The following is a 113830-nucleotide window of genomic DNA, read 5'->3' on the forward strand; positions in this document are numbered from 1 at the left end:
AGCAAGGGGCGGAACAGCCAGGCCCCGAACAGCATCAACACCACGATGAAATGCAGGAACCGGCACAGCACCAGCGCTTCACTCATGAATTACTGGCCAACCTTGAACTGATAGGCGCCTTCACTTTTGTGCGTATCGACCGACACCGCATGCCATTCAACCTTGTACTCGCCAGCGGCCAGCGGTGCTTCGGGGGTGACGATCAGGGTTTTCTTGTCGCCTTCGGTGGTCAACGGTTTGACCGCCACCGGCTTGCCGTCGTGGGTCACGGTGACTTTGGTGAAGCTGGCTTCGACGCCTTCGGAAAACACCAGACGCAGATCTGCCGGCGCGGCAACGGTGCTGTCGGCTGGCGGGGTCTGACTTTTCAGATGCGCGTGGGCGAACGCTTGGGAAGTGACGACCAGCGAAGCCAGCAGCGCGCCAGCGGTGAACAGTTTTTTCATCGACATGGAAAGATTCCTTTCAGTGAAATGGCGGGCTGAGTATAGAACGTGGATCACAGGGCTTTCAGGCGCATGTGAATGACCGGGAAGGGCCGGCCTTCGCCGTCGAGTGCCGAGCGGCCGATGTCCTCGAATCCGTAGTGCCGATAGAAGCCGTGGGCCTGCGGGTTCTGTTCGTTGACGTCGACCTTCAGCAACGGGCGGCGGACGTGGTCGAGCAAGCGTCGGCCGATGCCCTGGCCACGAAACGCCGGGTCGATGAACAGCATCTGCACGGTGTCGTCGTCGGTGGCGATGAAGCCTGCCGGGGAGTGATCGGGGTTCTCGAAAACCTGCACGTCCAGCGCGGGCAGGTAGGTGTCACGCACCAGCGGGAACAGCCGGTGGATGTCGTCTTCCGGGAGGAAATCGTGAGTCGCGCGGACCGAGCGCTCCCACAGTGCGGCGAGCTGCGGATCATCCGCAGCGATGCGCTTTCGAATGGTCATGGACAGGATCCTTCAGTGTCTGACGGGGAGAAGGAGGGCGATCCTAAACCAGAAAAAAGCCCAAGTGTGTGAAGAATCGTTCTCGGCTGTCGCCCCTTGCCCAGAGCGGATGCTAGTCTTCAACAACGTTGTCTTCAGGGAGCCCTCATGGGCAATCACAAGATCGAAATCCGCCGCACCAACGTCGACAAGATCCTGCTGGCGGCGGAAAAAGTCTTCGCCGAAAAAGGTTTCGGCGGCACCGCCATGGCGGACATCGCTGCTGAAGTGCAGCTGCCGCGCTCCAATCTGCATTATTACTTTTCGACCAAGAGCGAGCTGTACAGCGCGGTGCTGTTCGACCTGCTGGAAGTGTGGAAGCAGGACGCGCTGTGCTTCGAGATGTTCGACGATCCGCGCGTGGTGCTCAGCAGCTACATCCGCGCCAAGATGAACCACTCGCGCAGCCGGCCGTATGGCTCGAAAGTCTGGGCCAACGAAATCATCCATGGCGCGCCGACCCTTGGCGAGGCGCTGGATGTCAGCCTTTATGACTGGGCGAAGATGAAGGAGGCGAAGATCCGGCAGTGGGTGGAGGACAAGCGGATTCTGCCGGTGGAGCCGTCGAGTTTGTTGTACATGATCTGGGCGTCGACGCAGCACTATGCCGACTTCGATCATCAGGTGAATATTTTGAATGAGCACCAGCCGCTGTCGGACATGCAATTCGAGCGGGCGGTGCAGACGGTGACTAGCGTGATTTTGCGGGGGATCGGATTAGAACCTTGAGCCATGTGTTGTGACTGCCGACCCCTTCGCGGGCAAGCCCGCTCCCACAGGTTTTCGGGTTGTCCTCAAGTGTCATGTGCACCAGAGAACCCTGTGGGAGCGGGCTTGCCCGCGAAAGCGTCAGCTCAGACGTCGCATGCCTCAAGGTGAGACATGGTAGGGATTCCTCGGATCATGATTCCAGTCCAGAAACGGCTTGCCCGTTTCCATCGGCACCATCTCGATGCAATCCGCTACCGGACAAGTGATCTGGCACAGATTGCACCCCACACACTCATCATCGATCACTTCATATTGATGCGTGCCATCGGCCTGTTTCAGGCTGCTGATCGCCTGGTGTGAGGTGTCCTCGCAGGCAATGTGGCAACGCCCGCAACCAATACACGCCTCCTGGTCGATCTTCGCGATCACCTGATAGTTGATGTCCAGGTACTTCCAGTCCGTGGTGTTACCCACCGCGCGCCCGGAAAAATCGGCGATGCTGGCGTAACCCTGACTGTCCATCCACCGCGACAAGCCATCCTTCATCTCATCGACAATCCGGAAACCATGCAGCATCGCCGCCGTGCACACCTGCACCGCGCCGCTGCCCAAAGCGATGAACTCCGCTGCATCGCGCCAACTGCCAATTCCGCCGATTCCGCAGATCGGCAAGCCCTGGGTCTGCGGATCACGGGCGATTTCCGCGACCATGTTCAGCGCGATCGGCTTCACTGCCGAGCCGCAATAACCGCCGTGGGTGCTTTTGCTGCCGACGGTGGGCAGGGCGACCATGTGTTCGAGGTCGACGCTGGTGATCGAATTGATGGTGTTGATCAGCGACACCGCATCGGCGCCGCCCCGGTGCGCAGCGCGGGCGGCGACGCGGATGTCGGTGATGTTCGGCGTCAGTTTGACGATCACCGGCAGCGAGCAATAGGTCTTGCACCAGCGCGTCACCTGCTCGACGTACTCCGGCACCTGACCGACCGCCGCGCCCATGCCGCGTTCGGGCATGCCGTGGGGGCAGCCGAAATTCAGCTCGATGCCGTCAGCACCGGTGGCTTCCACCAGCGGCAGTATGTGTTTCCACGACTCTTCAACGCACGGCACCATCAGCGACACGATCAGCGCGCGGTCCGGCCAGTCCTTCTTCACCTGAGTGATTTCCCGCAGGTTGATTTCCAGCGATCGGTCGGTGATCAGTTCGATGTTGTTGATGCCCAGCACTTCGCGGTTGTTGCCGTAATGCGCCGAGTAGCGCGAGGACACGTTGACCGCCGCCGGGTCTTCACCCAGGGTTTTCCAGACCACGCCGCCCCAACCGGCCTCGAAGGCGCGCACCACGTTGTAGGCCTTGTCGGTCGGCGGCGCGGAGGCCAGCCAGAACGGATTGGGGGCTTTGATACCGGCGAAGACAATCGAGAGATCGGCCATTTACGCAGCCTCCACGTTGAGCATCAGTTGAGCATTGATCGCCTCGGCGGCGCGCTTGCCGTGTTGCACCGCTTGCACGGTCAGGTCCTGATCGAGGCTGGTGCAGTCACCGCCGGCATACACGCCGGGGATGCTGGTGCGCAGGTTTTCATCGACCTGGATGCGTGCGCCCTGACGCTTGAGTTCGCGGGCCAGCGGGTCGGCAAGGGCACTGCCGTCGAAGGCCTGGCCGATGGCTTTGAAGATCGCATCGGCGGCCAGTTCGAAAGTCTCGCCAGTGGCTTGCAGGCGACCGTCCACCAGATGCGTGCGGGCGAAGCGCATGCCGCGCACTTTGCCTTGAGCGTCGAGCAGCACTTCCTCCGGTTGCGCCCAGGTCAGCAGCCGCACCTGATTGGCTTTGGCGATGTCTTGTTCATGGCCGGTGGCGCCCATGTCCGCCGCGCCACGGCGATAGACCAGATTGACGTCGCGAGCACCGAGGCGGGCCATTTGCACGGCCATGTCGATGGCGGTGTTGCCGGCGCCAAGGACGATGCAATGTTCGGCCAGCGGCAGTTGCGACAGGTCATCGGCCTGGCGCAGTTCGCGGATGTAGTCGGTGGCGGCGAGCAGGCCGGGGGCGTCTTCGTGGGCCAGGCCGAGTTGTTTACTGGCGTTCAGACCGAGGCCGAGGAACACCGCGTCGAACTGTTGATGCAGTTCGCTGAGGGTCAGATTCTCACCGAGTTTCTGGCCGTGACGGATTTCGATGCCGCCGATTTGCAGGAGGAAATCCAGTTCCTTCTGCGCGTAGTCGTCGACCAGTTTGTACTTGGCGATCCCGTATTCGTTGAGCCCGCCAGCCTTCTCCCGTGCTTCGAAAATCACCACGTCGTGACCGTGCATGGCGCTGCGATGGGCACAGGACAAACCCGCCGGACCAGCCCCGACCACTGCGATGCGTTTGCCGGTAGCGGCGGCGCGCTGGAACGGGTGCTCGGTGAAATGCGCGTTGTCCACGGCGTAACGTTGCAGCAGGCCGATCAGCACCGGCGCGCATTCGTGGGCGTTGTTGCGCACGCAGGCTTGTTGGCAGAGGATTTCGGTCGGACAGACCCGCGCGCAACTGCCGCCGAGGATGTTCGCCGAAAGGATTTTCTGCGCCGCGCCGGGCACGTTGTCCTGATGGATATTGCGGATGAACGACGGAATGTCGATCTCGCTCGGGCACGCATTCACGCACGGCGCGTCGTAGCAATACAGGCAGCGCGAGGCTTCCAGATGCGCCTGACGGTCGTTGAGCGGCGGCGCCAGATCGGTGAAATGGCCGGCGAGGGCGGCCGCACTTTCGTGCGGGTGCGGGAGATGGTTCAGGGTCTCGATCACGGTTTTTTGCCTCACGGTTATTTGAGGTTTTCTGCCTCTGTCGGGCAGTGGTTTTTTGATCGTTCCCACGTCGAGGCGTCGAACCGTCCGCGTGGGAATGCCTCAAGGGACGCTCCGCGTCCAGTGACGCGGAGCGTCACGGGCTGCATTCCCACGCAGAGCGTGGGAACGATCAGTGTGAGAACGATCAGGGATCAGCGCTTGACGGCCACAGGCCTGTGCATCTCAGCCCGTTTGCTCAGCAAATCAAACACCGCCGGATACGCCGGCCGTTCGATATACCGGCCCGCCCCACGCTCGGCGCGCAGATCGCCATCGGCCCAGACCACTCGGCCCTGGCTGACGGTATGGCTCGGCACACCGGTCACGGTCTTGCCTTCGAAGATGTTGAAGTCCACCTGCTGATGGTGGGTCTTGGCGGAGATGGTGCGAGTGCCTTGCGGATCCCACAGCACCAGGTCGGCATCGGCGCCGACGCGGATCGCGCCTTTGCGCGGGTAGAGGTTGAAGATTTTTGCGGTGTTGGTAGAGGTGAGGGCGACGAAGTCCTGCATCGACAACCGCCCCGAGTTCACCCCTTCATCCCACAACACCGCCATGCGGTCTTCGATGCCGGCGGTGCCGTTGGGGATCTTGCTGAAGTCGTCGCGCCCGGCGGCTTTTTGCTCGGCGCAGAAGCAGCAATGGTCGGTGGCGGTGGTGTGCAGGTTGCCGCTTTGCAAACCATGCCACAGCGCGTCCTGATGCCCGCGCGGGCGGAACGGCGGGCTCATCACGTAACCCGCGGCGGTCTGCCAGTCCGGGTGCTGGTAGACGCTGTCGTCCAGCAGCAGATGCCCGGCCAGCACTTCGCCGTAGACCGGTTGACCTTTGCTGCGGGCATAGGTGATTTCGTCGAGGGCTTCCTTGGTCGAGACGTGCACCAGGTACAGCGGCGTGCCGATGGTTTCCGCTATACGGATCGCCCGGCTCGCGGCTTCACCTTCAACCTGCGACGGCCGCGACAGCGGGTGCGCTTCCGGCCCGGTGATGCCCTGGGCCATCAACTTGCGTTGCAGGTGATAGACCAGCTCGCCGTTTTCCGCGTGCACGGTCGGCACCGCGCCGAGTTCCAGGCAGCGCTCGAAGCTCGCCACCAGCGTGTCGTCGGCGGCCATGATCGCGTTCTTGTAGGCCATGAAATGTTTGAAGCTGTTGATCCCGTGATGGCTGACCAGTTCGGCCATTTCCTCGCGAACCTGCTCGCTCCACCAGGTGATCGCGACGTGGAAACCGTAGTCGGAAGCGGATTTTTCCGCCCAGCCACGCCACTGGTGAAACGCTTCAAGCAACGACTGCTGCGGATTGGGAATCACGAAATCGATGATCGAGGTGGTGCCGCCGGCCAGGCCTGCGGCGGTGCCGCTGTAGAAATCTTCGCTGGCCACGGTGCCCATGAACGGGAGTTGCATGTGGGTGTGCGGATCGATGCCGCCGGGCATCAGGTATTGGCCGCTGCCATCGAGCACTTCGGCGCCGGCGGGAACATCCAGGTTTTCACCAATGGCTTTGATCACGCCGTCAGCGCAATAGACATCGGCGCGGTAACTTTCATCATGGGTAACAACGGTGGCGCCACGGATCAACAGAGACATTCCGAGTTCCTCGCAGGCATGACCGACTTGTGCCGGTTCTAGTGTTTTATTGTTTGCAGCGCCAAATGCGTAATCTTGTCAGCGCTGTCAGGAATAGACGCTAGTCGCAGTTCTGCAATTGATCAAGATTATTTTTTATAAGCTTATTGCTTTTTTAAGTAACTGAAAAATAAAGATAAAAATACAAAATCACCAAAATGGTGAGGCGCTTCACCATTTTGACGCACTTGACAGGTTGGAAATATGAGCAAGATTTCCTATGTGAAATCAGCCGCTTGAAGTTGAGCGGAGAGTGATGCTTCCCGAAGAAAAAATAATGCAGTGCACCAGATTGAGTCCTGACAGTTCGGACAACTTGCCTGGCATTTAGCCTGAGTGTTCAGTCAAGTTTTCGCGGCCTCACCAGGTGAATAATTAAAACTGATAAACATCAGTAAGTTGCAGGAAATAAAAAGCACGGCCCTAGCGCCAAGCGGTTCACCCGGCACGTTTATTGATGCCGCCGCTGACACCATGGCCGGTGCATGAAAGTTGTCAGTTCCTCCGGCCATCGTCCGGCTCGCACCTGCGTGTGCAGCCGTCTGATGAGCAAAAAAATAATCAGAAGAACAGTGGAGCGGCCATGCAACAGAACAGATCGCAAGTGACCGAGCGCGACGGCTTGTTCGAACTCGAAGCCGGCAGCGACGTCCTCGACAGTCCCCGTTACAACCACGACATGGCACCGACCAAGGTGCGCGAACGAACCTGGAACAAATGGCACATCACCGCGCTGTGGGTCGGCATGTCGATCTGCGTGCCGACCTACACCCTCGGCGGCGTACTCACCGCGTATTTCGGCCTGAGCGTCGGCGAAGCCTTGCTGGCGATTCTGTTTGCCAACGTCATCGTCCTGATCCCTCTTACGCTCAACGCGTTTCCCGGCACCAAATACGGGATTCCGTTTCCGGTGCTGCTGCGCTCGTCGTTCGGGATTCTCGGCTCCAACGTGCCGTGTCTGATCCGCGCGCTGGTGGCGTGCGGCTGGTTCGGCATCCAGACCATGTTCGGCGGGCTGGCGATTCACCTGTTCCTCGGCTCGGTGTTCGAGGGCTGGAAATCCCTCGGCGGGACGGGGGAGGTGATCGGTTTCATGATCTTCTGGGCGCTCAACCTGTGGGTGGTGATCCGTGGTGCCGAGTCGATCAAATGGCTGGAGACCCTGTCGGCACCGCTGCTGGTGGCGGTCGGCATCGGGTTGCTGGTGTGGGCCATGCCGAATGTGTCGATGACTGAATTGCTGGCGATTCCGCCGAAACGTCCCGAAGGCGCGAGTGTGGTCAGTTACTTCGCCGCCGGGCTGACGGCGATGGTCGGTTTCTGGGCCACCCTGTCGCTGAACATTCCTGACTTCAGCCGATATGCCCGCAGCCAGAAGGATCAGATCCTCGGGCAGATTTTCGGCCTGCCGCTGACCATGTTCCTGTTCGCCGCACTGGGCGTGGTGATGACCGCGGCGTCAGTGAAACTTGTGGGGGTCAGCGTCTCCGATCCGGTGACTTTGATCGGCCACATCCAGAGCCCGGTGTGGGTCGCGGTAGCCATGGCACTGATCATCATCGCCACGCTGTCGACCAACACCGCCGCCAACATCGTCTCGCCAACCAACGACTTCCAGAACATCGCGCCGAAGGTGATCAACCGCACCAAAGCGGTGATCCTCACCGGGTTCGTCGGCCTGGTACTCATGGGCCACGAACTGCTGAAGAAACTCGGGCTGATCGTCTCCGATGTCAGCCTGGAAACCGTGTATTCGAACTGGCTGCTGGGCTATTCCAGCCTGCTCGGGCCGATCGCCGGGATCATGGTGGTGGACTATTTCCTGATCAAGAAACAGCAACTGGACCTGGCCGGCCTGTACCGCGACGACGTGTACCCGGCGTGGAACTGGGCCGGCTTCATCGCCTTCGGCGTGCCGGTGGTGCTGACCCTGCTGTCGCTGGGCAGCAGCGCATTCAGCTGGTTCTACAGCTACGGCTGGTTCACCGGCTCGGCGCTGGGCGGGTTGATCTATTACGGGTTGTGCGCGATGCGTGCGCAGCCTTCGGTAGTGAAATCACCGGTGTAGCAGATGATCGTTCCCACGCTCTGCGTGGGAATGCAGCCCGGGACGCTCCGCGTCCCCATAGCGGACGCAGAGCGTCCATGGATGAATTCCCACGCAGAGCGCGGGAACTAACTGCCTGAGGAGATCCCCATGAACGCAGCCGTAGACGTTCTGCAATCGACCCATCAGCACATCAACCGCGACCGCTTGTGGGCGTCGCTCATGGAGCTGGCCAAACTCGGCGCCACGGTCAAGGGCGGGGTCTGTCGCCTGGCCCTGACCGACCTTGATCGCCAGGCCCGCGACCTGTTCGTGCAGTGGTGCAAGGACGCCGGTTGCAGCGTCACGGTTGATGAAGTCGGCAACATCTTCGCCCGTCGCCCCGGCCGTAACCCGAACCTGCCGCCGGTGATGACCGGCAGCCACATCGACACCCAACCTACCGGCGGCAAGTTCGACGGCTGCTTCGGCGTGCTGGCGGGGGTCGAAGTGCTGCGCACCCTCAACGACTTGGGCGTGGAAACCGAGGCACCGCTGGAAGTGGTGGTCTGGACCAACGAAGAAGGCTCGCGCTTCGCCCCGTGCATGATGGGCTCCGGCGTGTTCGCGGAAAAATTCACCCTCGAAGAAACCCTGGCCAAGGTCGATGCCGAGGGCGTTACGGTCGGCGAGGCACTGAACGCCATCGGCTACGCCGGACCGCGCAAAGTCAGCGGGCACAAGGTCGGCGCCTATTTCGAAGCGCATATTGAACAAGGCCCGATCCTTGAGGACGAACAGAAAACCATCGGCGTGGTACTCGGCGCTCTGGGGCAGAAGTGGTTCGACCTGAAACTGCGCGGCGTCGAAGCCCACGCCGGCCCGACCCCGATGCACCTGCGCAAGGACGCGCTGGTCGGCGCCTCGGTGATCGTCGGTGCAGTCAATCGCGCAGCGCTCGGTCATCAACCCCACGCCTGCGGCACGGTCGGTTGCCTGCAAGCCTATCCCGGCTCGCGCAACGTCATCCCCGGCGAGGTGCGCATGACCCTCGACTTCCGGCACCTGGAACCGGCACGCCTCGACTCGATGATCGCCGAGGTCAGGCAAGTCATCGAAGCGACCTGCGAAGAACACGGCCTGACCTATGAACTGACCCCGACCGCCGACTTCCCGCCGCTGTATTTCGAAAAGGGCTGCGTCGAAGCGGTGCGTGGTGCGGCCAAAGGTCTGGGCCTGTCGCACATGGACATCGTCAGCGGCGCCGGCCACGACGCGATTTTCCTCGCCGAACTGGGTCCGGCCGGGATGATCTTCGTACCGTGCGAAGGCGGCATCAGCCACAACGAAATCGAAAACGCCGCCCCGGACGATCTGGCGGCCGGCTGTGCGGTGTTGTTGCGGGCGATGCTGGCGGCTTCGGCGGCGGTGGCCGGGGGACAACGCGCTGCCTGACGTTCATTAATCGTTCATGAAAATGTGCGACGTTGTCGCCCCTGAAATGGAAGTCAGGACGCGCAATGTCGCCCATCAAAGTCATCACCTCAGGCTCCGCGTATCTGGACATCGACGCCTACGCCTGCTGCATCGCCTACGCAGAACTGCTCAACCTGCAAGGCATTCCCACCCGTGCCGTCAGCAGCGCAAAACCCAATGCCAGCGTTTCGAAAACCGTGCTCGGCTGGGGTGCTGTTCTGGACGATTACCGCCCGACATCCAGCGACGAGTTTGTGCTGGTCGACGTCTCCGACTACCACCATTTTGACCCAATGGTCGCGCTTGATCGGGTGGTGGAAGTCATCGATCATCATCCAGGCTTCGAAGAATACTGGTCGCAGACGCTCGGATCTGCCGCTGATATCCGCTCGATCGGCGCGGCGGCGACTCAGGTTTTCCAGCGTTGGAAAGCCGCAGGATTGCTGTCGAGTATCAGCGAACAAAGCGCCGCGCTGCTGGCCACAGCGATTCTGGACAACACACTGAATTTCACCGGACAGATGACCACGACAGCGGACATCGACGCCTATGCTGAACTTGTACTCCACGCAAAACTTACGGAGGACTGGCCCAGTCACTATTTCCTCGAGTGTCAGGCCTCCATCGAATCAGACATATCTGCTGCATTGGCCGCCGATCTGAAACGCATGAAACCCGAGAGCCGGTTGCCCGAGGTTTTTGCGCAGATGACCGTGTGGGACGCCGAGGCCTTGATCGAGAAGTATCGCAGCGAGATTTGCCACTGGATGGGCGGGCAGGGCGATGACTGGTTGCTGAACGTCATCTGCATCAGCCAACGCAAAAGCTGTTTGCTGGCCGAACCCGTGGTCAGCCAGCAGAAGTTGAGTCGTTTGCTGCCGGTGGAATGGCAGGCTGGATTAGCGGTTCTAAAACCCTCTATCTTGCGCAAGGAGCTACTGAGTCTGGGGCTGAACGCAAACTCAGGCGGGTGAAATGATCATCCGGGATTGTCGGTTTTACTCGCCGCACTCTTACGCCGTTCAACGCCTTTCGGGTTGCCAACGTCCAGCAATCGTCTTTCCACCAGCACATTCTCGAGCGCCTGGCGTTCGGCCGGCGCCATCTCGTGCTCGCGCTTTTTCAGCTCCAGCAGGATGGGGCTGGACCAGGTGCGATAGGTCTGTTCGATGAGGCGGTTGGACGTCATCAGTCTCTCCTTGATCAAGAGCCCGGTGTAACTGGTAGGGGCTCAATCCGATGAGGTACTAACGTTAGTCGACAAAAGCGCAAGGCGCTAATGCCACCGGTGGGAGCTGACGAGGCGAATCGTCGCACCGCCGCTCCCACCGGTCACGCATCAATCGTCGACCTTCATCATCGCCTGCACACCCTCCCAGGCCTCGGCCCGCATCCGCTCGATATCCAGCCCCGGAATCACGCCGTTATCGACGACGATCCGCCCACCCACCAGGCTGTATTTCACGGCAATCGGCTCACCCGCGACGACCGGTGCGACGGCGCTGTCGTGGAAACCGTAGAAGCGTGGGTGGTCGAGGCTGTAGATCACCAGATCCGCTGCCTGGCCGATTTCCAGCGTACCGACCGCGCCAAGGCCGAGCACTTGCGCGCCGCCGGCTGTGCCCCAGTGAATGACGTCTTCGGCGGTGGTGGCCGAGGCGCCTTGTTCGGCGCGGTGGATCAGCCACGCGGTGTTGGCTTCGCCGACCATGCTTCCGGATTCGTTGGAGGCCACACCGTCGACGCCGAGGGAGATCGGCACGCCGGCCTCATACATTTGCGGGATCGGCGCGACACCGCTGCCCAGCCGGGCGTTGCTCACCGGGCAATGGGAGACGCCGGTGCCGGTCTGGGCGAGCATGCGGATTTCTCCCGGTTGCAGGTGCACGGCGTGGGCGAACCACACGTCGGGGCCGAGCCATTCGTGTTCGGCGACGAACTCCACCGGCAGGCAGTTGTACTTGTCGCGGCAGAAGTTCACGTAGTTCTCGGTTTCCGACAGGTGCGTGTGCAGGCGCAATCCCATGCCTCGGGCGGTGTGCGCCAGTTCGCGCAACAACGTTGGCGGCAGCGAGAAAGTCGGCGTGGTTGGCGCCACGACCACCCGGCGCAAGGCATCCGGGGTGTCCTGGTGGTAGCGCGATTTTAGCCGTTCGATATCGCCGACCATTTGTTCCAGGGATTCCGGTTGCAGCGCGGTTTTCGAGAAGCCCGGGTGTGCGCTGGCGGACTCCAGTGCACCGCCACGGCAGAGCACGAAGCGCAGGCCGAATTCCTCGGCGAGGTCGAACAGCAGGTCGCCGGTCTCGGTGCTGCCGTGGGCGTGGTAGAGGTAGTGGTGATCGGCGCAGGTGGTGACGCCGGACAGCAGCAGTTCGACCATCCCCAGCCGTGCGGCGATCCGCGCCAATTGCGGGGTGAAGCGGTTCAGGCGCGGATAGGGCACGCTCGCCAGCCAGCCTTGCAGGTCCTGATTCAAGCCTTCGGGCACGGCTTTGAGCAGGTTCTGGAACAGGTGATGGTGGGTGTTGATCCAGCCCGGGTAGACCACCGAATTACGCGCGTCGATCACTCGCTCACCGGGTTGCGGCTCAAGGTTGGCGGCCATTTCCGCGATCCGGCCGTTTACCACGCGTATGTCCACGGCGCCGGCCCGGGCACGGGGGCCGCGCAGGCCGGTCATCACCGCGACGGGGTGCTTGATCAGGATGTTTTGAAGTTGAGTCATGGGCAGCTCCAGTCAGAGGATGTGCGAGGCGGATTTGCCGGCTGTGGTTTCTGGCACGCTGACGCCGTTGAGCGCCGCGTTGAGCAGCACCGACACCAGGCAGGCGATGACCACGCTGCTGTGCAGGAACGGCTGTGACCACTCGGGCAGTTGTTTGAACAGGGTCGGGGCGAGCACCGGCACCAGGGCGGCGGCGATGGTGAAACCGACGATCAGCACGTTGTAGCGATTGCGCTCGTAGTCGACCTTGGCCAGGGTCTGGATGCCCGCCGCTGCAACCACGCCGAACATCGCGATGCCGGCACCGCCCAGCGCGGCGGTCGGCATCGAGGCGATGATCGCCCCGGCCTTCGGCACCAGCGCAATCGAGCACATCAGCAGACCGCTGATCGCCACCACCCAGCGGCTGCGCACGCCGGTCAGGATCACCAGCCCGACGTTTTCCATGAAGGCAATGAACGGGAACGCGGCGAACATCCCGGCGATGGTGCTGGCCAGGCCATTGGCGCGCAGGCCGTTGATCACCTGTTTGTCTTCCACTGGTTTGTCGACGATGTCGCCGATGGCCACGAACAGCCCCATGGATTCGACCATCTGCACGATCATCACCACCACCATGGTGGCGATGGGGATCAGGCTGAAGGTCGGCAAGCCGAAGTAGAACGGGTAGGGCACGGTCAGCCACGGCGCGTCCTCGACGCTGTGAAAGTTGCCCATGCCCAGGCCGTAAGCCAGACCAGCGCCCACGAGCATCCCCACCAGCACCGCCATGTTGCGCAGCAACGGGCTGCCATAACGGTTGACCAGCAGGATGGTCAGCAACACCACCACCGCCACGGCGAGAAACGCCGGCGCGCCGAAGTTGCTCGCGTTGCGCCCGCCGCCGACCCATTCATAGGCAATCGGGAACAGCTGCAGACCGATCACCGTGACGATGCAGCCAGTTACCACCGGCGGGAAAAACCGTCGCAAGCGGCCCACGAACGGCGCGATCAACATGGTGAAAATCCCCGCACCGATCACCGCCCCGCAGACCCCGGCGAACCCCACCTCCGGGTTGCTGCCGATGGCGATCACCGGCCCGACGCTGCTGAACGCCACGCCTTGCAGAATCGGCAGGCGCACGCCGAACTTCCAGAAACCGACGGTCTGCAACAGGGTGGCGATGCCGGAGCAGAACAGCGTGGTGCTGATCAGCACCACCGTGTCGGCGTGGGACATCTTCAGGGCACTGGCCACAATCAACGGCACGGCGATGGCGCCGATGTACGAGACGGCCATGTGCTGCAGGCCGAGGGTGAGCATCTGTCGCACCGGCAATACGCGGTCGACAGGGTGGACGGTGGAGGAGGAACTGGCTGACGACATGGGGAATCACCTCTAGCTGTTGTTATTCGGTACAGCGGGGTATTCGTCTGATGCTGTCTTCAAAACACCGCAATCCTTGTGGGAGCGGGCTTGCTCGCGAAAGCGGTGTGTCAGTCGACATCACTGTTCAATGACCCACCGCATTCGCGAGCAAGCCCGCTCCCACAGGTTTTGTGTTGTTCAAGAAATCCGGCATCGGTCATTCGTGCTGCGAAGCCGCCATCCACCGGCTCCGATGCCGGGTTTCAGCCGGCCAGGCAGGCGGCGAAGCCCTGGTTCAGCGCCGCCCGATCCAGGTCGCGGCCGATGAACACGATCTTGCTCGAGCGCGGCTCGCTGCCCCACGCGGTCGAGGCGCGGAACTCCACAAGGCTGTGCACGCCTTGCAGCACGTAGCGCTGGTCTTCATTGGCCACCGCCAGCACGCCTTTCATGCGGTACAGGTTGTCGGCCTGAGCACTGCGCAGTTCGCTGATCCAGCGGTGGAACGCCATCAGGTTGACGGCGCCGTCCACGGCGATGCCCACCGAAGACACGCTCGGGTCGTGCTCGTGGTCGGGCTCTTCAGCGTGATGGTCATGGTCGTGGTGATCGTGATTGTGCTGATCCGCGCCGATTTCCATCAGCTTCTGCGTGCATTCAAAGGCGCCGATGCCGAGGATTTTCGACAGGTCGATCTGCGCGTGGGTGGAGGTCACCAGATCCGCCGTGGCGTTCAAACCACGGATCTTGCCACGCAGGGTTTCCACCTCTTCAGCGCTGACCAGATCGACCTTGTTGATGACGATGCGGTCGGCGCAGACGATCTGATCCACCGCCTGATTGTCGACGCCGTCCAGTTGCAGGTCTTCCAGGTGCTGGGCGATGTGCTTGGCATCGACCATGGTCACGATGGCGTCGAGTTCGACCTCCTCGGCAATCGGGTCGTTGATGAAAAAGCTCTGGGCCACCGGGTACGGGTCGGCCAGGCCGCTGGTCTCGATCAGGATGTGGTCGAGCCGCACCGGACGCGCCACCAGTTCGCGGACGATCCGCACAAGATCCTCGCGGACTTCGGCGGTGCAGCAGACGCAGCCGTTGACCATTTCGTAGATTTCTTCGGTCTCGGAACTGAGCACCAGATCGCCGTCGATGCCGACCTCGCCGAACTCGTTTTCGATCACCGCGATCTTGCGGCCGTGGTTCTCCTTGAGGATGTAATTGAGCAGGGTGGTTTTGCCGGCACCGAGGAACCCGGTGAGGATGGTGACCGGAATTTTGGTGTTCGGGGTCGGGGCGTTGAAGGGGGTGTTCATTTGAGGCTCCTTGGTGATGGACTGACCGGTGCAGATGAAACTTTTTTGTGGGAGCGAGCTTGCTCGCGAAGGCGGTGTGTCAATTAGCGGTGATGGCGACTGATCCACCGCCATCGCGAGCAAGCTCGCTCCCACAGGGTTCTGTGTGTTCTCGCCATCGGCGGGCGACGCCGGCATCGAGGCCGAACAGGTCGAGGATGCGGCCGAGGCTGTGGTCGACCATTTGCGCCAGGCTGTCGGGCCGGGCGTAGAAGGCCGGGACCGGCGGGGCGATGATCCCGCCCATCTCGGTGACGGCGGTCATGTTGCGCAGGTGGGCGAGGGTCAGCGGGGTTTCGCGGGCCATCAGCACCAGGGTGCGGCGCTCCTTGAGGGTGACGTCGGCGGCGCGGCCGATCAGCCCCGAAGACGTGCCGGTGGCGATCTCCGCCAGGGTGCGCATCGAACACGGCGCGACCACCATGCCCAGGCAACGGAAGGAACCGCTGGCGATCCCGGCGGCCACGTCATCGGCGCGGTGGTAGTGGCTGGCGAGGGCGGTGACGTCGGCCAGTTTGTAGTCGGTTTCGTGGGCCATGGTCAGCAGCGCGGCGCGGCTGATGATCAGGTGGCTTTCGATGTTCAGCTCGGCCAGCAGCTCCAGCAGGCGCACGCCGTAGATAAACCCGGACGCGCCGCTGATGCCGACCACCATCCGCTGGCGGTTCACGATGGCAGACCTTCAAGCAGTTGCCGCGCGCGTTCGAGCACGTCCTGATCGAGCTGCGCCTTGATCCCGTCGAACCCCGAGCCACGCGTGGCATCCAGCCCCATCCGCGATGTGGTGCCATTGACCGAGGACGACGGGTCCAGCGGGCTCCCGGGCAAACCGTCGATGGTGAAAATGTCGAGGTGCGGCTGGAAATGCGTGGCCAGCGCCCACAGCACCTGGCTGTCGTCGGTGAGGTCGATATCGCTGTCAACCGCGATCACGGTTTTCAGGTACGGGTCCCAGCCGAGCAGGGCCAGCATGATCTGCCGGGCCTCGCCGTCACGGCTTTGATCCAGCGCCACGTAGCAATGAAAATGCGTGCCGGAGTTCGGGTAATGCACGGCGGTGACGGCGGGGAAGCGTGCCTTGAGCTTTTCGCTCATTTCCGCTTCGCGTGGCAGTCGCGCCAGGGTCAGGTGTTCGGCGTAGCGCCCGCCCATCACGTCCACCAGCCATGCGTCCTTGCGCCGTAACAGGGTGTCGACGCGCAGCACGTTGTTGGTCGAGCGATCCGAGGAATAGCCGCTGAATTCGCCGAACGGACCTTCTTCGGCATAGGCCGTCGGGTCTATCGCGCCTTCGAGTACAAACTCGGCGTAGGCCGGAACACCGATGCCGTAGCGCGGGGTCTTGACCAGCTCCAGCGGCGCACCGAACAGCCCGCCGGCCACCGCGCGTTCATCGCTGCCGTAGGGCAGGCGTGCAGCGGCGGCGAGCATGAACAGCGGATGCGCGCCGACCACCATGGCCACGCGCAATTCTTCGCCGCGTTCACGGGCGGTCTGCAACATCCGCCACAGGTGCCCGCGTGAATGCAGGCTGGTGGCCAACGCCTGACGGGCGTGGCGCATCGAGCGGTGGTAGCTCATGTTGGCGATGCCGGTCTGCGGGTCCTCGGCGATGATGATCGCGTTGGTGATGTAGGGGCCGCGATCACTGTCGAAATGCTTGAGCATCGGCAGTAGCGCCAGGTCGAGGGTTTCGCCTTCGAAGACTTCGTCGAGCACCGGGCCGGTTTCGACGTAGCACGGCGCGATTGGCTGGTTGGCGCGGGTCTGGAAGGTTTCGTGCAACTGCGCCGGCGTGACGCCGAACAGCCGGGCGATACGCCGGCGGGAGGCGAACAGATTGGTCGCCACCGGCACACCGAGGTTGCCGACGTTTTCGCAGATCAGCAGCGGATCGCGGCCTTGAGTTGCGAGGGCATCGACCAGGGCAGTGACGTCCTGATCGGCGGAAAGAGGGTGGGTGATGGTCAGCACATCGTCCGGGTACTGGCGGCGATAGGCGTCGATGAATACGTGAAAATCCTGAGAGTCGCCGAGCGTCGAACGGGTCATGGTTTCACCTCGTAAAAAGCAGGCACGCAGGGGTGAGGCTGGCGTTCGATCGACAAGCCGTTGGCCTGCCGGTCGAGCGAACGCCGGGTCATCTTCGCGCCTGTAAAGTCGCTGTGTGGCTGGGTTAAAACCGGATCAGAGATAGGTCGTGGTCAGACGAATGTCCGCCTCGGCCAGATCCTTGGGCGGCGGGGTCGGTTCAATTCCGCACAACCGGGCGATGTTGTTGCCCAGGTAATCCTCAAGGTGATCTTCGTCGATCCCCAGGCCCTGCGGCGCCGGCGAGCACAGCACTTCCAGCTCGCGCAGCCACATGCCCGGTTCGTTCGGCGGCGAGTCGGTGCCGAACACGATCTTGTTGCGCGGCAGCTCCTTGGCGAATTCGACGATCCGCGACTGGAAGCACCAGCCGGATTCGCAGTACACGTTCGGCGTGTCCATCGCCATCCAGAACGCCTCGAACGAGTAGTTGCCACCGGTCTGGATGCCGAAGTGACCGATGATGAAATTGACCATCGGGAACTCGCGGATGATCGGGTAGAACATCGTCGGAATGGTGTACGGGCCGTCACCGGTGTGGATCAGCACCACGATGTTGTACTTGGCGCAGACCTTCATCGCCGGACGCAGCCAGTCCAGCGCCCGGTCGGGGCGATAGCCGTGCATGTTGGCGTGCAGCTTGAGCATCTTGAAGCCGTATTCCTTGATGTGGAATTCCAGCTCTGCTGCACCGTTTTCCGGTCCCCAGCGCGGGTTGAAGTTGAAGTTGCCGATGAAGCGGTCCGGGTACTTCACGCACAGTTCGGCGACGTACGACATGTAGTCGCGCACGCCCTCGCGGCCACGACGGTTACCGTCGCGATAACCGGTGTTGCCCGGTGGCGGCTGGATGAAACCCATGTCGATCCGGCGCGGCTTGCCGTTGATCATGTACGGGCCGTCCATCAATTTGAGCATGCGCTCGCCGGTGAACGGTTCGCCGGTATGACGCCAGGCCTCGTCGACCAGGTTGGTGGGGTGCAGATGGGTGTCGATGATCATCGGTTCAGCTCCTGGCCAGTTGGGTGGTGACGGGGCGCTTGAGTTGCGCCTCTGCTTCGGAAACGGAACGCGGCGGCGGGGACGGCTCGAGGCCGATCATCCGTGCGGTGTTGTTGCCCAGGTAGTCTTCGAGGGTGTCCTCGTCGAGGTTCAGGCCCTGCGGCGGCTCGTGGCAGAGCACTTCGAGCAGGCGCAGCCACATGCCCGGTTCGTTCGGCGGGGTGTCGGTGCCGAACAGGATCTTGTGGGTCGGCAGGACCTTGGCGAACTCAACGATCCGCGATTGCAGGCACCAGCCGGATTCGCAGTAGACGTTGGGCAGCTCCATCGCCCACTGCATCGGTTCGAACACGTAGACGCCGCCGGTCTGCACGCCGAAGTGGGCCATGATGAAATCGACGTTGGGGAATTCCTTGATCATCGGCACCCATTCCGACGGGATGCTGTAAGGCCCGTCGCCGGTGTGCAGCTTGACCGGGATACCCAGCTCGGCGCATTTCTCGAAGGCCGGACGGACCCAGTCCAGCGCACGGTCGGGACGGTAGGCGTGCATGTTGGCCTGCATCTGCACCATCTTGAAACCGTGTTCCTTGACGTAGCGCTCGATCGCCTCGACGCCGTTTTCCACGCCGCAGCGCGGGTTGTAGACGAAGCAGCCGATGAAACGGTCCGGGTAGGTCTGGACCATTTTCAGGGTGTAGGCCATGTAGGCGTCGATGGATTCACGGCCCGACAGTTCACCGTCGGTCCAGGTGTAGATGGTGTTGCCCTGCGGCGGCTGGATGAAGGCTTTGTCGATGCGGCGAGGCTTGCCGTTGACCATGTACGGGCCATCCATCATCTCCAGCAGACGCTCGCCGGTGAACGGGTCACCGTCATGCCTCCAGGCGAGGTCCACGAGATCCGTGGGATAGCAGCTGATATCGATGATCATTGAAGTCGATCTCCTGATAGCGGGGAAGGGAGCCTTGCGGCTCACAGCATCCACGTCCCGGGCAATCGGCCGTTTCTATGCGCAGCACTCGCGCATTCCCTCGCCTGTTCGCATCCGGCCCGGGTGGGTGGTTGCTTGAGGCGAGTATTGGAAGGCGGGGGAGGGTTCGTACAATATTAATTGGGTGGGGTGGTGATACTTGTTCGATATGGGCTTGCCAGCGATGGCGTCAGTGAAGTGTTTGCATGGCCAACTGCTTGATCACTTCAACAACAGGTGCCACCCGCTCAGCCTGCCCATGCGGCCACACCGCATACAGGTTGTAATGCGCCGCAATCTGCGCCTCGTTCAACGCGACCAGCCGCCCGCTGCGCAACGCATCGGCGGCCAATAATCCACGCACCAGCCCCGCACCGACACCCGCTTCAGCCGCCGCAATCAAATTCGCCGCGTTATCAAAAACGACGCGAGCAGCAGGTTCCACCTCCGGCATCCCCGCCGCATCCAGCCATGGAATCCACGACCGTCGCGTATACCCCAACAGTGGCAGTTCAAGAATCTGCGCCGGGCTCAATGGCAGCTGCAAACCATCCCGCTCCAGCAGCGCAGGGGACGCCACCGCCAAAACCCGGTCCCCACAAATCTGGGTCATCTCGCAATCGTCCCAATCGCCATAGCCATAGCGCAACGACAAATCCACCCGTTCGAACGTGCTGCGATCACTGCGGGGCATCGACAGCAACGTCACTTCGTAATCCGGCAAGCCGTCGAGCAATTGCGGCAAGCGCGGATTGAGCCAGCTCTGCGCCAGTTCACTGTCCACATCCAGGGTCAGACGCTGAGCCACACTGCGGTTTTTCACCGAGGACAACGCCCGGTCAATCTGCGCCAGACCATCCGACAGCACGCTGGCAAACAGCTGCCCGGCATCGGTCAGGTTACTGCCACCGCCTTCGCGCACGAACAGCGGCTGGCCGATGAAGTCTTCCAGGGCGCGGATCTGCTGGCTGATCGCGCTGTGGGTCAGGTCGAGCTTGCGCGCGGCGCTGGAAAAACTGCCGCTGCGCGCCGCGTGGATAAACGCGCTCATGGACTGCACCGACGGGTATCGCTTGTACATGTTGTTAGTCCTGCTTACACCGGTTGGCAGAAATCGTCGCTGGCCGCGCGTTGCCGGGGGTTCCAATAATCGGTCACCAGGCCCGCACAAAGACGGGCCGCTCTTTTGGAGCCTGACAATGATTGCATTCACGGTTAACGGCGAACGACGCGAGCTGGATGAGGCGTCCCCCTCCATGCCCTTGTTATGGGTGTTGCGTGATCAGTTGAAACTCACCGGCACCAAGTTCGGTTGCGGCATGGGCCTGTGCGGTGCCTGCACCGTGCACCTGAACGGCGTCGCGGTGCGTTCCTGCCAGTTGCCGCTGGCCGCCGTCGCGGGCCACAGCATCACCACCATCGAGGGCCTGTCGCCCAGCGAAAACCATCCGCTGCAACTGGCCTGGGTCGCCGAAGATGTGCCGCAATGCGGCTACTGTCAATCCGGGCAGATCATGTCTGCTGCCGCGCTGCTCAACACCGGCGCACCGGTCAACGACGACTCGATCCGCAACGCCATGTCCGGGAATATCTGCCGCTGCGGCACTTACGGGCGCATCAACAAAGCGATCAAACGGGCGGCGAATGCGCCGAAGGAGGCGTGATGAGCCTCATCGACGGCACCCTTCATGAACCCTCGCGCCGGGTGTTTCTCAAACAGGCGGTGACGGTGGCGTCCGGTCTGGCGATTGCGCTGTACCTGCCGTCCGGTACGGCGGCGACTGAGCCGAAAACCTCGACCACTGAATTCGAACCCAACGCCTGGGTGCGCGTGCTGCCCGACGGCACGGTGAAACTGGTGGTGCACAAGCACGATTCCGGCACCGGCACCCAGACCGCGCTGGCCGCATGTGTGGCCGAGGAACTGGACGTGAACCCGATGACGGTACAGGTCATCACCCCGGAAGATCCGTTCTTCGAAACCTACATTCATCCGGTCTGGAAAGTCTTCTCTACCGGCGGCAGCACCAGTGTGTCGCTGGAATACGATCGCCTGCGCATGGCCGGCGCCACGGCTCGGGCGCTGCTCATCAATGCGGCAGCACAGCAGTGGAAAGTCAGCCCCGACAGCTGCTCCACCGAGGAAGGCCGGGTCGTGCATGCGTCGAGCAAACGCAGCCTCGGCTACGGCGAACTGGCCGGCGCGGCGGCGCATCTGCCAGCACCGACGAACGTCACGCTGAAGGATCCGGCGCAGTTCAAATACATCGGCAAGTTGCGCCACAAACGCGATGCGGCAGCCAAGGTTTGTGGGCGCTTCAAGTACAGCATTGACGTGCAGTTGCCGGGGATGCTGGTGGCGGTAATCCAGCGTGCGCCGGTGGTGGGCGCCAAGGTTGTCGCCGTGGATTCGGCGGCCGCGTTGCAGGTGCCGGGTGTGCGCAAGGTGATCGCGGTTCCGGGCCGCCCGGACGTGCTCGGCGGCAACCTCGAAGGCGTCGCGGTGCTGGCCGAAACGTTCTGGGCTGCGCAGCAGGGCCGCCAGTTGCTGGAGATCAAATGGAGCGACTCGCCGCTGGCCGGCTTCGACAGCGCCGATCTGGCCAGGGCGCAGATTGCAGCGATCAGCGACCCGGCAACGCAAACCGTCAAAGCCATGGCCCAGGGCGATGTCGCCGGGCAATGGCCGGGTGCGGCGAAGCTGCTCGAAGCCGATTACACGATGCCCTACAAGGTGCAAAACCCGCTGGAGCCGATCTGCATCACCGCGCAGGTCAAGGACAAGTCGATCACCTACTGGGGCGGTGTGCAGGTGCCGTCGTCGGCGCTGGAAGCGGCGCAGACCGTGTGCGGCATCGGCAAGGACAAGGTCACCATCCATGAGCTGGTGTCCGGTGGCAGCTTCGGTGCGCGGGAAGCCAAATACTGGCTGTTCGAGGTCGCGTATCTGGCGCAGAAAACCGGTGTGCCGGTGAAACTGCTCAACAGCCGCGAAGACGAAATGCACGCGCTGTTCAATCACCCGGCCACGCTGCATCGGGTGAAAGGCGCACTGGATGCCCAGGGCAAACTCACCGCGCTGCAACTGCATGCGGTGTCACCGGCCTCGCCGGAACAGTGGGAGCCGGGCTATTTCGAGCGCCCGGATCACATGGATTACAGCACCACCGAAGCGATCACCGCGTGGGACTTCGCCTACCGTCCGCCGCACCTGGAACTGAACTGGGTCAAACACGAAAGCAACGTGCCCAGCGGTTGGTATCGCTCGGTCAGTTTCATTCCCAACGTGTTTGCCGTGGAAAGCTTCATGGATGAACTGGCCCATGCGGCCGGTAAAGATCCGCTGGCATTCCGGCTGGCCAACATGCAGGAGCGGCCACGGCATGTCGCGGTGCTGAAACAGGCGGCGGAACGCGCCGGCTGGGGCCAGAAACTGCCGCCGGATACGGCGCTGGGGATCGCCACCAATCAGGGCTACACCAGTTTCATCGCCGTGGTGGCGCGGGTCGCGAGGGTGGACGGCAAGGCCCGGGTCGAGAAGCTGACCTGTGCAGTCGATTGCGGCCTGGCGGTATCGCCCGGCGGGGTCGAGGAGCAGATTTACGGCGGTTTGATGTGGGGCCTCGGTCACGCGCTATTCGATCGTCTCGACATCCAGCAGGGCAGGGTGGTGCAGAGCAATTTCCACGACTATCGCGTCACCCGCATGTCGGACATGCCTCCCGTGGACATTCTCGTGCTCGATGGCCAACCGGACAAGCCGGGTGGCGTCGGAGAGTTGGGCAGTCCATCGGTGGTTCCGGCGATTGCCAATGCGCTGTTCAGCCTCACCGGGGTGCGTCAGCGTTCCACGCCACTAAACCTGGGGTAAGTCGCCATGGACCTGCGTTTGCTGCGGTACTTCATGGCGCTGGCCGATGAGCTGCACTTCGGCCGCGCCGCCGAGCGGCTGCACATTTGCCAGCCGCCGCTGAGCCAGCAGATCCGTTTGCTGGAGGAAGAACTCGGCACGCCGCTGTTCGAGCGCAGCCATCACCGGGTCGAGCTGACAGCGGCGGGGCAGATGCTCAAGGAGCAGGCGCCGCTGGTGTTCGAGCAACTCGAACGGGCGCTGGACCTGACCCGCCAGACCGGGCGCGGGCAGCTCGGTGAGCTGGAAATCGGCATGATCAGTTCGGTGATGGTCGGCGTGCTGCCCAAGGCGCTGCACCTGTTTCGCGAACGCTATCCGCAGGTGACCTGGCGTCTGCATGAAATGACTCCGGCAGCGCAGGTCAAGGCGTTGAAGGAGAAACGCATCGACGCCTGCGTGTTCCGCGTCGGTTATGACGACCCGCAATTGCGCAATGAATTGCTGATCCATGAGCCGATCCATGTGGTGATGCCGCAGGATCACCCGTTGGCCCGGCGCGAGGTGCTGGCGCCGGCTGATCTGGCGCAGGAGCCGTTTGTGGCGCTGGAATTGAAACAGTCGCGGTTCGCCAATTTTCTCTATCAGTGCTGCATTCAGGCCGGGTTCACTCCGCAGATCCGCCAGCAGGTGATCGAGGTGCAGACCCTGCTCAGTCTGGTTCGTGCCGGGTTTGGCGTGGCGCTGTTACCCGCATCGATCGAGCAGTTGGCTCCCGCCGGACTGGTGTTCCGGCGCCTGACCCCGGCGTTGCCGCAAGTGCCGCTGTACGCGACTTATCGAGCGGACGATGCCTCGCCGGTGCTCAAGCTGTTTCTCGATACGCTGCGCGAGCTGGTCGATCACACATCGCGGTAATCAGGGGCAAAGTTGCCCGGCACGATCACAACGGCCTGCGGTCGTAAACTTCACATGCGCGAACTTGTGGAGAACCAATGAGCCGGGACGTCCTGACCACCGAAACCAATCGCCGTCAGTTGCAGCAGATCATCGCCGGGCTGTCCGACGGGGTGATTCTGCTGGAACTCGACCAGACGATTCTCTGGGCCAACGAGGCGGCGCTGGCGATGCATGGCGTCAGCCGGATCGGCGAGCTGGGCAACAATGCCGGGGAATACGTCGAGCGCTTCAACCTGCGCTATCGCAACAACCACACGCTGACACCGGAGCAATACCCGATCAGCCGCGTAGCCACCGGCGAAACCTTCAGCGACGTGTTGGTCGAAGTCACCCCGAACAGTGATGAGGAACGCACCTGGGTGCACAGCGTGCGCAGCATGGTGCTGACCGATCGCGACGGCGACATCGAGTCGCTGGTGCTGATCATGAGCGACGTCACCGACTGGGCCAATGCTGAACAGCGCTTCGAAAAAACCTTCAATGCCAACCCGGCGCCGGCGGTGATCTGCCGCCTCAGCGATCTGCGTTACATCAAGGTCAATCCGGGGTTTCTGGAGATGACTGGCTATACCCGCGATCAGGTGATCGGCGCGTCAACCTATGAGCTGGATATTCTCGAACAGGCCGAGCGCAAGGACCTGGCGATCCAGCGCCTGCGCGATGTCGCGACCATTCCGCAGATGCAGGCCGAATTGCGCTTGCCGGACGGCGGCAGCAAACAGGTGATCGTCGCGGGGCAGCCGCTGGTGCTCAATGACGAGGACTGCATGCTGTTTTCCTTTGTCGACATGGAGCCCCGGCATAAGGCCGAAGTTGCGCTGCGCCAAAGTGAGGAACGATTCGCCAAGGCCTTTCGCCTGACGCCGGTGCCGATCCTGATTTGCAGCGCCGACGAGCAGCGGCTGATCGACGTCAATCAGGCGTTTCTCGATACCCTGGCGTACGAGAGCGACGAGGTGCTCGGCAAGACCGTCGCGCAACTGGACTTCATCGATGAACCGGCGGAGCGCGCCCGGTTGCTCGCGGCGCTGGAGAAGACCGGCCGCGTTGATCGCGTCGATATGCGGATCCGCAGGAAAGACGCCGAGCTGCTGGAGTGCGCGGTGTCCGCTGATACCGTCAACATTCAGGACACGGTGTGCTACCTGCTGGTGCTGATGGACATCACCGAGCGCAAGCGCACCGAGCTTGAGCTGGTGGCGGCGATTGAAGAGGTGATGAAGGATGCTTCGTGGTTCAGCCGTACGCTGATCGAAAAACTGGCCAATGTGAAGAAGGTCAATTCGCCGCAACTGCCGAGTGTGTCGTTCACTGATCTTACGGCTCGCGAACGTGATGTGCTGGGGCTGATCTGTGAGGGGCTGGCGGACAAGGAGATTGCTGCGCGGTTGAAACTGGCGCCGAACACGGTGCGCAATCATGTGGCGACGGTGTATTCGAAGCTGGATGTGCACAGTCGCAGTGAGGCGATTGTCTGGGCTCGGGAGCGTGGGTTGTTTTCGGGGGGCGGTCGGGGGCAGCGGTAAGGTGCAAATGCACTAGTTCATGGGGTGCAAATTCGGGTGTTTGATCGGGCGGGGTGTTCTTAGTCTGGTGAGGTGCGATGCATTTTTTTGGTGATCGTGTCTTTTTGGAACCTGCTAATGGATCAGCCCTTTATGAATGTGTTGTTGGTTATTGAGTCTGGTTGTATGGAGCTGGCGCGATGATTTATCTGGCGCAGTTGCGGGCTCGGCTTGAGCGTAGTTTTTCGCCGTTGGCTTGTGAGTGTGTGGTGGATGGGGATCATTCGCTGACTGTGAAGCTTTATGAGCCGGTTTCGGGGCGGGTGGATCTGGTGATTAGTGGGTTGAGCCTTGGTGCCTTGCGTACTCCGGAAGCGGTGGATGCTTTGATTGGTGAGTTGCGGTATGAGCTTGAGAGTAATTCTTTGCGGTCGCCCAGTTGAACTTGGCGGCCTTTGGGCCGACCAGGTTCTTGTTCGGTTTGGGTTAATATCCGGTTTTTCGGGGGCAGCTGCTGGCGGTTTCGCCCTTACGGCGAGTCACCTTTTCCAAACGCCGAAAAGGTAACCGAAAAGGCTTTACCCTGACGTTCGGCACCTCGCTTTGGCTCGGTGTCCCTTCGCTCCGGGATTGATCCGGGGGGCATCGCCTACGGTTTGCTTCGCTGCACCTCCTCTCGATGTGTTTGGCTTCGCCAAACGGTCGCTGCGCTCCCACCCCCGGATCAATCCCTCCACTCAGCCTGCCGACGGGCCCTGCGATCAAAAGCGGTACTCGAGCTAACGCTCATCGTTTTGAGTGGTGAGGAGCGAGGGGCGTAAGGCCGATTTGTGTGCTCTTTGATCGTTCCCACGCTCCGCGTGGGAATGCAGCCCGGGACGCTCTGCGTCCCAATCTGACATTCACCTGTAGGTGATGGCTTGTCGGCGGTGGTGATGGATTAGTCGACTCATCCCGAAAATCGACAGCAAATCCTGCCAGTTCGAGCCATTTCACTGGCACTTGCAGTCCACTGGTCTATAAGGAATGAGTGGTTCGGTTTCCATAACCGGGCGTTGTCCTGCTCGGCGACGGGAGTTTTCTTCCATTCATCGCGGGTCATCCTATGAACAATCCTGGGAAACGCGTGTGTTTTTCGTTGTTGTCGGCTGTCGGTCTGGTGTTGCTCAGTGGCTGCGCCAGTCCTCCACCCCCTCCGCCGGCAGCACCGCCTCCGCCTCCTGAGCGGACTTGTCAGGTCATGGAAAATACCGAGGTCGCCGGTGATGCGTATGCCGACGGGCAAGTGACTCGACACATCACCAAGACCCGTTGCGTCACTCAATAAGCCGGGCGCCTGTGAAGGCGCGGGTCGAGTGGATTGTGCTGGTGGCCGATCTGGTCGGCACGGCGGTGTTTGCGGTTGAAGGCGCGATTGCGGCGATGCGCAGTCAGCTCGATCTGCTCGGGGTGATGGTGATTGCGTTCATCGTTGCGCTCGGTGGCGGGGTGACGCGTGATCTGTTGATCGGTGCGACGCCGCCCAAGGCTGTGGCTGACTGGCGCTATCCGGCGCTGGCGTTTGCCATGGGCGGGGTGGCGTTTGTTTTTCATGAACTGGTGCTGGGTTGGTCCGGTTCGACCCTGATTGTGCTGGATGCGGCGGGGTTGGCGTTGTTTGCCGTGGCCGGGGCGCAGAAGGCGTTGAATTTCGGGATCTCGCCGTTTGTGGCCATGCTGATGGGCACGATTACCGGGGTCGGCGGCGGGGTGCTGCGTGACATTGTGCTGGCGCGGGTGCCGGTGGTGTTGCAGGCGGATTTGTATGCCAGTTCGGCGTTTGTCGGCGCTGCGGTGTTGATCGTCGGGCGCAGGCTGGGCGTGCCGCCGGTGGCGGCTGCGTTGCTGGCGGGGGCGGCGTGTCTGTTGTTGCGGTTGTTGTCGGTGCATTTTGGCTGGCAGTTGCCGAAGGTTTTGGACGCATGAAAAAGGCAGCCCTTGGGCTGCCTTTTGTTTTGCGTCAGAAGCGGATCAGGACAGGAAACCGCCGTCCACGTTCAGCGAAACGCCAGTGGTGTAGCTCGAAGCGTCGCTTGCCAGGTACAGCACGGCGCCGGCCATTTCGCTCGGGTCGGCTACGCGTTTGAGCGGGATCTGGGTCAGGGCTTGCTTCAGGATCGCGTCGTTTTTCACCAGGGCCGAGGCGAACTTGGTGTCGGTCAGGCCTGGCAGCAGGGCGTTGCAGCGGATGCCGAATTGCGCGCATTCCTTGGCGAAGACTTTGGTCATGTTGATTACCGCGGCTTTGGTCACCGAGTAGATGCCCTGGAAGATCCCCGGCGAAATGCCGTTGATCGACGCCACGTTGATGATGCTGCCGCCGCCGTTTTCGCGCATCAGCTTGCCGGCTTCCACCGACATGAAGAAGTAGCCGCGGATGTTCACGTCGACGGTCTTCTGGAAGGCGCCGAGGTCGGTGTCCAGCACGTTGCAGAACTGCGGGTTGGTCGCGGCGTTGTTGACCAGGATGTCCAGGCGCCCGAACTGTTCCTTGATCCCGGCGAAGACTTGGCTGATCTGTTCCATTTCGCCTATGTGGCAGGCGACCGCTGTGGCCTTGCCGCCGGCGGCGGTGATGGCGTCGGCCACGTGCTGGCAGCCTTCGAGCTTGCGGCTCGAAACGATCACATGGGCGCCTTGCTGGGCCAGCAGTTTGGCGATGGCTTCACCGATGCCGCGGCTGGCGCCGGAGACGAAAGCGATCTTGCCGTCGAGGTCGAACAACTGAGTCTTGGACATGGGATTCCCTTGTAGTAAGCCTTGTTAAAACGCCGTCATCAGAGGCTGGATTTGGCAATGACCTGCAGGCTCATCTGCTCCAGCAGTTTGTTCATGTGAATGAACTGCGCGAAGCGTTTGTCCTGGGTCTGGCCATGGAAGAAGCGGTAGTAGATCTGCTGCACGATGCCGGCCAGGCGGAACAGGCCGTAGGTGTAGTAGAAGTCGAAATTGTCGATCTGGATGCCCGATCGCTCGGCGTAGTAGTCGACGAATTCGCGGCGGGTCAGCATGCCCGGGGCGTGGCTTGGCTGGCGGCGCATCAGTTGCACCGGTGCCGGGTCGTCGGCCTGGATCCAGTAGGCGAGGGTGTTGCCCAGGTCCATCAGCGGATCGCCGAGGGTGGTCAGTTCCCAGTCGAGCACGCCGATGATCTGCATCGGGTTGTTCGGGTCGAGGATGACGTTGTCGAAGCGGTAGTCGTTGTGGACGATGCTGGAGGTCGGGTGATCGGCCGGCATCTTGTCGTTGAGCCAGGCTTTGACCTGTTCCCAGTGCGGTGCGTCCGGGGTCAGGGCATTTTCGTAGCGCTCGCTCCAGCCTTTGATCTGGCGGGCGACGTAGCCTTCAGGCTTGCCCAGATCACCGAGGCCGCAGGCGTTGTAATCGACCCGGTGCAGTTCGACGAAACGATCGATGAAACTCTTGCACAGGGCTTCGGTCTTGGCCGAGTCGAGGCCCAGCTCCGGCGGCAGGTCCGAGCGCAGGATGATTCCCTTGACCCGTTCCATCACGTAGAACTCGGCGCCGATCACTGATTCGTCGGTGCAGTGCACGTAGGCTTTCGGGCAATACGGGAAGCCGTCGCGCAACTGGTTGAGGATGCGGAATTCGCGGCCCATGTCGTGGGCGGACTTGGCCCTGTGGCCGAACGGTGGACGGCGCAGGACAAATTCCTGGTCCGGGTATTCCAGCAGGTAGGTCAGGTTCGAAGCGCCGCCGGGAAACTGGCTGATCTGCGGCGTGCCGGTCAGGCCCGGAATGTGCGCCTTGAGGTATGGATCGATCAGGCTGGCATCGAGTTCTTCGCCAGAGCGGATACGGGTGGACTGGTCAGTAAGCGCCATGCTTATCCCTTCTGCTTATTTTGGAGGCCAGACATCATTGGCTAATCTAATGGCGCGCTCGGGTCGTCACAAGCGCGGTTCGGTCTTATAGGTTAGCGTGTTGGACGATAATCACCTTTGGGAATGTGCGCGGCGGGCCGCTGGCGACTAAGGTTTAGCGCGTATGCCTTGTTCACGAAGGAGCTTTGAAATGGGCTGCCCGCAAGTCTGTGCCAGCGCCACCCTGCAATGCAGTTTCGGCGCCGCGCCGGCGGTGCTCAACGTGCTGCCGGTCAACCGCACGCTGACCGGCGGGATGCCGGCGGCGAACATCATGGATCATATTCCGCTGGTCAACGTCACCACGTTCGGCATGTGCATGAGCATGGCCAACCCGATGGTCGCCGCTGCCACGGCTGCGGCGCTGGGCGTACTGACGCCGATGCCATGCATTCCGGCGACCGCCACGCCGTGGATCCCCGGCGGAGCGCCGACCCTGCTGCTGGGCGGGATGCCGGCGATCGATGCCAACAGCACGTTGATGTGCAACTGGGCGGGGGTGATCAAGATCGTGATGCCGGGGCAGATGCAGATGTTGATTCCCTGATTCTTGCATTGAGTGTGCTGGCCCCATCGCGGGCAAGCCCGCGAAGAGGCCAGTCAATACAACCTTAAAAATTTCAGGCCTGCTGGGGATCCGTCCATTTGCGAAACCACCAGCGCACCCGGGAAATCGGTTTGCCATCGGCATCCAGCGGCCGTCCGTCCTCGGCGAACCCCTGTTCGGGTTCCATCAACTGCCCATTCAGATAACGCGCATCCACCGCCGGTTTGCCGTTGGGATGAAAGCGCTGATAACGCCCCTCTCGCACGCCATCGCGATAGAACTCGGCCTCCGCCACTTGACCGTCGGGAAAGTAATTGAACGCCTCGCCATGCAACAGCCCGCGCCGGTAGGTGGCCTTGCGCTGCAACCAGCCCTCGGCTGCGTAGAAACTGGCGATGCCTTGCAGCTTGTCGCGCACAAACGGCATCTGCGCCGAGACCTTGCCGTTGGGGTGATAGAGGAGGGACGTGCCCTGCAATTCGCCCTGGCTGTAATTCAGGTCCGCCTGTTTGCGCCCGTCATCCTTGATGTTCAACGGGCCGTCGAGCTGACCGTCCTGCAAACGCCCCTTGAGCTGCTTGTCATCCTGCTGCAGATCCAGCGGTGTGATCGCCATGGCTTCTCCTTGTCAGTTGACCTGCACCAGACCGCCCTTGATGGTCAGCATGCCGCCGCCGTCCACGGTCTGTGAGGCCGCGCCCTTGTTGGTCAGGCTGATGCCGGCGTCGTTGGTCAGCGTGGTTCCGGCCTTGTTGTCCAGCGAAGTGCCGGCCTGATTGGTCATGGCGGTGCCGGCCTTCTGGGTGATCGAGGTGCTGGCGGACGTGGCCAGATCCGCGCCGCTCTTGATCGTGAAACTGCCGCCGCTTTGCAGGGTGAGGGTGCCGCTGACCTTGATCGTCAGGTTGCCGTCGACCGTCAGGCTGTAATCGCCGGTGACCTTGTCGGTGTAGTTGCCGCCGGTGCTGTGGTTCTGGTCGGCGCCGACCTTCACTGTGCGACTGTCCTTCACATCGAGGCTGTCGCTGCCGGTCTGGATCGTGACGCTGCGTTTGCCTTTCTCCAGCGTCACGGTTTCATCGCCGTCCTTGACCGTGCGGGTGCGAGCGTTCTGTACCGTGAGGGTTTCGTCGTGGCCGACGGTGGCGGTGGTGTCGTTGAGCACGTTGATCTTCAGATCTTTCTGCGCTTGCAGGAACACCTCTTCGGCATCCTTCTTGTCCTCGAAACGCAGCTCGTTGAAACCGCCGCCGCCCTTGGATGACTGGGTCTTGATCCCGGATTGGGTCTGGTTGGCGGGCAAGGCATAGGGCAGGGCGTTGTCGCCGTTGTAGACGCATCCGGTGACCAGCGGCCGGTCCGGATCGCCGTCAATAAAGGTCACAATGACCTCCTGACCGATACGCGGCACGAACTGCATGCCGAAACCCTTGCCGCTCCACGGCAGCACCACGCGGACCCAGCAGGAACTGGTTTCGTCATTCTTGCCGTCGCGATCCCACGGGAACTGCAACTTGATCCGGCCGTATTCGTCGGTCCAGATCTCTTCGCCGGACTTGCCAACGACGATGGCGGTTTGCGGATGCATGCGCGGTTTCGGCGTTAGGCGTTGCGGACGAAACGGCGTGGCCTTGGGGATCGCTTCGAAACGATTGCGATAGCTTTCGTGGCTGGCGTCGTGGGTCACCCGCGTGACGACCCAGTCGATGTTCAGGCTTGTGTCTTCGTGGCCGTTGAGGGTGAACCAGTGACCTGGAATCAGCCAGCGGCAGTCGCTTTCGCCAACGAAGCGTTTCTCTTCACTGCGCAAACCGTCGACGCGCTGCTTGGTCAGCGCGTCACCGCGAGCCTTGGCGTTGTAACCGCCGGGATGCTCATAGATCGAACGCGGCCCGGCCACGGCTTCGGCTTGGCCAAAGAGCGAAGTGGTCGGTGTGGTGAACTCGTAATCTGTTGCCTTGTATACCCCGGCCACGGCTTGCAGACACACCTGGCCTGAGCGGATGCCGTGCAGCTCGCGCTCACCCAACTGCTGGCCCAGATACTTGACCGTCGGCCCGTTGGGGATCTGTACGAAAGCGTCGTTGCTGTCGCCCAGCACGAGCGTGTGCTTGCCGTCCTCGTGGGTGAAGAACCAGAAGATGCCTTCTTCTTCCAGCAGCCGCGAGACGAAGGCGCAATCGGTTTCGCCGTACTGCACGCAGTATTCGCGTGGGGTGTAACTGCCGGTCAACGAGAGTTTGAAATCGGTGAAACCGTGAGCCTTGAAAATCGTGGTGACGATGTCCGAAGTCGCGAGGTTCTGGAACACCCGGTTATTGCTGGCCAGGGTCAGCCACCAGAGCCATGGCCTTAGAACCAGCTGATAGCGCTCGGCGCTGGCGTCAGCGGGGAGCTGGCGGATTTCGGCGACCAGTGCGTCGAAGGGACGGAGTTGGGCGTCGTTGTGCAGGGTAGTGGTGACGTGGCTGGCGATAGCGCTGGTCAGGGTGAGAGGCGTGCCGTCGTTGAGTCCGTTGAGGACCTGCGAACCCAGCACATTGAGCGCTTCGTCGCCGGACAATGACTCGGGATAAAGCGCTGACACCGCGGCAGCAGTGAGGGAGAGGGTAGCGTTGCTGTCGGTGGAACGGGGCATGGCGTAATCCTTTGAGGGGTGTCCCTTTTCCAGCATCCCGGAAGCTCATGGTGGCTACCATTCACTATCCTGATGTAGCCCGACACTGGTGCACATGTCGTTTTTTTTACCATCAAACAACGTGCCTACGTAGAGACCGAACCGACTCAGATGCGTTTTATCAATTTCGGGCCGATCTCCTTCTCCACCTCCCTCATCACGATTATCGGTTTGAGGTGTTTCCAGATCGACGCGGTACTGAGCCTTGATCCAGGGTTTATAGAAGCCGATCCAGGCATTGCAATATGCGCACGCTTTTTTCAGACCACCCAAAGCAACTTGTGTATGGGGATTGAATGAGCCGACGCCCAATTTTGATTCGGTCAATATGCGCAAAAGTTTCAACTCGGCATGAACTTCGCGGCTGTCATTGATAATGTTGATCTCATTTGCCCCGGCGTTGTAAGTGTGGAGCAGCAAAGACTTGGTTTTTGCCTGACGAGCCAGGTTGGTCATGGCACCGGCTTCGGTGAATTTACGCAAGCACCAAGCGATACGACTTTCCTGGGCCGTGGCCGTCAACGGCAACGTTGCACCGGTAATGAGTCGGTGTGCATCTGCCACTTCCGTGACTGTCAATGCAGGAAATTGAGCAGGCAATCCTGCATACCTGAATGACTGTTGTTCCGGCCCACTGTATTTAAGGGTGTACCCCTTGCCGAACTTTTTCTTCCGTTTACTGGTGGAGTAATCCGGCCCCAGAATTGCGTTGCAATAGCGCACGCACGACACGAGGGTAGCGTGATCGATGACGCCAAAGGCACTGAACAGGTTTGCAACCGCCACATGCTCGCCTTTGTTACAGGCGAAATACAAACTCTCGCCCATTCTCATGCACTGCACTTCCTCGACTTTCACACTGGAGTTGTTGTCCAGGTCGCCGTCCCAATTCAGTTGACGGGCAGCAGAGGCGATTACGGTTGAAATCGCCACCAGGTCTTTACTGTTATAGGCAGGAATTGGCATTTACGTCCTTGTGGCCCGAACTATTCCAGGCTGGCGTTGAGGGTGAAAATAACGGGGAAGTGATCACTGCGGATTGGATGTCCCAGACAATACGGGGCAATTTCCAGGATGTTGCCGAACGAGTCGCTGGTCTGGCGAAGGCTCGCATCGCACTCTGCCCGCCAATGCTGGGCAAACAAGACGTAGGCATAGTCGAGCAGCAACAGAACCGGCTGCAGCTCACAGACCTCGATACCTTGAGTAAACATATAGTCGGGCAGATAGGTTTTGGCCGTGAGTTGTGTGTCATGGCCGTAGCCTTGAAGGATGCCCAGCTCGTGAGTGGCTTTTGCGAGTGTTACGTTCTTTATGCTCAGGTGGGTGTAGCCCGGGCTGGTCGGCACCAGGCGATCCATGCCTTTGATTTGCGCGTACGTCTGCGTGGGTATCAGATTCAGGTCACCGCCAAAAAACAGCAGTTTCTTGATGCCAAGCAACTCGGCGTTTTCCTGGATGAAACCGATCGTGTCCACGATATTGCCCGGCGCCATGAACGAGGCATTGGCATGATAGAAAGCGAAACCAAAAGTTGATTTGATGTGCCGTATGATCAGCGGCGCGCGTTGTTCGGTGTGGGACAAAATATAGTTGTCGGTAACGTTCTCGAACTCGGCACTGACATCGTTCCGTATCAACACCATGGAGCCGAGGGTCGTATGTTTTTTCTTGCCGCCTTCCTGCGTCAATATTGCAATGGCGGTGTAACTGCCGGTCAGATCGGCAATCAGGCTTTCATTGATGTTTCCGGTTTTACCCGCTTCGAACAGCGCGATGATATGCGGCTTTTTCTGCGCGATATAAAAATCCAAAAACTTCTTTTTATCGGCATAGGCTTGCGAGTGGATACCCTTTTGATTATCGAAGTGTTGGGCGTTCCAGATCATGATCGAGTACATGCACGCCTCCCTGAGTTTTCGTTACATTCAGCGAACCTAGATGCAACGGCGCCACCGATACCAGGTCGCTCCATTGTCCAGCACAGTCGCCCTCACAGGCGTGCGCCCGGTCATCTGCTCCTGATAGCTCCAGTGCTTCCTGTTGAAGAAAGTGATCTTGACGCCGGACAGAAGCTGGTCCGCACCGGTCAGTATCGTGAGTAGTTTTTTGGCGCGATCCTTGACCCAGGCTTTACTGTAATTTTGATTCTGCTGGGCATTCATTTCATTGGTAAAAAGCACCATGGAGGCATATAGCTCGGCGGCTTTTACAAAGTGTTTCGAGAACTTTATTTCTCTCAAACGACTGAAGTCGTCTACGTTGGCATCCCCTGGATCATCACTGCGATGTTGGGGAAGCGGGCCTTCGAGAATATTCCACGCTGACCATGAAATGGCTTCAAAGAGGTCGGATTGTTCCTCACCGTCAAGTTCATCGGCGACAGCAAGAAGACCATTGGCAATTTGCCCAACCACCGCTTTCCATTGTGCATAGGTCTGGGTTTCCAACTGCGGGGAGGGCATCAAGGTGGTCTTGATTGCCTTTAGCTTTCTTTTGATCTCCGGGAAGCGCCCACCTCTGGCTCGCTGGCTGAAAAGATCTACGCACATGTCGAGCAGATCGTCATCGGCTATGACATACAGCCAGTTCCAGAAATCTCTCAAACTGTTGAAGGGTATCTGGTGATGCCAGGTCAACGGGAATGAACGCTGTGTTGTTTCCGGCACCAGATCAATCTTCCTTGAATATTGCACCGTCAGGTCGGAGTGAACCCATTCCCGGTGGCCGTTGCTCGGAAAGCGAGTTGTGATGATGGGTGAACAAGCCATGTCGTGTTTTCTCCCTTACCCGCGTAACCGCTGCGCTGCGCCTGGCGAGCACTGTTCTGAGCATCCCGCAAGAAGTCAGGACGGCGCTTTTCCACCGTCCTGTTTCTGTCACGTACGCTTACCCATCACTTCCCGGCATTTTTAGCCTCAGCCGCCTTGGCCTGCTGCCACATCGGAATCGCCTTGAACGCCGTCACCATGTCGTAATCCAGCGCCACCGGTTTCGCGCCTTGTGCGGTGTTCGGCCCCATCGGGGTCTTGCCGTCGCGGCTCTGGAACCAGCTCATCCAGAGTTTCGAGCCGGGTTCGGCCATGACCAATGCTGCGTCAGGATCGCTGCCCGAAAGCGGCGGATCGATGGTTTGCGGTGGGTAGCTGGAGGTGGGCAGCAAGAAAGCGGTCATCGGATACTGGGCGCTGCTGTGGCAGCCCAGGCATCCAGCGCTGGCCAGTCCGGCCGGGAAGTAGTGCGATCCAGTCCAGGCGGGAGTCACGACGGCGCCGTCATTCGGGCCTGACAATCGGCCGTCCCATCCCAGGGTGGAAACCGAATAGGCCGGCGACTTGGGATTGACCCAGTTTTCGCTGAGTTTCTGATTGACCGTGACGGGAGGCGTCAGCGCAGTGGGCGCGGTGTTGATGACGTCCGGGTTGCCGCCCCAGGTGGCGCCCAGCGGAATCATCTTGTCCCAGGCGTCTTTACCCGGTGCGTTCTTGTCATATACCAGGGTCGAAAACACCCACCCGGTTTGCGGGGACGCGACGCTGTCCTTGACGATGATGTCGAACTGCATCAGCGACACCTTGGTCATCGCCGGTTGAGTGGTGGTGCCCTTGAAGTCTTTGCCGACGCATTGTGTTTTATTCAGCGCGCTGCCATTGCTGGTGTTTACCGGTGCGTAGATTTCCCATTGGGCGGCGCCTTCCATGGGGGCCCAATCGCTGCCACAGGCACTGACCATCGCGAACTTGATGATGACGCTGCCTTCGGCAAACTGCGTGGTGCTCGTTTCCAGCACTGGATTCATCGCGCGTTCAGGGGTTTTGCCCCAGATATCGCCGAGGGTTTTCGCCGCGCGGGTGTCGTACAGCGTCAGCACATACGTGGTCACGGGCAGGGTCTGATCCGTCAGCGTGCCGGCGGGAAAACCTGACCCGACATACACGCCACGAATGGGCTCACGCTCTATGCCCAGCCAGATCGAGTCGAACCAGCCGCTGCCCTTGTAGTTCCAGTTGGCGTAGTCGTAGACGATCTTGCGCATGTCAGGCGAGACGTAGTCTTTGAGTGCCTGAACGTAGGCGCCGGCGTTGGCCTGGGTGATCTTGCCGTTGCCGGTGGTCTTGCTCCACGGGAATGAGGTGCCGGTCGGCAATTGGGTCGGATAATCATGGCTGAGCGTGAACAGCGGCCCCTTGTAATCCGGCGGCGGGGAAATGGCCGAAGTGAGAAAGGGGTCGATCTGCAAGTTTGCGTCATTGAGCTTTTCGACCGTGGAGGTCAGGAAGGACACCTTGCCCACCAGCTCGTCTTCCGAATGTCGAGTGTCCGCCTGGGCGGACAACGGTATTGCGATACAGGCGCCCAGCAGACTCATCGCGTATTTCAGGGTTTTTTTCATGACATTATCCTTGTCAGTTTTGGAAGAACGCCTTCCTTTCATCACGGTTTTCGTGCACTTGCTGCGCAAGCGGGGCGTTACTCCAACACCCACTCCGCCAATTTCCCTGTCACCTGCGTCATCAACACGTTCTCGACATCCCGCGCGCCTGCTGCGCTGCATTTGGCGAGCACGGCTTTGACGATTCCCGAATCAAACTCGAACTGCTTGCCCGTCGCAGCCTTGTAGCGACCGCGCAATTTTTCCAGCTTCGCCAACACGATCCCCTCCAGCGTCGCCTCATCCAGCGGCCGATACGCGACCACCGTCATGCGCGCCAGAAACGCCGGGCGGAAGGCTTGCAGCAGGACTTTGTGCAGCGCCTCATTGAACGCTTCCGAGCCGAGTTGTGCGGTCGGTGTATCGAGCAATAACTCGGCGCCGACATTGCTGGTGGCGAGCATCACGGTGTTCTTGAAGTCCACCACCAACCCCGTCCCGTCTTCCATCAAGCCCTTGTCGAACACGTTGTAAAACGCTTCCAGCACATCCGGATGCGCCTTCTCGATTTCATCCAGCAACACCACCGAATACGGTTTACGCCGCACGGCTTCGGTGAGCACGCCGCCACTGCCATAACCGACGTAACCCGGCGGTGCGCCCTTGAGCTGGCTGACGGTGTGGGCTTCCTGATACTCCGAGAGATTGATGCTGATCAGATTGCGTTCGCCGCCATACAGCGCGTCGGCCAACGCATACGCGGTTTCGGTTTTGCCCACGCCCGTGGGGCCGACCAGCAGGAACACGCCGACCGGTTTTTGCGGATCGGTGAGCCCGGCGCGATAGGCCTGCAAACGTTGCGCGATGGTGTTGAGCGCGGTGCTCTGGCCCATCACTCGCTGACCCATGCGTGTGCCGAGCGTGCGCACGGCGTGGGCTTCGTCGGCGAGCATTTTGCCGACGGGGATGCCGGTCCAGCCGGCGATCACGGCGGCGACGGTTTTGCCGTCGACCTGCTCGGGCACCAGCGGATCGTCCTGGCGGATCGCATCGAGCCCGGCTTCCAGACGCAGCAGTTCGGCGGCCAGATGATCGATGCGGCTGTCGATGGCTTCATCCGGTTTGTCGCTGTCGGCGCGTTCACTGAGGTCAAGTAATTCGCGGCGAGTGTCGAGCAGTTCGCGCACCGCCACGCGCTCTTCACTCCAGCGGGTTTCCAGTTCGCGGATGGCCTGGACGTTGGTCTTCGATTCGCTTTCCAGCAGGGTGATGCGCTCGCGGTGATCAAGCCCCGTGGCCTGTTCCCGGCGCAGGCGTTCGACTTCTTCTTTGAGGCTTTGCTGACGGTGGCGCAGGCTCTCCAGCGGCGGCGGTACATCATGCTGGCCGAGGGCGACCCGGGCGCAGGCGGTGTCGAGGACGCTGATGGCCTTGTCCGGCAACTGGCGGCCGGAAATGTAGCGATGCGAGAGCTTCACCGCTTCATGGATCGCGGCATCCAGCACCTGCACGCCGTGATGCTGTTCGAGTTTGGCGGCGACGCCCCGGAGCATTTCCACGGCGGTGATTTCGTCCGGCTCTTCCACCTGCACAAGTTGGAAGCGGCGGGCGAGGGCCGGGTCTTTCTCGAAATATTTCTTGTATTCCATCCAGGTCGTGGCGGCCAGCGTGCGCAGTTCACCTCGGGCCAGCGCGGGTTTGAGCAAGTTGGCCGCGTCGCTACCACCCTCGGCACCGCCAGCGCCGATCAAGGTGTGGGCCTCGTCGATGAACAGGATGATCGGCTTGTCGGCGTTGCGAACCGCGTCGATCACGCCTTTGAGTCGCTGTTCGAATTCACCTTTGACCCCGGCCCCGGCCTGCAGCAAACCAAGGTCGAGCACCCGCAAACTGACTTCCTGCAACGACGGCGGCACATCCCCCGCGGCGATGCGCAGCGCCAGGCCTTCGACCACGGCGGTTTTGCCTACGCCCGGCGCACCGACCAGAATCGGGTTGTTCTGCCGGCGTCTCAGAAGAATGTCGATGCACTGGCGAATTTCGCCATCGCGACCGACGATCGGGTCGATGCGCCCGGCGTGAGCATCGGCGGTCAGGTCCTGGGTGTATTGATCGAGCACCGAGTCTTGCCGTGGCGTTGGACTCCCCGAAGACACGGAACGCGGGCCGACATGCTCGCGGGAGTTTTCCGTCCACTCCAGCAGGTTTGCGCGCAAGGCTTCTTTCGGAATTCGCAGCAATGACGATGCACTGTTGAGCAGCAGGCTGCGGCGCTCGTCACGATCAATCAACGCCAATAAAAGCAGCCCGGAACGAATGCTGTCGATCCCCAGCACACTGGCCTGTACCACCGCGTCTTCAAGCAATCCCAGCGTGTGCGAAGACAGCGCCGGTGTGCGCGTACTGCCAGCCTTGAACAGGTCCAGCGCCTTGTTGATCTCCGCCGTCAGCGCATCACGCTCCAGCCCGAAGCGCGGCAGCAGAAAGGCAAAATCGCCGCCCTCGATATCCAGCAACTCCAGCAACAGATGCTCGATCTCGACAAAGTGATGCCCGCGCTGCAAGCACCGTTGCGCGGCACGTTCGAGGGCGCGGCGGTTGTCCGGGTTGAGGCGTCCGATCAGGCTGGCCAGTTCCATTTCAGGTGATCTCCAGCTGACGCAGGCGGGTTTCGATCCGTTGCACGGCCAGGCTGGTCTGCCGTTGCAGGCCGCCGTTCCAGCTCAACAGGGCCGGGGTTTGGCGGCCGAGTTGCAGTGGCCCGGCACCGCGCACCAGCAGCATCAGTTTCACGTCCAGATCCGGGCCGAAATACAGTGCAGCCAGGCTCGCCAGTGCCGGATGCGCTTCGCCGTCCGGCAGGAATCGCGCGGCCTGCGCTGAAGACAACGGCCCGAGCGTCAGGCGAATTCCGGCATGTTCATCCCAGACCCGAGTACCGGCGACTGCGCTGCGACCCAGTTGCAGATTGCGTCCGCCGGCTTTCATGACGCTGCGGCTGGCGCGTGGAATCTCACGCCACGCCCCTTCATAGGCGCTCAGTTCCACCGTCACGGAAAACTGCTCACGGACAATCGCCGCGAACCCCGCCAATGAGCGGCGGCCATCGGCGTACAACGCCGTGCAGGCCAGAACGGCGCAGTCGGGAATCGCCTGGCGTTCCTGCAGGGACTTGGGCAACAACCCGGTCAGCGCCCGCAGTTGCGCCTGCACCGGCGAGGCGCCGGGCGTAGTGAAACCGAGGGCGATCCGGTGTTTGCGCATCACCTTGTACAGCAGGCTCAACAGCCGATGCTGGAACAGGTCGAGGAACTCGGCGGGCGCATGATCCTTGGCCCGCGCCCGCTGCTGCAGCCATTCCTGATAGGCGTAAGGCAGCGGGCCGTCGGGGCCGCCGAGGCCGAACATCGGCGAGTTCAGGGTCAGCGGTTCGCCGGGGTTTTCCTCCAGGCTTTCGATCTGGCTGGCGGCGAACAATGGCGTCAGCGGCCCGCGCAATTTCAGCGCTTCGGCCTGCGGCGATGTACCCGAACCGAGGGCGTCGGCCTGCGGCTGTTCGCGCTCCAGCAACAGCAACGCCTGCAACCATTCGAACGCCTGCGGATCACGGCGCAGGCGCTGGCTCAGGGTCAGAGCGACAGGGGCATGCCGGCTTGGGGTTGCCATGCCTTGACCTCCTTGTCTGCCTGCATGAGCACCGTGCGCACAAAGCGATTGGCCGTGGCGTACACCGAAAAGAATTGCGCGAGTACCGCTGAAAACAACACCGCGCTGCTGCCGACGAAATGCTGTGGATCGAGCTGCAATTGCACTTCGAGCCCGTTGCGCCAGCCGCGCCAGGCGTCGGCGCCGACATGGCCGATCACCCGCTCGCAACCGAGGTTCAGCAGACCTTCAATCTGGCGCAGGGCGCTGGCCTCGTCGCGCAGGTTGTGCAGGGTCAGGATTTCCTTCAGCGCATCCAGTGCCTGTGGCCCTTCGACCAGCGACAGATGATTGAGGGTCAGTTGCGAGACCAGCCGCCAGCGCGAATCACCGTCCAGACGCGGCAGGCTTTGCGGGCTCGGCGGATTACGCAGGCGTGCCCACGCCACCGGCCCCGGCCGTTCGAAACCCAGCGGCGTACCGGCGGGCAGGCTCTGGGCCAGATGCCGATTGGTGCACAACAGTTCGGCGGTCAGGCTGTAATCGGGCAGGTCGGTCTGCGGTTCGAAACGGGTGTCGACGACACTGATCAGCAGATCGCTGCCGAGCCGGTTCGGCGTCTGCCCGTTGACCCGTCGCGCGTGCCAGTAACGTTGCCGGTCACCGCTGCTGTGCTGGCTGCCGAAATACGCCGGCAGCCGCTGCACACCGCTGGCGGAGCTGGCGCGCACGCTGCGGATGCTGTGGATTTCGACGCTGTTTTCCCGGTGGCTGTCGGCGACCAGTCGATACTCGCTGCGGGTGCCATCGGGCCGCAGCGGCTCCGAGGTGCGCGGGAACAGGTTGATCACCGGCGCACAGCCGAGGGCGATATCGCTGGCCTGCAAGTGCAATCGGCCGGCCGGAGCACGATCAAAAACGATGTACAGATACAGCGTCTGGCTGTCACTCGAAACACCGGACAGCGGCAGATCAAAGAAGTGGAATTTGTCCGGGAATGCGAAGTACTCGGCCAGCAGACGCATGCCCGGATGCACGCCATCTTCGTCCGGCAGCAGCACTTCGTCGTCGGCGAATCCGACGACCTTCGGCAGGCCTTTCACGCGGGCGGGAATGCTCCCCGGCGAGCCGGCCAACACCTGCACCGCGTGGGCGCCGAGCAGGTCATAGAGGCTGGCGTTGACCACCGGTGACGCGGCCAGGTGAATGCGCAGTTGTTCGATGCCAAGCTCTGACCACTGACTGTCGCCGAGGCAACGCAGACTCAGGCGCAACGCCGAGCGGGACTGCGCCACACCGGTCAGCGCCTGGGCTTCATCGCTACCCAGCAACAAGGCTTCGCTGATTTCTACCGGCCACAACCGCACGGCTGCACTGGTGCGAAAGTGAATGCTCTCGCCCTTGCTGGTGGTGACGAACAGCGGCGTGTCCCGGGGCAGGGGATAGCCGCCGTCGAGGTTGCCTTTGCTCGGGTCCGGTTCGAACTGGACGATCGCGCAGGACGGCAACGGGCGCATGGCCAGGGGATAAAGCTGTTCGAGCAATGCGTCGCTGAACTCGGCGTAGTCGTCATCCAGCCGTCGTTGCAGGCGTGCGGCGAGCAGGGCGAAACCTTCCAGCAAACGTTCGACGTGCGGGTCCGGGCATTCGCCGGGAGACAACTCCAGACGTCGCGCGACTTTCGGATAGCGCTCGGCAAACTGTCCGCCGGCATGTCGCAGCCAGGTCAGTTCGCGCTGGTAATAGTCGAGCAGTTGCGGGTCAATCGAGTCGCTCATGGCGCACCTCCAGCCCTTCGTTGCCGGGCTCGATGACAAACGCCACCGGCCAGTGCTGCGTGCCGCTGCGCAACTCGCCGAGCAGGCGAATGCTCAGGCGCTGCGGGTGCTCGGGCAGGGGATTGACCTGAACCTCGCCGAGCAGCAGGCGTGGTTCGAAATGGGTGATGGCTTCGCGAATGTCCCGCGCCAGCCGACGACGGTCATCGCTGCGCTGTTGTTGCAGGGCGCTCCAGTCCGCGATGCCGTAGTCGATGACACTGGGCGGGGAGGTCAGGGTGCGCGGGCCACGGCGGGTGTTGAACAGGCGCCCGAGCTCGGTGTGCACCGAGTCGAGCAGATCCTGCCGATCGAACTCCCGCGTCCCGTCGCCCTCGCTCGAGGCGAGGCGTTCGAACAGCGGTGGAAGTAAGCCGGTGCCTGCCATGGCCGCGCCGCCGGGTTAGCTGACGAGCTTGTTGGCGGCCATGTCCCAGGTCGAGGCAGCCGTGCCTTCCTTGGTGCCGTCGTCTTTCTGCGCGGTGAGTTCCCATTTGATCTTGGTGAAGTTCAGGGACAGGGTTTCCACCGGTTTGCCGCCGGTACCGCCACTGACGCTGACGTTGGAAATCACCACGTTGGTCAGGGTGTAAATGATGAACGGCAGCAGTTGCCCGCTGCCTTCGGCGGCGTTGCGGCCGATGGTGATCTTGGCTTCCGGGATCGGCTTGCCGGCACAGCAGTATTCGTTGAGCGACGGTGTGGAGGTGTCGACGAATTTGGTCAGGGTGAACTCGCCGACGTGGGGCTTGCCGGAGGTGCGCTCCGAGTTGCTGACGTCGTTGGTGACTTGCATCGCCACGTTGTGGCTGTAGGACATGACTTCGATCTTGTCCGCGTAACCCTCGAGCAGGCTGTCGCCTTTGATGTCGCCGCCGAGGTCGAGAATGATTGCATCCATCGCTTGAAACTCCTGAAAGGTGTCGTGCCAGGCAAACAGGGAAGCGCCCGCAGGAAATCCGGCGGGCGCAGGCAGGTCAGGCGGCTACCGGTGGCGGCAGCGTGGCGACCAGGCGGATCGACGCGGTCAGCTCTTCGAGCTGGAAGTGCGGCCGCAGGAACACCGTCGCGCGATAGGCACCGGGCTTGCCGGCGACTTCGGTGACGTCTACCCGCGCTTCACGCAACGGGTACTGCGCCTTGATTTCCTGCGGTGCGTTGTCGTTGATCAGCACGTAGTCGGCGATCCAGTTGTTGAGGTAGGTCTGCACGTTGTCGCGGGTCATGAAACTGCCGACCTTGTCGCGCATGATCACCTTCAGGTAATGGGCGAAACGCGAGGCTGCGAGCACGTACGGCAGCATCGCCGAGATCCGTGCGTTGGCGTTGGCCTCGTTGGTGTTGTAGACCTTGGATTTGTTGGTGGTCTGGCCGCCGAAGAACACCGCGACGTCGCTGTTCTTCTTGTGGCACAGGGCGATGAAACCGAGGTCGTTGAGCTCCTTCTCGCGGCGGTCGGTGATCGCCACTTCGGTCGGGCATTTCAGCGACAGATCACCGGAGCTGGTGCGGAAGGTGTGCGCCGGCAGGCCTTCCACCGCGCCGCCCCCTTCAGCGCCACGGATCGCCGCGCACCAGCCGTATTTGGCAAAGGCCTCGGTGATGCGTTGCGACAGCGCCCACGCGGCGTTGCCCCACAGGTATTTGCTGTGATCGGTGCCGTTGGTGTCTTCGACGTAGTTGATGCCTTCCACCGGCGACGTGTCCGGGCCGTAAGGCAGACGCAGCAGGAAGTGCGGCAGCACCAGGGAGACGTAACGCGAGTCTTCGCTTTCGCGGAACGAGCGCCACTTGATCAGCTCCTGGCTCTCGAACACTTTCGACAGATCACGCGGCACCGCCAGTTCGGTGAAGCTGTTCATGTCGAACAGGCGCGGGCTGGCGGCGGCAATGAACGGTGCGTGGGCAGCGGCGGCGACGTTCGACAGTTTCTCCAGCAGGCCGATGTCCTGCGGGTGGCGGCCGAAGGTGTAGTCACCCACCAGCAGGCTGAACGGATGGCCACCGAAGGTGCCGTATTCCTCTTCGTAGATCTTCTTGAACAGGGCGCTCTGGTCGAACTCGACGGCTTTTTCCAGATCGTTCTGCAGCTCTTTCTGCGTCACGTTGAGCAGGCGCAGTTTCAGCCGGGTGCTGGTTTCGGTGTTCTGCACCAGCATGTGCAGGCCACGCCAGGACGCTTCGAGTTTTTGCAGGTCCGGGTGGTGCAGCACTTCGTTGAGCTGGGCGCTGATCAGCTCGTCGATCTGGCTGATGCGGTCGTTGATCATCGCCACGGTGTCCTTGTCGATGGCCATGCCTTCGTCGAGCACCTGGGTGGCGAATTCCGCGAGCATGTCGCGGGCGTAATCCTGCTGACTGTCGTCATGGGCCATGCGACCCTCGGCGATGATTCGATCGAGCAGGGATAAAGTCTCGGCGGCAGCATTTTCGCTGGCTTGATTCTGGGCGGCGGCGGGCATGGCGAATTCTTCCTCGGTCAGGTGGACGATCAGGCTTGCGGTTCGGCCGGAGCTTCGGCATCAGCGGCCGGGACAGCGGTGTCCGGGCGGGCCGACTTGATCTCTTGCAAGCCTTCGGTGTTGGCGATGACGTCGCGCAGCAGCTTGTCCAGATCGTCATTGCCGTCGAGTTTGGTCAGCAGGTCGCGCAGGCGCTGTCGGGCTTCGAACAGGCGCCGCAGCGGCGTGACTTGCTCCACCACCTTGACCGGGTCGAAGTCGTCGATGTGCTTGAAGTTGAGTTCGATGTTGAGCTTGCTGTCGTCGCCGCTGAGGGTGTTGTTGACTTGCAGCGTGGCGCGGGGAGCGATGGAGGCGAGGACGTCGTTGAAGTTGTCACGGTCGATTTCGGTGAAACGGCGCTCGGTCAGTTTTGCCAAGGGTTCGAGCGGCTTGCCCGAGAGGTCGGCGAGGATGCCGACCACCAGCGGCAATTCCTTTTTCTCGATGGCGTTGCCGATTTCGACGTCATAGGTGATTTGCACTCGGGGCGGGCGAACCCGGTCGAGCTTGTGCTGGGTACTTTCTGCCATGTCGGCGGACTCCGATGCGATGAGCGGGCGCAATGCATCGGGGAGGCCCGTTCATCGCTTTCCCTTGCTGGACCACAGGTTAGAAAGGGTGGCAGATGACCTGTCGTTCCTTTGACAAACCTTCCTCATTCGGCTGTAGGAACCGAACTACCCAAGACGCTAGAACAGGTCTATAAAAATGCAAGCGAAAAACTTTTTTGGACTGACTGGCGAAAAGGAAAATTCATTTTGTCTGCACGACTTTTTCTAATGATCGGGTTTGCGCTGCTCGCCGGCTGTTCGTTTTTCGGGCCGAAAGTCGATCTCGACAGCCTGACCCTCGACGTCGCTCCCAAGGCCAATGACGACACCCCGATCGCCGTGGATTTCATCGCGGTCAACGATCCGGATCTGCTCAAGCAACTGTCGGGCATCAGTGCCCGTCAGTGGTTTGCCGAGCGCGAGCAGTATCAGCGCGACTATCGTCAGCTGATGAGCGTGTGGGGGCTGGAGCTGGTGCCGGGGCAATTCATCGACCGCCAGCCGTTCCCTTTGGGGGGCAAGCGGGCGGCTGGACTTTTGGTCTTCGCCAGCTATAACACTCCCGGAGCGCACCGCCTGCGGCTGGACGATCAGAGCGACGCATGGCTCAAGTTCGACAGTCGCGAGATGAGCCTGGTCAGCAAGGAAAACTGAAACACACCGTCCGCCGCCGGTTCGCGGTGCAGTCGAAGGGAGTCGTATGAGTCTGCTACCTGACGCGGTCTGCTGGCATGAAGGCATGCAATTGCTGCCACAGCATTTTCAGTTACAGGGCCTGCGGGCCGAGGCGCTCGGCGCGCATCTGGCTCAGGCGTGCAATCCGTGGTTTTTTGGCGTCAGCCACATGGAGTTCGACCCGTCGGCGATGAGCGCCGGGGTGGTGCGGGTGCTGTCGTTGCAAGGGACGATGCCGGACGGTCTGCCGGTCAATCTGCAAGTCGGTGTCGACCCGACGCTGGAGCTGGACGTCGCTGCCGCGATCGACGCCACGGACGATGCGACGGTGACGGTTTATCTGGCGATCAGTCCGCTGTGGCGCGCCGGTCAGTTGCTGCCGCTCAAGGGACGTCTGCAATCGGTGGTCGGCGAGGCGTTACCGGACCTCACCAGCGGCGAATTTCCTGAATCGATCACGGTGTGGCGTCCCAATCCACGCCTGTGCACGCAACTGAACAAAGCCGATTCAATCTGCCTGCCGCTGCTGAAAATCCGCAAGGAGGGCGGTGGTTTCCTGCCGTTGCCGTACACGCCGCCGACACCGGTCCTGCTGCCGGAATCCCCATTGGGTCGGCGAGTGGCCGGGCTCTGCGCACGGGCGCGGGAGAAGTGCCTGTTTCTCGGCGGGCGATTGCGTCAGGCGCAGCAGGCCGGCAATCAGGATGACGCGCTGGAAATCCGCCGGCAGATGACGGCGTTATGGGCGCGGCTGCCGGAAGTGGAAGGGGCGCTGATCAGCCGTGTTGCTCATCCGCAAAGCATTTATGTGCAACTGCTGGGACTCGCCGGTGCGTGGTCGGCGCTGGATCCGCTGGCGGGTGTGCCGGCTTTTGCGCCATTGGATTTCCTCGAATTGCAGCGCGGTTACGAACCGCTGCTCGACTGGCTGGAAAACACCCTGGAACTGATCCGCGCCGGTTACCGCAGCATCGCGTTCGAGCGCGGTGAGCAGAGTTTTTCCATTCAGTTGCCGGACGAGCAACCGAGCCAGCGTCTGGTCATCGGCCTGCGCATGCCCAACGGGGCCAGCGAGCAGGCGGCCGGCGAATGGCTGCGAGGGGCGATCATCGCCTCGGCGCCGCACATCGCGTTGCTCAGCCGCCAGCGCATGAGCGGTCTGACGCATCAGGCCATGAGCCGCAGCGAGCAGGTGGCTTATAGCGTCGGCGACGACACCCGGCTGTTCGTGGTGACCGCCGAAGGCAGCTGGTTCGACGCGCAACTGCCGCTGACGATCGCCGCGCCGGCCACCAAGTTGACCAGCAGTCCGTGGCAAGTGGTGTTGTTTGTCGCCCAGAACAGTGAACGTGCCTGATCACACAAGGAACGTCGTATGTCGCAAGGAAGTGCCGCAAGCCTCGGGTTGCAGGACGCTCCGCTGAGCAGTGCGTTCCGCCACACCTGGCAACAGTGGTCGCAGGACTGGAGCCAGTTGCCCAAGGACAGCGAGGACGAAGCGGCGCTGGTCGAAACCGTGGTCGAACTCTCGACCCAGGCTTCGCAACGGCTGTGGCGTACCGCGTTTGCCAAGGTGGGTGATTCGGCGACCGAACAGGTCAAGGCACTGGTGTACGCGTTTGTCGCGCTGGTCGATGAAACCCTGCTGTTCAGCCCGTGGCCGGGCCAGAGTGCCTGGCAGGAAAAGCCCCTGGAGTCGCGACTGTATTCCAGCCGTCAGGCCGGCGAGCAAGTGCCGGCGGCGATCCAGACCTTGCTCGATGAACAGCAACCCACCACCCGCGATCTGGCCAACGTGTATTTGCAGTGCCTGATCCTCGGGTTCCACGGACGCCTGCGCGGTGAGCAGGGTCAGGTGCAACGGGAAAAATGGCGGCGGGCGCTGTTCACGTTTGCCTGGCAGGACGAGGCCGATTACGCCGCTGTCAGTCAGCGACTGGTACAGCCTTCGCTGGCGACACCCTTGCAGTTGCCGGTGCGCACGGCGTTGCCCGACGGCTTTCGTCTGGCGCTGGGCATACTGGCGATGATTCTGTTGCTGACCGGGTTAGGGCAGTTTCTGTGGCGCGACATCCGTCAGGAACTGGAGCCGGTGTTGCAGGCGCCCGATACGCTGACGGCGCCGGAGCAAGACTCATGAGTACGCTGACGATCGTGGCCTGGGTGGTCGCCATCCTTCTGCTGCTGGTGATCATCGCGGTGGCGGTGTGGTGGCTGCGCACCCAGAGCGGCGCCGCGATTCGCAGTTTCTACGCCGCCGTGCGGCACATGGAACAGGAGCAGGGCGCCCACGACCGGTACCAGATGCCGTGGCTGCTGATGCTTGGCGATGAAACCCAGGGCGCGCAACTCGCCACTCAGTGGCGTTTGCAACCCACCGACAAACCGGCTTGGTTCGGTCGCTGGTGGTCGGATTCCGAAGGTGCGGTGCTGGTGGTGCCGCAGGCGCTGTTTCTGCCGGAAGACGGCATGCACCTGCAACGCGGCGGCTGGTGGCGCCTGCTCGGGCTGATCCTGCGCCTGCGCAGCAAGCGTCCGCTGGACGGGGTGATCTGGACAGTGCCGGTCAGTCGGTTGAGCAATCTGGAACAAGCCACGCAACTGGGGCTGGCGGCGCGTCGGCGTTTCATCGATCTGTTGCAGCGCTTTGGTCTGAGCCTGCCGGTGTATGTGGTCATCACCGGGCTGGAAGAACTGCCGGGGTTTCAGGAGCTGATCAGCGCCTTGCCGGACGAGGCTCGCGATCGCACCTTGGGCTGGTCGTCGCCCTACGCCCGCGATGCGGTGTGGCAGGGGCAATGGAGCGATCAGGCGCTGGATCGGCTGCACCGTGCGGTGGCGGAAGCAGTGATCGAAATCGGCACCTTGTCCGGGCATCTGAGTGCCGATCTGTACGCCTTGCCGGAACGTCTGGAAACCCTGCGCCGTGGTTTGCAGAACGTGCTGGAGCCGGTGTTTCAAGGCAACGCTCAGGGCGAAGCACCGTGTTTTCGTGGGGTTTACCTGACGGCCAATCAGCCGGCCGACGATGCGCTGGACGGTTTTTCTGCCGATGACAGCGGCCTGCAGCAAAGTGCGTTTGTGCGTCAGTTGTGGCGCCAGCGAATAGTCGGCGAACGCGGACTGGCCCAGGGCGTGCCGCGCCTGTTGCGCTTGCGCCAGCGCTGGCAGCGAGTGACCGCCGGGGTGGCGCTAGTGGTCGGGGTGGTGTGGGCGGTGGCGATGCTCTGGGTCTGGCACGCATCGGTCAAGGACGCCCATGAACTGGCGCGACTGCTGCAAGGCGCGCAGAAGAATTATGTGGCGGTCACCGACGACGAGCATCGGGTCGAGCCGACCCGGCGCAACGTGCAGAACTTCTGGCGGGTGCTGGAGAGGGCGCCGCACTGGCACTACGTTTCGCTGGCCTTTCCGACGTCGTGGTTTTCTTCGCTGGACGGGCGACTCGAACAGGAAGTGTTCAGGTCGACCCAGCGCCACATGCTGCAACCGCTGCACGATCTGCTGGTCGCGGAGCTGGCAAAAATCAAGGCGATTCGCGCCACCGACCGACGCACCAGCGTCGAAAGTGAAGACCCGGCGCAGTGGCAGAATTATCAGAAGGCCACGGATCTGGTCGAGCGGGCCTTGCGTCTGGAACAACAGAACCAGTTGTTCGCCCAGGTGCAGAACAATCAGCGGGTGCCGCTGGAAGACTTGGCGCAACTGAGCAACAGCGCGCTGTCGCTGAACCTCAACGCCGGCACCTTGCCCCACGCCGCCTACTACAACCGACTGCTCGCGGCCAATGATGGCGGCGACTTGCAGGCGCTGGATCTGAGTGTCGAACGGCCGCTGATCGTGAGTAATTTCACCGGGCTGATGGAGCGCTGGCTCGATCAGTATTTTCTGGCCGACAACTTCGTCAGCAAGGCCGGCTACCTCAAGTTGCATCTGGAACAGCTTGAAGCCGGGAGTGGCAACAGCCTCACCGAACTGGAAGACCTGCGCGCGCTGATCGATGACCTGCAAGCGGCGATCGCCCTGACCAACTCGACCTGGAGTCGCGGCAAGGGCCAGGAGTTGGTGCCGGGTTATCGCGAGTTTCTCGACAAGGTGCGCAAGAGTTCATTGCTCGGCCCGGCCGTCGAACAGCAGCTCGATGCACAGGCCGGCAAGTTGCAGCAGAGCTTCCGCGATCAATGGATCGCCCAGGTGGGTTCGCGAGGCAATCTGCTGGTGCAGCAGGGCAGCGGGCAACTGGCGTTGCAGGATCAGGTGGTCAAGCTCAACAACGCGGTGCAGGCGCTGTTCAAGCGCGACTTCGTTTCGATTGCCCTGCGCGCCAGTCAGGACAGCGTCAACCGGCAAGGCCAGACCGTCGATGGCGATGACCTCAACGAGTCGTTGAATTATTTCGCCAGCTACAAGAGCTACGTCGCCGAAGAGTTGCCGCGCATTCCGCCGGCCTACCGCGAAGCATTGCTGCAAGCGGCCGAAACCGCCGCCGCGCAAGCGATGTGGTTGAGTCTCAAGGATCACGATGACCAGACTCATCCCTATGCGGTGTTCAACGTGCAGGCGGTGCAGGCGATGAACCTGCAAAAGGCCTTTGTCGAGGTGCATCGCAGTGATCTGGCGGCACGTCTGCAAGGGGCGCTGAACCGCCGGGCGATGGCGCAGATCGTTGGCGGGCTGGATGAAATCACCGCGCAGCCGCTGTTCGGTGGCCGCACGGAAATCAGCCAGTGGGACGGCTCGAAAAACCTTGGCCTGCAACTCTATGGCGCCAGCGACGTGCAGGATCTGAAGCTGAGCCTCAAACAGCAATTCAACACCATGCTCGGCATCACCGAGCGTCGCGCCCCGGCGCTGGAGTGGCTGAAGACCCAGCAGGGCACCCTGTCGGCGCTGGATTACGAGCGCGTGACCCAGTTCAGCGCGCTCAACGACGAATTGCTCAAGTACAAGGATTCGAACCCGGCCAGTTCGCCGGCGCAGATCGAGCAACTGGTCAGCCGCGACTTCATTGAAATGGACACCGGTTCCTGCGTGCAGGTGTTGCAGACCGCCAATCTGACCGGCGGGCGCGGCACCCTGGCGATGCGGGCGGTGGAATTGCAACAGTCGGCCCTGCAACGCTGCCAGTTTCTGCAACAGCAACAGGCGGCTGCCGCGTGGAACGAGCTGGCCGGCTACTTCAATCAGTACCTGGCCGACCGCTTTCCGTTTGCCAACGGCGTGCAGGCCCAGGATGCCGACCCGGCGCGGGTCCAGCACTTTCTGGAAATCATCGACAAGCGCTTGCCCGTGGCCCAGGCCGGACTGGTCTTGAGCCAGACCCCGGAGCGGCTGGCGGCGGAAGATTTTCTCAACCGGGTGAAGCAGGCCAGCGTCTGGCTGACGCCGCTGTTCGTGCGCGACAAGAGCGGCATTCTGGGCGTTGAGCTGGACGTGCGCTGGCGCACCGATCGCGAAGAAGAGAAGGGCGCCGATCAAGTGATTGCCTGGGGCTTGCTGGCCGGCAATCAGCAGATCAGCTATCCCGCTGCCGATCAGCCGAACCTGCGCTGGATGCCCGGTCAGCCGATCCGCCTGACCTTGCGCTGGGCGCGCAACGGCAAGGAGCGTCCGGTCAACGACCCGCTGCAGCCGAACCTGGTGGTGCGCGATCTGGAGGCCGGTTGGGAGTATGGCGGGCCGTGGTCGCTGCTGCGCCTGATGCGCGCGCACTTCTCGGTGCAGCGCCAGCCGAGCATGGATTACACCGATTTCCCGCTGAGCCTGCGCCTGCCGGTTACCGCGCAGAACGACAGCGTCACCAGCGAATTCACCCGGATGTTCGTGCGCGTGTCGCTGATGAGCCAGGGCTCGAAACTGCCGTTGTCGATTCCGCCGTTGCCGACCCGCGCGCCGCGTTCACCGTTCCAGGTGACCGGCACCACCGCCGCCCTTGAATCGCAGAAGGAGGATTTGTGAGCCTGCCCTCGACCCCGTTGCCGGACCTGATCGATCAGTTGCTCGCGCCCATCAGCGACGATGCGCCCTGTGGTGCGGATCTGCGCTATGAGCGCGAGTACGACCAGTTGCGCGATCTGCGCCGCGAGGACGACGCGAGTTTGCCCACGGGTGTCTGGCAGTCGACCCTGAAACGCGCCAACTGGCCGGAAGTCGAGCGGCTGACCACCACGTTATTGCTCGAACGCAGCAAGGACCTGATGCTCAGTGCCTGGCTGGGCGAGGCCTGGCTGCATTTGCAGGCACTCGATGGACTGCCGGGCAGTCTGGCGCTGATTGCCGGTCTGTGTGAGCGCTATCCCGAACAGTTGCACCCGCAGGCCGACGACGGCGACCAGTCGTGGCGGGCGATTCCGCTGGAATGGCTGGTGCGTCGCTACAGCGAAGTGCTGCTGACCCGGGTGCCTTTGTTTGGCGCCAACAGCAGCGATTTTGAGAGTTATACCCTCGAAACATGGCGGCGGATTCAGGTGCAGCAGGTGCAGGCCAACGACTCCAAAGGCGCCAAGGCGTCGGCCGAAACGGCGCGCAGCGAGCACAAGAAACTCATCGAGCAGGTGCGTGCCACGCCCATGGCGTTCTGGCTGCGCCATCAAGGCAATCTGCTGCTGAGCTTGCAACACCTGCAGCGTCTCGATGCCTGGTGCGATGCGTATCTGGGGGATCAGGGGCCGGGGCTCGGGCCGTTGCAGGACACCCTTCAAGCGTTGTTGAACCTGATTCAGGAGTTCATCGCCATGCACCCACAACAACCACTGTCGGCACCGCCGCCTGCGCCGGTCGCGGTCTCACCGGTTGAAGCGTCTGTCACGGCCACGCCCGAAGCCGCGCCAGTGCTGCGCGAACCGGCCAGCCGCGAAGAGGCTTATCGGCAATTGCTGCTGATCGCCGAGTACCTGGCCCGCACCGAACCCCACAGTCCGGTGCCGTATCTGATCCGGCGCGGGGTGGAGTGGGGCAACAAACCATTGAGCGAGCTGCTTGGCGAGCTGATTTCGGCAGACGCCGAATCCCGGCGCCTGTGGACTTTGCTCGGCGTGCTTTAGTGCACGCGCTGATTGTTCAGTTTCGGCGGCAACTGCAACGGCGTCAGTACCGGTTGTCCGGAGAAGAACGCCACCAGATTTTTGCCCACCAGCTCCACGGTGCCTTGGGTGGCTTCCGGTGACAGACCGGCGACGTGCGGGGTGAGAAGCACATTGCTCAGGCCTTTCAGCGCATCGGGCACTTGCGGCTCGTGATCGAACACATCCAGCGCCGCCCCGGCGATTCGACGTTGCTCCAGTGCGCTGATCAGGTCGGCAGTGGCGATCACGCTGGCACGGGCAATGTTGACGATAAAACCGTTGGGCCCCAGGGCATCGAGCACCGGGCGGGTCACCAGATGCTGGCTGCCGATGCCGCCGGGCGTGGCGACCACCAAAAAGTCCGAGGCCCGGGCCAGTTCGGTCGGGGTCGAGCAGAACGCGTAAGGCACGTCACTGCGCACCTGACGGTTGTGGTAACTGATCTCCATGTCAAAGCCCAGGCCTGCGCGTTTGGCAATTGCCATCCCCACCGCACCCAGCCCGAGAATCCCCAGGCGCTTGCCGGCCAGCGACGGGCGCATGATTTTCGGCCACTCGCCCCGACGCACGGCGGCATCGCAGCGCGGAATGTCACGCACCAGCGCCAGCAGCATCGCCATGGCGTGGTCGGCCACCGATGAAGCGTTGACACCGGCGCCGTTGGTCACGGTCAGCCCCCGGTCGCTGGCGGCTTGCAGGTCTACCTGCTCGTAACCGGCGCCGATCACGCAGATGATTTTCAGCGCAGGCAAGGCAGCGATTTCTTCAGCGTATAAGCCCAGCGGGCCACGGGTCAGCACCGCGTCGATCCGTGCCCCGTGAGTGGCGATGGCTTGCGCCCGCTCGGCAGGGGTCGGCGCGAGAATCAGGTGAAAACCCTGACGTTCGAGGATCGGCAAATAGTCATTGATGGTTTCAACCAGTACCAGAACGGTGGCGGGCATTGCTCGGCTCCTGTGATCGTCGGTATTCGGGCGCAAAAGTCGGTTCAGAGTGCTGATTCCAGAGCGGTTTGGCAATGGCTGGCATGGCCCCGCATCAGGCAGTGTAGGAGCTGATGCGGGGAGCGCGCGGGTGCTTCGTCAGAAGGTGATGTCGGCGCTGGCGGTCACAGGATCAGGTCACGTACTGGGCGATGCCGTTGCCGAACGACCAGTTCTCTTTTTTCACTTCCACCAGATTGATGAACACGTCTTCCTGGCGCACGGCCAGTTGCTGGTTCAGGTTGCGCGCAATGGTCTGGAACAGCCGTTGTTTCATTTCCACGGTGCGGCCTTCGCTGATGGTCAGCTGGATGAACACGATGCCGTCGCTGCGCTGGATCCCCAGGTATTGCGGGTCATAAACGAAGTGCTGGTCGTCGTGCTCGGCCAGCACCTGAAAGTTGTCGTGTTCCGGCACGTTGATCTCGCTGCGCAGGGCGGCGTAGATCACTTCGCCAATGCGTTTGGCGAACGTCGGGTCCGGGTTTTTCTTGATGTCGACGCGGACGAGAGGCATGGGATGGCTCCACAGGCGAGGGGACTGGACGGGGATGTCAGTCAATTCGCCATTGGGTATAGCCGAAAAATGCCAGACGGTGAGGTTGTTTAAAAACGTTAGGAAATGGACGCACCGTCCTGCGGGATTTACGGATGTTGCCTACGAGTGCTGCCGGATTCATCCGCTATACGGCGGGGTGAGAAGCGCGGAATTATAGAAAGCAGGACGGGATGCGTTCTTCATGACGAAGCAGTAATCCGGACGGAAATTGCCATCAGCCAAGGAAGGCCAATGCTTCATAACGATCGTGAAAGCCTGGAACTCGACAGGTTGGAACATGAGTCACGAAAGCTCGTGGCTGAAAGACGAAAGCTGCTGGCAGAGGAAAAGAAGCTGAGGTGGGAGGCGAACCTGTATCCAGTCGCGGTATTTGGTGGGGTGTTGACCGCATTCACTGCAGTAGCAGGATTTTTTTCAAATTTTAAGTGTTCGCCTTTCAAAACAGTCAGGCCCATGAACCCCAAAGGAAGATCAACATGAGTACATATGACCGCAAGGCCAGAATGGAACGCTCAGAGCGAGAGCACGATGAGTGGGTCGAAAGAATGCGCATCAAACACAAAGGTGAAATGCTTCCGATGTTGGGGTTATTTGGCTTCGGCATCTTCTGCATGTCCCTTGGCTTCATATTGGCCCGATCGATCTGATCGGGTTTTCCCATGGCTCATTCGGCGCCGGTACATGCCATAAAACGACATATTGCGTATCTGACGCCGACAGTCTTTTTCCCAAAAGCGACAAGCCTCCGATCTGCTCCGCACAACCATTCCTCAGCTAAGTCTTTGCTTCTGCTCATTTATCGCGGAGAATCGCGCCCCTGTTTCGGCCGGAGCATGTCTGTCGGTTTTTTCCGACGCGTCCTGACCGAGTGGCAAGTGACCGGAATGCGGAGATCCGACCGGATGAATGATCAGGCCAATAGCGTCGAACAACGCTTTGAAGCGGCAGCACCAGCCGAACTGTCGAGCTGGAATCGCCATGACACTACCTGGATGTTGGGACTGTTTGGGACGGCCATCGGCGCCGGCACCCTGTTTTTGCCGATCAACGCAGGTCTGGGTGGCTTCTGGCCGCTGGTGATCCTCGCGCTGCTGGCCTTCCCGATGACGTTCTACGCACACCGCGGTCTGACCCGCTTCGTGCTCTCCGGTCGCGAAGGCGCCGACATCACCGACGTGGTGGAACAGCATTTCGGCATCAAGGCCGGCGCGCTGATCACCCTGCTGTACTTCTTCGCGATCTTCCCGATCCTGCTGATCTACAGCGTCGGCCTGACCAACACGGTCGCCAGTTTCCTCGAACACCAACTGCACATCACGCCGCCACCGCGTGCGCTGCTGTCGTTCGTGCTGATCCTCGGCCTGCTGGCCGTGGTGCGCTGCGGCGAGCAAGTGATCGTCAAGGCCATGAGCCTGATGGTGTATCCGTTCATCGTCGCGCTGCTGTTCCTGGCGGTGTACCTGGTTCCGCACTGGAACGGCGGCATCCTGACCACCGCTTCGCAAGTGCCGGCACCGTCGGCGCTGCTGCACACGCTGTGGCTGGCGATTCCGGTGATGGTGTTCTCGTTCAACCACTCGCCGATCATCTCGGCGTTTGCGGTGGATCAGAAGCGTCGTTACGGCGTCCACGCCGACGAGCGTAGCTCGCAGATCCTGTCCCGCGCCCACCTGCTGATGGTGGTAATGGTGCTGTTCTTCGTGTTCAGCTGCGTATTGACCCTGTCGCCAGAGCAACTGGCGGAAGCCAAGGCGCAGAACCTGTCGATCCTGTCGTACCTGGCCAACCACTTCAGCAACCCGACCATCGCGTTCGCTGCGCCGCTGATTGCGTTCGTGGCCATCTCCAAGTCGTTCCTCGGTCACTACATCGGTGCCAGCGAAGGCCTGAAAGGCTTGATCGTCAAGAGCGGCAAGCGTCCAGGCGCCAAGGCCCTGGACCGCATCGTGGCGGCGTTCATGCTGGTGGTGTGCTGGATCGTGGCGACCCTGAACCCGAGCATCCTCGGCATGATCGAAACCATCGGTGGCCCGGTCATCGCGGCGATCCTGTTCCTGATGCCGATGTACGCGATCCGTAAAGTGCCGGCGATGGCCCGTTATCGTGGGCAGATGTCGAACGTGTTTGTCACCGCGGTGGGTCTGGTGGCGATTTCGGCGTTGATCTACTCGCTGACTGCTTGAGGCTCAACACAAGATCCCGTTTGATCTTGTGAAAAAGAAAGGCCGATCTGCCTCGCAGGTTGGCCTTTTTTGTGCCTGCACAGCATTGATTGATCGTTCCCACGTCGAACCGTCCGCGTGGGAATGTAGCCCAGGACGCTCTGCGTCCTGAATCGTGACGCAGAGCGTCACAAGAGGCATTCCCACGCAGAGCGTGGGAACGATCAGCGCCAGCCGTTCAGCAGGCATAAAAAAACGCCGCTCATCTCGCGATGGGCGGCGTTTTTCATTGCGTTGCAGCGTTAGGCTTGAACGACAGGGATCTTGGCGTTCGCAGCAGCTTCACGGAACTCGGCAATCTGGTCGAAGGACAGGTAGCGGTAAACGTCGGCCGCCATGCTGTCGATCTTGCCAGCGTATTCCATGTACTCCTCGACGGTCGGCAGGCGACCCAGGATCGAAGCAACGGACGCCAGCTCAGCCGAGGCCAGGTAGACGTTCGCGCCGTCGCCCAGACGGTTCGGGAAGTTACGGGTCGAAGTCGACACCACGGTGCTGTTCGGCTCAACGCGTGCCTGGTTACCCATGCACAGCGAGCAGCCTGGCATTTCCATGCGGGCGCCGGCCTTGCCGTAGATGCCGTAGTAGCCTTCTTCGGTCAGTTGGTGAGCGTCCATCTTGGTCGGCGGCGACAGCCACAGACGGGTTGGCAGCTGACCCTTGACCTGATCCAGCAGTTTACCGGCAGCGCGGAAGTGACCGATGTTGGTCATGCACGAACCGATGAACACTTCGTCGATCTTCTCGCCAGCAACGCTGGACAGCAGACGGGCGTCGTCCGGATCGTTCGGCGCGCAAAGTACAGGCTCGCTGATGTCGGCCAGATCGATTTCGATGACTTCGGCGTATTCGGCGTCGGCATCGGCTTCCATCAGTTGCGGGTTGGCGATCCAGGCTTCCATCGCTTGAGCACGACGTTCCAGGGTACGCGCGTCGCCGTAGCCTTCGCCGATCATCCAGCGCAGCAGGGTGACGTTGGACTGCAGGTACTCGGTGATCGACTCTTTCGACAGCTTGATGGTGCAACCGGCAGCCGAACGTTCGGCCGAGGCGTCGGACAGTTCGAAAGCCTGTTCCAGGGTCAGACCTTCCAGGCCTTCGATTTCCAGGATGCGGCCGGAGAAGGCGTTTTTCTTGCCTTTCTTCTCGACGGTCAGCAGACCGTTCTGGATGGCGAAGTAAGGAATGGCATGAACCAGGTCACGCAGGGTGATGCCAGGTTTCATTTTGCCTTTGAAGCGCACCAGGATCGATTCCGGCATGTCCAGCGGCATGACGCCGGTGGCAGCGGCGAACGCGACCAGACCGGAACCGGCCGGGAACGAGATGCCCATCGGGAAACGGGTGTGCGAGTCACCACCGGTACCGACGGTGTCCGGCAGCAGCATGCGGTTCAGCCACGAGTGGATGATGCCGTCGCCCGGACGCAGGGAAACACCGCCGCGGGTCATGATGAAGTCAGGCAGGGTGTGGTGGGTGGTCACGTCGATCGGCTTCGGATAAGCCGCGGTGTGGCAGAAGGACTGCATCACCAGATCAGCGGAGAAGCCCAGGCACGCCAGGTCTTTCAGTTCGTCACGGGTCATCGGACCGGTGGTGTCCTGAGAACCTACGGTGGTCATCTTCGGTTCGCAGTAGGTGCCAGGACGAACGCCTTTGCCTTCTGCCAGACCGCAAGCCTTGCCGACCATTTTCTGCGCCAGGGTGAAGCCCTTGGTGCTTTCAGCCGGTGCTTCAGGCTTCTTGAACAGGTCGAACGCTGGCAGACCCAGTTCGGCGCGAGCCTTCTCGGTCAGGCCACGGCCGATGATCAGCGGGATACGGCCGCCGGCGCGGACTTCGTCCAGCAGGACCGGGGTCTTCATTTCGAAGGTGGTGATGACTTCGTCGGTACCGTGCTTGCAGACTTTGCCTGCGTGCGGGTACAGGTCGATCACGTCGCCCATGTTCATGTTCGATACGTCGAACTCGATTGGCAGTGCGCCGGCATCTTCCATGGTGTTGTAGAAGATCGGAGCGATTTTGCTGCCGAAGCAGAAACCGCCGGCGCGCTTGTTCGGCACGTAAGGGATGTCGTCGCCGAAGAACCACAGCACCGAGTTGGTCGCCGATTTACGCGAGGAACCGGTACCGACCACGTCACCGACGTAGGCGATAGGGAAGCCCTGGCCGCGCATTTCTTCGATCTGTTTCATCGGGCCGGTCTTGCCTTGCTCGTCCGGAACGATGCCGTCACGGGCCATTTTCAGCATGGCCAGAGCGTGCAGCGGGATGTCAGGACGCGACCAGGCGTCTGGAGCAGGGGACAGGTCGTCGGTGTTGGTTTCGCCGGTCACCTTGAAGACGCGCAGGCTGATCTTGTCGGCCAGCACAGGGCGCTTTTTGAACCACTCGCCGTCAGCCCAGGATTGCAGCACGGCCTTGGCGTGAACGTTGCCATTCTTGGCTTTTTCAGCCACGTCGTGGAAGGCATCGAACATCAGCAGGGTGTGCTTGAGTTCTTCGGCAGCCACTGGCGCCAGCTCGGCGTCGTCCAGCAGTTCAACCAGGGTCACGATGTTGTAGCCGCCCTGCATGGTGCCGAGCAGTTCTACAGCGCGTTTCTTGTCCAGCAGAGGGGAGGAGACTTCGCCCTTGGCCAGTGCGGAGAGGAAACCGGCCTTGACGTAGGCGGCTTCGTCCACTCCTGGTGGTACGCGATTGGTGATCAGGTCAACGAGGAAAGCTTCTTCGCCAGCCGGAGGATTCTTCAGCAGCTCGACCAGGCCTGCAGTTTGTTCGGCGTTAAGCGGCTGGGGAACGATACCCAGGGCTGCACGCTCTTCGATATGTTTGCGGTAGGCTTCAAGCACAGTTATTACCCTCATCAGTGGTCCCAAATGGGTGTCCGGGACGCTCATCCCGAAATTGCCGTACTCATGCTCCTCACGACGTTGTGGGTCGTTCGGCCAGAATTACCGGCAATTCCTTACAGAAGCTGCTTTCAAAGTTTTACGCCTGCAGAACGGGGAGCTGATGAGGGTTGGCGTTTGGCTTTTCCCCGCTGGAAAAACCTTACGCCAACACCGCTCTGAAGGAACGACTGTGCTCGTGACGCTTTGAAAACAGCTTCTAACGGACATTGGCGCCTAAAAAGGCTGGCTGATTCTACGGCAAAAAAAATTTAAAGGTAAGTCGCGCTCTATTGGACTTTGGTTGCGTTGTGCGCGGCTGGGGCAAACCTTGATCCAGCGCTTGTCCCTGACGTTTGAGGGGTGATGAATGCCGGACAAAGGGCTAACATGCCGACCTGTTCCGCGTTTCAAGTGTTTTGCCCATTCTATGCCCAATCAGACCATCAAGACCCCCTGCGTCGGCCTCTGCTCCACCGTTTACGGTGATCTGGTGTGCCGTGGCTGCAAGCGTTTCCACCACGAAGTGATCCACTGGAACGGTTACAACGAGGAAGAAAAGCGCGCGGTCTGGCTGCGTCTTGAGCAATTGCTGTCACAAGTGATGGCCAGCAAGGTCGAGGTCTTCGATCCGGCGCGTCTGCGCCTGCAACTGGAACAGCGCAAGATCCGCTTCGTGCCGCATCAGTCGCAATATTGCTGGGCCTATCAGCTGATTGCCCGGGGCGCGCGGGTGATCATTAATCTGGAAGCCTACGGGATGGTGCTGTTGCCGGAGTTTCGCGACTGGAACCTGCCGGAACTGCGCGATGCCATTGATCGGGAATTTTTCCTGCTGTCGGAAGCGCACTATCAACGCTACATTGCGCCTGGTTTCCTCAAGGATGCCCTCGGCGACTGAAGGTCAAAAGCTTCGCGAGCAAGCCCGCTCCCACATCAGGCTGGTGTCGTTCACAAAGCCATGTGGGAGCGGGCTTGCTCGCGAAGGGGACATGACAAACGCCGCAACACTTAATGTTTCACCGCCAACTCCACCAGATGGTCTTCAACCTCCTGCGGTTTGAGCACCAGCACATCACTTTCCAGTTGATCCAGCACCTGTTCGGCCGTATTGCCGATCAACGCACCGGATACCCCGCTGCGCGCCACGGTGCCAATCACCGTCACCGCCGCCTGCAGCTTGTGCGCCATGAACGGAATCAGCACATCCGCCGGGCCTTCCTCGACATGCAGATGCTCGTCGTCGATATCGAATTCAGCCTGAAACGCCCGGCATTGTTCGCGATAGCGCGCCTCGATGGTTTCCTTGAGCTGGAACGTCGGGTCCGCCGCCGACAACATCGGCGACGGATGAGCGGTAATCACGTGCAGATGCCCCTTGGCCAGGCTGGCGATGTCGAAGCCATGGTCGATGATGGTGGTATGCAGGTGACGGTGCTCGCCATCGGCATTGCCCACGTCGACCGCCGCCAGAATCACCTTGTCCTTCCATGAGCCGGCGGTTTTCACCAGCAGCACCGGGGTAGGGCAGTGGCGCAGCAGTTTCCAGTCCGCCGGGGTCAGCAGGGCCTTTTTCAGCGAGCTGTCGGGGAAGTGCTGCTTGATCACCAGTCCGCAGCCCTCGGCCTGCTGCACGTCGATGATGGTTTCGTGCAGGCTCTCGTTCCACGCCTGCTCGGTGGTGACGCTGTAGCCGTCCGCCAGCAGCGCGGCCTTGAGCACGCTGAGCATGCCGGCGTGATCGTGCTTCTTGTCGCAGACCAGCAGGTGCAGATGGGCCTGGGTCACCCCGGCGATCAGCTTGGCGCGCTTGAGCGCCAGGCTTTCCGCGTGTTCGGGTTCGATGACCACCAGAATGCTGCGAATGGCTTGCATGAGTGAGTCTCCAGCAATGAAAAGGCACGGCGTTGCACAACTATAGTTGCTGCGCATCCGTCTGCGACTTGATGCATATCAACGCGGGCGGCTGGTGGTCTGCGGGCAGGCCGGTATAATCGGCGCCCTTCGCTCGAACACCTTTTGACCGTGAGCCCCATGATCCTTCCCGAAATCCACGAATTCCTTGGTTGCCGCACGCCTGACGCCTGGGTTGAAGCCGCGCTGGCCGATCAGGAAACCCTGCTGATCGACCACAAGAACTGCGAGTTCAAGGCCGCCAGCACCGCGTTGAGCCTGATCGCCAAGTACCATTCCCACGTCGATCTGATCAACATGATGTCGCGTCTGGCCCGGGAAGAACTGGTGCACCACGAACAGGTGATGCGCATCATGAAGCGACGCAAGATCGAACTGCGCCAGCTGCACGCCGGGCGTTACGCTTCCAGCCTGCGCAAAGTGGTGCGCAGCCACGAACCGGTAAAACTGGTCGACACCCTGGTGGTCGGCGCCTTCATCGAAGCGCGCAGTTGCGAGCGGTTCGAAGCGCTGGTGCCGCATCTGGACGAAGAACTCGGCAAGTTCTACTTCGGCCTGCTGAAAAGCGAGGCCCGGCATTTCCAGGGTTACCTGAAACTGGCCTACCAGTACGGCGACGCCAAGGACATCGCGCAGGTGATCGAGAGAGTCCGCGCCGCCGAGCAGGACCTGATCGAATCGCCGGACGAAGAATTCCGTTTCCACAGCGGCGTACCCGTCGCGGCATGAATTGTTAAAAACTCTTAAGAGTATGAAACTTCAACGAAAACCGGCCCCGGAGGCCGGTTTTTGCTGCCTGCGATAAACGTCTCGCCATTGAATGCCCGCATAATGTCGCCCACTTCACAAAGCGGTTGGCGGCGGTTGTTATGGATAACCTGGGTTTTGGCAGAGTCCTGCTGGTGGAAGACGATGAGCGGCTGGCCGCGCTGATCGCGCACTTTCTCGAACAACACGGCTACGAGGTGCGCACGGTGCATCGCGGCGATCTGGCCGTGGCCGCGTTTCTCGAATTCAAGCCCAAGGTGGTGGTGCTCGACCTGATGCTGCCGGGGCAGAGCGGCCTGCACGTGTGCCGGGAAATCCGCAGCGTGTCGGACACGCCGATTGTCATCCTGACGGCCAAGGAAGACGACCTCGACCATATTCTGGGCCTGGAGTCCGGGGCCGACGACTACGTGATCAAACCGATCAAGCCGCCCGTCCTGCTCGCGCGCCTGCGTGCCCTGCAGCGCCGGCAAGTCCCGGAAAGCGGCGTAGTGAGTTCGCTGGAGTTCGGCAACCTGATCATTGATCGCAGTTGCCGCGAAGTGCGTCTGGCGGGCGAGCTGATCGAGCTGACCACCATGGAATTCGAGCTGCTGTGGCTGCTGGCCAGCGCTGCCGGCAAGATCCTGTCGCGCGATGACATCCTCAACCGCATGCGCGGCATTGCCTTCGATGGCCTCAATCGCAGCGTCGACGTGTACATCAGCAAGTTGCGCAACAAACTCAAGGACAACCCTCGCGAACCGGTGTGCATCAAGACCGTGTGGGGCAAGGGTTACCTGTTCAATCCGTTCGCGTGGGAGTTGTAGATGCTGCGGTTATTTCTCGGGCTGTTTCTGGTGATGACGGTCGGGCTGGTGGCGGCGCTGCAAACCGTTGAACACACCTTCAACGCGTTGCTCGACAACCAGATGCAGGCCTACAACCGTGAGGCGGTACGCGGACAGGCGTGGTCGCTGATCGAACACATGCGCGACCAGCAGGGCTCAGCGCGCGAGGCGCAACTGGAGGCGTTACGGCCGCACTACGGGCTGACGCTGAGCCTGGTCGAGGCTGACCAACTGAACCTCAACGATCAGGAGAAAGCCGAACTGGCCCAGGATCTGCTGGTGATCCGCGATGACTACACCCAGTTCATCAGCAACATCGACGGTGGTTCGCAGTTGCTCAGCATCAAGCTGCCTCCCGAGCCGAGCCTGATGCCGTTCTACATTGCCGGGGCCTACCTGATGCTGGCCGTGCTGCTCGGCATCGTCCTGTACTTCTGGGTTCGCCCGCACTGGCGCGATCTGGAAAAGCTGCGCCTGGCCGCCGAGCGCTTCGGCGACAACGATCTTTCGGTGCGGATCCAGCTGTCCAAACGCTCGAACATCCGCGACCTGGCCGGCCACTTCAACCTGATGGCGGCGCGCATCGAAGGCCTGATCGCCAATCAGCGCGAACTGACCAACGCGGTCTCCCACGAACTGCGCACGCCGATTGCCCGGTTGTCGTTCGAGCTCGATCAGCTCAAGCAGCAACCGGACGCCAGCCAGAACCGCGAACTGATCGCCGACATGTACGCCGACCTCGGCGAGCTGGAAGAAATGGTCTCCGAACTGCTGACCTACGCCAGCCTTGAACGCGGTGCGACGGTGATCACCCGCGAAAATATTCAGGCCGCCAACTGGCTCGACAGCGTGGTCGGCAGCGTGGCGCTGGAAGCCGAGGCCGCCGGGGTGCAGCTGTTGATCGTTGATTGCCGGGTCGATGAAGTGCGGATCGAACCGCGCTTCATGGCGCGGGCGGTGATCAATCTGCTGCGCAATGCCATTCGTTATGCCGAGCAGCGGGTCGAGGTGTCGCTGGTGCGTATCGGCGATCAATACGAAGTGCAGGTCAACGACGACGGGCCGGGCGTGCCGCTGGCCGGTCGAGAGAAGATTTTCGAACCGTTCTCTCGTCTGGACGCCAGCCGTGATCGCCGCACCGGTGGCTTCGGTCTGGGACTGGCGCTGGTGCGGCGGGTGTCGCAATCCCATGGCGGGCAGGTCGAGGTCGGTGACTCTCCATGGGGCGGGGCGTCGTTTCGCATGACCTGGGCGCATCTGGATTGATGACTGTCGCTCCCCCGAAGGGGGGCAGTCGATTAACTGAGGACGTAATCCACCGGTTTCAGCGCCGGCGGCAACGGCTCGGTCCCCAGCTCCGAGAGAATATCCCGCTCGATACCCCGCACCAGCGCATCGGTCGGCAAATCGTTTTCATCCCGGCCGAACGGGTCTTCCAGCTCATCGGCAATCGCATCCAGGCCGAAGAAGGTGTAGCTGACAATCGCCGTGAACAGCGGCGTCAGCCAGCCCAGCGGTTCGGCCATGGCGAACGGCAGCAAGATGCAGAACAGGTAAATCGTGCGGTGCAGCAGCAAGGTGTAGGGGAAGGGCAGCGGCGTGTTCTTGATCCGCTCGCACACTGCTTGTGCCTGGGTCAGGCTGGTCAGGTGATTGGCCAGCAGCATGTAGCGCCATTCGCTGAGATCGCCTGATTCGTGCAGATCGGAGCATTGCTGACCGACGGTTTGCAGGATGCGCCCGCTGTAGTCCGGCACCTGCGCATCGTGCTGCGGGGTGATCCATTCGGCGCTGGCGGCGGCTTCGTCTTCCCGGCGCAACCGCGCATTCAGCGCGTGGGCGAAACCCGCGAGGTTGAGCAGCAACAGACGGCGCTGCGCCGATTCGCGGATCACATGGGTCTCGCGAATCACCGAGCGCACATGCACGATCACTTCGCCCCAGGCCTTGCGCGCTTCGTACCAGCGGTCGTAGCAGGCGTTGTTGCGAAAATTCATAAAGATCGACAGCGACAGGCCGAGCAGGGTGAATGGCGTGGCGTTGACCTTGGTGAAGTTGCTCGGGTGAAGCATTTCCACCAGCACGATGGCCGACGCCAGCAGCGTCACCATCAGGGCGCGCAGGGCGATGCGCTTGGCAATCGAGCCCTTGAGGGTGAAGAGAATGGCGAATTGATTGACCTTGGGTCGGATGATCATGCGGCTCTCTGCCTTGAAAACGTGGCGGATCAGCCGCCGGTCATGTTCATGAAACGCACCACTTGCACGTCGTCGTTCACTTCAAAGTTGTGCCGGTAAGGCTTGAGTTTCATCGCTTCGATGATGGCTTTCTCCAGCCGTTCCGGTTGGCCCGGATGAGCGCGCAGCACTGCCTTCAAGTCCACCGAATGCTCGTTCCCCAGACACAGTAGCAAACGCCCCTCGACGGTCAGCCGCACCCGGTTGCAGGTGCCGCAGAAGTTGTGGCTGTGGGGCGAGATGAACCCCAGCCGAATGTGCGGCGCTTCGGCTAGCCGCCAGTAGCGCGACGGGCCTTGGGTCGACTCGGCAGAATCGATCAGGGTGTAGCGCTCGGCGATCTTTTCGCGCACCTGGGTACTGGAAAAGAACGACTCGGCGCGGCTGTGTTCGCTGATGATGCCCAGCGGCATTTCCTCGATGAAGGAAATGTCCAGATCGCGCTCGATGGCGAACTGCACCAGATCGTTGATCTCGTGATCGTTGCGGCCCTGCATCACCACGCAGTTGAGTTTAGTGCGGGTAAATCCGGCGGCGCGTGCGGCGTCGATGCCGTCGATCACCTGGGTCAGGTCACCGGTGCGGGTCATCTGCTTGAAGCGCGCGGCATCGAGGCTGTCGAGGCTGACGTTGAGGCGTTTGACCCCGGCGTCGAACAGCGGGCTGGCGAGTTTGCCGAGTTGCGAACCGTTGGTGGTCAGGCACAGTTCGCGCAGGCCGGGCAGGGCGGCGATCTGCTTGCACAAGCCGACGACGCCGGGGCGAATCAACGGCTCGCCGCCGGTCAGGCGGATTTTGCGGGTGCCCAGCGCGACGAAGCTCTGCGCCAGTTGATAGATCTCCTCCAGCGTCAGTACCCGTTGGCGCGGCAGGAACTGCATGTCTTCGGCCATGCAATACACGCAGCGAAAGTCGCAGCGGTCGGTGACCGACATGCGCAGGTAGTCGACGCGGCGGTTGTAACCATCGATCAAGACGCGCTCTGACATGACAGCCTCGCTTGGGTGAAATCCGCTATTGAAGGGATTGGGTTGGCGCAGATTATGAGCAACTTGAGACAGCGTCCAATCACTCTTAATGACCGGCCGATTGATGCTGTCGATGATGAAGTAATTATTCCGGATTTATCGCTTCTTGGTTTTGCAAGTGCCCGTATTTAAAGGGTTTAAAGCCGTGATAGATGCTTTCGATAACACAGTCATTAATAGCGATTAGACAAGTTTTTGCAGCGGTTCCTATCCTTGGCCCCGTCAAACGAAACGACCGCTTTTTTAACTTGAAAGTCAGTCGTCGCTGTTTAAACCCGATCAGGTTTTTGCCTGTGTGCATCGTCATGGAGAAGTCCCATGTCACAAGTCGACCGTTACAAACCCTACAAGGGCGCCGCTGCGGGTTGGGGCGCTGTCATCAGCCTCACCAAGAACTGGCTGGGCAGTGAAAACGCCCTGAAAAACATCCGCGCCATGCTCAAGACCAACCAGAACGGCGGCTTCGACTGCCCCGGTTGCGCCTGGGGTGAAGCGCCCGGCGCGAGCATGCTGAAGTTCTGCGAGAACGGCGCCAAAGCGGTGAACTGGGAAGCCACCGGCCGCCTGGTCGATCCGGCGTTCTTCAACAAGTACACAGTCTCGACCCTGGCCGAGCAAAGCGATTACTGGCTCGAATATCAGGGCCGGATCACCCATCCGATGCGCTACGACGCGCGGGTCGACCGCTATGTCGAAACCACCTGGGATGACGCCTTCGCGCTGATCGCCAAACACCTCAAAGGTCTGAAATCGCCCCACGAGGCCGAGTTCTACACCTCGGGTCGCGCCAGCAACGAGGCGGCGTTTCTCTATCAATTGTTCGTCCGCGCCTACGGCACCAACAACTTCCCGGACTGCTCGAACATGTGCCACGAAGCCAGTGCGGTGAGCATGGGCGAGAGCCTGGGCGTCGGCAAAGGCACGGTGGTCTATGAAGACCTGCACCACGCCGACGCGATTTTCGTGATTGGCCAGAACCCCGGCACCAACCACCCGCGCATGCTCGAACCGCTGCGTGAAGCGGTGAAGCGCGGCGCTCAAGTGGTGTGCATCAACCCGCTCAAGGAGCGTGGGCTGGAGCGTTTCCAGAACCCGCAAAACCCGATCGAGATGCTCAGCAACGGCTGGGAAGCGACCAACACCGCGTACTTCCGCCCAGCCTTGGGCGGCGACATGGCGATGATCCGCGGCATGGCCAAATTCCTCCTGGAGTGGGAGCGTGAAGCCCAGGCCACCGGCGGCGAACCGGTGTTCGATCACGCGTTCATTGCCGAGCACACGTCGGGTCTCGACAGCTATCTGGCTGAAGTCGATGCCACGAGCTGGGAGCACATCGTCGAGCAGTCCGGCGTGCCGCTGCATGACATCGAACTGGCCGCGCGCATGTATGCCCGCGCCAAGAGCGTGATCATGTGCTGGGCCATGGGCCTGACCCAACACGTGCACTCGGTGCCGACCCTGCAGGAAGTCATCAACCTGCAACTGCTGCGCGGCAACGTCGGCCGTCCGGGCGCCGGGCTGTCGCCGGTGCGCGGCCACAGTAACGTGCAGGGCGACCGCACCATGGGCATCAACGAACTGGCCCCGACCGAGCTGATGGACGCCCTGGAAAAGCGCTTCAACTTCAAGGTGCCGCGCATGCACGGCCACAACACGGTGATGGCGATTGGCGCCATGGAACGTGGCGAAGCCAAGGTGTTTATCGGTCTGGGCGGCAACTTCGCCCAGGCCACGCCGGACACTCCGCGCACCCACGCCGCGATGCGCAAACTCGACCTGAGCGTGCACATTTCCACCAAGCTCAACCGCAGCCATCTGGTGACCGGACGTGACGCGTTGATCCTGCCGTGCCTCGGCCGTACCGACATCGACGTCCAGGCCGAAGGCCCGCAAGGCGTGACCGTGGAGGACACCTTCAGCATGGTGCACTTGTCGTTCGGCCAACTGAAACCGAAGTCGGCCCATCTGAAATCCGAGCCGGCGATCATTGCCGGGATCGCCGCCGCGACCTTGGGCAAACACCCGATCGACTGGGAATGGGCGGTGGGCGACTACGGGCGTATCCGCAACCTGATCGCCGACGTGATTCCGGGCTTCGAGAATTTCAACGAGAAGCTGCTGATCCCAGGTGGTTTCCACCTCGGCAACAATGCCTCGGACCGGGTCTGGAAAACCGAATCCGGCAAGGCCCAGTTCACCCCGTGCGTGCTGCCGGAGCATCTGGTCAGCGAAGGCGTGCGCAACCTGCCGGTCAAACCGCATCTGATCCTGCAAACCATGCGTTCCCACGATCAGTACAACACCACGCTGTACGGCCTCGACGACCGTTATCGCGGTGTATATGGGATGCGCGACGTGGTGTTTGCCAACGAGCAGGACATCCGCCGACTGGGTTTCGAACCGGGGCAGAAGGTTGATCTGGTGGCGCTGTGGGGCGACGAGCGCGAGCGTCGGGTCAGCGGTTTTACTCTGATCGCCTACGACATTCCGGCCGGGCAAGCCGCTGCGTACTACCCGGAAACCAATCCGCTGGTGCCGCTGGAAAGCTACGGTGACCGCACCTATACGCCGACCTCGAAATTCGTGGCGATCCGCCTCGAAGCCGCCGAGGCGAGCAACCTGATTCCGTCGTCGGTGGCGTAACCGACTCACGCGATCCAACCCTTTTGCATTTTGACTGGCTGCAGGCGTTCGCGCCTGGCGGTGGCCCGGCCGTGTGCTGCCGCTTTTCAGCCTTGATGAGGACATCATCATGTTCAACCTGGAGGCACTGGACCTGGCGCGAATTCAATTCGCGTTCACGGTTTCGTTCCACATCATTTTCCCGGCGATCACCATTGGTCTCGCGAGTTTCCTGGCGGTGCTCGAAGGCCTGTGGCTGAAAACCCGTAACGACACTTACCGCGATCTCTACCATTTCTGGTCGAAGATATTCGCCGTCAACTTCGGCATGGGCGTGGTGTCGGGGCTGGTCATGGCGTATCAGTTCGGCACCAACTGGAGCGGGTTTTCCGACTTCGCCGGCAGCGTCACCGGGCCGTTGCTGACCTATGAAGTGCTGACGGCGTTCTTCCTCGAAGCCGGTTTCCTTGGCGTCATGCTGTTCGGCTGGAACCGCGTGGGCCGTGGCTTGCACTTCTTCGCCACGGTGATGGTTGCCATCGGTACGCTGATCTCGACCTTCTGGATTCTTGCCTCCAATAGCTGGATGCAGACCCCGCAAGGCTTCGAAATCGTCGACGGCCGAGTGATGCCGCTGGACTGGCTGGCCATCGTGTTCAACCCGTCGTTTCCGTTCCGTCTGGCGCACATGGCGATTGCCGCATTCGTTGCCACGGCGTTCTTCGTTGGCGCTTCGGCGGCCTGGCATTTGCTGCGCGGCAATGACAGCAAACCGGTGCGCAAGATGTTTTCCATGGCGCTGTGGATGGCGCTGATCGTCGCGCCGATTCAAGCGGTGGTCGGTGACGCCCATGGCTTGAACACCCTGGAACACCAACCGGCGAAAATCGCCGCCATCGAGGGCCACTGGGAAAACGCCGACAACGGGCCGACCCCGCTGGTGCTGTTCGGCATTCCGGACATGCAGGCGGAGAAGACCAAATACGCGATCGAGATTCCGTACCTCGGCAGCCTGATCCTCACCCACAGCCTCGACAAGCAGATCCCGGCGCTCAAGAGCTTCCCGAAAGAAGACCGGCCGAACTCGACCGTGATTTTCTGGAGCTTCCGCGTCATGGCCGGGCTGGGCATGTTGATGATCCTCGTCGGCGTGCTGGGTCTGGCGTTGCGGCGCAACGGCAAGGTCTACCGTCATCGCGGCTTCCAGCGTTTGGTGCTGCTGATGGGGCCGAGCGGTCTGATCGCGCTGCTGGCGGGTTGGATCACCACTGAAGTCGGGCGCCAGCCGTGGGTGGTGTACGGCCTGATGCGCACTCATGACGCGGCGTCCCATCACTCGGTGGCGCAGATGAGCACCTCGCTGGCGCTGTTCGTCGTCATCTACTGCTCGGTGTTCACCGTGGGCATCGGCTACATGATGAAACTGGTGAGCAAGGGCCCGCAGCCGCACCACGAACATCCGCCCGAAGGCACTCAGGTGCAGACCCCGCGCCGGCCACTTTCGGCGGTTACCGACAACCTCGAATCCGCGACCCGGATCCACTGAAAAAGGAGCGTTGAGTCATGGGTATTCAAGGTATCGATCTCTCGTTGATCTGGGGCGTGATCATTGCCTTCGGGGTAATGATGTACGTGATCATGGACGGCTTCGATCTGGGCCTCGGGATCCTGTTCCCGATGATCAGCGACGAGCAGGAGCGCGACGTGATGATGAACACCGTCGCACCGGTGTGGGACGGCAATGAAACCTGGCTGGTGCTCGGCGGTGCGGCGTTGTATGGCGCGTTTCCGCTGGCGTACGGGGTGATTCTGGAGGCGCTGTATCTGCCGCTGATCTTCATGCTCGCGGGGTTGATTTTCCGTGGTGTGGCGTTCGAGTTTCGCTTCAAGGCGCCGGCTGAAAAACGTCATCTGTGGGACTGGGCATTCATCGGCGGTTCGCTGCTGGCGACGTTCTCCCAGGGCGTGGTGATCGGCGCGTATGTGGCGGGGATTCCGGTGGTGGATCGGCAGTTCGCCGGTGGCGGTCTCGACTGGCTGGCGCCGTTCCCGCTGGTCTGCGGTGTCGGTCTGGTGATTGCCTACGCATTGCTCGGCAGCACCTGGTTGCTGGTCAAGACCGAAGGCATGCTGGAGTCGCGGATGCGTCACTACAGCCGTCCGCTGGCGTGGCTGTTGCTGGCGATGGTGGTGGTGATCGGCGCGTGGACGCTGCAACTGCACCCGGAACTGGCCGGCCGCTGGTTCAACCATGCGCACCTGACCGTGTTCGCCGGGCTGGTGGTATTGGCGGTGCTGTCGCTGTTCGGTCTGTTGCGCTCGCTGCGTCAGCGCCACACCCACTGGCCGTTCGTGTTCACCCTGATGCTGATGTTCCTCGGTTACATCGGGCTGGCGCTGAGCATCTGGCCGAACATCATCCCGCCGTCTGTCAGCCTGTGGGCGGCGGCATCACCGGCCACCAGCCAGCTGTTCGCCCTGATCGGCGCGCTGTTCATCCTGCCGGTGATCCTGATGTACACCTTCTGGAGCTACTACGTGTTCCGCGGCAAAGTGAGGATTGGCGATGGCTACCATTGATTCGCGTGAGGTGAAATCCAGCCCCTGGTACAAACGTCTGGGCTGGCTGCTGCTGATCTGGTTTGGCAGCGTGGTCTCGCTGGCGGTGGTGGCGAGTCTGCTGAAACTGGCGATGTATGCGGCGGGGATGAGAACCCACTGAGCATAAAAAAACCGGAGCCTGGCTCCGGTTTTTTTATTGCCTGCGGTTTACTTCCTCCCCTCAGGGGAGGAACTGCCCTGAGGTTTATTCCCCGCCAAACATCGCCGTCCAGTAAATCCCGGCGCTGCTCTTCGGATCGACTGCGTACGCAGCGCCGAGCTCGCGGTACTGCGGGTTCATCAGATTGGCGCAATGGCCGGGGCTGGCGAGCCAGCCGGCGACGACTTTCTGCACCGTGTCCTGCCCGGCGGCGATGTTCTCGCCGACCTGCTGGCCGCTGTAACCGGCCAGTTCGGCGCGGTCGCCGGGGGTACGGCCGTCGCGGTCCTTGTGGTCGAAATAATTGTTGTTGGCCATCTCGCGGCTGTGTTCCTGGGCGACGCCGCCGAGCACCGCGTTCCACGCCAGCGGCGTGGTCGCTGCGAAGGCCTGACCGCCGCACTGGCGCGGTTGGGCGCGGGCGGCGTTGAGTTGTTCGAGGAGTTTCTGGCCTTCAGCCTGACCGTCGCCGAGGCGGGCGGACAGCAGTGGTCGGGCCAGGGTGATGCGCCAGTCACGGTCGGCGCGGCTGACGCCGATATCGACGAACTGCGGATCCAGTACCACCTGACAGAAACTTTCCTGAATCGCCTTCATCGCCGACGCCGCATCCCGTGGCCCGTTCAGGGTAATCGCCTGCACATTGACCATCGGGTAGCGGGCGCTGGACATCGCCTGCTGCAAATCCACCACACCGCTGGCCGGCAGAATCAGGCGCGGATCGGCCGACAGCGGCGGCAATTCGCTGGACGCCTGGCTGCCACAACGCTGCGGCTGGCTGCGGTAGCTGTTGATCGATTCGATCAATTGCGACTCGTCGGTGGCCATGGCCGAAGTGGCCAGCGCCAGGCCCACGGACAACGCGGCGAGTCGCAGAACGGATGGCATGAAGCGCATGGAAATCTCCCTTGGGCTGAGTGCGCACATCATGCGCGAAAGGGCCCCGGTTCGTGCAATGTCTTTTTCTTCATGGCGCTGATTTTTCTGCGGAACGATGCCATGAAAATTGCCGTCTACACTTCGCGAAGAGCCCGGGATCCGGGCGTCTCAGCCATATAACACTTCGCCCGCATCGGGCCCTGCCGGAAGGATGATCATGCGATTGAACGGGTTGCTTTGCTGTCTTGCGTTGACCCTGCTGAGCGGCGCGGCACTGGCCACCGATCAGGCTCCGATCAAGGAAAAGGCCGAAGCGAAAGCCGAGGTTCTGGAAGAGAAGGCTGCCGACAAACCCGACGCGCCCCCGGCACCCAAATCCGAAGCCATCACGCCGACCGAAGCACAGGCGGTCGACCCCGCCGGCGCTGCACCGCTGGACGATCCGATCACCTGTCTGGCACGCAGTATCTATTGGGAAGCCAAAGGCAAGGACAACGCCGACATGGAAGGCGTGGCGAGCGTGGTGATGAATCGCCTCGGGCATGACGGCTTTCCAGGTACGGTGTGCGAGGTGGTCAAACAGGGCTCGGAAACCAAGAGCTGCCAGTTTTCCTGGTGGTGCGACGGGCGCCCGGATCAGGTCAAGGAAGATGCCGAATACGCGCTGGCCAAGGAAATCGCCGGCAAGGCGCTGAACCGACAGCTCACCGATCGCACCCACGGCGCGCTGTATTTCCACGACCGCAATGTTCATCCGAGCTGGGCGAAGGAATACACCAAGACCGCCGAGACCAAGAAATTCCTGTTCTATAAACCCACTGGCGGGGATGCGCGTTAGGCGCAGACTTCCCGCACGCAATTGCGCAGCCAGCGATGCGCCGGATCGGCGTCCATGCGCGGGTGCCAAAGCATCGACACGCTGATGTCCGGCATCCGGAATGGCAGGGCGAAGCTGTGCAGACCCGTGCGCAGTTTGCTGGTGTGACGTTCCGGGACGGTGGCGATCAGGTCTGATTCACGGACCAGCGTCAGCGCTGCCGAAAATCCACCGAACGAAGTGACGATGTCCCGCGTCAGGCCGAAGGCGAGCAATGCCTCGTCCACCGGGCCGCTGCTGCGTCCGCGCCGTGACACCAGAATGTGCTGGCCTGCGGCGAAGCGTTTTGCGCTGACCTTGCCGCTGCTCAACGGATGTCCCTCACGCACCACGCCAATCCACTGATCGCGGAACAGGATGCGGCTGTGCAGCGTCGGGTCGGTGCTGTCGTCGACCACGCCGGTTTCCAGATCCACCCGGCCTACGCGCAATAGCGTGCTGTCTTTGTCAGCCTTTTGCACAAAGCGCAGGCGCACGCCGGGCGCCTCTTCGGCGATGCGGGCGAGCAGGGCGGCGGCGAAGGTTTCGACAAAACCGTCGGTGTTGCGCAGTGTGAAGGTGCGCCGCAACTGGCCGGGATCGAGCACTTCTGCCGGGCGCAAAACCGCTTCGGCTTCCTGCACCAGATAACTGACCCGGTCGCGCAACTCCAGCGCACGCGGGGTCGGCACCAGTCCTCGGCCGGCGCGCACCAGCAGCGGATCGCCGGTGGTTTCCCGCAGCCGGGCCAGCGCGCGGCTCATGGCTGACGGGCTCAGACGCAGGCGCTCGGCGGCGCGGGCGACGCTGCCTTCGCTCAGCAGCACGTCGAGGGTGATCAACAGGTTCAGATCCGGTGCATTCATGACATGGCGTTCCATGCAGGTATCAAGTGCAAAGCATGCGTCTTGCGCCTCGTATTGTCGAGGCTCAGGCTATGTCCCATGACTTCCGCCCTGTGAGCCTCCCATGCACCGAGAACCCCTGAGCCCTTCAGCCCGCTGGGCGCTGACCAGTCTGGCGCTGTCGATGCTGATGCCGTCGCTCGACACCAGCATCGCCAACGCCGGATTGCCCACGCTGGCGGCGGCGTTCGATGCGACGTTTCAACAGGTGCAATGGATCGTGCTGGCCTATCTGCTGGCGGTCACCACGTTGATTGTCAGCGTCGGGCGATTGGGTGACGGCTTCGGTCGGCGGCGCTTGCTGTTGATCGGCATCGGCATTTTTACCGCCGCTTCGCTGGCCTGCGCACTGGCGCCGAGCCTCGCCTGGCTGATCGGTGCGCGGGCGGTGCAGGGCCTGGGCGCGGCGATCATGTTCGCGCTGACGGTGGCATTGGTGGCCGATGCGGTGCCCAAATCCCGGGCCGGCAGTGCGATGGGGTTGCTGGCCACGATGTCGGCGACCGGCACCACCCTCGGGCCGTCGCTCGGCGGGCTGTTGATGGCGCATGTCGGCTGGCAGTCGATCTTTGTAATCAACGTGCCGTTGGGCTTGCTCAATGCGTGGTTGGTGTATCGCTATTTGCCGAAGGATCGGATCGTGCGCTCAGGTGTTGCATTTGATTATCCCGGCACCGCCGTGTTGATGCTGACGCTGGCGGCCTATGCGCTGGCGATGACAATCGAAGGACTTACCCCGACGTTGCTGTTGCTCAGTCTGTTGGGCGTGGGGTTGTTCATCCTGGTCGAGAAACGGAGCAAGGCGCCGCTGATTCACCTCTCATTGTTCACCGACACGCGAATCAGCAGCAGTCTGGCGCTGACCTTGCTGGTGACGACGGTGATGATGACCACGCTGGTGGTCGGGCCGTTTTACCTGAGCCGAGGTTTGGGGCTCACCAGCACTCAGGTCGGCCTGGTGTTGTCGATCGGGCCGTTGCTGGCGGCGTTCAGCGGCGTACCGGCCGGGCGGCTGGTGGATCGTTTCGGCGCGCGGCGGATGGTGCCGGGGGCGTTGCTCGGCCTGGCCTGCGGATGTGGTCTGTTGGCGCTGTTTCCGGTGAGTTTCGGAGTGCTTGCATACGTGCTGCCGATCACGGTGGTGGCCTTGAGTTATGCGCTGTTCCAGGCCGCCAACAACACCGGGTTGATGTCCGGCGTTGCTCAGGATCAGCGCGGCGTGGTCTCGGCCATGCTCGGGCTGTCGCGCAATCTGGGGTTGATCACCGGGGCGGCGGCGATGGGCGCGGTGTTTGCACTGGCCACGGACGATCCGACTCAGGCGCCGGCCGCGGTTATCGCAGGCGGCTTGCACATGACCTTCGGTGTGGCCACGGCGTTGATGTTCGCGGCGTTTGCGCTCGGTGCCTTCACGCACCTGCGTCTCGCGTCTCCCGTGCCGGAAAGAACAGTTCAAAGCAGGTGATGTCGTCGGCGCTACTGACGCTGTAGCGACCCTGATGCAACTGCATGATGGTCGCGACAATCGACAGGCCCAGTCCGTTGGATTGGGCCGAGCGCTCGCGGGACGGATCGACGCGGTAGAAACGCTCGAACAGTCGCGACAGATGTTCCGCCGGAATCGTCGCGCCCTGATTGCGTACCCGCAGGTAGCTGCCGTCCGCTTCGGCGATGGCTTCGACCTGCAACGTTGAATCCGCCGCGCCGTACTTGATCGCGTTGGCGCACAGATTGGCCAGCGCCCGACGCAGCAGCATCGGCTCGGCCCAGATCACGCCGCTGCCACTGGCCTCGATGGTGACACCGACGTCCGCCGCCAATCCCTCGAAGTAGTCAGCAATGCGCTGCATTTCATCGCCGGCGTCCAGCTCCTGCCGCTGGCTCAGTGCACTGGCCGGGTCGGTGCGGGCCAGAAACAGCATGTTGTCGAGCATCCGCGCCAGCCGTTCGAGTTCTTCGACGTTGGAGGCGAGCAACTGTTGATAGGCGTCGACGCTGCGATTCTGTTGCAACGCGACCTGGGTTTCCCCGAGCAGGTTGTTGATCGGCGTGCGCAGTTCGTGGGCCATGTCGGTAGAGACCTGGCTCAGTTGCGCAACCCCTCGGTCGAGCCGGTCAAGCATCGCATTGAAGGCTTCGATCATCGGCTGCAATTCACGAGGTGTGCCTTGGCGGTCGAGGCGTTCGCCGAGGTTGGCGATGCCGATGCCGTGGGCATGCCGGGCAATCTGCCGCAACGGCAGCAGGCCGCGATACACCAGCAGGCAGCCGACCAGCGCCAGCACAATCGCTGCCAGTGACGCGAGGCCGTACACGCTGAGCCGGTAATTGGCGAGCATCGCCGTGCGCTCGCTCATCACCTTGGCGATGAGCACCTGCAGATTGCCCTGGTCGCCGGAGTCGATACTGGCCGCCACCGCCGAGAACGGCACGCCGTTGAGGCTTGGCAGATGCTGCACGTCGTTGAGGGCCATGACATGGTCGACCGGCACGGCGGGCACGCTCGGCAGTGCCAGATCGCTGGGATTGACCACGAACAAGGGCGGTTGCCCCGGCGCGCCGATGGTCAACAGCGCTTCGCGGTTGCCCAGCATGTTCTGGAACAGCGCCGGTTTGGTCTTGATCAACTCCAGCGTGTTGCTGTCGTTGAGGATGGTGCGCAATTGATCGATACGGCTGACCAACTGGATGTCGTCGCGGCGGGTCAGTTGCTCTTCCAGCTGGTTGTAAAGCGCCGCGCCGAGGCCTGCCAGCGCCGCGAAGGCGAGCACGGCGAAGACCAGCGCCAGACGCAAGGTCAGGGAATAAGTGCCGGCGATTTTCATGGCTGAGTATCGAAGCGGTAGCCGATGCCGCGCACGCTGTGGATCAGCTTGAGTGGGAACGGGTCGTCGATCTTCGCCCGCAGGCGGCGCACGGCGACATCGACCACATTGGTGTCGCTGTCGAAATTCATGTCCCACACCCGCGAGGCGATCAGCGAGCGCGACAGCACTTGCCCGGTGTGGGTGGCGAACAGTTGCAGCAGGGCGAACTCCTTGTTGGTCAGGGTGATCCGGTTGCCGGCGCGGGTGACCCGACGCTTGAGCACGTCGATCTGCAGATCGGCCACCTGCAATTGCTCCTCTTCATGGATCGGCCCGCGCCGGGTCAGGGTGCGCAGGCGCGCCACCAGTTCGGCAAAGGAAAACGGCTTGATCAGGTAATCGTCGGCGCCCAGTTCCAGACCCTTGACCCGGTCGGCGATGTCGTCGCGGGCGGTGAGAAACAGCACCGGCGTGTCGGTTTCCTTGCGCAGCCGGCGCAGCACTTCCCAGCCATCCATTTTCGGCATCATCACGTCCAGCACGATCACGTCGAAGTCGAACTCCAGCGCCAGGTGCAGGCCGTCGGCGCCGTCCCGGGCCAGGCTCACGCTGTAGCCCAGTTCCTGCAAGCCGTTGAGCAGGTAATTGCCTGCCTTGGGTTCGTCTTCGACAACAAGGATATTCATGGGCACTGTGCCTCAATTGTCATTGATGCAGCCGCTGCCTTGCACTTGATAGTCCAGCACATGTTCACGGCCCTGGTGGTCGAGGTAGTTGAGCTGCGCGGGGATCACGCCGCAAGCCTGGGAAATATCGGTGCTGGAGAGGACTTTGTCGACATCCAGGTGCACGTAGAAGCCGTTGGTGTCGTGAATGACCGTGCGCTCAGGCATTTCAGCGGCGAACACGGAACCGGTGGCGAGGAGGGCGGTGAAGGCGAGGATCAGGGTTTTCATGATGGGTCACTCGAGTCGTTGAAGTTGATCGGCGTTCTGGCCGGGACAACTTCAAGCTACCGGGCGATCCGCTCGGCAAACCGACAACTCGATGACAAATCTGTAATAAACCGAACCTGTGGGAGCCAGCGCACTCCCACAGAGTATTCAGCTGGCGTGGGTGCTGAGAATGCTCGCGATCTGTTGTGGCTGGCAGTTGAGGTACGGCGAGGATTTCAGCCACTGCTGATCCGGGTACCAGGAGAACATGAATTGGCCATTCTTCAGGCTGTCGATCACCCGTTTGGCAACTTGCGGTCGCACGGCCGGGCAACCCTGGCTGCGGCCCAGACGGCCGGTGCGTTTGCTCCAGAACGGGTTCACGTAGTCGGCGGCGTGGATCACGATGGCGCGGTCACGGGCCATGTCGTTGACGCCCGGTTCCAGACCGTCCATGCGCAGCGAGTAACCGTGGGTGCCCTGGTAACTTTCCTGAGTCCGGAACAGGCCGAGGCTGGATTGAAAACTGCCTTCACGGTTGGAGAACCGGGTGGCGAAGTTTTCCCCGGAGTTCGAACCGTGGGCGACCAGATCGCGCAGCACCAGTTTTTTCCGGGTCAGGTCGAAGATCCACAACCGGCGCTCGGTGGACGGCTGCGAATAGTCGATGATCGCCAGGTGACGGGACTGCTTCGCGCCGTTGTTGATCGCACATTGCATGGCGTTCAAGGCACCTTTCAGCGCCTGGGGATTGAGTTCCGGAGCGGCGTGCGCGAGGCTGGTGTACAGAACCGGCGAAGAGGTGCCGGCGGCAAAGGCTGGACTGGTCAGCACGCCAATGGCGGTGGCAGTCAGCAGAAGTCGGCGCAAAAACGTCAACATTTAACGTGAGTCTCCACTTGCTACTTGTTTGGCACTTAGGCTCCTGACGTCCAGTCGTCCCCGGCAGACCCGCGAATCGGGCCTGACTGTTCACCGCACCTGAGGTAAGGTTGACCGTCAATCAGGACGGCCATGGATTGGAGTAAAGCAGTTGTTCAAAAAGTACGCATGCTACTTGAGCATTTGTTTGCTCGCTGCGCCGTTTGTCGCTTGCGCCGAAGAGCCGTTGCCGGGACTCCCGACGCTGCCGCCCGTGCCGACGGAAATGCCCATCGAGCCGCAGAGCCCGCTGCAGGCTGCGCTGATCAGCCTGCCTCAGGCGTGCCCGACGATCGGCACCAGCCTCAGCGGCCCGGCGCTGGATCAGTTGCGCGCCTTCTACCAGCAGCAGGACTGGCTGCCGGTGTGGGCGGATGGCGGGCAATTGCCGGCCTTGCATGCGCAATTGCAGCTGTTGGCCGACGATGGCCTGAACCCGAAACGCTACCCGGTGGCGCTCACCGCGCCGCAGGACGGCGAACTGTGCGCCGACATCGAGATCAGCCGTTACTACCTGCAAGCCCTGCAGGATCTGCATTACGGCCGCCTGCTGCAATCGCACTTCGAACCGCTGTGGCATTCCGACGAAACGCCACGCGACCGTCAGGCCGAATTACTCGCCATCGCCGTACCGGGCGTGCGCAACGTTCCGGCCGCCTTCGATCTGGCCCGCCCGCAGCTGGCGCAGTACCAGAATCTGCGTCATCTCTACGCAGCTCAACGCCTGAAAGCCTTGCCGCAGTGGACATCGGTGGGCAACGGCCCGTTGCTGCGTCCGGACATGGAAGACAAACGCGTGCCGGAACTGGCCCGACGGCTGTACAGCGAAGGCTACCTGAGCAGTGTGGTCGGCACGCCGGACAACGCTTATCACGGCGTATTGGTGGAGGCGGTGAAGAGCTTTCAGGCCAACCATTCGTTACAGGCCGACGGAGTGGTCGGTCCGGGAACGATTGCCGAACTCAACATCAGTCCGCTGACCCGTCGCGAACAGTTGCGGGTCAACCTTGAACGTTTCCGCTGGATGGCTCAGGACATGGAGCCGGACGGTCTGCTGGTCAACGTCGCCGCTGCCGAACTGACGCTTTATCAGGGTGGCTTGCCGGTGTGGCAGACCCGCACCCAGGTCGGGCGCGCCGAGCGCCAGACCCCGCTGCTCAAATCCCGGGTCACGCGCCTGACCCTGAACCCGACCTGGACCGTGCCGCCGACCATCTGGAAGGAAGACAAACTGCCGGAGATCCGCAAGGACCAGACCTTCCTCAGCCGTCAGAACCTGCAAGTGCTCGACGCCAACGGCCAGCCGCTGGCCGCCGCCGACATCGACTGGGACAACCCCGGCAACATCCTTCTGCGTCAGGACGCCGGGCCGCGCAACCCGCTGGGGCAAATGGTCATTCGGTTCCCCAACCCGTTCTCGGTGTACCTGCACGACACGCCGAGCAAGGCGCTGTTCGACAAGGGGCCACGGGCTTTCAGCTCCGGCTGCGTGCGGGTCGAGCATCCGATGAAGCTGCGCGACTTCCTGCTCAGCCCGGCGGAGAAGGCGCGCACCGACACCTTGCTCGCCACCGGCACGACTCACGAGTTCCGGTTGAGCAATCCGGTGCCGATCCTCATGACTTACTGGACGGCACAGGTCGATGGCCAGGGTCGTGTGCTTTACGCGCCGGACATCTACAGCCGAGACAGCGCGTTGCTGGCGGGGCTGGACCGGGCGCATTGATTTTTGCGGTTTGACTCGCCTGGCGGCAGGTCATTTTTTGAGGAAGGACAGGATGTTTGTCTGTGTCCCTTTCGAAGCGGCGCCGCTCAGGATTTCGCTCATGGAAAACAACTTGCTGGGATTGTAGGTGCCGCCGTTGTAGAGCATGACACCGTTCACCGTTGCCTCGAAAAACGCCCTCCGGAGTTTCAGATGGCAAATACTGTTCTTGAGGTCAGTCAGGACGGCATCGGCACTGGCATTGACCAGATCGGACATGTTTCGGACGTCGAACAGCAGGATCTGCATGACCTTGCTCCCCATCAGTTTTTTTCTAGCCGTCAATTGATTCTCAATGCTGCGCCCGCCAAATCCCTTGTCTGTCCAGAAGGTATCGGACATATAGATTTTGAAGTTGTTGACTCGCGGCGTTTTCAGTTCGATGGCGTAAAAAACGCTGTTCAACATGACGAAATAGTCCGGGTAGGAGACTCTTCCCGCCTGGCAGTAACCTTCTGCCATCGGATTTTCTTCGCGACCGATGACCAATTCGCCACCGGAAGTTTGTCTGACAGTGAACGCCCCATCTCCGGTGACACCTGGCTCAGGAACAGTGCAGGTGCTTTCCGATCCCGGGTTGTAAGCGCCGAAATTTTTGTCCCGTCGCAGGAAGGTGTAGCCGACCCCCTGCAACACCTCATAGAGCACCGCTTGGGATTCGCTCTCTTTGATCACCGCCCGATGATGTAGATATAGCTCGTCGTCCCGCTGTTTGTATTCGGTCACTTCCATGGCCATCGAGGATGAGGCTGCTGCCGCCATCATCGGATCTGAGGATGAAGCGAACCCGAACGAAGGGCTTGATGATGGGGACGGGGTGGAAAATGGCGCGCCGATGAATGGCGCAGGTGTTGAAGAAAACGGATTCCCGCCGAGCGAAATTGAAGGTGGAAACGATGTGCCCGGCATATTCAACGGCACGGTGTTATGAGCGCTGTTGATGCGCACACAGGGCATGCTGCTGAGTGTGGAGGGCGGCATCATGTGGTGCTCGGATCGGATTATTCTCCGATTGCACTGGCTGCAAACCGCAAGACCCCATTCTGACTCGATGATCTTTTCATCACTGGCGCACCAGTGCATGCCTTCACATTGATAGAAATGTGTCATTCCCTGACCCTGCTGTTGTCACGCATGGAAGAAACCACGGCAGCACCCGTGGGATCTCAATCGAGCCTAGCAGAAGTTGGCGGGTGCGCACTGGCGGCGGAGGGTGAGCTTCAACGATTGGTGCGCTTCCAGAAGGACCGCGCCAGCCACGCATCCACGCTCAACTTGCCTGCCCCGGCAAACACCAGCGGCACCAGCGCAGCCAGATAAATCGCCGGCAGCTTGAAGTTGCCGAACCCTTTGTTGGTGATCGCGTAGCCCTGGGCCAGTTCACTCAGCGATGACCAGTCTGCCGGCCAGTGCACGGCAGCGGTGGCGACGACGGTCACGACGATCAGCGAAATCGCCGAAATCCGCGTACCGAATCCGACCAGGATTGCCAGTGCGCAGATCAGCTCGGCCCACATCGACAGCTCCCAGTTCAGCGTGGCGGGCAAGTGGTCGAAGGGAAACGGAAACCGCTCCTGAATGTCTTCGAACCAGTTCTGGCCGTTGAATTTCTCCAGCCCGGATTCGAAAAATTCCCAGGCGATGAACAGGCGAAGGGTCAGCGGCGCGAGCCACTGGCCGGCGCGGTCGAGGTTCACATGCAGGCCTTTGACGGCCGACGAGAGAGCTGTGGTCATGGGAAGGCTCCATTCAATCAAGGGAAAACGGGGCACTGACGTGCCCCGTAAAAAGGGTTATTCGCCGGCGCCGCACTTGCCTTCGCCGCATTTGCCTTCCGAGGTTTTTTCCGCCGAGTCGGCCTTGGCCTGGGTCTGGCTGTAGCCGTGATCCAGTTGCTTGACGCTGAACGCTTCCGAGGCCGAAGCTGCGTTGGACAGGGCCAGGCCACCGGCAAGCAGCAGGCCGAGAGTCAGGGAGGTTTTCGAGAGCTTGGTCATGGTGAATCTCCGATGCGATGTTTGAGTTCAAAGGCTTGATCGGGGCTGCCGATCGACAGGTTCATTTGAACGCCGGGCTGTATCGCTGATGTGTCGCGAAGGGCCGGATTTGTGCGCGGGATGTGTCGGGTAGCGGGCCGTACACACTGCGATACACAGACCCGGTGTGATTCGATTGCCGGGCGCAGCGTCTAGCCACGGTGTCCCCGCAATCCCATGGGGCGAGACTTCGGAACCCGGCATGCAAGCGCTGTTGAACGAGATCCTTGACGCTGTCCGGCCCCTGATCGGGCAGGGCAAGGTGGCTGACTACATTCCCGCCCTCGGCACCGTGCCGGCCAATCAACTGGGCATCGCCGTGTATGGCAACGACGGCGAGATGTATTGCGCCGGTGACGCCGAGACGCTGTTCTCGGTGCAGAGTATTTCCAAGGTGTTCAGCCTGGTGCAGGCCATCGAACATTCCGGCGAGGCGATCTGGGAGCGCCTGGGCCACGAGCCGTCCGGCCAGCCTTTCAACTCGCTGGTGCAGTTGGAATTCGAGCGTGGCCGCCCGCGCAATCCGTTCATCAATGCCGGGGCGCTGGTGATCTGCGACATCAACCAGTCGCGCTTTGCGGCACCGGCATTGTCGATGCGCGATTTCGTGCGACGGTTGTCGGGCAACCCGCAGGTGATGGTCGACGGCAAGGTCGCCGATTCCGAATACCAGCATCGCGCGCGCAACGCGGCGATGGCGTACCTGATGCAATCCTTCGGCAACTTCCACAACGACGTTGAGGCGGTGCTGCGCAGCTACTTCAGCCACTGCGCGTTGCGCATGAACTGCATCGACCTGGCCCGGGCCTTCTGTTTCCTGGCCAACGACGGTTTCTGCAAGCACAGCGGCGAGCAGATACTTACTCGCCGCCAGACCCAGCAAGTCAACTCGATCATGGCCACCAGTGGTCTCTACGACGAGGCCGGCAACTTTGCCTACCGCGTCGGCCTGCCCGGCAAGAGCGGCGTCGGTGGCGGTATCGTTGCGGTGGTGCCGGGGCAGTTCACTGTGTGCGTGTGGTCGCCGGAACTGAACACGGCGGGCAATTCGCTGGCAGGGATGGCGGCGCTGGAAATGCTCAGTTCGCGGATTGGCTGGTCGGTATTCTGAGGCCGTGTTGCTTTGAGGGAGGCCAACCTATACATTTTCCGGCCGCCCTCAATATGGTGAATCCGCTCCATGTCTCTCGCGCTCGAACGTCTCGTCGCTGGCACGCCTATCCCTTTCGCCGGTAACCGCGTCACCGTGGTCAGCCCCGAACTGGCCGAGCGTTTCCGACCCGGCGACCACCTGCTGGTGGAGCAGGTGAGCGGCGAGCTGTTGCTGATTCCGGTGGTGGATCAGCAGGCCGCATCGGTGGCGATCGAGCGTGCAGCGGCGGCGTTTACTGCGTTGTCCGCTGTGCCGGATGAGGCCATCAGCCGCTTCTTTGATCTGTTCGCGCAACGTCTGGAAAACCCGGACGCCTGGGCGCTGATCGAAACCGCCAACCTCGCCGACATCGAACGAGCCAAGGCTCGCGGTCGTTCCACTACCCGTTTGCTCGCCGACGAGCGCATGCGCCGCGACATGATCGCCGGCCTGCGCGCCTGGCGTGATGCGCCGGCCACCCGTGGCAAAGTGATCAGCAGCGTCGAGCATGACGGCTGGAAGGTCGAGCAGGTGGTGTCGCCGCTGGGCATCGTCGCATTCGTGTTCGAAGGCCGGCCAAACGTCTTCGCCGACGCCGCCGGTGTATTGCGCACCGGCAACACCGCCGTGCTGCGCATTGGCAGCGATGCGCTGGGCACCGCGCAAGCCATTGTCACTCACGCCTTGAACCCGGCGCTGGCCGATGCCGGTCTGCCGGCGGGTGCGGTGTCGCTGGTGGAGAGCGTCAACCACGCCGCCGGTTGGGCGATGTTCGCCGACCGGCGTCTGTCGCTGGCGGTGGCCCGTGGTTCGGGCCGTGCGGTCAGCCAGTTGGGCAGCATCGCCCAACAGGCCGGCACCGCCGTCAGCCTGCACGGCACCGGCGGCGCGTGGCTGATTGCTGATCGCGATGCCGACGCCAAGCGCTTTGCCGCTGTGGTGCGCAACTCGCTGGACCGCAAGGTTTGCAACACGCTGAACGTCTGCCTGATCCAGCGCGACCGCGCCGCCGAACTGGTGCCGCTGTTCCTCGACGCCTTGCAGCAAGCCGGTACCGCGCGCGGTCAGGGCTGCAAACTGCACATCGTCGAAGGCAGCGAAAGCTACCTGCCGAGCGACTGGCAGAACGCGACGGTCGAGGTCTATCGGGCCGAGGGTTACCAGACCGAAGCCCTGGCCGAACCCTTGCCGGAAGCGCAATTGGGCCGCGAGTGGGAATGGGAAGAAACCCCGGAAGCCAGCCTGATGATCGTCGACGATCTGGATCAGGCCATCGCGCTGTTCAATCGCTACAGCCCGCAGTTCACCGTGTCGTTGATCAGCGAAGATGCGGCGGTTCAGGAGCGTTTCTACAGCGCGGTCAACGCGCCGTTCGTGGGTAACGGCATCACCCGTTGGGTCGATGGCCAGTACGCGCTGAACAAGCCGGAACTGGGCCTTTCGAACTGGGAAAGTGGCCGGTTGTTTGCCCGCAGTGCGATTCTTTCCGGCGACGGTGTGTTCACCGTACGCAGCCGCATGACGCAAATCGATCTGAGCGTAAAACGCTGAACAGAACAACGCCGCGCCCGTCGCAATGACGGGCGCGGCGTTGTGTTTTCAAGCAGCATCGACTGCCTGACCGTACACCGCGCACGTCGACGGTTGCTCGGCCAGCGAGACGAAGGTACGGCGGTCGGCACTCAGCGCGTCGATCGAGCCGGTCTCGATGTCGTACACCCAGCCATGCAGATTCAGCAGGCCTTTCTCCTGGGCCAGGCGCACGCTCGGGTGAGTCTGGATGTTCGCCAGTTGCGCGATCACGTTTTCCCGCACCATCGAACTCAGCTTCGCTGCGTCATTGGCGTGCGGCCGCGATTCGTTGACCACTTTCGCCGACTCGGCGTGTTGCAGCCAGCCGCTGACGGCGGGCAGGTGATCCATGCATTTGCACTGGGCGATGGCGGTCATCGCGCCGCAATCGGAGTGGCCGCAGATCACGATGTCGGTCACGCCGAGCACGGCTACCGCGTATTCCACCGTCGCTGAAACCCCGCCCGGATGCGGGCTGTAGGACGGCACGATATTGCCGGCGTTGCGGATCACGAACAGCTCGCCGGGTTCTTGCTGGGTCAGCAGTTCCGGGACGACGCGGCTGTCGGAGCAGGTGATGAACAAGGTGCCCGGGGTTTGGGTAGTCGCCAGGTGTTTGAACAGTTCGGTGCGTTGTGGAAACGCCTCGTTCTGGAACTTCAGGAAGCCTTCGATCAGGTTTCTCATGGTGTGTCCTCTCAGTTCGAACAGCCGGAGCCGAATTCGCTGTATTGAAGAATGTGTTTTGCGCCGTGGCTGTCGAGGTAAGTCATCTCGACCGGCACTACGCCGCAGACGTCGGCAACCGGGGTGATGCTCACGACTTCAGCGATATCCAGAGACATGCCGTAGCGATAGGCGACGGCCTCTTCATCAGCCTGGGCCTGGGCGGCAAGGCCGGCGAGCAGGGCCAGGGTCAACAGAATTTTTTGCATGGGGCAGCCTCCAGACAGATGTGGTGACGACTTGGCAATTCAGGTTTTGGAGGGGCCCGTACGCGGGGTGCGGGCCCGGGATGGATCAGAACGGACGCAGCGGGAGGAACTTGCCGTCGAGGGTGACCACGGCGCGGGAACCGCCTTCAGGGTCTTCGACTTTCTTGATGTCGAGTTTGAAGTTGATCGCGCTGATGATGCCGTCGCCGAACTGCTCGTGAACCAGTGCTTTCAGCGTGGTGCCGTAGATCTGGACCATCTCGTGGAAGCGATAGATGGTCGGGTCGGTCGGCACACCGTCGAGGCTGCCGCGCAGCGGGATGATCTGCAGGGCGGCGACGTCTTCGGCGCTCAGCTCAAGCTTGTCGCCGACCACTTCGGCAGCGGCTTTCGGCAGTGGATGCTGGCCGAGGAGGGCGGCGGTGACGTAAGCCAGGCTCAGGCCGGTGCCGTCGGCCAGATCCTGCCACGACAGGTTTTTCTGTGCCTTGGCATCCAGGGCGCGGGTGGTCAGAGCGATGCGGCTGTCGTTGTAGGCTTGGGATTGCATGGTGCTTCTCCTTTCGGGGTTGGCTTGCTGTGTGGGATTCATCTTCTGCCGATTGATCCATAGCGTCCAAGACCGATATACAATGCAAAGCATAAGCACTGCCTATAGATGGAGCGTCCCATGCTGCTGCGACATTTGCGATACCTGTTGGCCGTGGCCGATCACGGCGGCTTCACCCGGGCGGCCGAGGCGCTGCACGTTTCGCAGCCGACCCTGTCGCAACAGATCCGCCAACTGGAGGAAAGCCTCGGGGTGGATCTGTTCGACCGCACCTCGCGCTCGGTGAAACCGACTGACGCCGGGGAGGCCTATATCGAATGCGCGCGACGGGTGCTGGTGGAGCTGGAGGCGGGCAAGCGCGCGTTGCATGACGTGAAAGATCTGTCCCGAGGCTCACTGCGGCTGGCCATGACGCCGACGTTCATGGCGTACCTGGTGGGGCCGTTGGTGCGCGACTACGTGGCGCGGTATCCGGGGATTCACCTGGAGATTTTCGAGCTGTCGATGGACGACATCGAGGCCGGGCTGGCGGATGACTCGCTGGATATTGCGATTGCCTTCACGCCGGTGCGCAATCCGGACATTGAGTGCATTCCGGCGTTTGTCGAGACGTTGGGGGTGATGGTCGGGCGTGAGCATCCGTTGTATGACAGCGCTTCGGTGCTGACGCCGGATGACATTGCGCAACTGGATTTCGCCTTGCTGGCGCCGGACTTTTTCACTCGCCTGTCGATCGACGAATACTTCCGCCAGCACGGCATCACGCCCAAGGTGCAGATCGAGGTGAACTCGGTGAGTACGTTGCTGGAAGTAATCCGGCATGCGCCGATTGCGACCATGTTGCCGGAGGCGATTGCGACCGAGGATCGCGCGTTGCGCCGGTTGCGTGTCGAGAGCGAGGCGCCGCAGCGGGGAGCGGCGTTGTTGCGGCGCCAGAATAACTATCACAGTGCGGCATCGGTGGCGTTCATGGAGATGGTGCTGGAAACCCGTTCATGAGCATTGTTTGCAAGCAATAAAAAGGGCCTGCTCCTTATCGGAAGCAGGCCCTTTTGTTTATTGAAGTCAGAACTCAGTAGAACCGATCAATCACCCGAACTTCGTTCTTGTTCTGCATCGAGTCCCACGCCTGTTTCAGCGTTTGCAGAACATTACCGATGAAGTCCTTGTCGGCCGCGGCTTTCTTGCCGACATAGCCGTGGCCGCGGCGGTACATCTTCAGGCGGGCCAGCAGGTTCTGGTTGTTCCGGTCGAACTCTTCTTCACCAGCATGGGGCGACAGGCAGTCGATATGGACCTGACCCGACTTGCTGATCCACAGAATATGGCTGTCGTGGCTGTCTTTTTGCGCAGCGAACATACGAGCCAGTTCTTCGATAGTAGGTTGATTGTTCAGATTCATGATATTGCCCCTTGACCAGTCTGGTGATCTTTCAAAGTTGATTCGCTAATACAGGTAGCCCATCGGTTAGTTGATCCCTGGCACCGAAACCAGGACGTCAGCGGTCGCCCGTATGAAGTACGGGGTCATGCGTCTGTTGCATGTAGTCGTGTTGAATAACTGCTACGCAATAGCGTCACAACGAGGAGAAGCAGCGAAAACCGGAAGGCTCCTTGACGACGTTTTCAGGGTCGACCACAAGCGTCTTGAGAATTTTCGCCAGCGCTTCTCGTCCTTGTACTGGACGTTCAGGCCAGGTCAGCTTCTTCAATCTGCCTTGTGGGCAGCGTGTATCCGGAAAAAACAGCTCGGCGGTCAGACGAGCTTGCTCAAGCGTGTTGCCAGTGCTCCCGATCGGGGAGACGTCTGCATCATGCAAAAGCAAAACGACGCCGTCAACGGTTTTGTAGTGATTATTTTTGGTCACTACATATTGTCGGACAAAGTCATTCTGGAATGAAAAAAGCGGCGTTCAGGCAGCGGGAGAAAGGCTGCGCAGGCAGTAAAACGTGCAGGGATAGCCGTCCACTGTTTTGGTCTGGCGGGTAAAGTCGCCGCCGCTCAGCTCGGGGGTGAGCCGGGCCCAGAACCGCTGTGCAGGCAGGTTGGCGTCGACATGGAAAATCTGCCATCGACCGGGCAAATGGCTCAAGAGGGCAGAGGCGACAAACTGCGCGACGCCTTGGCCACGCCAGCGTCGGCTGACGAAGAAGTAGCCGATGTTGTAGTCGGCGCCTTCGATGAGGAGGTGGTCATCCACGGTCACGAATCCCGCCAGTTCGCCGTCGACGTGAATCAGGAATGGTCGCGTCGCCGGCTGGCGCCAGTAACCGTCTTTCAACTGGATCGGGAAGAACCCATGCCCGCCGAGCTTCAGCGGGAGCCACTCGCTGAAGTCATAGGTGTAGAACTGCATCAGGTTTTCGAGGGTGTCCAGTTCGTCGCGCCGGGCGACGCGCAGTTCGATGACAGACATGCCGCTGACTCCTGACCATCACTGCAGAAACAGTAGCGTGCGGCGGGCTATTTGGCTGCCGGTTTCGCCGAGCGTTTGCTGGTTCCGGTGGTTTTACGCCGGGTGGTCTTGCGTTTGTTCTTCCACGGCGCAGCGGCCTTGCCGGCGGGCGGCGGGCCGCTGATGGTCAGGCTCAGCCCGGCGCAGCGGGTCACTTGCTTGCTCATCCACGCGGCCTGTTTGGTGACGAACTCTTCAAGACTCATCTCGCCGCTTTGCACCATGTCCAGCGCCTGCTCCCAGATCGCTGTGGTGCCGGGGTCGGCAATTGCGCGCGGCACGGCGTCGATCAGGCTGAACGCGGCAGGTGTGGCGGACAGCGCCTTGCCGTTCTTCACCAGATAACCACGATCCAGCAACCCTTGAATGATCGAGGCGCGGGTGGCTTCGGTGCCGATGCCGGTGGTGTCCTTGAGTTTCTGCTTGAGCAGCGGATCTTCCACCAGTTTGGCGACGTTCTTCATCGCCTTGATCAGGTCGCCTTCGGTGTAGGGCTTGGGCGGCTGCGTCCACAGGTCCTTGAGTTTCACGTCTGCGATTGCGCACTCGGCGCCTTGGGTGAACGTCGGCAAGGTTTGCGGGGCCGGCGCTTCACGACCCTTGGCCGGTGCCAGCGCTTCGGGCAACGCGCGTTTCCAGCCCGGTTCGATGATCTGCTTGCCAACCGCGCGCAAGGCTTCCCCGGCGCAATCGAAATCGGCCTGGGTGCGGTCGTATTCGTGATTGGGCAGGAACTGCGCCAGATACCGCGCGCGAATCAGCGTGTAGACCGCGCGGTGCTTGCCGGTCAGGCGTTCGAGATTTTTCGCGGCAGCGGTCGGGATGATGCCGTGGTGAGCGCTGACCTTGGCGTCGTTCCAGGCGCGGGAGCGGCGTTGCGGCTCCAGATGCTCGCGTAGCGCTTCGAGGCTAGGGTCGGCCTGACGCAACGCCGCGAGAATCCCCGGCGCCTCGCTGTGCTGGCTCAGGGGCAGGTAGCCGCAATCGCTGCGCGGGTAGGTGATGACTTTGTAGGTTTCGTACAGGGCCTGGGCGATGTCGAGGGTTTCCTGGGCGCCGAGGCCGAGCTTCTTCGAGCAGACTTCCTGCAAGGTGCCCAGATCGAAGGGCAGGGGTGCCACTTCGCGCATGCGCTCGGTGCGCAGTTTGACCACTCGGGCGCTGGCAGCGCTGCTGATTGCAGCGGCCGCTTGCTGAGCGAGGGCCTGATTGAGGCAGCGATCCTGATCATCACAAGCATCGCCCGGTGCACGCCATTGCGCGGTGAACGCTGTGCCGTTGTGCAGCAGTTGCACATCGATGGCCCAGTACGCCACCGGCACGAAATCGGCGATGCTGCGGTCGCGATCCACCACCAGCCGCAACGTCGGCGTCTGCACGCGGCCCACCGGCAGCACGCCTTGATAGCCGGATTGCCGGCCAAGCAGGGTGAACAGTCGACTCATGTTCATCCCGATCAGCCAATCCGCCCGCGAGCGCCCCAGTGCCGAGTGATACAGGCTGAAGGTTTCGGCGCCCGGCTTGAGCGCCGCCAACGCCTTGCGAATCGAGGCTTCGTCCAGCGCCGACAGCCACAAGCGGCGGATCGGCCCGCGATAGCGGCAATGCTCCACCAGCTCCCGGGCGATCATCTCGCCCTCGCGGTCGGCGTCGGTGGCGATGATCAGTTCGCTGGCCTCGCCGAGCAGGCGCTTGACCGCTTTGTACTGGCTGGCAGTACGCGGCTTGACGGTCATTTTCCATTTGTCCGGGATGATCGGCAGGTCCGCCAGCACCCAGCGCTTGTATTTGGCGTCGTAGGCGTCCGGCGGGGCGGTTTCCAGCAGGTGGCCGATGCACCAAGTCACCGTGACGTCCGTTCCCAGCCAGCAGCCGTCGCCCCGACGCTTTGCGCCGAGTACGGCCGCAATATCCTTGGCCTGGGAGGGTTTTTCACAGAGGTACAGCCGCATAACCACCGTCGTCGATCATTGCCCGAAGAGGCGCACAGGATGGCCTGAGTCGGGCGATCGGGCAACTTTTATCTGTATGGATATACAGATAAAAGGATTGCCGGTCATGACAGCCCGCGTCGGGGCAATCCGGGACGCTATCGAGAAATTGATTAGCGCCCCCGTTGGCGGCTGTGGCAGGTTCAATCTGCCTAACAGGGCGAGTGACAGGACGATCTCGCCAGAAGATCGCCGTTTTTCTGTCTGACACTGACTCTTCAGAAACAAGGACGTACACCATGTCTCAACCTTCCTCCCAGGCCAGCAGCGCCTTTACCGCCGTCGACACCTTCAGCCACCTGTATGACCGTGGCACCGGGACCGTCAACGGCAAACCGTCGTTCACCGCCGACCAGGCCGCCGACGAAATCCTGCGCAAGGGCATGTCGTGGCAGGACAAGAATGCCGACGGCAAAATTGATCTGACCTACACGTTCCTGACCGACAAACCGTCGAACTACAACCCGAAACTCGGCAACTTCAGCGAGTTCAGCGCCCAGCAGAAAGCACAGGCCGTGCTGGCGATGCAATCGTGGTCGGACGTGGCCAATGTCACCTTCACCGAAGGCAAGGGTGGCGACGGTCACATGACCTTCGGCAACTACGACGTCAGCACCGGCGGCGCAGCGTTCGCCTACCTGCCACAGGGCAGCAGCTACGACGGCCAATCGTGGTACCTGATCAACGATCAATACCAGGTCAACAAGACTCCGGACACCAACAACTACGGGCGTCAGACCCTGACCCACGAAATCGGCCACACCCTTGGCCTGTCGCACCCGGGCGCCTACAACGCCGGCAACGGCAACCCGACCTACGGTGACGCCAAATACGCCGAAGACACCCGTGGCTACAGCCTGATGAGCTACTGGAGCGAGGCCAACACCGACCAGAACTTCAGCAAGGACGGCAGCGGTGCCTACGCCTCGGCACCGTTGATGGACGACATCGTCGCCGTGCAGAAACTCTACGGCGCCAACTTCGAAACCCGTGCCGACAACACCGTGTACGGCTTCAACTCCAACGCCGATCGCGACTTCTACAGCGCCACCTCGAACTCCTCCAAAGTGGTGTTCTCGGTATGGGACGGCGGCGGCAACGACACGCTGGATTTCTCAGGCTTCAGCCAGAACCAGAAGATCAACCTCAACGAAGGCTCGTTCTCCGATGTTGGCGGTCTGGTGGGCAACGTGTCCATCGCCCACGGCGTGACCGTGGAAAACGCCATTGGCGGTTCGGCCAATGACCTGCTGATCGGCAACGCAGCGGCCAACGACCTGATTGGTGGCGCGGGTAACGACATCATTTACGGCGGTGGCGGCGGTGATTCGCTGTGGGGCGGTGAAGGCGCGGACACCTTCGTGTTCGGCGCGGCCAGCGACTCGACCATGACCGCGCCGGACTGGATCATGGATTTCACCAGCGGCCTGGACAAGATCGACCTGTCGGGCATCGCCGGCTTCGCCACCGGCGCGGCCACGCTGAATTTCGTCAGCGGTTTCACCGGGCGCGCGGGCGATGCGATCCTCACTTACTTCGAACAGACCAACCAGACCAGCCTGATGATTGACCTTACAGGCCAGGGTTCGGTGGACTTCGCCGTGGGTGTGGTAGGGCAGGCCGTGGCGACCGATATCGTCGCCTGATCTGAAAACGGAAAATCTGAAACGAAAAAACCGCAGTCCTTCGCAGGCTGCGGTTTTTTTGTTTTCGGACATCGCTCTACGACAGTGAAATCCGTTACTGCTCGGTCTCGAGGATCGACGTGGCGTGGGCATTACGTACTCTGGCAAACCACCAGAGAGCCGCCACGCCCAGCAGCGTCGCCAGCACGGCCAGAATCAGAATCACACGTTGCGTCCCCAATGGCGCGGCGAGCAGTGCGACCAGCAGACCGGCCAGCGGTTGCGACAAGTTGTTGAGCAGGGTGATCACGCCCACGGTCTTGCCGAAGTCCTGAGGGGGAATGACTCGCTGGCGAATGCTGCGCATGTAAACGTTGAACATCTTGTCGAAGCCGACGATCAGCAGGAAACCCAGCACATAACCCGCCAGGTTCGGGCTCAGGGCGCTGATGAAGGCGCCGGCGGCGAGCATCGAATAGGCAACGCCACCCAGTACGCGCAAGGGCAATACCACCCGGGCGAGGAAAAACAGAATCACGATGGTGGTCACCGCGCCAGCCGCTTGCAGCACGGCGTAGTCGTCCTTGCCGGCGCTGTATTGACCGAGCACCATGGCCGCCGAAGTGGCCAGGGTGACCCCGACAATCAGGTTGACCCCGACTGCCAGGGTGATGATCTTTTTCAGCTCCGCCAGTTCGCGGATATGCCTGAAAGCGATGCGCAGAGGCTGCAGCCAGATGTCCTGATGCTGCTCGAACACCTCCAGGGTGATACGGCTGAAACGTTGCCACACCAGCATGCTGAGGTCGGCCAGCAGGAACAGTCCGGCCACCCACAGCACCACCCAGTGCCAGGCCGAAACCTCCAGCAGCAATGCCGCCACCAAGGGCCCCAGAACCAGTCCGGTCTGGTCGGCTATCTGCGAGTAGGAAAGGGTTTTGGTGTAGCTGTAGTGTTGGAAGATATGCGGCATCAGCACTTCGCGGGCCATGATGCCCTGAGTCGTCAGCACGCCGCACAGCGCTGACAGCACCACCAGCCATGCGATACCGCCGAAGACGGCATAAAGCCCTACTGCCAGCACGCAGAGCAGCGCCCGGTAGACCTGACTGATGTGCAGGATTCTGATGGGCGAGAACTTGTCGCACAGGGCCCCGCACAGCGGAAACGCGAGAAAGCGCGGCAGCGACTCGACGAAGAATGCGAGCCCCGCCCAGGACGCGCTGTTGGTGGTCTGGAATACCACCAACGGCACGATGAACAACAGGATCTGATCCGCCAGCCGCGACAGGAACAGCGAGATGAAAAAAGCCAGGTAATCCTTACGCATGATGACACTCCTGTGGGTGGGCGGCCTGGCGGGGCTGCCGCAACATCAGTAAGCCGAGCCCGAGCTGTCGTTGAGGTTATGTCGCTCGTCGCCACGCAGGGGCGGGTTGAACACGCTGACCAGAATCAGATCCTGTTCCTTGCCCCCGCGTAGATAATGGCGATCGTGCTGGTCGAGCACATACACATCGCCAGGCCGAATCGGGTAGATATTTCCCTGCATATCTTCGACTTCGCCTTCCCCGGCAATGCAATAACACGCCTCCAGATGATTGCGATAGTGCAACAGCGATTCGGTGCCGGCGCGGACCACGGTGTGACACAGGGTAAAACCCATGGCATCGCGTTCGGTGAGCAGGCGATGGCTGGTGCCGGCGCCCCATTCGACGAAGTACGGGGTTTTTTCTACTTCGGATTTGTTGCGAATGAACATGTGAGCCTCTCTGAGAAAGTCGATAGTGAAAAACGGTCAGGCCGGTTCGGCGCCGGCATTGGTGGCGCGCAGGAGGGCCTCGCCCCAAGCCAGCATTGCGTCGCTCCAGACCAGATCGCGGTGCGCGGCGATGGCCTGGACATCTCGCCAGTGACGCTGGAGCGGGTTGCCGGCCACCAGCGACGAGGCGCCGAGCCGTTCCACCAGACGCCGTACCGCTTGCACGCATTGCTGTGCCAGATAGGCCCGGTCGCGCTTGAGCTGTAACACCTGCCCGGCGTCCAGTGGGCGATCCTGAATACCTGCTTCATGCAGTCGGGAAACCAGCGATTCATACAACAGCCCGGCGCTGTACAACTGCGCCGCCGAGTGAGCTGTCTGCTCGGCGGTCCGTGGATCGCTCGCCAGGGCCGATCCGGCGAGCGCCGCCACATACGCGGCATGGGCACCTTCGGCGCAACCCAGCAGCGGGCCAATGATCGAGGTCGTGAGGTAGGGCACCAACGGCGCATGGTCGATGTAGTCGGTGGCGGACGAAGGCGGATGCCGGGCAAACACCTCGTGCAGGGCGAACACCCGTTCGTGGGGCACCAGTAACTGGTGGGTCAGTACATCGTGGGAACCGGTCGCCGCCATGCCACAGCTGTCCCAACTGTCGAGCCGCTGAACTTCATTCGCAGCAACCAGCAGCAGGAAGCGCGGGGCCTGTTCGGCCTCCGGGTGATTCGGGCAGGGGGCATTGAGCATCATCCAGGTGGCGTCTTCGATACCCGAGCTGAAGCGCCATCGCCCGTTGACCCGAATACCGCCGGCCTCCCACGATAACCGGCTGTCGGCGCTGGCGGATGCCGAGGCGAACAATTGCCGGGGGCCCTCGGCGTACAACTGATCCTGACAGGTCGGTGGCAGGCGCCGGGCAATGCAGGCGTGGCCGCCCACCAGCGCCAGCATCCAGCCCGTGGAGGCACAGGCTCTGGCGGCGATGCGCGCGCTTTCCACAAGCGTTGGCCAGTGCCCACTGCGGGTGACCGGTGCACGTGGCGAGAGCAGGTCCAGCCAGTCGCCGGCGAACAGTTCGCTGAAGGTGCTGCTGCTCAAACGGCGGTTTTTTTCCGCCGCCGCTGCGCGTTCGCGCCAGGCCGGAAGGTGCTCCACGGCCCGTTGGCACAGGGTAGGTGATGCGGCGTGGTAGAACGCTTGTCCGGTGCAATCAATCATCGCCTGACTCCGCGGCAGCGTCGTGGGGCGCTGACAGGTTGCCAAGGCGCGCCCCTTCAAAACAGAACGCTGCGGGTTGTATCACCGGGCCCAGCAGACCAAGGAAGCGTTCTATTTGTTCCTGATCGTCCGAGGCGACGAATTCGCAGAAATTGCTGCTGCTCCACAGCAAGTGGACGTGCTTGAAACGGCCCGAGAGGGCACTGACCAGTTCCTCCAGGGTGACCTGACCGTTCTGCATCTGCTCGAGCATTTGCTGGCGTTTCCAGCGGATCTCTTCCTCGCTGAAGTAGCGGGTCTTGAACACCTCGTCCTTAATCTGCTCGCGCCGCAGGTATTCCTGCGGGTCGGGGTGGTTGAGCTTCTCCAGGAAAAACACCAGACCCCCAGGCTTGAGAAACTGCTTGATATGGGCGATTTGCCGCTCGCGATCGCGGGTATAGAACTGGAACGCGGCCATTTCATAAATGAAATCGAATCCCTGGGCGAAGCGTTCGTATTCGGGGCTTTGCAGCAGGGCCGGGCTGACTTTGAAGACCGATTGCGGATAGAACAGCGACAGTGCAGGGTCTGCATGCCGATCGAACGAAATCCGGTTGGCCTGGTTGGGCGAAGAGGTGAAGCTGCGGATCAGGCCCTGCGAGTGGCCGGCCAGCGCACGGCCATTGCTGCCATCGAAAGCGTCCACCTCGAACAGGCTGAAGGTCTGGTCGGCGCTTCGGGTGTTGGAGCGGGCCAGGTGGGTCAGGGCCACGCCGATCCTCGACAGTTCTTCGAGGATGTACGGCACGCTGGCCAGAAAGTGCGAGAACAAAGGACCCGCACCTTTGATCAGACGATCGTGGTAGTCGAGGATCTGTGGGTCTTTGATCTCCGACGTCAAGTGGCTGTGCAGAGACTGCAAGGGCACCTGACTGGCGCCCGTGGCCAGACTGTGGAAGTGCCCGGCCAGTTTCAGCATGGCGCTTTGTTGCAGGTTCCGGTCCAGACTGATGTCATCCAGTGGCGGCTGCGGACAAGTGTTCATGGGGTAGCTCCTGCTGTCAGATCAGTCCTTTGGCGGTGAACTTGCCCGAGTCGGTTTTCGGCAAGGCTTCGAGAAATACGCACTGGGTCGGCACCATGTGCCAGTCCAGGCGGGTCTTGCAGTAATCGAGCAGGGCCTGTTCGCTGGTCTCGCGATGGTCGATGTCAAGTACGATGCAGGCCTTGGGTACGTGCCCGGCGGATTCGTCGGCGACCGGTACCACCAGCACTTCGGCGACGGCCGGATGCGAGGCCAGGCACTGCTCGATTTCCCGCGGGTTGACGTTCCAGATGTTGCGCGCGAACACGTCATCCTTGCGCGCCACGTAGTAGAGGTAACCGTCCGCGTCTCGTTTGAACAGATCGCCGGTGCGGTACAACCGCGAATGGCCGAACACATCGTGGACGAAGGCCTTTGCATTGGCCTCGGGCATGTTCCAGTACTCAAGCATCAGGTAGTCACTGGTCACCAACAGTTCGCCGACCTGCCCAGGTTCGTCGATGGCCCTACCCTGTTCGTCGACCAGATACAGGCTGACGCCGGGCAGGGGTTTGCCCACCGACGTCGGGCGGCGGTCGATCTCTTCAGGGGGAAGGTAACTGACGCGCTTGCACTCGGTGAGCCCGTAGTTGGAAAAGATTTGGACTTGCGGCAGTGCCTGGCGGATCCGCTGGATATGCCGGGTGTGCAGGGCCTGACCGCTGCTGGAGATATAGCGCAGCCTCGGAACCCTTGTCTGCCACTGCGAGCCGGTATTGGCCAGCAGGAAAAACACCGGGGGAAACACGTGCATGGCGGTGACGGATTCGCGCTCGACTACCCTGAGGACATCTTCGGCGCTGCTGGCGGGACGACTTTCGATGACGCTGGTGGCGCCGGCGAACAGCGGCATCATCACGTTGTAGACGCCGTAGTCGGAGGCTAGCGTCGAGTAGCTGAGGATGCGGTCGTCGGGGGTGTTCTGCAGGTAAGTGGTCACCCGGCGGGAGGCCGCCAGCATGATCCGGTGATTGACCAGCACGCCTTTGGGATTGAAGGTCGAACCCGAGGTATAGAAGATCGAGGTGGGACGTTCCGGATGCGCCTCCAGTGGGGCGGTGACCGAGGTATTTTGTGCTTGGTGCGCGGTAAGGGCATCGGCCAGCGGGATGATCTTTGGTGTAGCGTCGGGGGCGGGAACGGTCAGCAGGACCAGGTCCAGTCCGGCGGACTCGATCAGTCCGGGCAGGTCGTCGGTGCAATCGGTGATCAGCACCCGGGCGCCCGAATGCTTGAGCTGATGAATCAGCTTTGCGCGACTCAACGTGTGATGGGTGGCGGCAGTGATCGCCCCGGCTTGAAGCACCCCGAGGTAGACGGCGATCAGATCGACGGAGATGGCCGAATACAGTCCAACGCGTTCGCCCGGGGCGACTCCCAGGTTCGGTAGCAGAGTGGCGATGGCGTCCGCTCGTTGCTGCAGTTGCTGATAAGAGGTCGCGGCGCCATCCAGAACAATGGCCGGTTTGGTCGGGTATTGGCGGGCGTTATCGGCGATGACCTGATGAAAAAGTTGCATGGCTCAATATCCTTTCAAGCACAACTTCGGGGAGTTAATGGCGTTTTCTTGCGCACACCGAAACATAGGTGCCTTGCCAGGTGTAAGGGTCGATCGGCAAGTTTTCAGAGTTGCTCAATGGCCAACTCTGTTTATCGAAAAACTTATTGAAGGCGTAAATATCAAAATCACCCAGCCAGGCATCAAAGAAACCTTCGCTGTCTTGAATGGATAATCCGGCTTCCTTGTCCCAGATGAAAGGCTCACCGCTTGCCTGGAAGTAACGAGTCAGGTCGGATAACAGATCGAGAAATATATAACCGCCTGGTTTTACAGCGCTGATGATCTTGGGCATCACGATGCGAAGTTCTTCCTGATTGAAGAAGTGCAACACCTCGGAACAGACGAGTACATCGTAAGTTGCAGGGGCGGGGTCATAGTCGAGGATGTCCGCCTGCTGAAAGTCGAGCTCGCGTAACCACGGATTGTGCCTGCGACTCTGAATCGTGCTGTCGACCATGTCGACACCGCTGAGGCTGTAGCCCTTGCGGGCAAGGGCCGTGAGGTTGCGACCGTCGCCGCAACCCAATTCCAGTGCGCAGCCCGGGCCGTCGGGTAGACTGGCCAGAAATTGTTTGAACTCATCGCGCAACTCACCGAACAGGGTGCCGTTGTCGCAAGCACTGTATTCCCTGTCATACCATTCTTTCAGGACGGAACTGTTCACTACTTTCATAGTTATTCTCTGGCATCGATAGATGTGCCACGCAGGAAAACGCGCTGGGTAAAAGCGTGCGATCAATTGATCAGGCTGGGGGCGGGAAATATGAAGTATTTATGAAGGAGGGAGAATGTAACTGGCGGAAGCAAGGCATGCTGAAACTCCATTTCATTATTTTTTTGAGAGCGTCCATGGTTATCGGAAATTGCAAGTTGCTCGATAACGGAGGGGATATTTCCATCGCGTGGCTGGCGCTGTCAAGGCGAACTACGGCAGGGTGTGAGTTATTTTTGTCACAAGTTGGTGACCATCAAAGTTACAGTCTCCACAGATCACGATTTTATTTGCTCGGCAAAAACCGTTCGGCTGCGAACCCGGCGTGATCCGGCCGCATGGGTTATACCTGAAACGCTCTCTTCGCCGCAGTCAGGAGAAACCGATGAAAACTTCCGGTCCCAGTCCCGTCATCACCATCGCCGAGCAGCCAGGCTGCCTGCTTGTGAAATTCCACGGCATACAAGTCGCCGCCTCGGCCCGAGCACTGGTGCTGCTCGAAGCCAATTACCCGCCGGTCTACTACATCCCGCGCGAGGACATCGACGAGAAGTACTTCGCCCGCACCGACCACACCACCTACTGCCCGTACAAGGGAGACGCCAACTATTTCAGTCTGCAAGTCCCAGGGCATGAAGGGGCGAACGCGGTGTGGACGTACGAACATCCGAAGATTTCGGTCAGCCAGATCAAGGACTACGTGGCGTTCTATCCCGATCAGGTGAAATTTGAATTGCTGGAGGCGGAGGTCTGAAATTCCGCAGGGTGGCGAGGGCATTGCGCCCTCGCCACACGTCTATCAATCAGTTCTTGTCCAGATCGATATTCTTTGTCTCACGCAGACAGATCATCCCCACCACCAGGCTCACCCCGGTAATCAGCACCGGGTACCACAGCCCGTAGAAAATATCCCCGGTGTACACCACCAGCGCAAACGACACGGTTGGCAGGAAACCGCCGAACCAGCCGTTGCCAATGTGATACGGCAGGGACATCGAGGTGTAGCGGATGCGGGTCGGGAACAGTTCGACCATCAGCGCCGCGAGCGGGCCGTAGCACATGGCGGAGATGATGATCAGGCCGACGATCAGGGCAACGATCATCGGTTTGTTGATCTGCTGCAGGTCAGCCTGTTGCGGGTAGCCGGCGAGGGTGATGGCGCCGCGCAGTGCCGCCTCGTCGAAACCGTCGAGCTTCACATCGCCGACGCTCACCTGCACCGCGCTGCCCGCCGGAGCGGCGACGCTGGAGTAGGGCAGGCCCTGCTTGACCAGGAAGGTCTTGACCTTGTCGCACGGGCTGTCGAATTTGGCCTTGCCCACCGGATCGAACTGGAAGGTGCAGGTCGCCGGGTCTGCCACCACGGTGATCGGTGCCTGCTGGCTGGCGTGGTCGATGGCCGGGTTGGCGTAGTGGGCCAGGGATTTGAAGATCGGAAAGTACAGCGCCGTGGCAAGCAGCAGGCCGAGCATCAGCACCGGTTTGCGTCCGACTTTGTCCGACAGCCAGCCGAAAATGATGAAGAACGGCGCGCCGATCACCACGCTGATGATCAGCAGACTGTTGGCCACCGCCGGGTCCATTTTCAGGAACTGGGTGAGGAAGAACAGCACGTAGAACTGCGCGGCATAGAAGGTCACCGCTTGCCCTGCGTTGATGCTGAACAGCGCGATCAGCACGACCTTGAGGTTTTCCCATTTACCGAAGGATTCGCGGATCGGCGCCTTGCTGGTCTTGCCTTCCTCTTTCATTTTCAGATAGGCCGGCGACTCGTGCAGGCTCAGGCGAATCCAGGTGGAAATGCCCAGCAGCACGATCGACAGCAGGAACGGAATACGCCAGCCCCAGACTTCGAACTGATCGCCAGTGAAGTAGCGGCAGCCGAGCACCACCAGCAGCGACAGCAGCAGACCGAGGGTCGCGGTGGATTGAATCCAGCTGGTGTGGAAACCGCGCTTGCCGATCGGCGCGTGTTCCGCCACGTAAGTCGCAGCGCCGCCGTATTCGCCGCCGAGGGCCAGGCCCTGCAGCATGCGCAGTATCACCAGAATGATCGGCGCGGCGATGCCGATGCTGGCGTAAGTCGGCAGCAGGCCCACGGCGAATGTCGCCACACCCATCAGGATGATGGTCGCGAGGAAGGTGTATTTGCGCCCGATCATGTCCCCCAACCGACCGAACACCAGCGCCCCGAACGGCCGCACGATGAAGCCTGCGGCGAACGCCATCAGCGCGAAGATGAACGCCGTGGTGTCGTTGACCCCGGCGAAGAACTGCTTGCTGATGACCGCCGCCAGGGCGCCGTAGAGAAAGAAGTCATACCACTCGAACACCGTCCCCAGAGACGAGGCGAAGATGACCTTTCGGGTATCGGGGCTGGCGTCCGTGCTGCGCACGGCGTCCAGAGGCTGAACGTGTTCTGACATATCGGTATCCCTCACAGTGATTGTTTTTGTTGTTTCCACTGTCGGCGCCGGCCTTCTGGGCGTGCGCCGCTGTTCCTTTGGTCAAGAGAGTGCGGTCAGTGCTTTTTCTTCGGCGGGAAAACTCCGGGCGGTTGGGTTGAGAATCAGCTGTGCCGCTTTTTCAGCAATCATCAGCGTAGGCGAACAAGTGTTACCCGAGGTAATGCGCGGCATGATCGACGCATCGGCAATCCGCAGCCCCGGCACGCCGTGCACTCGCAATTGCGCATCGACCACCGCGTCCGCGTCGTTACCCATGCGACAGGTACCGACCGGGTGGAAAATCGTCGTGCCGATCTTCGCCGCCGCTTCGTGCAGTTGCTCTTCGGTCTGCAGGCTGGCGCCGGGCAGGTATTCCACCGGATTGAAGGCTTGCAGGGCCGGGGCGCTGACGATACGCCGGGTCAGGCGAATCGCATCGGCGGCCACGCGCAGGTCTTCGGGATGGCTGAGGTAATTGGGTTGAATCAGCGGGGCTTCTTGCGGATCGGCTGAGCGGATCTCGACCCGGCCCCGGCTCTGCGGCCGTAAATCACACACCGACGCGGTGAACGCGGGGAAGCTGTGCAGCGGTTCACCAAAGCGCTCCAGCGACAGCGGCTGCACGTGATATTCGAGGTTGGCCGAAGTCTGTTCCGGCCCGGAGCGGGCAAATGCGCCCAACTGACTCGGCGCCATCGACAACGGCCCGCTGCGGTCATACAGATAACGCAGGCCCATGCCCATCTTGCCCCACACGCTGCCGGCGATCTGGTTGAGGGTGCGGGCGTTTTCCAGTTTGTAGATCAACCGCAGCTGCAGGTGATCCTGCAGGTTGCCGCCGACGCCCGGCAGTTCATGCACCACGCCGATACCGAGCTTTTCCAGCAGCGGACGCGGGCCGATTCCGGAGCGTTGCAGAATGCTCGGCGAGCCCACAGAACCTGCGCACAACACGATCTCCTTGCGCGCCTTGAAGCTTTTCACCTGACCCTGCCAACGGGCGCTGACCTTCGAGGCGCGACCGTCCTCGAACAACACGCGATCAACCTCGACGTCGGTCAACACAGTGAGATTAGCGCGATCGCGAATCGGCTTCAGAAACGCCTTCGCCGCATTCCAGCGCACCCCGGCCTTCTGATTCACCTGAAAATAGCCGCAACCTTCGTTGTCGCCCTGGTTGAAGTCATCGATGCTGGCGATGCCGCTCTGTTCGGCAGCGCTGCGGAACGCATCGAGAATCGGCCACGACAGGCGCTGGCGTTCGACCCGCCACTCACCCTTGTCGCCATGAAAGTCCGCCGCGCCGGCAAAGTGGTTTTCGCTCTGCTTGAACAGCGGCAGCACGTCATTCCAGGCCCAGCCCGGATTGCCCTCGGCAGCCCAGCCGTCATAGTCGTTGGCCTGGCCGCGCATGTAGATCATGCCGTTGATCGACGAACAGCCGCCCAGCACCTTGCCGCGCGGATAACTCAGCGCGCGGCCATTGAGGCCCGGTTGCTTTTCAGTCTTGAAGCACCAGTCGGTGCGCGGGTTGCCGATGCAGAACAGGTAACCCACGGGGATGTGAATCCACGGATAGTTGTCGCGCCCGCCGGCTTCCAGCAACAGCACGCGCTGCTGCGGATCCGCCGACAGCCGGTTGGCCAGCAAACACCCGGCCGGCCCGGCGCCGACCACGATGTAATCGAATTCATCGAGGGAAGTCTGCATTCCCTGACCTCGCTTATTGTTTTTGTTGTCAGTCATCCTAGTTGTTAGCTTTCGTCAAAAGAATGTTAGTTTTTGCGCAGCCGCTGTGCGTTTTCAAACAGCGCTCCCTGACGATAGCCGACAAGGACAAGCCATGTTCGACTGGAACGACCTGCGGTTCTTTCTTGAGTTACAGCGCAGTGGCCGACTGCTCACCGCCGCCCGCCGCTTGAACACCACGCACGCCACCGTCGCCCGGCATATCGAGGCCATCGAAAAAAGCCTCGGCACCGCGCTGTTCGTGCAGCACGCCCAAGGCTACGAGATGACCCCGGCGGGGGAGGCGCTGCTCAAACATGCCGAAGCAATGGAAAACGTCGCGCTGTTGGCTCAGGAAGAAATCACCCAATCCACGGCACCGCTGGGCAAGATCCGCGTTGGTGTCACCGAAGGCCTGGGCATCATGTTTCTCGCCAGTCGCATGATCGGGTTGTTCGAGCGCTATCCGGGGCTGGAAGTGGAACTGGTGGCTGTGCCGCGTTTCGTCAGCATTCTCAACCGTGAGGCGGAAATCAGCATTCACCTGGAACGGCCGGCGGCGGACATGCTGGTCACCCGCAAACTCACCGATTACCGGCTCGCGCTCTATGCCAGCCGCGCCTACCTCGACAATGCGCCGCCGCTGCGCAGTCGCGAAGATCTCGGGCGGCACGCGTGGATCGGTTATGTCGATGATCTGCTGTTCAGTCAGGAGCTGATGTTTCTCAACAGCTTCTGCCGCAATCCGCGTGTTGTGTTTCACAGCACCAGCGTGATTGCCCAGCAGCAGGCGGCGCGCTCGGGGCTTGGGATTGCGGTGTTGCCTTGCTACATGGCCGCGTCGGATCCGGATCTGGTGGCGCTGCTTCCGGATGAGAGCATCGAGCGCAGTTACTGGATCAGTACGCGGCGGGAGTTGCACAAGTCGGTGCGGTTGCGGGTGGTTTGGGATTACGTCGTGGGTTTGTGTGAAGGCGAGCGCGAGTTGTTGATGGGGCAGTAACGGACGGCTGTTTCATGCAACTAAAACGCCCGGCAAAAGGTCATTCGATTTGCGGAGGTTGAGTCATCTCGCAGAACCTCGACAATGAAGACGTTACCCGTGGCCACTCACCTCGATCGCCGCAATAACCTGTCCCTCGACAGCCTGAATTTCTTCCTCGCCGACGTGCGTGACGGGCTCGGTCCCTATTTGGCGATTTACCTGTTGGCGGTTCACCACTGGGAGCCGGCGAGCATTGGTCTGGTCATGACCATTGCCGGGATCGCTGCGCTCATCACGCAGACCCCGGCAGGCGCGCTGGTCGACAGCACACGCTTCAAACGGGCGCTGATAGCGATTGCTGCGCTGGTGGTCACCGGAAGCTGTCTGCTGCTGCCGTTCGTGACGTCGTTCAGCCTGGTGGCGGTGACGCAAGCCATCAGTGCCGTCGCCGCTTCGATCTTCGCGCCAGCCATTTGCGCGATCACCCTTGGCATTACCGGGCCTCGCGCGTTTACGCGAAGAACCGGGCGCAACGAAACCTTCAACCACGCCGGCAACGCTTGCGCCGCGTTGTTGGCTGGTTTGTCCGCGTACCTGTTCGGCCCGGTCGCGGTGTTTTATCTGATGGCAGTCATGGCGCTGGCCAGTGTGATTGCCGTCTCGTTCGTATCGGCCGACGCGATTGACCACGATCTCGCCCGAGGCCTGGAGCCCAGCGAAACGGGGCAGGGCAAGCAGCCTTCGGGCTTTTCCGTGTTGCTCACCAACCGCCCGCTGCTGATGTTCGCGATTTGCTGCGCGCTGTTTCATCTGGCAAACGCGGCAATGTTGCCGCTGGTGAGCCAGAAACTGGCGCAGGCCAATCTGCAGATGGCCACGCCGCTCACCTCCGCCTGCATCGTCGCGGCGCAACTGGTGATGGTGCCGGTCGCGCTGCTGGTGGGGGCGAAGGCCGATCTGTGGGGACGCAAGCCGTTGCTGCTGGCGGGGTTTCTGATTTTGCCGTTGCGTGGCGTGTTGTATGTGCTGTCGAACGATCCGTGGTGGCTGGTTTCGGTGCAGTTGCTCGATGGCATCGGCGCGGGGATTTTCGGCGCGCTGTTTCCGGTGGTGGTGAAAGACCTGACGCTGGGCACCGGGCATTTCAATGTCAGCCTTGGGGCGATTTCGACGGTGTTTGGTCTGGGGGCTGCGCTGAGCAACAGCCTTGCGGGGATTGTGGTTCAGGAGGCGGGATACAGCGCTGCGTTCCTGACCTTGGCGGGGGTAGCGATGGCGGCGCTGGTGCTGCTTTGGGTGGCGGTGCCGGAGACGGTGTCGCGCTCCAATACCGAATCAAAGGTATTGCACAGCAAGGCGCCACCGATGGTTGCGCCATGACTCAACGGTCGCAAGACTTGTTCAACCGGCGGGAATCGACAGCGTCGCCCTCAGACCGCCCTCGACCCGGTTTTCCAGTGTGATTCGCCCGCCCAGACGGGTCGCGATGGTATGGACGATGGTCAGCCCCAGCCCCGCACCTTGGGGATTGCCCCGGCTGTAGAACCGTTCGAACAACCGCGCTCGATCCGCTTCATCGATTCCCGGCCCCTGATCTTCAACGCTCAAATGGTAGAAGCCGTCGGCCTGGGTCAATTGCACGCCGATCACGCCCTGTTCGGGAGAGAAATTGGCAGCGTTGGTGATCAGGTTGTTCAGGGCGATGTCGATGGCGGCAGCATCGGTGAGGGCATTGAAGGAGGGGGCGCTGACGTCGAAGGCCAGTTCCAGATGTTTGCTCAACAGCCACGGCGTCAGTTGCACCAGACTGTTGCGTACGATTTCACCGAGATCGATGCGTTTGTTGGCAGGCGCCTTGGCCTCTGGTTCGAGGCGGGCCATGGTCAGCAACTGATTGACCAGGCGGCTGGTGCGATCCACCCCGGCGATCAAAAACTCGAGTGACTCGCGCCGCTCCTGTTCAGTGCCGGCCTCCAGCAGGTTTTGCGCATGGACACGCAGTACCGCCAATGGCGTGCGCATTTCGTGGGCGGCGTCGGCGATGAAGCGCCGTTCACGGCCCAGCACTTCCTGGATCTGCGCGAGCATGCGGTTGAGCGCGGCCTGCATCGGTTCCAGCTCGCTGGGCAGGGGTGTCAATTGCAGCGGTTCGAGGGAGCCACTGTGGCGGGCGCGCAGGGTTGCGGCCATGTTGGCCAAGGGTTTGAGACCCCAACCGATGGCCAGCCAGATCATCGCGGCAAGGACGAGGCTGCCGATCACGTTCGGCCATAGTGTGTGGCGGACGATCCGGTCAACCAGATCCGCTCGCACGTCGCCACGTTCGCCCACCCAGATGCGCAGCCCGTTCTGTTTGTCTTCCAGGATAAAGGCCCGCCAGTGGCGCTTGTTCAGATCCTCCACGTCGCTGAAGCCAGGCTGGATCGGCGGCGTGCTGAAGGAGGGCGCGCTGGCGGTATGCACCAGGACCTCGCCCTTGGTATTCCAGACCTGAAAGGCGAGTTTTCTTTCGTAGGGGTGGCCGTCACCTTTTGGCACAGCTTCAGCCAATGCCGAGTTGAACGCCCGATACAGATCCGCGTGTTCCTGCCCCGGCAACGGCATGCGCATCACGCCTTGCAGCAGACGCGCATTCTGCGCCAGTTGCGCGTCGTAGACTTCGGCGATTTCGTGGTTGCTGTCGTGCAGGTTGAACAGGCTGAGCACTGTCAGCCCGGCAAGCATCAGGCCGATGATCAGAGTCAGAGTACGGCGCCGGATCGAGGTCATCGACGCTCCTCCACCAGATAACCCACACCGCGGATGGTGCGGATCAGGTCGGTGGAGAATTTCTTGCGCAGGTGGTGGATGTGCACTTCCAGGGTGTTGCTTTCGGCTTCTTCGTTCCAGCCGTAGAGCAGTTGCGTCAAGTGATCGCGGGTCATGACCCGGCCGGGTGGCGACAACAGTTCATGCAGCAGCTGATATTCCTTGGGCGTGAGTATCACCGGCTGGCCCAGATAGCTGACTTGCTGGGTGCCGGGGTTGAGGCTGATGCCGGCGTGTTCGATCAGCATCTGCGCGCGTCCGGCACTGCGTCGCAGCAGGGCGCGCAGGCGGGCCTTGAGCTCGGCCAGGTCGAAGGGCTTGATCAGGTAGTCGTCGGCGCCGGCGTCCAGTCCCGCGATGCGGTCTTCCGTGGCATCGCGTGCGGTGAGGATCAGCACCGGCAGGTTCGAGCCACTGGCGCGCAGACGGCGTAACACTTCGAGACCGTCCATGCGTGGCAGGCCGAGATCGAGCACCGCCAGGTCAAAGGTCTCGCTGAGCAGGGCGTGCAGGGCGCTGCTGCCGTCCTTGAGCCAGTCGACGGTGTAGCCCTCGCGCCCCAGCGCCTGATGAATGCCCTCGCCAAGGGCCTCGTCATCTTCGATCAGTAATAAACGCACACGAACCCCTGTCAGTCGAGTTTCTTGTTCACGTCCACCAGCAACGCGGCGATCTCTTTGCGGCGCCCGGCGTCCGCACTTTCCCTGCCCGGACGGGGAGCGGCCTGCTGGGCTTTTTGCAGCGCTGCCCTGGCTTCAGCGTAGCGTTTCTGACGGTAGAGGTGGTCGCCCCAGAAGTACAGGCTGTCGATGCCGTCGGGGTTGAGTTGCAAAGCCTGTTTGAGCAGTTGTTCGGCTTTGTCGCTGTCGCCGAAACCGATCGGCCAGCCCGGTACCCGGTCGTACAGCGCGGCCAGGCTGGTGTAGGCTGAACCTTGCAGCGCCTTGGGATCGAGGGTCAGGGATTTTTCCAGATCGGCCTTGGCGTCCTTGGCTTTGCCCAGGGCCCCAAGTCCGCCCTCGGCACCGGCCCAACTGCTGGTGACGATGCCTTTCCAGATCCAGGCCTCGGCGACGGCCGGACGTTCCGTGGCGAAGTGCGTTGCCTGGACGGCCAACTGTTCAAATGCAGCGGCGCGCTGTTTTTCCGGTGTTTCGTACTGGATGTGCGCCCAGCTCTGCTGGATGCTGTTGAGGCGTTGCTGATCGGCGGCGTCCATCGCCAAAGCTGATTGACTTAGGGCGCCCAGCAGCAGGCATGCGAAGAGTCTTTTCATGGTTTTGGCGTCTCGTTCTCGGGTTTTTCACTCAGGCGACGGATCAACGGCAATTGCTTGCGCAGACCGCGATCCACCAGATTGGGCAGCAGGCTGTTGAGGCGTACGAAAAAGCGCTCCGGCCAGCCCAGATAGAGGTCGCGGCGATCACCGGCAATCGCATGGATCACGGCGGCGGCGACGGCCTGCGGATCGTCGACGCTGGCTTTGAGTGCATCGTTCAATGCCTGCGCAGCGGCACTGTTCATGCTGGTGCGGGTGGCGCGCGGTGCGACATACAGCACGCCGACCCGGGTGTCCGCCAGTTCCCGGCGCAAGGCCTCGGAAAATCCGCGCAAGGCAAACTTGGTTGCGCAATAACTGGCATAACCGGGATAGCCGATTGAACCGTAGGTAGAGCCGACATTGACCACCATGGCGCTGTCGGCCTGCTTGAGCAGCGGTAGCAACAGTTTGGTCAGGCAGATCGGCGCACTGATGTTCACCGCCAGCATGGCGTTGATGTCGCTGTCGTCGAGCTGTTCCAGCATTGCGAAGTGATTGACCCCGGCGGCGTTGATCAGCAGGTTGATGCCGCCGATGGCCTCGGCGGCGGCCAGCACCTTGCGCCGGTCGCTGAGGAATGTCAGGTCGGCAGCGACCCAGCACAGATTCTGTGGGTAAAGATCGAGCAACGGGCGCAGCGATTCCTGATGTCGCGCCACCGCCAGGACTTGCGCACCGGCGGCGCACAGGGCACGAGTGATGGCCAGTCCGATGCCGCCGCTGGCACCGGTCAGCACCACACGGGCTTCATGCAGCTGCATGTTGAACCTCCGCGTCACGGGGCAGGCTTCGGAACATGTCGGTGTAGAGCCGATAGACGACTTTCGAGGCATGAATCACCGCCGCCTGATCGGCCGGATCTTCCAGCTGATTCATCAACCGGCGATAGGTGTGCATGTGCTCGATGTCGAGCGAACCGTGGGAGCTGAGATAACTGAACGCCGTTTCGGGCAGCGCCAGTCGTTCGCGAATGCTGCCTGCCGCGTGTGTGGCCAAAGCGATGCTGGTGCCTTCAAGCACATTCACCATGCCGAACAATCCCACCGGGTTGCCCCGGGCGATCAGGTCGTAGAGGAAACTGACCATCAGCTCGATCGGCAACGAAGGCTGACCGTCCCGGACCGCGTCACGATCACCGCCACAAGCGGCGATGTCGTCGAGTACCCATTGCTCATGACCGTATTCGTCCTCGATGTATTCGCACACGGCTTTGCGCAGCCATTCCAGTTGCGTCGGCAGTCGCGCACCACAGGCCATCATCAGCGGTACGGTGTGACGCACGTGGTAGTAGGCCTGGGCGAGAAACGCGCGATAGCTTTCAAGACTGACCTTGCCTTGCAGCGCATCGAGGATGATCGGCAAATTGAACAACTCGTGGCGTTCCTGTTGTGTGGCTTCTTGCAGGGTGTCGAAAAAACTCATGGTGCCGACTCCTCGGAAAGGACTGATTCAGTGAGCAAGGTGCGGTACTGCGCGACGATCGCATCGCGGCGCGGGCGGCCGTTGGCGGTGAGCAGGCCATTGGCGGCGGTGAAGGGTTGGTTGAGGCGCGTCCAGTGATTCACTTGGGCGTAATCGGGCAATACCTCGTTGGCAGCGGCGATGGCGGCTTCCAGTTGTGCATCGGTGCAATCAGGGCGATGTGGCCAGAGCAGGGCGTGGTTGTGCGGCAAGGCCTCGCCATACACAAAGGCCTGAGCGATGTGATGGCGCTGGGTCAGTTCGGACTCGACCCATTCCGGGTTGACGTTGCGCCCGAAGCTGGTGACGAACTGATGCTTCTTGCGGCCCTTGAGGTAGAGAAAACCCTCCGGATCGAATTCGCCCAGATCACCGCTGGGCCACCATTCATCACTGAATGCCGGTTCGCCCAGGTAGCCGATCAGTGTCGAGCCCTTGATCAACACCTCTCCGTCTTCGGCAAGGCGTACGTCGACATGGGGCAGGGGCCGCCCGACACTGCCCGGACGCCGAGCCCCGGGCCGGTTGAGGCAGACCACCGATGCGCACTCGGACAGGCCGTAGCCTTCGTAGACCGGCAGGCCGACCCGTTGCGCGCGGTGCAGCAGATCCTCGGAAACCCGTGCGCCACCAACGGCGGCAAAACGCAGCGATTGCGGATCGAAGGCTTTCTGTTCGGCAGCGCTGACCAACAGCAAAAGCAATTGCGGCACCAGGATCAGACTCTCGGGCGCCCGGTGGGCCAGGCAGCCGAGCAAGCGCGGCAGGTCGACGCCGCTGGCGCCCTGGATGCCCAGGATTTTCTGGCTCGGCACGCTCAGCGTCGCCCCGGCGTACAGGGCCGCATAACAGCCAAGGTTTTCCAGCAGGATCGCCAGTGGCAGCAACGCCACGTGATGTTGAGGGGCTGTGGGTTTGCTGGATTCTTCCAGCTCCCGAGCGACCCGCAGCAGACTGTCCGCGCTCAGGCACACGCCCTTCGGTGTACCGGTGGTGCCGGAAGTAAACGTCAGTTTGGCAGTGCCGGCCGGCAGGCGGTCGGGCCCTTCAAAGGCGCGGCACCAGAATTCACCGCGTTGTTCATAACCGGCGGCCAGCAATTCTGGCTCCAACTCCGGTTCGGCGATCACTCGCTCGGCCTGGCTTTGCTCAAGGCAATGGGCACGTTGTGCCGGACTGAAGAACGGTGGCAGGGTCACGCACGTCAAGCCTTCAAACAACGCCGCCAGATCCCAGAGTATGGCTTCGACGCCGTTGTCCAGCGCCAGGGCGATAACCTTCACGTTTTCATCGCGCAAGCGCTGCTGGCGGTACATCACCTCGGCGTACAGCGTCGTGTAGCTGATTTTCAGCGTGTCGCCCCACAACGCCAGGGCGTTGTCATTGCGCCCTGCATGGCTGCGCAGGGTTTCCTGAAATCGTTGACGTTCAAGCGACATGGCAGGCTCCCTCAACGGATGTCGGCAATCCCAGCCGGCTGAACAGACCGATGTTGCGCAGATGGATGAAACCGGAGCGGATATTGCCCACGTGCACCCAGGGTTTGCTTTCGTAGTAACTGCCCCAGTGGTGACGGTCATCGCCCAGACGCTCCGGGTCAGCGGCGCACAGCGTTACCGGTTTCAGACCCAGGCGATGGAAGCTGTTGACCAGTCCGATATTGCCGGTGAAGGTCACCCATTCCAGACCCCCCATGGCCAACAGGTAAGTGATGGCAATGATGCTCAGGCGTGCGCTGCCGGTGTCGTTGGCGGCAAGGTTGCCGACTTCGACAATGCCGCTGCGCTCCACCGGACGGTCGGCCGCCGCGCTGATCAAGGGCTCGATCGGCTCATCCAGGTAACGTTCGAGAAACAGCGATTCAAGATGCGCGCGGCGTACGCCGGCCACCGCGCACAGTTCGCCGGAGTCGTTGTGCACGCCAAACAGTTCGGGCATGAAATGACGAATATCGGCGCCATGAGCCTTGTGAAAGCGCTGTTGAATGAACGCTTCGAACGATGCCCGCTGAGCGTCGCCCGGCAGCGAGCTGGACAGTCGCATAAGTGTTTCGGCATGGCCGAAGTGCAGGGGCAGGGGGATATTCCAGTCAGAATCGGGCATGGGCTGAAGGCCTCCCTCAAAGGATTTGAGAGGAGTATCCGGGCCATTTCTTAACGAAGTCTGAAGGTGAAAAAAGGTTAACGAAACCGTTGATCTTCAGACTGTCTTAAGACTTTCAGGGCAGGGTAACGCCGTCGGTTCGCCCGGCAACCGGATCGAAACGGCCGAACGAGTCGGCCGTCGCTCACAACAATCACGAGGCACCTATGACCCACGACATGGCCGCACCCCGTTATGGAAAACTGTCGATCACATTGCACTGGCTGATGCTGGCGTTGTTCGTCGGCGTATACGCTTGCGTTGAAATCAAAGTCTTCATGCCCAAAGGCAGCGAAGCGCGAGGCCTGTTAATGGGGTTGCACGGGGTGTTTGGCGCGAGCATCTTCGTCATGGTGTGGGTCCGCCTTCTCGGACGCCTGTCGCCGCGTCCACCGATTACCCCGAAACCTCCTGCCTGGCAGACCGCAATCGCTCACCTGATGCACTTGGCCCTGTATGTGCTGATGATCGTCACACCGGTGCTGGCCTGGCTGATGCTCGCCGTCGGCGACAAACCCTTTCCGTACTTCGGCTTTCATTTACCGGCGCCGGTGGCGGTCGATCCGGACATGGCCAAACAGATCAAGTATTGGCATGAACTGCTGGGTAGTACGGGCTATTGGCTGATCGGCCTGCACGCGGCGGCGGGACTGTTTCATCACTATTGGGTGCGGGACAACACGCTGCTGCGCATGCTGCCGTCGCGTCAGCGGTGAGTTCGGTGTTGAGTTAAGTGTTCAAGAAGTGAGGACATTTTCATAACGTTTCGGTCAGCGGTTTGACCGTATGGATTGAGCTAACTACGCTGCCCTTCATGGAAGTGTCATCTCGCACGACAAGGAGTGTCGGTTATGCGCGCAGCCGTTCGTTCGCCTTTTATTCTGGGCCTGTTCCTGCCCCTGGCATTCAGCGCCATGGCGGCCCAGCCACCCCTCGATCCGCTGGAAACCCTGAACCGCATCAACCGCAACTACAACACCCTCAAGGATGCCTGTCAGGAGCCCGACACCGGTGCTGCTCGCGGGCTCTATTATTGCAGCGGGGTGACGTTGCGCATGGTCAACGACGGGCCGTTCAACCCGTGGGACTACAGCCCTTACGCGATCAAGATCGGTGCGACGTCCTACTCGTGGATCCGCAAGGATCTGAGCACCCGGATTCTCATTCACCCGGCCGGTTTCATCCTGCGCAA

At 61.5% G+C, this 113830-nt stretch carries 107 protein-coding genes (2 of these 107 running past the window's edge); 41 read left to right on the forward strand and 66 right to left on the reverse strand.

Going from position 1 to position 113830, the window contains the following annotated elements; translation table 11 throughout:
• The 3 genes in view from copD to CAF90_RS00615 are tightly spaced (at most 47 nt apart) and all read right to left on the reverse strand, a layout consistent with a single transcriptional unit that may run on beyond the window.
• On the reverse strand, positions 1-86 hold the start of the coding sequence (gene copD / locus CAF90_RS00605) for a copper homeostasis membrane protein CopD (protein ID WP_085602718.1). It extends 772 nt beyond the left edge of the window; the window shows 86 of its 858 coding nt (coding positions 1-86); the start codon lies at positions 84-86; the stop codon falls past the left edge of the window.
• A gap of 3 nt (positions 87-89) precedes the next feature.
• Positions 90-452, reverse strand: coding sequence for a copper homeostasis periplasmic binding protein CopC (copC, locus tag CAF90_RS00610; RefSeq protein ID WP_085602720.1), 363 nt, complete (start codon positions 450-452; stop codon positions 90-92).
• Between the two features lie 47 nt (positions 453-499).
• Positions 500-934: a GNAT family N-acetyltransferase gene (locus CAF90_RS00615; protein ID WP_085602722.1), complete on the reverse strand. Its 435-nt coding sequence runs from the start codon at positions 932-934 to the stop codon at positions 500-502.
• A 147-nt stretch (positions 935-1081) separates the two neighbouring features.
• Between CAF90_RS00615 and CAF90_RS00620 the strand changes: the two genes are divergently transcribed.
• Entirely contained in the window at positions 1082-1702 is a 621-nt protein-coding gene (locus CAF90_RS00620; RefSeq protein ID WP_007952885.1) for a TetR/AcrR family transcriptional regulator, read from the forward strand.
• Positions 1703-1843: 141 nt separating this feature from the next.
• Here the strand turns inward: CAF90_RS00620 and preA are convergent, their stop codons facing one another.
• From preA to hydA, 3 genes are all read right to left on the reverse strand, one after another.
• Positions 1844-3118 carry an NAD-dependent dihydropyrimidine dehydrogenase subunit PreA gene (preA, locus tag CAF90_RS00625; RefSeq protein ID WP_085602724.1) on the reverse strand — a complete coding sequence of 425 codons (1275 nt, stop codon included), beginning with the start codon at positions 3116-3118 and terminating at the stop codon, positions 1844-1846.
• The gene (locus CAF90_RS00630; protein WP_085602726.1) at positions 3119-4486 is read right to left on the reverse strand and encodes an NAD(P)-dependent oxidoreductase; all 1368 of its coding nucleotides are present in this window, start codon (positions 4484-4486) and stop codon (positions 3119-3121) included. It lies immediately after the preceding gene.
• Between the two features lie 194 nt (positions 4487-4680).
• Positions 4681-6120, reverse strand: a complete 1440-nt coding sequence (hydA, locus tag CAF90_RS00635) for a dihydropyrimidinase (RefSeq protein WP_085602728.1) — start codon at positions 6118-6120, stop codon at positions 4681-4683.
• Between the two features lie 622 nt (positions 6121-6742).
• Between hydA and CAF90_RS00640 the strand changes: the two genes are divergently transcribed.
• The 3 genes from CAF90_RS00640 to CAF90_RS00650 all read left to right on the forward strand — a co-directional run bounded on the left by CAF90_RS00640 (position 6743) and on the right by CAF90_RS00650 (position 10635).
• The gene (locus CAF90_RS00640) at positions 6743-8227 is read left to right on the forward strand and encodes an NCS1 family nucleobase:cation symporter-1 (protein ID WP_085602729.1); all 1485 of its coding nucleotides are present in this window, start codon (positions 6743-6745) and stop codon (positions 8225-8227) included.
• 129 nt (positions 8228-8356) lie between these two features.
• Complete coding sequence (locus CAF90_RS00645) at positions 8357-9640, forward strand: Zn-dependent hydrolase (protein WP_085602732.1); 1284 nt, start codon at positions 8357-8359, stop codon at positions 9638-9640.
• Between the two features lie 74 nt (positions 9641-9714).
• Positions 9715-10635 (forward strand): bifunctional oligoribonuclease/PAP phosphatase NrnA, encoded by a 921-nt coding sequence (locus tag CAF90_RS00650; protein ID WP_170929402.1) that lies wholly within the window; start codon positions 9715-9717, stop codon positions 10633-10635.
• 5 nt (positions 10636-10640) lie between these two features.
• Here the strand turns inward: CAF90_RS00650 and CAF90_RS00655 are convergent, their stop codons facing one another.
• The 9 genes from CAF90_RS00655 to CAF90_RS00695 form a co-directional block, all read right to left on the reverse strand.
• On the reverse strand, positions 10641-10850 hold the full coding sequence (locus CAF90_RS00655; protein WP_085602736.1) for a hypothetical protein: 210 nt from the start codon (positions 10848-10850) through the stop codon (positions 10641-10643).
• Between the two features lie 150 nt (positions 10851-11000).
• Complete coding sequence (locus tag CAF90_RS00660; RefSeq protein ID WP_085602738.1) at positions 11001-12389, reverse strand: amidohydrolase family protein; 1389 nt, start codon at positions 12387-12389, stop codon at positions 11001-11003.
• A gap of 12 nt (positions 12390-12401) precedes the next feature.
• On the reverse strand, positions 12402-13757 hold the full coding sequence (locus tag CAF90_RS00665; protein ID WP_085602740.1) for a nucleobase:cation symporter-2 family protein: 1356 nt from the start codon (positions 13755-13757) through the stop codon (positions 12402-12404).
• Between the two features lie 245 nt (positions 13758-14002).
• Positions 14003-15052, reverse strand: coding sequence for a GTP-binding protein (locus CAF90_RS00670; protein ID WP_085602743.1), 1050 nt, complete (start codon positions 15050-15052; stop codon positions 14003-14005).
• Positions 15053-15131: 79 nt separating this feature from the next.
• Positions 15132-15746 (reverse strand): UbiX family flavin prenyltransferase, encoded by a 615-nt coding sequence (locus tag CAF90_RS00675; RefSeq protein WP_085602745.1) that lies wholly within the window; start codon positions 15744-15746, stop codon positions 15132-15134.
• 11 nt (positions 15747-15757) lie between these two features.
• Complete coding sequence (locus CAF90_RS00680; RefSeq protein WP_085602747.1) at positions 15758-17143, reverse strand: UbiD family decarboxylase; 1386 nt, start codon at positions 17141-17143, stop codon at positions 15758-15760.
• 135 nt (positions 17144-17278) lie between these two features.
• Complete coding sequence (locus tag CAF90_RS00685; protein ID WP_007952854.1) at positions 17279-18184, reverse strand: amidohydrolase family protein; 906 nt, start codon at positions 18182-18184, stop codon at positions 17279-17281.
• A 4-nt stretch (positions 18185-18188) separates the two neighbouring features.
• Positions 18189-19118, reverse strand: a complete 930-nt coding sequence (locus tag CAF90_RS00690; RefSeq protein WP_007952852.1) for an amidohydrolase family protein — start codon at positions 19116-19118, stop codon at positions 18189-18191.
• 229 nt (positions 19119-19347) lie between these two features.
• Positions 19348-20238, reverse strand: coding sequence for a LysR substrate-binding domain-containing protein (locus CAF90_RS00695; RefSeq protein ID WP_085602749.1), 891 nt, complete (start codon positions 20236-20238; stop codon positions 19348-19350).
• Between the two features lie 118 nt (positions 20239-20356).
• Between CAF90_RS00695 and CAF90_RS00700 the strand changes: the two genes are divergently transcribed.
• From CAF90_RS00700 to CAF90_RS00725, 6 genes are all read left to right on the forward strand, one after another.
• The gene (locus CAF90_RS00700; protein WP_085602752.1) at positions 20357-20821 is read left to right on the forward strand and encodes a (2Fe-2S)-binding protein; all 465 of its coding nucleotides are present in this window, start codon (positions 20357-20359) and stop codon (positions 20819-20821) included.
• Positions 20821-23028 (forward strand): molybdopterin cofactor-binding domain-containing protein, encoded by a 2208-nt coding sequence (locus CAF90_RS00705; protein WP_085602754.1) that lies wholly within the window; start codon positions 20821-20823, stop codon positions 23026-23028. The genes CAF90_RS00700 and CAF90_RS00705 overlap by 1 nt, the downstream gene beginning before the upstream one ends.
• A gap of 6 nt (positions 23029-23034) precedes the next feature.
• The gene (locus tag CAF90_RS00710) at positions 23035-23925 is read left to right on the forward strand and encodes a LysR family transcriptional regulator (protein ID WP_007952844.1); all 891 of its coding nucleotides are present in this window, start codon (positions 23035-23037) and stop codon (positions 23923-23925) included.
• Positions 23926-24002: 77 nt separating this feature from the next.
• Positions 24003-25493 carry a helix-turn-helix transcriptional regulator gene (locus tag CAF90_RS00715; protein WP_085602756.1) on the forward strand — a complete coding sequence of 497 codons (1491 nt, stop codon included), beginning with the start codon at positions 24003-24005 and terminating at the stop codon, positions 25491-25493.
• Positions 25494-25672: 179 nt separating this feature from the next.
• Complete coding sequence (locus CAF90_RS00720) at positions 25673-25915, forward strand: DUF1652 domain-containing protein (protein ID WP_084776931.1); 243 nt, start codon at positions 25673-25675, stop codon at positions 25913-25915.
• Positions 25916-26840: 925 nt separating this feature from the next.
• Positions 26841-27437, forward strand: a complete 597-nt coding sequence (locus tag CAF90_RS00725; RefSeq protein WP_256578411.1) for a trimeric intracellular cation channel family protein — start codon at positions 26841-26843, stop codon at positions 27435-27437.
• Between the two features lie 45 nt (positions 27438-27482).
• Here CAF90_RS00725 and CAF90_RS00730 read toward each other — a convergent pair whose 3' ends face one another.
• Together CAF90_RS00730 and CAF90_RS00735 are read right to left on the reverse strand one after the other, a co-directional pair.
• Positions 27483-28250, reverse strand: coding sequence for an SDR family oxidoreductase (locus CAF90_RS00730; protein ID WP_085602758.1), 768 nt, complete (start codon positions 28248-28250; stop codon positions 27483-27485).
• 38 nt (positions 28251-28288) lie between these two features.
• Positions 28289-29356 carry a phosphotransferase family protein gene (locus tag CAF90_RS00735; RefSeq protein ID WP_085602760.1) on the reverse strand — a complete coding sequence of 356 codons (1068 nt, stop codon included), beginning with the start codon at positions 29354-29356 and terminating at the stop codon, positions 28289-28291.
• 190 nt (positions 29357-29546) lie between these two features.
• Here CAF90_RS00735 and CAF90_RS00740 point away from each other — a divergent pair, with 190 nt between their 5' ends.
• A complete protein-coding gene (locus CAF90_RS00740) occupies positions 29547-29942 on the forward strand; it encodes a DUF4280 domain-containing protein (protein ID WP_007958887.1) in 396 nt (131 codons plus the stop codon).
• Positions 29943-30015: 73 nt separating this feature from the next.
• Here CAF90_RS00740 and CAF90_RS00745 read toward each other — a convergent pair whose 3' ends face one another.
• The 13 genes from CAF90_RS00745 to tssB all read right to left on the reverse strand — a co-directional run bounded on the left by CAF90_RS00745 (position 30016) and on the right by tssB (position 45487).
• Positions 30016-30558 carry a toxin-antitoxin system YwqK family antitoxin gene (locus tag CAF90_RS00745; protein ID WP_085602762.1) on the reverse strand — a complete coding sequence of 181 codons (543 nt, stop codon included), beginning with the start codon at positions 30556-30558 and terminating at the stop codon, positions 30016-30018.
• A 12-nt stretch (positions 30559-30570) separates the two neighbouring features.
• A complete protein-coding gene (tssI, locus tag CAF90_RS00750; protein WP_085602764.1) occupies positions 30571-32580 on the reverse strand; it encodes a type VI secretion system tip protein VgrG in 2010 nt (669 codons plus the stop codon).
• Positions 32581-32634: 54 nt separating this feature from the next.
• Positions 32635-33585, reverse strand: a complete 951-nt coding sequence (locus CAF90_RS00755) for a hypothetical protein (RefSeq protein WP_085602766.1) — start codon at positions 33583-33585, stop codon at positions 32635-32637.
• 20 nt (positions 33586-33605) lie between these two features.
• The gene (locus tag CAF90_RS00760; protein WP_085602768.1) at positions 33606-34520 is read right to left on the reverse strand and encodes a hypothetical protein; all 915 of its coding nucleotides are present in this window, start codon (positions 34518-34520) and stop codon (positions 33606-33608) included.
• A gap of 36 nt (positions 34521-34556) precedes the next feature.
• Positions 34557-35390, reverse strand: a complete 834-nt coding sequence (locus CAF90_RS00765) for a hypothetical protein (RefSeq protein WP_085602770.1) — start codon at positions 35388-35390, stop codon at positions 34557-34559.
• A 125-nt stretch (positions 35391-35515) separates the two neighbouring features.
• Positions 35516-37012: a hypothetical protein gene (locus CAF90_RS00770; RefSeq protein WP_085602772.1), complete on the reverse strand. Its 1497-nt coding sequence runs from the start codon at positions 37010-37012 to the stop codon at positions 35516-35518.
• 77 nt (positions 37013-37089) lie between these two features.
• Complete coding sequence (gene tssH / locus CAF90_RS00775; protein WP_085602774.1) at positions 37090-39630, reverse strand: type VI secretion system ATPase TssH; 2541 nt, start codon at positions 39628-39630, stop codon at positions 37090-37092.
• A 1-nt stretch (position 39631) separates the two neighbouring features.
• Positions 39632-40657 (reverse strand): type VI secretion system baseplate subunit TssG, encoded by a 1026-nt coding sequence (tssG, locus tag CAF90_RS00780; protein WP_085602776.1) that lies wholly within the window; start codon positions 40655-40657, stop codon positions 39632-39634.
• Positions 40621-42414, reverse strand: a complete 1794-nt coding sequence (tssF, locus tag CAF90_RS00785) for a type VI secretion system baseplate subunit TssF (RefSeq protein ID WP_085602778.1) — start codon at positions 42412-42414, stop codon at positions 40621-40623. The genes tssG and tssF overlap by 37 nt, the downstream gene beginning before the upstream one ends.
• Positions 42398-42841: a type VI secretion system baseplate subunit TssE gene (tssE, locus tag CAF90_RS00790; RefSeq protein ID WP_085602780.1), complete on the reverse strand. Its 444-nt coding sequence runs from the start codon at positions 42839-42841 to the stop codon at positions 42398-42400. Before tssE ends, tssF begins: the two co-directional genes overlap by 17 nt.
• A gap of 15 nt (positions 42842-42856) precedes the next feature.
• Positions 42857-43354: an Hcp family type VI secretion system effector gene (locus CAF90_RS00795; protein ID WP_007958866.1), complete on the reverse strand. Its 498-nt coding sequence runs from the start codon at positions 43352-43354 to the stop codon at positions 42857-42859.
• A 76-nt stretch (positions 43355-43430) separates the two neighbouring features.
• Positions 43431-44915 (reverse strand): type VI secretion system contractile sheath large subunit, encoded by a 1485-nt coding sequence (gene tssC, locus CAF90_RS00800; protein ID WP_007958864.1) that lies wholly within the window; start codon positions 44913-44915, stop codon positions 43431-43433.
• A 29-nt stretch (positions 44916-44944) separates the two neighbouring features.
• Positions 44945-45487 carry a type VI secretion system contractile sheath small subunit gene (tssB, locus tag CAF90_RS00805; RefSeq protein ID WP_007958861.1) on the reverse strand — a complete coding sequence of 181 codons (543 nt, stop codon included), beginning with the start codon at positions 45485-45487 and terminating at the stop codon, positions 44945-44947.
• Positions 45488-45715: 228 nt separating this feature from the next.
• Here tssB and CAF90_RS00810 point away from each other — a divergent pair, with 228 nt between their 5' ends.
• Genes CAF90_RS00810 through tssA form a run of 5 tightly spaced genes read left to right on the forward strand, consistent with a single transcriptional unit; the run spans position 45716 to position 53226 of the window.
• Complete coding sequence (locus CAF90_RS00810) at positions 45716-46162, forward strand: type VI secretion protein (protein ID WP_085605091.1); 447 nt, start codon at positions 45716-45718, stop codon at positions 46160-46162.
• A gap of 46 nt (positions 46163-46208) precedes the next feature.
• Entirely contained in the window at positions 46209-47540 is a 1332-nt protein-coding gene (gene tssK, locus CAF90_RS00815; RefSeq protein WP_085602782.1) for a type VI secretion system baseplate subunit TssK, read from the forward strand.
• Between the two features lie 18 nt (positions 47541-47558).
• The gene (locus CAF90_RS00820) at positions 47559-48323 is read left to right on the forward strand and encodes a DotU family type IV/VI secretion system protein (RefSeq protein WP_085602784.1); all 765 of its coding nucleotides are present in this window, start codon (positions 47559-47561) and stop codon (positions 48321-48323) included.
• A complete protein-coding gene (locus CAF90_RS00825) occupies positions 48320-52141 on the forward strand; it encodes a type VI secretion protein IcmF/TssM N-terminal domain-containing protein (RefSeq protein WP_085602786.1) in 3822 nt (1273 codons plus the stop codon). Before CAF90_RS00820 ends, CAF90_RS00825 begins: the two co-directional genes overlap by 4 nt.
• A complete protein-coding gene (gene tssA, locus CAF90_RS00830) occupies positions 52138-53226 on the forward strand; it encodes a type VI secretion system protein TssA (RefSeq protein WP_085602788.1) in 1089 nt (362 codons plus the stop codon). Before CAF90_RS00825 ends, tssA begins: the two co-directional genes overlap by 4 nt.
• On the opposite strand, the gene CAF90_RS00835 is transcribed toward tssA, so the two are convergent.
• Positions 53223-54191 (reverse strand): 2-hydroxyacid dehydrogenase, encoded by a 969-nt coding sequence (locus CAF90_RS00835; protein WP_007958849.1) that lies wholly within the window; start codon positions 54189-54191, stop codon positions 53223-53225. The genes tssA and CAF90_RS00835 overlap by 4 nt on opposite strands.
• A 172-nt stretch (positions 54192-54363) precedes the next feature.
• Positions 54364-54747 (reverse strand): tautomerase family protein, encoded by a 384-nt coding sequence (locus CAF90_RS00840; RefSeq protein WP_007958838.1) that lies wholly within the window; start codon positions 54745-54747, stop codon positions 54364-54366.
• A 273-nt stretch (positions 54748-55020) separates the two neighbouring features.
• On the opposite strand from CAF90_RS00840, the gene CAF90_RS00845 reads away from it, so the two are divergent.
• From CAF90_RS00845 to CAF90_RS00850, 3 genes are all read left to right on the forward strand, one after another.
• Positions 55021-55269: a hypothetical protein gene (locus CAF90_RS00845; RefSeq protein ID WP_139834496.1), complete on the forward strand. Its 249-nt coding sequence runs from the start codon at positions 55021-55023 to the stop codon at positions 55267-55269.
• Entirely contained in the window at positions 55266-55436 is a 171-nt protein-coding gene (locus tag CAF90_RS29485; RefSeq protein ID WP_167748742.1) for a hypothetical protein, read from the forward strand. Before CAF90_RS00845 ends, CAF90_RS29485 begins: the two co-directional genes overlap by 4 nt.
• A gap of 255 nt (positions 55437-55691) precedes the next feature.
• Positions 55692-56972 carry an HAAAP family serine/threonine permease gene (locus CAF90_RS00850; protein ID WP_085602790.1) on the forward strand — a complete coding sequence of 427 codons (1281 nt, stop codon included), beginning with the start codon at positions 55692-55694 and terminating at the stop codon, positions 56970-56972.
• A gap of 281 nt (positions 56973-57253) precedes the next feature.
• Here CAF90_RS00850 and acnB read toward each other — a convergent pair whose 3' ends face one another.
• Complete coding sequence (acnB, locus tag CAF90_RS00855; RefSeq protein ID WP_045121882.1) at positions 57254-59863, reverse strand: bifunctional aconitate hydratase 2/2-methylisocitrate dehydratase; 2610 nt, start codon at positions 59861-59863, stop codon at positions 57254-57256.
• Between the two features lie 469 nt (positions 59864-60332).
• On the opposite strand from acnB, the gene CAF90_RS00860 reads away from it, so the two are divergent.
• The gene (locus CAF90_RS00860) at positions 60333-60803 is read left to right on the forward strand and encodes a DUF1289 domain-containing protein (RefSeq protein WP_085602792.1); all 471 of its coding nucleotides are present in this window, start codon (positions 60333-60335) and stop codon (positions 60801-60803) included.
• A gap of 110 nt (positions 60804-60913) precedes the next feature.
• Here CAF90_RS00860 and CAF90_RS00865 read toward each other — a convergent pair whose 3' ends face one another.
• Positions 60914-61777, reverse strand: coding sequence for a universal stress protein (locus CAF90_RS00865; RefSeq protein WP_085602794.1), 864 nt, complete (start codon positions 61775-61777; stop codon positions 60914-60916).
• A 159-nt stretch (positions 61778-61936) separates the two neighbouring features.
• Here CAF90_RS00865 and CAF90_RS00870 point away from each other — a divergent pair, with 159 nt between their 5' ends.
• The 3 genes from CAF90_RS00870 to CAF90_RS00880 all read left to right on the forward strand — a co-directional run bounded on the left by CAF90_RS00870 (position 61937) and on the right by CAF90_RS00880 (position 64680).
• Positions 61937-62545: a tRNA-(ms[2]io[6]A)-hydroxylase gene (locus CAF90_RS00870; protein WP_085602796.1), complete on the forward strand. Its 609-nt coding sequence runs from the start codon at positions 61937-61939 to the stop codon at positions 62543-62545.
• Positions 62546-62685: 140 nt separating this feature from the next.
• The gene (locus tag CAF90_RS00875; RefSeq protein ID WP_007958821.1) at positions 62686-63393 is read left to right on the forward strand and encodes a response regulator; all 708 of its coding nucleotides are present in this window, start codon (positions 62686-62688) and stop codon (positions 63391-63393) included.
• Positions 63394-64680 carry an ATP-binding protein gene (locus tag CAF90_RS00880; RefSeq protein WP_085602798.1) on the forward strand — a complete coding sequence of 429 codons (1287 nt, stop codon included), beginning with the start codon at positions 63394-63396 and terminating at the stop codon, positions 64678-64680. It abuts the gene before it with no gap.
• A 32-nt stretch (positions 64681-64712) separates the two neighbouring features.
• On the opposite strand, the gene CAF90_RS00885 is transcribed toward CAF90_RS00880, so the two are convergent.
• Positions 64713-65612 (reverse strand): bestrophin family protein, encoded by a 900-nt coding sequence (locus CAF90_RS00885; RefSeq protein WP_007958819.1) that lies wholly within the window; start codon positions 65610-65612, stop codon positions 64713-64715.
• Between the two features lie 29 nt (positions 65613-65641).
• Positions 65642-66640: a GTP 3',8-cyclase MoaA gene (gene moaA, locus CAF90_RS00890; protein WP_085602800.1), complete on the reverse strand. Its 999-nt coding sequence runs from the start codon at positions 66638-66640 to the stop codon at positions 65642-65644.
• Positions 66641-66997: 357 nt separating this feature from the next.
• Between moaA and CAF90_RS00895 the strand changes: the two genes are divergently transcribed.
• From CAF90_RS00895 to CAF90_RS00910, 4 genes are all read left to right on the forward strand, one after another.
• A complete protein-coding gene (locus CAF90_RS00895) occupies positions 66998-69322 on the forward strand; it encodes an FdhF/YdeP family oxidoreductase (protein ID WP_085602803.1) in 2325 nt (774 codons plus the stop codon).
• A 109-nt stretch (positions 69323-69431) separates the two neighbouring features.
• The gene (locus tag CAF90_RS00900; protein WP_085605094.1) at positions 69432-70847 is read left to right on the forward strand and encodes a cytochrome ubiquinol oxidase subunit I; all 1416 of its coding nucleotides are present in this window, start codon (positions 69432-69434) and stop codon (positions 70845-70847) included.
• A gap of 17 nt (positions 70848-70864) precedes the next feature.
• Positions 70865-71881: a cytochrome d ubiquinol oxidase subunit II gene (gene cydB, locus CAF90_RS00905; protein ID WP_085602805.1), complete on the forward strand. Its 1017-nt coding sequence runs from the start codon at positions 70865-70867 to the stop codon at positions 71879-71881.
• Positions 71868-72023, forward strand: coding sequence for a DUF2474 domain-containing protein (locus tag CAF90_RS00910; protein ID WP_007950587.1), 156 nt, complete (start codon positions 71868-71870; stop codon positions 72021-72023). The genes cydB and CAF90_RS00910 overlap by 14 nt, the downstream gene beginning before the upstream one ends.
• 84 nt (positions 72024-72107) lie before the next feature.
• Here the strand turns inward: CAF90_RS00910 and CAF90_RS00915 are convergent, their stop codons facing one another.
• Positions 72108-72959 carry a CAP domain-containing protein gene (locus CAF90_RS00915; RefSeq protein ID WP_085602807.1) on the reverse strand — a complete coding sequence of 284 codons (852 nt, stop codon included), beginning with the start codon at positions 72957-72959 and terminating at the stop codon, positions 72108-72110.
• Positions 72960-73158: 199 nt separating this feature from the next.
• On the opposite strand from CAF90_RS00915, the gene CAF90_RS00920 reads away from it, so the two are divergent.
• Positions 73159-73779, forward strand: a complete 621-nt coding sequence (locus tag CAF90_RS00920) for a cell wall hydrolase (protein WP_085602809.1) — start codon at positions 73159-73161, stop codon at positions 73777-73779.
• Here CAF90_RS00920 and CAF90_RS00925 read toward each other — a convergent pair.
• Positions 73776-74663, reverse strand: coding sequence for a LysR family transcriptional regulator (locus CAF90_RS00925; RefSeq protein ID WP_007950584.1), 888 nt, complete (start codon positions 74661-74663; stop codon positions 73776-73778). The two genes, CAF90_RS00920 and CAF90_RS00925, sit on opposite strands and share 4 nt — an antisense overlap.
• A 103-nt stretch (positions 74664-74766) precedes the next feature.
• Here CAF90_RS00925 and CAF90_RS00930 point away from each other — a divergent pair, with 103 nt between their 5' ends.
• Positions 74767-76167: an MFS transporter gene (locus tag CAF90_RS00930; RefSeq protein ID WP_085602811.1), complete on the forward strand. Its 1401-nt coding sequence runs from the start codon at positions 74767-74769 to the stop codon at positions 76165-76167.
• On the opposite strand, the gene CAF90_RS00935 is transcribed toward CAF90_RS00930, so the two are convergent.
• The 4 genes from CAF90_RS00935 to CAF90_RS00950 all read right to left on the reverse strand — a co-directional run bounded on the left by CAF90_RS00935 (position 76112) and on the right by CAF90_RS00950 (position 79326).
• A complete protein-coding gene (locus CAF90_RS00935) occupies positions 76112-77527 on the reverse strand; it encodes a heavy metal sensor histidine kinase (RefSeq protein WP_085602813.1) in 1416 nt (471 codons plus the stop codon). The two genes, CAF90_RS00930 and CAF90_RS00935, sit on opposite strands and share 56 nt — an antisense overlap.
• Positions 77524-78195: a heavy metal response regulator transcription factor gene (locus CAF90_RS00940; protein WP_007950581.1), complete on the reverse strand. Its 672-nt coding sequence runs from the start codon at positions 78193-78195 to the stop codon at positions 77524-77526. The genes CAF90_RS00935 and CAF90_RS00940 overlap by 4 nt, the downstream gene beginning before the upstream one ends.
• 12 nt (positions 78196-78207) lie before the next feature.
• Positions 78208-78465, reverse strand: coding sequence for a DUF2790 domain-containing protein (locus CAF90_RS00945; protein WP_085602814.1), 258 nt, complete (start codon positions 78463-78465; stop codon positions 78208-78210).
• Between the two features lie 147 nt (positions 78466-78612).
• The gene (locus CAF90_RS00950; protein WP_007950579.1) at positions 78613-79326 is read right to left on the reverse strand and encodes a murein L,D-transpeptidase catalytic domain family protein; all 714 of its coding nucleotides are present in this window, start codon (positions 79324-79326) and stop codon (positions 78613-78615) included.
• Between the two features lie 151 nt (positions 79327-79477).
• On the opposite strand from CAF90_RS00950, the gene CAF90_RS00955 reads away from it, so the two are divergent.
• Complete coding sequence (locus CAF90_RS00955; protein ID WP_085602816.1) at positions 79478-81091, forward strand: murein L,D-transpeptidase; 1614 nt, start codon at positions 79478-79480, stop codon at positions 81089-81091.
• Between the two features lie 30 nt (positions 81092-81121).
• Here the strand turns inward: CAF90_RS00955 and CAF90_RS00960 are convergent, their stop codons facing one another.
• Positions 81122-81862, reverse strand: coding sequence for a hypothetical protein (locus CAF90_RS00960; RefSeq protein WP_085666530.1), 741 nt, complete (start codon positions 81860-81862; stop codon positions 81122-81124).
• On the opposite strand from CAF90_RS00960, the gene CAF90_RS00965 reads away from it, so the two are divergent.
• Positions 81861-82061, forward strand: coding sequence for a hypothetical protein (locus tag CAF90_RS00965; protein ID WP_085602820.1), 201 nt, complete (start codon positions 81861-81863; stop codon positions 82059-82061). The two genes, CAF90_RS00960 and CAF90_RS00965, sit on opposite strands and share 2 nt — an antisense overlap.
• Before the next feature lie 289 nt (positions 82062-82350).
• Here the strand turns inward: CAF90_RS00965 and CAF90_RS00970 are convergent, their stop codons facing one another.
• Together CAF90_RS00970 and CAF90_RS00975 are read right to left on the reverse strand one after the other, a co-directional pair.
• Entirely contained in the window at positions 82351-82866 is a 516-nt protein-coding gene (locus CAF90_RS00970) for a DoxX family protein (RefSeq protein ID WP_085602822.1), read from the reverse strand.
• Between the two features lie 57 nt (positions 82867-82923).
• Positions 82924-83127: a hypothetical protein gene (locus CAF90_RS00975; RefSeq protein WP_007950576.1), complete on the reverse strand. Its 204-nt coding sequence runs from the start codon at positions 83125-83127 to the stop codon at positions 82924-82926.
• 241 nt (positions 83128-83368) lie between these two features.
• Here CAF90_RS00975 and glsB point away from each other — a divergent pair, with 241 nt between their 5' ends.
• Both glsB and CAF90_RS00985 read left to right on the forward strand, forming a co-directional pair.
• A complete protein-coding gene (glsB, locus tag CAF90_RS00980; RefSeq protein WP_085602824.1) occupies positions 83369-84277 on the forward strand; it encodes a glutaminase B in 909 nt (302 codons plus the stop codon).
• 69 nt (positions 84278-84346) lie between these two features.
• Positions 84347-85849: an aldehyde dehydrogenase family protein gene (locus CAF90_RS00985; RefSeq protein WP_085602827.1), complete on the forward strand. Its 1503-nt coding sequence runs from the start codon at positions 84347-84349 to the stop codon at positions 85847-85849.
• Between the two features lie 48 nt (positions 85850-85897).
• Here CAF90_RS00985 and CAF90_RS00990 read toward each other — a convergent pair whose 3' ends face one another.
• The 3 genes from CAF90_RS00990 to cynS form a co-directional block, all read right to left on the reverse strand.
• On the reverse strand, positions 85898-86557 hold the full coding sequence (locus tag CAF90_RS00990; protein WP_085602829.1) for a carbonic anhydrase: 660 nt from the start codon (positions 86555-86557) through the stop codon (positions 85898-85900).
• Positions 86558-86568: 11 nt separating this feature from the next.
• Positions 86569-86805, reverse strand: a complete 237-nt coding sequence (locus tag CAF90_RS00995; protein WP_007950572.1) for a DUF2790 domain-containing protein — start codon at positions 86803-86805, stop codon at positions 86569-86571.
• 85 nt (positions 86806-86890) lie between these two features.
• Positions 86891-87355 carry a cyanase gene (gene cynS / locus CAF90_RS01000; protein ID WP_085602831.1) on the reverse strand — a complete coding sequence of 155 codons (465 nt, stop codon included), beginning with the start codon at positions 87353-87355 and terminating at the stop codon, positions 86891-86893.
• A gap of 120 nt (positions 87356-87475) precedes the next feature.
• On the opposite strand from cynS, the gene cynR reads away from it, so the two are divergent.
• A complete protein-coding gene (gene cynR / locus CAF90_RS01005) occupies positions 87476-88354 on the forward strand; it encodes a transcriptional regulator CynR (protein ID WP_085602833.1) in 879 nt (292 codons plus the stop codon).
• Positions 88355-88427: 73 nt separating this feature from the next.
• Here the strand turns inward: cynR and CAF90_RS01010 are convergent, their stop codons facing one another.
• The gene (locus CAF90_RS01010; RefSeq protein ID WP_085602835.1) at positions 88428-88757 is read right to left on the reverse strand and encodes a hypothetical protein; all 330 of its coding nucleotides are present in this window, start codon (positions 88755-88757) and stop codon (positions 88428-88430) included.
• 127 nt (positions 88758-88884) lie between these two features.
• On the opposite strand from CAF90_RS01010, the gene CAF90_RS01015 reads away from it, so the two are divergent.
• The gene (locus tag CAF90_RS01015; protein WP_052026217.1) at positions 88885-89256 is read left to right on the forward strand and encodes a hypothetical protein; all 372 of its coding nucleotides are present in this window, start codon (positions 88885-88887) and stop codon (positions 89254-89256) included.
• A 12-nt stretch (positions 89257-89268) separates the two neighbouring features.
• On the opposite strand, the gene CAF90_RS01020 is transcribed toward CAF90_RS01015, so the two are convergent.
• Positions 89269-89772: a GNAT family N-acetyltransferase gene (locus tag CAF90_RS01020; RefSeq protein WP_085602839.1), complete on the reverse strand. Its 504-nt coding sequence runs from the start codon at positions 89770-89772 to the stop codon at positions 89269-89271.
• A 47-nt stretch (positions 89773-89819) separates the two neighbouring features.
• Positions 89820-91763, reverse strand: a complete 1944-nt coding sequence (locus CAF90_RS01025) for a DNA topoisomerase III (RefSeq protein WP_085602841.1) — start codon at positions 91761-91763, stop codon at positions 89820-89822.
• Between the two features lie 278 nt (positions 91764-92041).
• Between CAF90_RS01025 and CAF90_RS01030 the strand changes: the two genes are divergently transcribed.
• Positions 92042-93448, forward strand: coding sequence for a serralysin family metalloprotease (locus CAF90_RS01030; RefSeq protein ID WP_085602843.1), 1407 nt, complete (start codon positions 92042-92044; stop codon positions 93446-93448).
• A gap of 94 nt (positions 93449-93542) precedes the next feature.
• Here CAF90_RS01030 and CAF90_RS01035 read toward each other — a convergent pair whose 3' ends face one another.
• The 6 genes from CAF90_RS01035 to CAF90_RS01060 are packed head-to-tail and all read right to left on the reverse strand — an operon-like array spanning position 93543 to position 99707.
• Positions 93543-94757, reverse strand: a complete 1215-nt coding sequence (locus CAF90_RS01035; RefSeq protein WP_085602844.1) for an MFS transporter — start codon at positions 94755-94757, stop codon at positions 93543-93545.
• Between the two features lie 45 nt (positions 94758-94802).
• Complete coding sequence (locus tag CAF90_RS01040) at positions 94803-95189, reverse strand: ectoine synthase (RefSeq protein ID WP_085602846.1); 387 nt, start codon at positions 95187-95189, stop codon at positions 94803-94805.
• A 36-nt stretch (positions 95190-95225) separates the two neighbouring features.
• Positions 95226-96407: an acyl-CoA dehydrogenase family protein gene (locus CAF90_RS01045; protein WP_085602849.1), complete on the reverse strand. Its 1182-nt coding sequence runs from the start codon at positions 96405-96407 to the stop codon at positions 95226-95228.
• Positions 96400-97434, reverse strand: a complete 1035-nt coding sequence (locus CAF90_RS01050) for a hypothetical protein (RefSeq protein ID WP_085602851.1) — start codon at positions 97432-97434, stop codon at positions 96400-96402. Before CAF90_RS01050 ends, CAF90_RS01045 begins: the two co-directional genes overlap by 8 nt.
• A gap of 16 nt (positions 97435-97450) precedes the next feature.
• On the reverse strand, positions 97451-98992 hold the full coding sequence (locus tag CAF90_RS01055) for a class I adenylate-forming enzyme family protein (RefSeq protein ID WP_085602853.1): 1542 nt from the start codon (positions 98990-98992) through the stop codon (positions 97451-97453).
• A 34-nt stretch (positions 98993-99026) separates the two neighbouring features.
• Positions 99027-99707: a bifunctional 2-polyprenyl-6-hydroxyphenol methylase/3-demethylubiquinol 3-O-methyltransferase UbiG gene (locus tag CAF90_RS01060; RefSeq protein WP_085602855.1), complete on the reverse strand. Its 681-nt coding sequence runs from the start codon at positions 99705-99707 to the stop codon at positions 99027-99029.
• A gap of 424 nt (positions 99708-100131) precedes the next feature.
• Between CAF90_RS01060 and CAF90_RS01065 the strand changes: the two genes are divergently transcribed.
• Positions 100132-100500 (forward strand): DUF427 domain-containing protein, encoded by a 369-nt coding sequence (locus CAF90_RS01065; RefSeq protein ID WP_085602857.1) that lies wholly within the window; start codon positions 100132-100134, stop codon positions 100498-100500.
• 49 nt (positions 100501-100549) lie between these two features.
• Here the strand turns inward: CAF90_RS01065 and CAF90_RS01070 are convergent, their stop codons facing one another.
• Entirely contained in the window at positions 100550-102172 is a 1623-nt protein-coding gene (locus tag CAF90_RS01070) for an MFS transporter (protein WP_085602859.1), read from the reverse strand.
• 81 nt (positions 102173-102253) lie between these two features.
• Entirely contained in the window at positions 102254-103903 is a 1650-nt protein-coding gene (locus CAF90_RS01075) for a GMC family oxidoreductase (RefSeq protein ID WP_085602861.1), read from the reverse strand.
• Positions 103904-104036: 133 nt separating this feature from the next.
• Between CAF90_RS01075 and CAF90_RS01080 the strand changes: the two genes are divergently transcribed.
• Together CAF90_RS01080 and CAF90_RS01085 are read left to right on the forward strand one after the other, a co-directional pair.
• Positions 104037-104924 carry a LysR family transcriptional regulator gene (locus CAF90_RS01080; RefSeq protein WP_039767081.1) on the forward strand — a complete coding sequence of 296 codons (888 nt, stop codon included), beginning with the start codon at positions 104037-104039 and terminating at the stop codon, positions 104922-104924.
• A gap of 99 nt (positions 104925-105023) precedes the next feature.
• Entirely contained in the window at positions 105024-106286 is a 1263-nt protein-coding gene (locus CAF90_RS01085; protein WP_085602863.1) for an MFS transporter, read from the forward strand.
• Between the two features lie 21 nt (positions 106287-106307).
• Here CAF90_RS01085 and CAF90_RS01090 read toward each other — a convergent pair whose 3' ends face one another.
• From CAF90_RS01090 to CAF90_RS01120, 7 genes are read right to left on the reverse strand one after another with little or no spacing between them, the layout of a single operon-like run.
• Entirely contained in the window at positions 106308-107675 is a 1368-nt protein-coding gene (locus tag CAF90_RS01090) for an ATP-binding protein (RefSeq protein ID WP_085602865.1), read from the reverse strand.
• Positions 107672-108334, reverse strand: coding sequence for a response regulator (locus CAF90_RS01095; RefSeq protein WP_085602867.1), 663 nt, complete (start codon positions 108332-108334; stop codon positions 107672-107674). The genes CAF90_RS01090 and CAF90_RS01095 overlap by 4 nt, the downstream gene beginning before the upstream one ends.
• Before the next feature lie 11 nt (positions 108335-108345).
• Complete coding sequence (locus tag CAF90_RS01100; RefSeq protein ID WP_085602869.1) at positions 108346-108990, reverse strand: tetratricopeptide repeat protein; 645 nt, start codon at positions 108988-108990, stop codon at positions 108346-108348.
• The gene (locus tag CAF90_RS01105) at positions 108987-109796 is read right to left on the reverse strand and encodes an SDR family oxidoreductase (RefSeq protein ID WP_085602871.1); all 810 of its coding nucleotides are present in this window, start codon (positions 109794-109796) and stop codon (positions 108987-108989) included. Before CAF90_RS01105 ends, CAF90_RS01100 begins: the two co-directional genes overlap by 4 nt.
• Positions 109783-110457, reverse strand: coding sequence for a TenA family transcriptional regulator (locus CAF90_RS01110; protein WP_085602873.1), 675 nt, complete (start codon positions 110455-110457; stop codon positions 109783-109785). Before CAF90_RS01110 ends, CAF90_RS01105 begins: the two co-directional genes overlap by 14 nt.
• Positions 110454-111935, reverse strand: coding sequence for an AMP-binding protein (locus tag CAF90_RS01115; RefSeq protein ID WP_085602875.1), 1482 nt, complete (start codon positions 111933-111935; stop codon positions 110454-110456). The genes CAF90_RS01110 and CAF90_RS01115 overlap by 4 nt, the downstream gene beginning before the upstream one ends.
• Positions 111925-112599: a thermostable hemolysin gene (locus CAF90_RS01120; protein ID WP_085602876.1), complete on the reverse strand. Its 675-nt coding sequence runs from the start codon at positions 112597-112599 to the stop codon at positions 111925-111927. Before CAF90_RS01120 ends, CAF90_RS01115 begins: the two co-directional genes overlap by 11 nt.
• Before the next feature lie 206 nt (positions 112600-112805).
• Between CAF90_RS01120 and CAF90_RS01125 the strand changes: the two genes are divergently transcribed.
• Positions 112806-113354, forward strand: a complete 549-nt coding sequence (locus CAF90_RS01125) for a cytochrome b (RefSeq protein WP_085602878.1) — start codon at positions 112806-112808, stop codon at positions 113352-113354.
• Positions 113355-113489: 135 nt separating this feature from the next.
• Positions 113490-113830, forward strand: partial view of a DUF2599 domain-containing protein gene (locus CAF90_RS01130; RefSeq protein WP_085602880.1) — the 5' portion only. The gene runs 1351 nt beyond the window's last position; only the first 341 of its 1692 coding nucleotides appear in the window; its start codon is at positions 113490-113492; its stop codon lies off the right edge, out of view.

The sequence above is a fragment of the Pseudomonas sp. B37(2017) genome (genome assembly GCF_002112885.1).
Lineage (GTDB): Bacteria > Pseudomonadota > Gammaproteobacteria > Pseudomonadales > Pseudomonadaceae > Aquipseudomonas > Aquipseudomonas paraglycinae.

Bases quoted from the DNA above. Each gene is read 5' to 3' on its own strand.
- CAF90_RS00850 (WP_085602790.1), top strand. From the start codon at position 55,692: ATGAATGATCAGGCCAATAGCGTCGAACAACGCTTTGAAGCGGCAGCA.
- CAF90_RS00680 (WP_085602747.1), bottom strand. From the start codon at position 17,143: ATGACCCGTTCGACGCTCGGCGACTCTCAGGATTTTCACGTATTCATC.
- CAF90_RS00910 (WP_007950587.1), top strand. From the start codon at position 71,868: ATGGCTACCATTGATTCGCGTGAGGTGAAATCCAGCCCCTGGTACAAA.
- copC (WP_085602720.1), bottom strand. From the start codon at position 452: ATGTCGATGAAAAAACTGTTCACCGCTGGCGCGCTGCTGGCTTCGCTG.
- CAF90_RS00935 (WP_085602813.1), bottom strand. From the start codon at position 77,527: ATGAAAATCGCCGGCACTTATTCCCTGACCTTGCGTCTGGCGCTGGTC.
- moaA (WP_085602800.1), bottom strand. From the start codon at position 66,640: ATGTCAGAGCGCGTCTTGATCGATGGTTACAACCGCCGCGTCGACTAC.
- CAF90_RS00885 (WP_007958819.1), bottom strand. From the start codon at position 65,612: ATGATCATCCGACCCAAGGTCAATCAATTCGCCATTCTCTTCACCCTC.
- CAF90_RS00665 (WP_085602740.1), bottom strand. From the start codon at position 13,757: ATGTCGTCAGCCAGTTCCTCCTCCACCGTCCACCCTGTCGACCGCGTA.
- cynS (WP_085602831.1), bottom strand. From the start codon at position 87,355: ATGCAATCCCAAGCCTACAACGACAGCCGCATCGCTCTGACCACCCGC.
- CAF90_RS01040 (WP_085602846.1), bottom strand. From the start codon at position 95,189: ATGTTCATTCGCAACAAATCCGAAGTAGAAAAAACCCCGTACTTCGTC.
- CAF90_RS01065 (WP_085602857.1), top strand. From the start codon at position 100,132: ATGAAAACTTCCGGTCCCAGTCCCGTCATCACCATCGCCGAGCAGCCA.
- CAF90_RS01010 (WP_085602835.1), bottom strand. From the start codon at position 88,757: ATGAATCTGAACAATCAACCTACTATCGAAGAACTGGCTCGTATGTTC.
- CAF90_RS01090 (WP_085602865.1), bottom strand. From the start codon at position 107,675: ATGACCTCGATCCGGCGCCGTACTCTGACTCTGATCATCGGCCTGATG.
- cydB (WP_085602805.1), top strand. From the start codon at position 70,865: ATGGGTATTCAAGGTATCGATCTCTCGTTGATCTGGGGCGTGATCATT.
- CAF90_RS00730 (WP_085602758.1), bottom strand. From the start codon at position 28,250: ATGTCCAAGACTCAGTTGTTCGACCTCGACGGCAAGATCGCTTTCGTC.
- CAF90_RS00735 (WP_085602760.1), bottom strand. From the start codon at position 29,356: ATGGCGCTTACTGACCAGTCCACCCGTATCCGCTCTGGCGAAGAACTC.
- CAF90_RS00660 (WP_085602738.1), bottom strand. From the start codon at position 12,389: ATGACTCAACTTCAAAACATCCTGATCAAGCACCCCGTCGCGGTGATG.
- CAF90_RS00795 (WP_007958866.1), bottom strand. From the start codon at position 43,354: ATGGATGCAATCATTCTCGACCTCGGCGGCGACATCAAAGGCGACAGC.
- CAF90_RS00960 (WP_085666530.1), bottom strand. From the start codon at position 81,862: ATGGAAGTGACCGAATACAAACAGCGGGACGACGAGCTATATCTACAT.
- CAF90_RS00970 (WP_085602822.1), bottom strand. From the start codon at position 82,866: ATGACCACAGCTCTCTCGTCGGCCGTCAAAGGCCTGCATGTGAACCTC.
- CAF90_RS00700 (WP_085602752.1), top strand. From the start codon at position 20,357: ATGATTGCATTCACGGTTAACGGCGAACGACGCGAGCTGGATGAGGCG.
- tssE (WP_085602780.1), bottom strand. From the start codon at position 42,841: ATGGCAGGCACCGGCTTACTTCCACCGCTGTTCGAACGCCTCGCCTCG.
- CAF90_RS00740 (WP_007958887.1), top strand. From the start codon at position 29,547: ATGGGCTGCCCGCAAGTCTGTGCCAGCGCCACCCTGCAATGCAGTTTC.
- CAF90_RS00845 (WP_139834496.1), top strand. From the start codon at position 55,021: ATGCTTCATAACGATCGTGAAAGCCTGGAACTCGACAGGTTGGAACAT.
- CAF90_RS00615 (WP_085602722.1), bottom strand. From the start codon at position 934: ATGACCATTCGAAAGCGCATCGCTGCGGATGATCCGCAGCTCGCCGCA.
- CAF90_RS01080 (WP_039767081.1), top strand. From the start codon at position 104,037: ATGTTCGACTGGAACGACCTGCGGTTCTTTCTTGAGTTACAGCGCAGT.
- CAF90_RS00695 (WP_085602749.1), bottom strand. From the start codon at position 20,238: ATGTACAAGCGATACCCGTCGGTGCAGTCCATGAGCGCGTTTATCCAC.
- CAF90_RS00995 (WP_007950572.1), bottom strand. From the start codon at position 86,805: ATGCAAAAAATTCTGTTGACCCTGGCCCTGCTCGCCGGCCTTGCCGCC.
- CAF90_RS00860 (WP_085602792.1), top strand. From the start codon at position 60,333: ATGCCCAATCAGACCATCAAGACCCCCTGCGTCGGCCTCTGCTCCACC.
- CAF90_RS00975 (WP_007950576.1), bottom strand. From the start codon at position 83,127: ATGACCAAGCTCTCGAAAACCTCCCTGACTCTCGGCCTGCTGCTTGCC.
- CAF90_RS01120 (WP_085602876.1), bottom strand. From the start codon at position 112,599: ATGCCCGATTCTGACTGGAATATCCCCCTGCCCCTGCACTTCGGCCAT.
- CAF90_RS00950 (WP_007950579.1), bottom strand. From the start codon at position 79,326: ATGTTGACGTTTTTGCGCCGACTTCTGCTGACTGCCACCGCCATTGGC.
- CAF90_RS00710 (WP_007952844.1), top strand. From the start codon at position 23,035: ATGGACCTGCGTTTGCTGCGGTACTTCATGGCGCTGGCCGATGAGCTG.
- CAF90_RS29485 (WP_167748742.1), top strand. From the start codon at position 55,266: ATGAGTACATATGACCGCAAGGCCAGAATGGAACGCTCAGAGCGAGAG.
- CAF90_RS00620 (WP_007952885.1), top strand. From the start codon at position 1,082: ATGGGCAATCACAAGATCGAAATCCGCCGCACCAACGTCGACAAGATC.
- CAF90_RS00690 (WP_007952852.1), bottom strand. From the start codon at position 19,118: ATGATCATCGATATCAGCTGCTATCCCACGGATCTCGTGGACCTCGCC.
- CAF90_RS00755 (WP_085602766.1), bottom strand. From the start codon at position 33,585: ATGCCAATTCCTGCCTATAACAGTAAAGACCTGGTGGCGATTTCAACC.
- CAF90_RS00705 (WP_085602754.1), top strand. From the start codon at position 20,821: ATGAGCCTCATCGACGGCACCCTTCATGAACCCTCGCGCCGGGTGTTT.
- CAF90_RS01055 (WP_085602853.1), bottom strand. From the start codon at position 98,992: ATGCAACTTTTTCATCAGGTCATCGCCGATAACGCCCGCCAATACCCG.
- CAF90_RS01050 (WP_085602851.1), bottom strand. From the start codon at position 97,434: ATGAACACTTGTCCGCAGCCGCCACTGGATGACATCAGTCTGGACCGG.
- CAF90_RS01100 (WP_085602869.1), bottom strand. From the start codon at position 108,990: ATGAAAAGACTCTTCGCATGCCTGCTGCTGGGCGCCCTAAGTCAATCA.
- CAF90_RS00965 (WP_085602820.1), top strand. From the start codon at position 81,861: ATGGCCATCGAGGATGAGGCTGCTGCCGCCATCATCGGATCTGAGGAT.
- CAF90_RS00925 (WP_007950584.1), bottom strand. From the start codon at position 74,663: ATGAATGCACCGGATCTGAACCTGTTGATCACCCTCGACGTGCTGCTG.
- CAF90_RS00835 (WP_007958849.1), bottom strand. From the start codon at position 54,191: ATGCCCGCCACCGTTCTGGTACTGGTTGAAACCATCAATGACTATTTG.
- CAF90_RS00990 (WP_085602829.1), bottom strand. From the start codon at position 86,557: ATGAGAAACCTGATCGAAGGCTTCCTGAAGTTCCAGAACGAGGCGTTT.
- CAF90_RS00715 (WP_085602756.1), top strand. From the start codon at position 24,003: ATGAGCCGGGACGTCCTGACCACCGAAACCAATCGCCGTCAGTTGCAG.
- tssB (WP_007958861.1), bottom strand. From the start codon at position 45,487: ATGGCAGAAAGTACCCAGCACAAGCTCGACCGGGTTCGCCCGCCCCGA.
- CAF90_RS00930 (WP_085602811.1), top strand. From the start codon at position 74,767: ATGCACCGAGAACCCCTGAGCCCTTCAGCCCGCTGGGCGCTGACCAGT.
- CAF90_RS00895 (WP_085602803.1), top strand. From the start codon at position 66,998: ATGTCACAAGTCGACCGTTACAAACCCTACAAGGGCGCCGCTGCGGGT.
- CAF90_RS00645 (WP_085602732.1), top strand. From the start codon at position 8,357: ATGAACGCAGCCGTAGACGTTCTGCAATCGACCCATCAGCACATCAAC.
- tssF (WP_085602778.1), bottom strand. From the start codon at position 42,414: ATGAGCGACTCGATTGACCCGCAACTGCTCGACTATTACCAGCGCGAA.
- CAF90_RS00985 (WP_085602827.1), top strand. From the start codon at position 84,347: ATGTCTCTCGCGCTCGAACGTCTCGTCGCTGGCACGCCTATCCCTTTC.
- CAF90_RS01070 (WP_085602859.1), bottom strand. From the start codon at position 102,172: ATGTCAGAACACGTTCAGCCTCTGGACGCCGTGCGCAGCACGGACGCC.
- CAF90_RS01115 (WP_085602875.1), bottom strand. From the start codon at position 111,935: ATGTCGCTTGAACGTCAACGATTTCAGGAAACCCTGCGCAGCCATGCA.
- CAF90_RS00675 (WP_085602745.1), bottom strand. From the start codon at position 15,746: ATGGTGGTCGGCATCAGCGGCGCGTCCGGGTTTATCTACGGCGTGCGC.
- CAF90_RS01110 (WP_085602873.1), bottom strand. From the start codon at position 110,457: ATGAGTTTTTTCGACACCCTGCAAGAAGCCACACAACAGGAACGCCAC.
- tssI (WP_085602764.1), bottom strand. From the start codon at position 32,580: ATGCCCCGTTCCACCGACAGCAACGCTACCCTCTCCCTCACTGCTGCC.
- tssK (WP_085602782.1), top strand. From the start codon at position 46,209: ATGAGTCTGCTACCTGACGCGGTCTGCTGGCATGAAGGCATGCAATTG.
- CAF90_RS01125 (WP_085602878.1), top strand. From the start codon at position 112,806: ATGACCCACGACATGGCCGCACCCCGTTATGGAAAACTGTCGATCACA.
- CAF90_RS00770 (WP_085602772.1), bottom strand. From the start codon at position 37,012: ATGAAAAAAACCCTGAAATACGCGATGAGTCTGCTGGGCGCCTGTATC.
- CAF90_RS00940 (WP_007950581.1), bottom strand. From the start codon at position 78,195: ATGAATATCCTTGTTGTCGAAGACGAACCCAAGGCAGGCAATTACCTG.
- CAF90_RS00865 (WP_085602794.1), bottom strand. From the start codon at position 61,777: ATGCAAGCCATTCGCAGCATTCTGGTGGTCATCGAACCCGAACACGCG.
- CAF90_RS01015 (WP_052026217.1), top strand. From the start codon at position 88,885: ATGCGTCTGTTGCATGTAGTCGTGTTGAATAACTGCTACGCAATAGCG.
- CAF90_RS00900 (WP_085605094.1), top strand. From the start codon at position 69,432: ATGTTCAACCTGGAGGCACTGGACCTGGCGCGAATTCAATTCGCGTTC.
- glsB (WP_085602824.1), top strand. From the start codon at position 83,369: ATGCAAGCGCTGTTGAACGAGATCCTTGACGCTGTCCGGCCCCTGATC.
- CAF90_RS00945 (WP_085602814.1), bottom strand. From the start codon at position 78,465: ATGAAAACCCTGATCCTCGCCTTCACCGCCCTCCTCGCCACCGGTTCC.
- hydA (WP_085602728.1), bottom strand. From the start codon at position 6,120: ATGTCTCTGTTGATCCGTGGCGCCACCGTTGTTACCCATGATGAAAGT.
- CAF90_RS00765 (WP_085602770.1), bottom strand. From the start codon at position 35,390: ATGGCTTGTTCACCCATCATCACAACTCGCTTTCCGAGCAACGGCCAC.
- CAF90_RS00670 (WP_085602743.1), bottom strand. From the start codon at position 15,052: ATGAACACCCCCTTCAACGCCCCGACCCCGAACACCAAAATTCCGGTC.
- CAF90_RS00720 (WP_084776931.1), top strand. From the start codon at position 25,673: ATGATTTATCTGGCGCAGTTGCGGGCTCGGCTTGAGCGTAGTTTTTCG.
- tssH (WP_085602774.1), bottom strand. From the start codon at position 39,630: ATGGAACTGGCCAGCCTGATCGGACGCCTCAACCCGGACAACCGCCGC.
- tssC (WP_007958864.1), bottom strand. From the start codon at position 44,915: ATGCCCGCCGCCGCCCAGAATCAAGCCAGCGAAAATGCTGCCGCCGAG.
- tssG (WP_085602776.1), bottom strand. From the start codon at position 40,657: ATGGCAACCCCAAGCCGGCATGCCCCTGTCGCTCTGACCCTGAGCCAG.
- CAF90_RS00745 (WP_085602762.1), bottom strand. From the start codon at position 30,558: ATGGCGATCACACCGCTGGATCTGCAGCAGGATGACAAGCAGCTCAAG.
- CAF90_RS00760 (WP_085602768.1), bottom strand. From the start codon at position 34,520: ATGTACTCGATCATGATCTGGAACGCCCAACACTTCGATAATCAAAAG.
- CAF90_RS00655 (WP_085602736.1), bottom strand. From the start codon at position 10,850: ATGACGTCCAACCGCCTCATCGAACAGACCTATCGCACCTGGTCCAGC.
- CAF90_RS00640 (WP_085602729.1), top strand. From the start codon at position 6,743: ATGCAACAGAACAGATCGCAAGTGACCGAGCGCGACGGCTTGTTCGAA.
- CAF90_RS00870 (WP_085602796.1), top strand. From the start codon at position 61,937: ATGATCCTTCCCGAAATCCACGAATTCCTTGGTTGCCGCACGCCTGAC.
- CAF90_RS01105 (WP_085602871.1), bottom strand. From the start codon at position 109,796: ATGCAGCTGCATGAAGCCCGTGTGGTGCTGACCGGTGCCAGCGGCGGC.
- CAF90_RS00840 (WP_007958838.1), bottom strand. From the start codon at position 54,747: ATGCCTCTCGTCCGCGTCGACATCAAGAAAAACCCGGACCCGACGTTC.
- CAF90_RS01060 (WP_085602855.1), bottom strand. From the start codon at position 99,707: ATGAAAGTAGTGAACAGTTCCGTCCTGAAAGAATGGTATGACAGGGAA.
- CAF90_RS01045 (WP_085602849.1), bottom strand. From the start codon at position 96,407: ATGATTGATTGCACCGGACAAGCGTTCTACCACGCCGCATCACCTACC.
- cynR (WP_085602833.1), top strand. From the start codon at position 87,476: ATGCTGCTGCGACATTTGCGATACCTGTTGGCCGTGGCCGATCACGGC.
- CAF90_RS01025 (WP_085602841.1), bottom strand. From the start codon at position 91,763: ATGCGGCTGTACCTCTGTGAAAAACCCTCCCAGGCCAAGGATATTGCG.
- CAF90_RS00685 (WP_007952854.1), bottom strand. From the start codon at position 18,184: ATGATCATCGACACCCATCTGCACCCCACCAACCTGGTCGACGAGGCC.
- CAF90_RS01035 (WP_085602844.1), bottom strand. From the start codon at position 94,757: ATGCGTAAGGATTACCTGGCTTTTTTCATCTCGCTGTTCCTGTCGCGG.
- CAF90_RS00915 (WP_085602807.1), bottom strand. From the start codon at position 72,959: ATGCGCTTCATGCCATCCGTTCTGCGACTCGCCGCGTTGTCCGTGGGC.
- CAF90_RS01020 (WP_085602839.1), bottom strand. From the start codon at position 89,772: ATGTCTGTCATCGAACTGCGCGTCGCCCGGCGCGACGAACTGGACACC.
- CAF90_RS00880 (WP_085602798.1), top strand. From the start codon at position 63,394: ATGCTGCGGTTATTTCTCGGGCTGTTTCTGGTGATGACGGTCGGGCTG.
- CAF90_RS00920 (WP_085602809.1), top strand. From the start codon at position 73,159: ATGCGATTGAACGGGTTGCTTTGCTGTCTTGCGTTGACCCTGCTGAGC.
- CAF90_RS00825 (WP_085602786.1), top strand. From the start codon at position 48,320: ATGAGTACGCTGACGATCGTGGCCTGGGTGGTCGCCATCCTTCTGCTG.
- CAF90_RS00875 (WP_007958821.1), top strand. From the start codon at position 62,686: ATGGATAACCTGGGTTTTGGCAGAGTCCTGCTGGTGGAAGACGATGAG.
- CAF90_RS00820 (WP_085602784.1), top strand. From the start codon at position 47,559: ATGTCGCAAGGAAGTGCCGCAAGCCTCGGGTTGCAGGACGCTCCGCTG.
- CAF90_RS01030 (WP_085602843.1), top strand. From the start codon at position 92,042: ATGTCTCAACCTTCCTCCCAGGCCAGCAGCGCCTTTACCGCCGTCGAC.
- CAF90_RS01075 (WP_085602861.1), bottom strand. From the start codon at position 103,903: ATGCAGACTTCCCTCGATGAATTCGATTACATCGTGGTCGGCGCCGGG.
- preA (WP_085602724.1), bottom strand. From the start codon at position 3,118: ATGGCCGATCTCTCGATTGTCTTCGCCGGTATCAAAGCCCCCAATCCG.